The organism is Polaromonas sp. JS666, assembly GCF_000013865.1.
GTDB lineage: Bacteria > Pseudomonadota > Gammaproteobacteria > Burkholderiales > Burkholderiaceae_C > Polaromonas.
Window position 1 is genome coordinate 3,732,184 of sequence record NC_007948.1, and the last position, 113,240, is coordinate 3,845,423.

General features: G+C 62.3%; 108 protein-coding genes and 4 pseudogenes (2 of these 112 only partly in view). 48 read left to right on the top strand and 64 right to left on the bottom strand.

Features of this window, described 5'->3' with window-relative positions; translation table 11 throughout:
- The 3 genes from BPRO_RS17630 to BPRO_RS17640 form a co-directional block, all read right to left on the bottom strand.
- On the bottom strand, positions 1-652 hold the 5' portion of the coding sequence (locus BPRO_RS17630; RefSeq protein ID WP_011484431.1) for an ABC transporter substrate-binding protein. It extends 725 nt beyond the left edge of the window; 652 of the gene's 1,377 nt are visible here — the first part of the coding sequence; its start codon is at positions 650-652; the stop codon falls past the left edge of the window.
- Positions 653-695: 43 nt separating this feature from the next.
- Positions 696-1,439 (bottom strand): FadR/GntR family transcriptional regulator, encoded by a 744-nt coding sequence (locus BPRO_RS17635; RefSeq protein WP_011484432.1) that lies wholly within the window; start codon positions 1,437-1,439, stop codon positions 696-698.
- A gap of 72 nt (positions 1,440-1,511) precedes the next feature.
- Positions 1,512-2,459, bottom strand: a complete 948-nt coding sequence (locus BPRO_RS17640) for a 2-hydroxyacid dehydrogenase (RefSeq protein WP_011484433.1) — start codon at positions 2,457-2,459, stop codon at positions 1,512-1,514.
- A 140-nt stretch (positions 2,460-2,599) separates the two neighbouring features.
- On the opposite strand from BPRO_RS17640, the gene BPRO_RS17645 reads away from it, so the two are divergent.
- The 5 genes from BPRO_RS17645 (at position 2,600) to BPRO_RS17660 (ending at position 6,997) form a co-directional block, all read left to right on the top strand.
- On the top strand, positions 2,600-4,339 hold the full coding sequence (locus BPRO_RS17645; protein WP_011484434.1) for an IlvD/Edd family dehydratase: 1,740 nt from the start codon (positions 2,600-2,602) through the stop codon (positions 4,337-4,339).
- A gap of 150 nt (positions 4,340-4,489) precedes the next feature.
- On the top strand, positions 4,490-4,636 hold the full coding sequence (locus BPRO_RS29690; RefSeq protein ID WP_157045823.1) for a hypothetical protein: 147 nt from the start codon (positions 4,490-4,492) through the stop codon (positions 4,634-4,636).
- Entirely contained in the window at positions 4,633-5,520 is an 888-nt protein-coding gene (locus BPRO_RS17650; RefSeq protein WP_011484436.1) for a 2-dehydro-3-deoxygalactonokinase, read from the top strand. Before BPRO_RS29690 ends, BPRO_RS17650 begins: the two co-directional genes overlap by 4 nt.
- Positions 5,475-6,176, top strand: a complete 702-nt coding sequence (locus tag BPRO_RS17655; protein ID WP_369794712.1) for a 2-dehydro-3-deoxy-6-phosphogalactonate aldolase — start codon at positions 5,475-5,477, stop codon at positions 6,174-6,176. Before BPRO_RS17650 ends, BPRO_RS17655 begins: the two co-directional genes overlap by 46 nt.
- Positions 6,173-6,997 (top strand): SDR family NAD(P)-dependent oxidoreductase, encoded by an 825-nt coding sequence (locus BPRO_RS17660; RefSeq protein WP_011484438.1) that lies wholly within the window; start codon positions 6,173-6,175, stop codon positions 6,995-6,997. The genes BPRO_RS17655 and BPRO_RS17660 overlap by 4 nt, the downstream gene beginning before the upstream one ends.
- Positions 6,998-7,297: 300 nt before the next feature.
- On the opposite strand, the gene BPRO_RS29695 is transcribed toward BPRO_RS17660, so the two are convergent.
- The 3 genes from BPRO_RS29695 to BPRO_RS17670 form a co-directional block, all read right to left on the bottom strand.
- Complete coding sequence (locus tag BPRO_RS29695; RefSeq protein ID WP_157045824.1) at positions 7,298-7,516, bottom strand: hypothetical protein; 219 nt, start codon at positions 7,514-7,516, stop codon at positions 7,298-7,300.
- Positions 7,517-7,727: 211 nt separating this feature from the next.
- On the bottom strand, positions 7,728-7,940 hold the full coding sequence (locus tag BPRO_RS30505) for a GDCCVxC domain-containing (seleno)protein (protein ID WP_011484440.1): 213 nt from the start codon (positions 7,938-7,940) through the stop codon (positions 7,728-7,730).
- Positions 7,941-8,034: 94 nt separating this feature from the next.
- The gene (locus BPRO_RS17670) at positions 8,035-8,475 is read right to left on the bottom strand and encodes a CBS domain-containing protein (RefSeq protein ID WP_011484441.1); all 441 of its coding nucleotides are present in this window, start codon (positions 8,473-8,475) and stop codon (positions 8,035-8,037) included.
- Positions 8,476-8,790: 315 nt separating this feature from the next.
- Between BPRO_RS17670 and BPRO_RS17675 the strand changes: the two genes are divergently transcribed.
- Positions 8,791-9,465, top strand: a complete 675-nt coding sequence (locus tag BPRO_RS17675; protein ID WP_011484442.1) for a DNA-3-methyladenine glycosylase I — start codon at positions 8,791-8,793, stop codon at positions 9,463-9,465.
- 52 nt (positions 9,466-9,517) lie between these two features.
- On the opposite strand, the gene BPRO_RS17680 is transcribed toward BPRO_RS17675, so the two are convergent.
- The 5 genes from BPRO_RS17680 to BPRO_RS17700 all read right to left on the bottom strand — a co-directional run bounded on the left by BPRO_RS17680 (position 9,518) and on the right by BPRO_RS17700 (position 14,297).
- Positions 9,518-10,492: a magnesium and cobalt transport protein CorA gene (locus tag BPRO_RS17680; protein WP_011484443.1), complete on the bottom strand. Its 975-nt coding sequence runs from the start codon at positions 10,490-10,492 to the stop codon at positions 9,518-9,520.
- A gap of 118 nt (positions 10,493-10,610) precedes the next feature.
- Positions 10,611-12,014 carry an MATE family efflux transporter gene (locus BPRO_RS17685; protein ID WP_011484444.1) on the bottom strand — a complete coding sequence of 468 codons (1,404 nt, stop codon included), beginning with the start codon at positions 12,012-12,014 and terminating at the stop codon, positions 10,611-10,613.
- Positions 12,015-12,049: 35 nt separating this feature from the next.
- Entirely contained in the window at positions 12,050-12,514 is a 465-nt protein-coding gene (locus BPRO_RS17690; RefSeq protein WP_011484445.1) for a MaoC family dehydratase, read from the bottom strand.
- Between the two features lie 57 nt (positions 12,515-12,571).
- Positions 12,572-13,819, bottom strand: a complete 1,248-nt coding sequence (locus BPRO_RS17695) for an MFS transporter (RefSeq protein WP_011484446.1) — start codon at positions 13,817-13,819, stop codon at positions 12,572-12,574.
- Positions 13,812-14,297, bottom strand: coding sequence for a MarR family winged helix-turn-helix transcriptional regulator (locus BPRO_RS17700; RefSeq protein ID WP_011484447.1), 486 nt, complete (start codon positions 14,295-14,297; stop codon positions 13,812-13,814). The genes BPRO_RS17695 and BPRO_RS17700 overlap by 8 nt, the downstream gene beginning before the upstream one ends.
- Before the next feature lie 39 nt (positions 14,298-14,336).
- Here BPRO_RS17700 and BPRO_RS17705 point away from each other — a divergent pair, with 39 nt between their 5' ends.
- Positions 14,337-14,894 carry a PaaI family thioesterase gene (locus tag BPRO_RS17705; protein WP_011484448.1) on the top strand — a complete coding sequence of 186 codons (558 nt, stop codon included), beginning with the start codon at positions 14,337-14,339 and terminating at the stop codon, positions 14,892-14,894.
- A gap of 40 nt (positions 14,895-14,934) precedes the next feature.
- Here BPRO_RS17705 and BPRO_RS17710 read toward each other — a convergent pair whose 3' ends face one another.
- Both BPRO_RS17710 and BPRO_RS17715 read right to left on the bottom strand, forming a co-directional pair.
- On the bottom strand, positions 14,935-15,720 hold the full coding sequence (locus BPRO_RS17710; RefSeq protein WP_011484449.1) for a slipin family protein: 786 nt from the start codon (positions 15,718-15,720) through the stop codon (positions 14,935-14,937).
- On the bottom strand, positions 15,717-17,078 hold the full coding sequence (locus tag BPRO_RS17715; RefSeq protein ID WP_011484450.1) for an NfeD family protein: 1,362 nt from the start codon (positions 17,076-17,078) through the stop codon (positions 15,717-15,719). The genes BPRO_RS17710 and BPRO_RS17715 overlap by 4 nt, the downstream gene beginning before the upstream one ends.
- A gap of 207 nt (positions 17,079-17,285) precedes the next feature.
- Here BPRO_RS17715 and gloA point away from each other — a divergent pair, with 207 nt between their 5' ends.
- A complete protein-coding gene (gene gloA / locus BPRO_RS17720; RefSeq protein ID WP_011484451.1) occupies positions 17,286-17,696 on the top strand; it encodes a lactoylglutathione lyase in 411 nt (136 codons plus the stop codon).
- 100 nt (positions 17,697-17,796) lie between these two features.
- Here the strand turns inward: gloA and eda are convergent, their stop codons facing one another.
- The 3 genes from eda to BPRO_RS17735 form a co-directional block, all read right to left on the bottom strand.
- Positions 17,797-18,459, bottom strand: coding sequence for a bifunctional 4-hydroxy-2-oxoglutarate aldolase/2-dehydro-3-deoxy-phosphogluconate aldolase (gene eda, locus BPRO_RS17725; protein WP_011484452.1), 663 nt, complete (start codon positions 18,457-18,459; stop codon positions 17,797-17,799).
- The gene (gene edd, locus BPRO_RS17730) at positions 18,450-20,267 is read right to left on the bottom strand and encodes a phosphogluconate dehydratase (protein ID WP_011484453.1); all 1,818 of its coding nucleotides are present in this window, start codon (positions 20,265-20,267) and stop codon (positions 18,450-18,452) included. The genes eda and edd overlap by 10 nt, the downstream gene beginning before the upstream one ends.
- Before the next feature lie 201 nt (positions 20,268-20,468).
- Complete coding sequence (locus BPRO_RS17735) at positions 20,469-21,059, bottom strand: OmpA family protein (protein ID WP_011484454.1); 591 nt, start codon at positions 21,057-21,059, stop codon at positions 20,469-20,471.
- A gap of 110 nt (positions 21,060-21,169) precedes the next feature.
- Between BPRO_RS17735 and BPRO_RS17740 the strand changes: the two genes are divergently transcribed.
- Positions 21,170-21,718, top strand: a complete 549-nt coding sequence (locus tag BPRO_RS17740; RefSeq protein ID WP_011484455.1) for a gamma-glutamylcyclotransferase — start codon at positions 21,170-21,172, stop codon at positions 21,716-21,718.
- A gap of 328 nt (positions 21,719-22,046) precedes the next feature.
- Entirely contained in the window at positions 22,047-22,562 is a 516-nt protein-coding gene (locus BPRO_RS17745) for a superoxide dismutase family protein (RefSeq protein WP_011484456.1), read from the top strand.
- Between the two features lie 15 nt (positions 22,563-22,577).
- Here the strand turns inward: BPRO_RS17745 and BPRO_RS17750 are convergent, their stop codons facing one another.
- The 4 genes from BPRO_RS17750 to BPRO_RS17765 form a co-directional block, all read right to left on the bottom strand.
- Positions 22,578-23,126: a nucleotidyltransferase family protein gene (locus BPRO_RS17750; RefSeq protein ID WP_011484457.1), complete on the bottom strand. Its 549-nt coding sequence runs from the start codon at positions 23,124-23,126 to the stop codon at positions 22,578-22,580.
- Positions 23,126-25,411, bottom strand: coding sequence for a xanthine dehydrogenase family protein molybdopterin-binding subunit (locus BPRO_RS17755; RefSeq protein ID WP_011484458.1), 2,286 nt, complete (start codon positions 25,409-25,411; stop codon positions 23,126-23,128). The genes BPRO_RS17750 and BPRO_RS17755 overlap by 1 nt, the downstream gene beginning before the upstream one ends.
- An 11-nt stretch (positions 25,412-25,422) precedes the next feature.
- Positions 25,423-25,881 (bottom strand): (2Fe-2S)-binding protein, encoded by a 459-nt coding sequence (locus tag BPRO_RS17760; protein ID WP_011484459.1) that lies wholly within the window; start codon positions 25,879-25,881, stop codon positions 25,423-25,425.
- A 140-nt stretch (positions 25,882-26,021) separates the two neighbouring features.
- Positions 26,022-26,594 (bottom strand): TetR/AcrR family transcriptional regulator, encoded by a 573-nt coding sequence (locus tag BPRO_RS17765; RefSeq protein WP_011484460.1) that lies wholly within the window; start codon positions 26,592-26,594, stop codon positions 26,022-26,024.
- Positions 26,595-26,719: 125 nt separating this feature from the next.
- Here BPRO_RS17765 and pdxH point away from each other — a divergent pair, with 125 nt between their 5' ends.
- A complete protein-coding gene (gene pdxH, locus BPRO_RS17770; RefSeq protein ID WP_041388922.1) occupies positions 26,720-27,370 on the top strand; it encodes a pyridoxamine 5'-phosphate oxidase in 651 nt (216 codons plus the stop codon).
- Between the two features lie 9 nt (positions 27,371-27,379).
- Here pdxH and folK read toward each other — a convergent pair whose 3' ends face one another.
- Genes folK through BPRO_RS17800 form a run of 6 tightly spaced genes read right to left on the bottom strand, consistent with a single transcriptional unit; the run spans position 27,380 to position 33,277 of the window.
- Positions 27,380-27,886, bottom strand: a complete 507-nt coding sequence (gene folK, locus BPRO_RS17775; RefSeq protein WP_011484462.1) for a 2-amino-4-hydroxy-6-hydroxymethyldihydropteridine diphosphokinase — start codon at positions 27,884-27,886, stop codon at positions 27,380-27,382.
- Between the two features lie 20 nt (positions 27,887-27,906).
- Complete coding sequence (gene pcnB / locus BPRO_RS17780; RefSeq protein WP_011484463.1) at positions 27,907-29,559, bottom strand: polynucleotide adenylyltransferase PcnB; 1,653 nt, start codon at positions 29,557-29,559, stop codon at positions 27,907-27,909.
- A 60-nt stretch (positions 29,560-29,619) separates the two neighbouring features.
- Complete coding sequence (locus tag BPRO_RS17785; RefSeq protein WP_011484464.1) at positions 29,620-30,363, bottom strand: HAD family hydrolase; 744 nt, start codon at positions 30,361-30,363, stop codon at positions 29,620-29,622.
- Positions 30,360-31,421, bottom strand: a complete 1,062-nt coding sequence (locus tag BPRO_RS17790; protein ID WP_011484465.1) for a GSU2403 family nucleotidyltransferase fold protein — start codon at positions 31,419-31,421, stop codon at positions 30,360-30,362. Before BPRO_RS17790 ends, BPRO_RS17785 begins: the two co-directional genes overlap by 4 nt.
- 58 nt (positions 31,422-31,479) lie before the next feature.
- Positions 31,480-32,166, bottom strand: coding sequence for a DnaA regulatory inactivator Hda (hda, locus tag BPRO_RS17795; RefSeq protein ID WP_011484466.1), 687 nt, complete (start codon positions 32,164-32,166; stop codon positions 31,480-31,482).
- Between the two features lie 40 nt (positions 32,167-32,206).
- Complete coding sequence (locus BPRO_RS17800; RefSeq protein ID WP_011484467.1) at positions 32,207-33,277, bottom strand: AI-2E family transporter; 1,071 nt, start codon at positions 33,275-33,277, stop codon at positions 32,207-32,209.
- Between the two features lie 180 nt (positions 33,278-33,457).
- Between BPRO_RS17800 and purM the strand changes: the two genes are divergently transcribed.
- Complete coding sequence (gene purM, locus BPRO_RS17805) at positions 33,458-34,498, top strand: phosphoribosylformylglycinamidine cyclo-ligase (protein ID WP_011484468.1); 1,041 nt, start codon at positions 33,458-33,460, stop codon at positions 34,496-34,498.
- Positions 34,499-34,551: 53 nt separating this feature from the next.
- Positions 34,552-35,760: an MFS transporter gene (locus tag BPRO_RS17810; protein ID WP_011484469.1), complete on the top strand. Its 1,209-nt coding sequence runs from the start codon at positions 34,552-34,554 to the stop codon at positions 35,758-35,760.
- A 74-nt stretch (positions 35,761-35,834) separates the two neighbouring features.
- Here BPRO_RS17810 and BPRO_RS17815 read toward each other — a convergent pair whose 3' ends face one another.
- Positions 35,835-36,683 carry a SirB1 family protein gene (locus BPRO_RS17815; protein WP_011484470.1) on the bottom strand — a complete coding sequence of 283 codons (849 nt, stop codon included), beginning with the start codon at positions 36,681-36,683 and terminating at the stop codon, positions 35,835-35,837.
- Between the two features lie 101 nt (positions 36,684-36,784).
- Positions 36,785-38,350, bottom strand: a complete 1,566-nt coding sequence (gene murJ, locus BPRO_RS17820) for a murein biosynthesis integral membrane protein MurJ (RefSeq protein WP_011484471.1) — start codon at positions 38,348-38,350, stop codon at positions 36,785-36,787.
- Positions 38,351-38,692: 342 nt separating this feature from the next.
- Between murJ and rpsT the strand changes: the two genes are divergently transcribed.
- Positions 38,693-39,004, top strand: coding sequence for a 30S ribosomal protein S20 (rpsT, locus tag BPRO_RS17825; protein WP_011484472.1), 312 nt, complete (start codon positions 38,693-38,695; stop codon positions 39,002-39,004).
- A gap of 189 nt (positions 39,005-39,193) precedes the next feature.
- On the opposite strand, the gene BPRO_RS17830 is transcribed toward rpsT, so the two are convergent.
- Complete coding sequence (locus BPRO_RS17830; RefSeq protein WP_011484473.1) at positions 39,194-39,505, bottom strand: DUF3579 domain-containing protein; 312 nt, start codon at positions 39,503-39,505, stop codon at positions 39,194-39,196.
- 227 nt (positions 39,506-39,732) lie between these two features.
- On the opposite strand from BPRO_RS17830, the gene BPRO_RS17835 reads away from it, so the two are divergent.
- Together BPRO_RS17835 and argF are read left to right on the top strand one after the other, a co-directional pair.
- Positions 39,733-40,947: an aspartate aminotransferase family protein gene (locus BPRO_RS17835; protein WP_011484474.1), complete on the top strand. Its 1,215-nt coding sequence runs from the start codon at positions 39,733-39,735 to the stop codon at positions 40,945-40,947.
- Positions 40,944-41,933: an ornithine carbamoyltransferase gene (gene argF, locus BPRO_RS17840; RefSeq protein ID WP_011484475.1), complete on the top strand. Its 990-nt coding sequence runs from the start codon at positions 40,944-40,946 to the stop codon at positions 41,931-41,933. Before BPRO_RS17835 ends, argF begins: the two co-directional genes overlap by 4 nt.
- A gap of 217 nt (positions 41,934-42,150) precedes the next feature.
- Here the strand turns inward: argF and BPRO_RS17845 are convergent, their stop codons facing one another.
- Positions 42,151-43,221, bottom strand: coding sequence for a LysR substrate-binding domain-containing protein (locus BPRO_RS17845; protein WP_011484476.1), 1,071 nt, complete (start codon positions 43,219-43,221; stop codon positions 42,151-42,153).
- Between the two features lie 171 nt (positions 43,222-43,392).
- Between BPRO_RS17845 and BPRO_RS17850 the strand changes: the two genes are divergently transcribed.
- The 4 genes from BPRO_RS17850 to BPRO_RS17865 all read left to right on the top strand — a co-directional run bounded on the left by BPRO_RS17850 (position 43,393) and on the right by BPRO_RS17865 (position 48,778).
- Positions 43,393-44,403 (top strand): Bug family tripartite tricarboxylate transporter substrate binding protein, encoded by a 1,011-nt coding sequence (locus BPRO_RS17850; RefSeq protein WP_011484477.1) that lies wholly within the window; start codon positions 43,393-43,395, stop codon positions 44,401-44,403.
- A gap of 71 nt (positions 44,404-44,474) precedes the next feature.
- Positions 44,475-46,007 (top strand): UxaA family hydrolase, encoded by a 1,533-nt coding sequence (locus BPRO_RS17855; protein WP_011484478.1) that lies wholly within the window; start codon positions 44,475-44,477, stop codon positions 46,005-46,007.
- A gap of 189 nt (positions 46,008-46,196) precedes the next feature.
- Positions 46,197-47,000, top strand: coding sequence for a 4-hydroxy-2-oxoheptanedioate aldolase (gene hpaI / locus BPRO_RS17860; RefSeq protein WP_011484479.1), 804 nt, complete (start codon positions 46,197-46,199; stop codon positions 46,998-47,000).
- Between the two features lie 317 nt (positions 47,001-47,317).
- Positions 47,318-48,778, top strand: a complete 1,461-nt coding sequence (locus BPRO_RS17865; protein ID WP_011484480.1) for an NCS1 family nucleobase:cation symporter-1 — start codon at positions 47,318-47,320, stop codon at positions 48,776-48,778.
- A gap of 408 nt (positions 48,779-49,186) precedes the next feature.
- Here BPRO_RS17865 and BPRO_RS17870 read toward each other — a convergent pair.
- Positions 49,187-49,525, bottom strand: a pseudogene (locus BPRO_RS17870) (transposase); the annotation flags it as partial.
- 50 nt (positions 49,526-49,575) lie between these two features.
- Here BPRO_RS17870 and BPRO_RS17880 point away from each other — a divergent pair.
- Positions 49,576-50,783, top strand: a protein-coding gene (locus BPRO_RS17880; protein ID WP_232291426.1) for an IS3 family transposase whose coding sequence is annotated in 2 segments (ribosomal slippage) — positions 49,576-49,861 and positions 49,861-50,783 — 1,209 coding nt in all. Because the reading frame shifts where the segments join, the coding sequence is not laid out codon by codon here.
- Positions 50,784-50,792: 9 nt separating this feature from the next.
- Here BPRO_RS17880 and BPRO_RS17885 read toward each other — a convergent pair.
- The 3 genes and pseudogenes from BPRO_RS17885 to BPRO_RS29700 all read right to left on the bottom strand — a co-directional run.
- Positions 50,793-51,491, bottom strand: a pseudogene (locus BPRO_RS17885) (IS630 family transposase); the annotation flags it as partial.
- Positions 51,492-51,620: 129 nt separating this feature from the next.
- Complete coding sequence (locus BPRO_RS30785; RefSeq protein ID WP_041388925.1) at positions 51,621-51,821, bottom strand: hypothetical protein; 201 nt, start codon at positions 51,819-51,821, stop codon at positions 51,621-51,623.
- A gap of 106 nt (positions 51,822-51,927) precedes the next feature.
- A complete protein-coding gene (locus BPRO_RS29700) occupies positions 51,928-52,296 on the bottom strand; it encodes a hypothetical protein (RefSeq protein ID WP_011484484.1) in 369 nt (122 codons plus the stop codon).
- Positions 52,297-52,635: 339 nt separating this feature from the next.
- On the opposite strand from BPRO_RS29700, the pseudogene BPRO_RS17900 reads away from it, so the two are divergent.
- Positions 52,636-52,968: pseudogene (locus BPRO_RS17900) on the top strand (integrase core domain-containing protein); the annotation flags it as partial.
- On the opposite strand, the gene BPRO_RS17905 reads toward BPRO_RS17900, so the two are convergent.
- Positions 52,965-53,729 (bottom strand): SDR family oxidoreductase, encoded by a 765-nt coding sequence (locus BPRO_RS17905; RefSeq protein ID WP_011484486.1) that lies wholly within the window; start codon positions 53,727-53,729, stop codon positions 52,965-52,967. The pseudogene BPRO_RS17900 and the gene BPRO_RS17905 sit on opposite strands and share 4 nt — an antisense overlap.
- 244 nt (positions 53,730-53,973) lie before the next feature.
- Between BPRO_RS17905 and kynB the strand changes: the two genes are divergently transcribed.
- The 3 genes from kynB to kynA are packed head-to-tail and all read left to right on the top strand — an operon-like array spanning position 53,974 to position 56,902.
- Entirely contained in the window at positions 53,974-54,639 is a 666-nt protein-coding gene (gene kynB / locus BPRO_RS17910) for an arylformamidase (RefSeq protein WP_011484487.1), read from the top strand.
- A gap of 14 nt (positions 54,640-54,653) precedes the next feature.
- On the top strand, positions 54,654-56,015 hold the full coding sequence (kynU, locus tag BPRO_RS17915; protein WP_011484488.1) for a kynureninase: 1,362 nt from the start codon (positions 54,654-54,656) through the stop codon (positions 56,013-56,015).
- Positions 56,016-56,017: 2 nt separating this feature from the next.
- Entirely contained in the window at positions 56,018-56,902 is an 885-nt protein-coding gene (gene kynA, locus BPRO_RS17920) for a tryptophan 2,3-dioxygenase (protein WP_011484489.1), read from the top strand.
- Positions 56,903-57,610: 708 nt separating this feature from the next.
- Here kynA and BPRO_RS17925 read toward each other — a convergent pair.
- From BPRO_RS17925 to BPRO_RS17935, 3 genes are all read right to left on the bottom strand, one after another.
- On the bottom strand, positions 57,611-58,807 hold the full coding sequence (locus tag BPRO_RS17925) for an FAD-dependent monooxygenase (RefSeq protein WP_011484490.1): 1,197 nt from the start codon (positions 58,805-58,807) through the stop codon (positions 57,611-57,613).
- On the bottom strand, positions 58,804-61,704 hold the full coding sequence (locus BPRO_RS17930; protein WP_011484491.1) for an aconitate hydratase: 2,901 nt from the start codon (positions 61,702-61,704) through the stop codon (positions 58,804-58,806). Before BPRO_RS17930 ends, BPRO_RS17925 begins: the two co-directional genes overlap by 4 nt.
- A gap of 144 nt (positions 61,705-61,848) precedes the next feature.
- Positions 61,849-62,262, bottom strand: coding sequence for a hypothetical protein (locus tag BPRO_RS17935; protein ID WP_011484492.1), 414 nt, complete (start codon positions 62,260-62,262; stop codon positions 61,849-61,851).
- A 178-nt stretch (positions 62,263-62,440) separates the two neighbouring features.
- On the opposite strand from BPRO_RS17935, the gene BPRO_RS17940 reads away from it, so the two are divergent.
- Positions 62,441-63,244, top strand: coding sequence for a helix-turn-helix domain-containing protein (locus tag BPRO_RS17940; protein ID WP_011484493.1), 804 nt, complete (start codon positions 62,441-62,443; stop codon positions 63,242-63,244).
- Positions 63,245-63,421: 177 nt separating this feature from the next.
- On the opposite strand, the gene BPRO_RS17945 is transcribed toward BPRO_RS17940, so the two are convergent.
- The 4 genes from BPRO_RS17945 to BPRO_RS17960 form a co-directional block, all read right to left on the bottom strand.
- On the bottom strand, positions 63,422-66,037 hold the full coding sequence (locus BPRO_RS17945) for a bifunctional aconitate hydratase 2/2-methylisocitrate dehydratase (RefSeq protein ID WP_011484494.1): 2,616 nt from the start codon (positions 66,035-66,037) through the stop codon (positions 63,422-63,424).
- A 75-nt stretch (positions 66,038-66,112) separates the two neighbouring features.
- Positions 66,113-66,814, bottom strand: coding sequence for a hypothetical protein (locus tag BPRO_RS17950; protein WP_157045826.1), 702 nt, complete (start codon positions 66,812-66,814; stop codon positions 66,113-66,115).
- A gap of 31 nt (positions 66,815-66,845) precedes the next feature.
- Positions 66,846-67,916, bottom strand: a complete 1,071-nt coding sequence (locus tag BPRO_RS17955; RefSeq protein ID WP_011484496.1) for an HpcH/HpaI aldolase/citrate lyase family protein — start codon at positions 67,914-67,916, stop codon at positions 66,846-66,848.
- Positions 67,917-67,929: 13 nt separating this feature from the next.
- On the bottom strand, positions 67,930-68,916 hold the full coding sequence (locus BPRO_RS17960) for a malate dehydrogenase (protein WP_011484497.1): 987 nt from the start codon (positions 68,914-68,916) through the stop codon (positions 67,930-67,932).
- 262 nt (positions 68,917-69,178) lie between these two features.
- Here BPRO_RS17960 and BPRO_RS17965 point away from each other — a divergent pair, with 262 nt between their 5' ends.
- The 12 genes from BPRO_RS17965 to leuB all read left to right on the top strand — a co-directional run bounded on the left by BPRO_RS17965 (position 69,179) and on the right by leuB (position 80,296).
- Complete coding sequence (locus BPRO_RS17965) at positions 69,179-69,949, top strand: GntR family transcriptional regulator (protein WP_011484498.1); 771 nt, start codon at positions 69,179-69,181, stop codon at positions 69,947-69,949.
- A 329-nt stretch (positions 69,950-70,278) separates the two neighbouring features.
- Positions 70,279-70,725, top strand: coding sequence for a succinate dehydrogenase, cytochrome b556 subunit (gene sdhC / locus BPRO_RS17970; protein WP_011484499.1), 447 nt, complete (start codon positions 70,279-70,281; stop codon positions 70,723-70,725).
- A 16-nt stretch (positions 70,726-70,741) separates the two neighbouring features.
- Positions 70,742-71,107 carry a succinate dehydrogenase, hydrophobic membrane anchor protein gene (sdhD, locus tag BPRO_RS17975; protein WP_011484500.1) on the top strand — a complete coding sequence of 122 codons (366 nt, stop codon included), beginning with the start codon at positions 70,742-70,744 and terminating at the stop codon, positions 71,105-71,107.
- A gap of 54 nt (positions 71,108-71,161) precedes the next feature.
- Positions 71,162-72,958, top strand: coding sequence for a succinate dehydrogenase flavoprotein subunit (sdhA, locus tag BPRO_RS17980; RefSeq protein WP_011484501.1), 1,797 nt, complete (start codon positions 71,162-71,164; stop codon positions 72,956-72,958).
- A gap of 50 nt (positions 72,959-73,008) precedes the next feature.
- Positions 73,009-73,713 carry a succinate dehydrogenase iron-sulfur subunit gene (locus tag BPRO_RS17985; RefSeq protein WP_011484502.1) on the top strand — a complete coding sequence of 235 codons (705 nt, stop codon included), beginning with the start codon at positions 73,009-73,011 and terminating at the stop codon, positions 73,711-73,713.
- A 22-nt stretch (positions 73,714-73,735) separates the two neighbouring features.
- A complete protein-coding gene (locus tag BPRO_RS17990; RefSeq protein ID WP_049764268.1) occupies positions 73,736-74,059 on the top strand; it encodes a succinate dehydrogenase assembly factor 2 in 324 nt (107 codons plus the stop codon).
- 22 nt (positions 74,060-74,081) lie between these two features.
- Complete coding sequence (gene gltA / locus BPRO_RS17995) at positions 74,082-75,392, top strand: citrate synthase (protein WP_011484504.1); 1,311 nt, start codon at positions 74,082-74,084, stop codon at positions 75,390-75,392.
- Positions 75,393-75,503: 111 nt separating this feature from the next.
- Positions 75,504-75,884: a hypothetical protein gene (locus BPRO_RS18000; RefSeq protein ID WP_011484505.1), complete on the top strand. Its 381-nt coding sequence runs from the start codon at positions 75,504-75,506 to the stop codon at positions 75,882-75,884.
- A 160-nt stretch (positions 75,885-76,044) separates the two neighbouring features.
- Positions 76,045-77,022 carry a LysR family transcriptional regulator gene (locus BPRO_RS18005; RefSeq protein WP_049764144.1) on the top strand — a complete coding sequence of 326 codons (978 nt, stop codon included), beginning with the start codon at positions 76,045-76,047 and terminating at the stop codon, positions 77,020-77,022.
- 24 nt (positions 77,023-77,046) lie between these two features.
- Positions 77,047-78,468, top strand: a complete 1,422-nt coding sequence (leuC, locus tag BPRO_RS18010) for a 3-isopropylmalate dehydratase large subunit (RefSeq protein WP_011484507.1) — start codon at positions 77,047-77,049, stop codon at positions 78,466-78,468.
- 12 nt (positions 78,469-78,480) lie between these two features.
- Positions 78,481-79,131: a 3-isopropylmalate dehydratase small subunit gene (gene leuD, locus BPRO_RS18015; RefSeq protein ID WP_011484508.1), complete on the top strand. Its 651-nt coding sequence runs from the start codon at positions 78,481-78,483 to the stop codon at positions 79,129-79,131.
- Positions 79,132-79,210: 79 nt separating this feature from the next.
- Positions 79,211-80,296, top strand: a complete 1,086-nt coding sequence (gene leuB / locus BPRO_RS18020) for a 3-isopropylmalate dehydrogenase (protein ID WP_011484509.1) — start codon at positions 79,211-79,213, stop codon at positions 80,294-80,296.
- 455 nt (positions 80,297-80,751) lie between these two features.
- Here leuB and BPRO_RS29705 read toward each other — a convergent pair whose 3' ends face one another.
- Positions 80,752-80,976, bottom strand: coding sequence for a hypothetical protein (locus BPRO_RS29705; protein ID WP_157045827.1), 225 nt, complete (start codon positions 80,974-80,976; stop codon positions 80,752-80,754).
- A 36-nt stretch (positions 80,977-81,012) separates the two neighbouring features.
- Between BPRO_RS29705 and asd the strand changes: the two genes are divergently transcribed.
- From asd to lysS, 9 genes are all read left to right on the top strand, one after another.
- Complete coding sequence (gene asd, locus BPRO_RS18025) at positions 81,013-82,152, top strand: aspartate-semialdehyde dehydrogenase (protein ID WP_011484511.1); 1,140 nt, start codon at positions 81,013-81,015, stop codon at positions 82,150-82,152.
- A gap of 253 nt (positions 82,153-82,405) precedes the next feature.
- A complete protein-coding gene (locus BPRO_RS18030; RefSeq protein WP_011484512.1) occupies positions 82,406-85,075 on the top strand; it encodes a FimV/HubP family polar landmark protein in 2,670 nt (889 codons plus the stop codon).
- Positions 85,076-85,138: 63 nt separating this feature from the next.
- Positions 85,139-85,933 (top strand): tRNA pseudouridine(38-40) synthase TruA, encoded by a 795-nt coding sequence (truA, locus tag BPRO_RS18035; protein ID WP_011484513.1) that lies wholly within the window; start codon positions 85,139-85,141, stop codon positions 85,931-85,933.
- Positions 85,934-86,090: 157 nt separating this feature from the next.
- Positions 86,091-86,834: a phosphoribosylanthranilate isomerase gene (locus BPRO_RS18040; protein WP_011484514.1), complete on the top strand. Its 744-nt coding sequence runs from the start codon at positions 86,091-86,093 to the stop codon at positions 86,832-86,834.
- Positions 86,812-88,155, top strand: coding sequence for a tryptophan synthase subunit beta (trpB, locus tag BPRO_RS18045; RefSeq protein WP_011484515.1), 1,344 nt, complete (start codon positions 86,812-86,814; stop codon positions 88,153-88,155). Before BPRO_RS18040 ends, trpB begins: the two co-directional genes overlap by 23 nt.
- Positions 88,152-88,970 carry a tryptophan synthase subunit alpha gene (gene trpA, locus BPRO_RS18050; RefSeq protein WP_011484516.1) on the top strand — a complete coding sequence of 273 codons (819 nt, stop codon included), beginning with the start codon at positions 88,152-88,154 and terminating at the stop codon, positions 88,968-88,970. Before trpB ends, trpA begins: the two co-directional genes overlap by 4 nt.
- 106 nt (positions 88,971-89,076) lie before the next feature.
- Positions 89,077-89,949: an acetyl-CoA carboxylase, carboxyltransferase subunit beta gene (gene accD / locus BPRO_RS18055; RefSeq protein ID WP_011484517.1), complete on the top strand. Its 873-nt coding sequence runs from the start codon at positions 89,077-89,079 to the stop codon at positions 89,947-89,949.
- A gap of 172 nt (positions 89,950-90,121) precedes the next feature.
- Positions 90,122-90,781, top strand: a complete 660-nt coding sequence (locus BPRO_RS18060) for an LON peptidase substrate-binding domain-containing protein (RefSeq protein WP_041388927.1) — start codon at positions 90,122-90,124, stop codon at positions 90,779-90,781.
- A 195-nt stretch (positions 90,782-90,976) separates the two neighbouring features.
- The gene (gene lysS, locus BPRO_RS18065; RefSeq protein WP_011484519.1) at positions 90,977-92,527 is read left to right on the top strand and encodes a lysine--tRNA ligase; all 1,551 of its coding nucleotides are present in this window, start codon (positions 90,977-90,979) and stop codon (positions 92,525-92,527) included.
- A gap of 55 nt (positions 92,528-92,582) precedes the next feature.
- Here the strand turns inward: lysS and BPRO_RS18070 are convergent, their stop codons facing one another.
- Positions 92,583-93,917 carry a patatin-like phospholipase family protein gene (locus tag BPRO_RS18070; protein WP_011484520.1) on the bottom strand — a complete coding sequence of 445 codons (1,335 nt, stop codon included), beginning with the start codon at positions 93,915-93,917 and terminating at the stop codon, positions 92,583-92,585.
- Between the two features lie 169 nt (positions 93,918-94,086).
- Here BPRO_RS18070 and BPRO_RS18075 point away from each other — a divergent pair, with 169 nt between their 5' ends.
- The gene (locus BPRO_RS18075) at positions 94,087-94,614 is read left to right on the top strand and encodes a YgjP-like metallopeptidase domain-containing protein (RefSeq protein WP_011484521.1); all 528 of its coding nucleotides are present in this window, start codon (positions 94,087-94,089) and stop codon (positions 94,612-94,614) included.
- A gap of 14 nt (positions 94,615-94,628) precedes the next feature.
- On the opposite strand, the gene BPRO_RS18080 is transcribed toward BPRO_RS18075, so the two are convergent.
- From BPRO_RS18080 to BPRO_RS18180, 20 genes and pseudogenes are all read right to left on the bottom strand, one after another.
- On the bottom strand, positions 94,629-95,387 hold the full coding sequence (locus BPRO_RS18080; RefSeq protein WP_011484522.1) for an ABC transporter permease: 759 nt from the start codon (positions 95,385-95,387) through the stop codon (positions 94,629-94,631).
- Positions 95,380-96,324, bottom strand: coding sequence for an ABC transporter ATP-binding protein (locus BPRO_RS18085; protein ID WP_011484523.1), 945 nt, complete (start codon positions 96,322-96,324; stop codon positions 95,380-95,382). Before BPRO_RS18085 ends, BPRO_RS18080 begins: the two co-directional genes overlap by 8 nt.
- Entirely contained in the window at positions 96,321-97,472 is a 1,152-nt protein-coding gene (locus BPRO_RS18090; RefSeq protein ID WP_011484524.1) for an ABC transporter permease, read from the bottom strand. Before BPRO_RS18090 ends, BPRO_RS18085 begins: the two co-directional genes overlap by 4 nt.
- Before the next feature lie 84 nt (positions 97,473-97,556).
- Positions 97,557-97,931: pseudogene (locus BPRO_RS18095) on the bottom strand (glycine betaine ABC transporter substrate-binding protein); the annotation flags it as partial.
- A gap of 6 nt (positions 97,932-97,937) precedes the next feature.
- Positions 97,938-99,145 (bottom strand): IS3 family transposase gene (locus BPRO_RS18100; RefSeq protein ID WP_232291426.1). Its coding sequence is split into 2 segments (ribosomal slippage): positions 97,938-98,860 and positions 98,860-99,145, totalling 1,209 coding nucleotides; the frame shifts between segments, so codons are not numbered across the junction.
- A gap of 37 nt (positions 99,146-99,182) precedes the next feature.
- The gene (locus tag BPRO_RS18110; protein WP_011484525.1) at positions 99,183-99,749 is read right to left on the bottom strand and encodes a glycine betaine ABC transporter substrate-binding protein; all 567 of its coding nucleotides are present in this window, start codon (positions 99,747-99,749) and stop codon (positions 99,183-99,185) included.
- A gap of 371 nt (positions 99,750-100,120) precedes the next feature.
- A complete protein-coding gene (nagZ, locus tag BPRO_RS18115) occupies positions 100,121-101,179 on the bottom strand; it encodes a beta-N-acetylhexosaminidase (RefSeq protein ID WP_011484526.1) in 1,059 nt (352 codons plus the stop codon).
- A gap of 71 nt (positions 101,180-101,250) precedes the next feature.
- Positions 101,251-101,649 (bottom strand): holo-ACP synthase, encoded by a 399-nt coding sequence (gene acpS / locus BPRO_RS18120; RefSeq protein WP_011484527.1) that lies wholly within the window; start codon positions 101,647-101,649, stop codon positions 101,251-101,253.
- Positions 101,649-102,464: a pyridoxine 5'-phosphate synthase gene (locus BPRO_RS18125; protein ID WP_011484528.1), complete on the bottom strand. Its 816-nt coding sequence runs from the start codon at positions 102,462-102,464 to the stop codon at positions 101,649-101,651. The genes acpS and BPRO_RS18125 overlap by 1 nt, the downstream gene beginning before the upstream one ends.
- Positions 102,465-102,478: 14 nt before the next feature.
- A complete protein-coding gene (recO, locus tag BPRO_RS18130; protein WP_011484529.1) occupies positions 102,479-103,228 on the bottom strand; it encodes a DNA repair protein RecO in 750 nt (249 codons plus the stop codon).
- Between the two features lie 155 nt (positions 103,229-103,383).
- Entirely contained in the window at positions 103,384-104,328 is a 945-nt protein-coding gene (era, locus tag BPRO_RS18135) for a GTPase Era (RefSeq protein ID WP_011484530.1), read from the bottom strand.
- Between the two features lie 137 nt (positions 104,329-104,465).
- Positions 104,466-105,167: a ribonuclease III gene (gene rnc, locus BPRO_RS18140; RefSeq protein ID WP_011484531.1), complete on the bottom strand. Its 702-nt coding sequence runs from the start codon at positions 105,165-105,167 to the stop codon at positions 104,466-104,468.
- On the bottom strand, positions 105,168-105,509 hold the full coding sequence (locus tag BPRO_RS18145; RefSeq protein WP_011484532.1) for a DUF4845 domain-containing protein: 342 nt from the start codon (positions 105,507-105,509) through the stop codon (positions 105,168-105,170).
- A gap of 77 nt (positions 105,510-105,586) precedes the next feature.
- The gene (gene lepB, locus BPRO_RS18150) at positions 105,587-106,564 is read right to left on the bottom strand and encodes a signal peptidase I (RefSeq protein WP_011484533.1); all 978 of its coding nucleotides are present in this window, start codon (positions 106,562-106,564) and stop codon (positions 105,587-105,589) included.
- The gene (gene lepA, locus BPRO_RS18155; protein WP_011484534.1) at positions 106,564-108,375 is read right to left on the bottom strand and encodes a translation elongation factor 4; all 1,812 of its coding nucleotides are present in this window, start codon (positions 108,373-108,375) and stop codon (positions 106,564-106,566) included. The genes lepB and lepA overlap by 1 nt, the downstream gene beginning before the upstream one ends.
- Before the next feature lie 589 nt (positions 108,376-108,964).
- A complete protein-coding gene (locus BPRO_RS18160; RefSeq protein ID WP_011484536.1) occupies positions 108,965-110,428 on the bottom strand; it encodes a DegQ family serine endoprotease in 1,464 nt (487 codons plus the stop codon).
- Between the two features lie 149 nt (positions 110,429-110,577).
- A complete protein-coding gene (locus tag BPRO_RS18165) occupies positions 110,578-111,546 on the bottom strand; it encodes a MucB/RseB C-terminal domain-containing protein (protein WP_232291427.1) in 969 nt (322 codons plus the stop codon).
- A gap of 90 nt (positions 111,547-111,636) precedes the next feature.
- Positions 111,637-112,254 carry a sigma-E factor negative regulatory protein gene (locus tag BPRO_RS18170; protein WP_232291428.1) on the bottom strand — a complete coding sequence of 206 codons (618 nt, stop codon included), beginning with the start codon at positions 112,252-112,254 and terminating at the stop codon, positions 111,637-111,639.
- A gap of 157 nt (positions 112,255-112,411) precedes the next feature.
- Positions 112,412-113,047 (bottom strand): RNA polymerase sigma factor RpoE, encoded by a 636-nt coding sequence (gene rpoE, locus BPRO_RS18175; RefSeq protein WP_011484539.1) that lies wholly within the window; start codon positions 113,045-113,047, stop codon positions 112,412-112,414.
- On the bottom strand, positions 113,044-113,240 hold the final stretch of the coding sequence (locus tag BPRO_RS18180) for a hypothetical protein (RefSeq protein WP_049764269.1). Its footprint extends 343 nt past the window's final position; the window shows 197 of its 540 coding nt (coding positions 344-540); its start codon lies off the right edge, out of view; its stop codon occupies positions 113,044-113,046. Before BPRO_RS18180 ends, rpoE begins: the two co-directional genes overlap by 4 nt.

The following is a 113,240-nucleotide window of genomic DNA, read 5'->3' on the forward strand; positions in this document are numbered from 1 at the left end:
TGAACGTGAGGAAGGAGTAGAACGAGTCGCTGGAATCCACGCCCAGCGGCTGGCCGATGCCGAAAGTGCGGTTGCCGCTTTTCTGACGATAGGCCGGCTGCACCTTGTCGCACCAGAAGGACCAGTAGTCCTTCCAGGCCGTCGGAATGTCCGACTCCTTGAACCCGGCCTCCGCCAGCATGTCAGCCCAGTACTGGATGTGCATGGTCTGCTGCTTCATCGGGAAGGCGTAGTACGCCCGCGTCTTGGCCTGGTCGTTGTACAGGAAGGCGGTCTCGACCGTGTTGGGCGCGAACTTGGCGCGCATGGGATTGATCACGCTGCTGATGTCTTCGAGCTTGCCGTCGAAAGCCCACTTGCCCGTGACCTGGAAGTCATAGACGTCCGCATAAGCCACGTCGGGCGGGTTGCCCGAGTCGAGCGCCGCCACGGTCTTCGGAATCATGTCCTGAATCGGGTATTGCGAAAGCTCGATCTTGACACCCTTGTGCTTGTCTTCGTACTTCTTGATGGCCGCAAACAGGGCATCGTCTTCGGCCTTGTAGAAGCCCTTGACCCACCAGACGGTGAGTTTCTCCTGGGCTGCTGCATGGCCGCCGGCTAAAAGCGCCGTGGTCATGAACGCCGCTGTGGCAAGTAGTTTGAACTTCATCGACAGTCTCCTTCTTTGGTTGGTGAGGAAAAGCTTACGGGAATCAGGCCGCCTTCAACGGCAAAGCAGGTCGGTGGACGCGGGGCAGGCGGCGGCGGGAACCGAGCACCTGCTCGATGTCCTTGTGCGCCCCTTCGATCAACACCAGCACGGCGCGCTCGGCCTTGACCGGATCGCGCGCCACCACGGCATCGAGCACGGCACGGTGCAAGGGCAGCGAGCTGCGCGGACCGTCCTTCTTGCTCGTGGAGATTTCGAAACTGGTGCGCAGCAGCGCGCCCAGCGCCTTGCTCATCTGCACCAGCATGCGGTTGTGCGAGGCGCGCAACAGCCCCTGGTGAAAACGCAGGTCGCTGGTCACATAGTCGCCGCCGCCCATCACGGCGCGATGCATGCCGGCATAGGCCTCTTCGATTTCAGCAATGTCGGCATCGGTAGCGCGGGTCGCCGCCAGCTTCACGGCCGCCGGCTCAACCACCAGGCGCAGGTCCTGCAGGTCGCGGATGAACTCGGGTGACAGGCCAGCGCGCGACTGCCAGGCAATCACGTCAGGGTCGAACCAGTTCCACTGATCGGACGGCAACACATGCGTGCCGACTTTGGGGCCGGTATGGATCAGCCCCTTGGCCACCAGCGACTTGACGGACTCGCGCACCACCGTGCGGCTGACACCGAGCTGCTCGCACAACACCGGCTCGGGCGGGATCGACTGGCCGACCGCATAGCGGCCCGCGACGATGGCTTCGCCTAGCAGGTCTACCGTGTTGCCGTGGACGTTTTTGATCATGTTCGGGGAGTCAATTGCGTTGCTATCATATGATGATTAGAGCCCCGAAAACCTATGGAAAACCCCGAGCTTTTACTGGCATTCGGGTACTGGCGTCAGCAGGGGTTCACCCGCAAAATGGGCGCGCAGATTAGAGGCCGCCAAGTCGGCCATCGCGCCGCGCGTCTGCCGCGTGGCGCTGCCAATGTGCGGCGCCAGCACCACGTTGTCCAGGGTCCACAGCGCGGATGGCACGACAGGCTCGTTCTCGAACACGTCCAGCGCGGCACCGGCGATCACGCCCTGCTGCAGCGCCTCGACAAGCGCCGCTTCATCGACCACCGAACCACGCGCCACATTGATCAGATAACCCTGCGGGCCCAGCGCCTTGAGCACATCGGCATTGATCAGCTTGCGCGTGCCGGCGCCACCCGGCGTGATCAGCACCAGAAAATCGACTTCGGCGGCCAGCGCCTGGGCGCTCGGGTAGTAGGCATAGGGCAGTTCCGCCTTGCGGCTGCGGGCGGTGTACGCCACCGACATGCCAAAGGCCTCTGCCCGGGTGGCGATGGCCTGGCCAATGCGGCCCAGACCCACAATGCCCAGACGCTCCCCGGACACCTTGCGCGCCAGCGGCATCGGCCCCTCAGGCCAGCGGCCACTGCGCACATACTGGTCGGCTTGCGGTATGCGGCGCGCCACGCTCAGCATCAGCCCGATCGCCAGATCGGCCACGTCGTCATTCAGCACGCCGGGCGTGTGCGTCACCCGAATGTTGCGCTCCAGCGCCGCAGTGACATCCACGCCGTCGTAGCCCACGCCCATGATGGAAATCATTTCCAGCGCCGGCAATTGCGCCATCAGCGAACGCGGCACCTTGGACTCACCGCTGCCGACGATGGCGCGGATACGTCCGGCGGCAGCGGCAAACGCCGCCGGGTCGGTTTGATGGATTTGTTCATGCACGACAAAAATCTCGCGCAGCGGCTCGATCAGGTAAGGCGGCAGCTTGGCAACGGCCAGGATTTCGGGTTTGGACAAGGGAATCTCCTCAGTTCAACAGGCTTGACGAATTGCCATAATGGGCCACTATTGTCTTATCATCATATGATTGAGCCTCGATTGGCATCCATGCAAACCCTGAATCCTTGACGGAAACTTTTACGGAAACGCAGCACACCATGAGCAACCAGACACCCAAAAAGAAACCCGAAGAACTACGCAGCCAGCAATGGTTTGGGCGGCAGGACCGCGACGGCTTTGCCTACCGCAGCTGGGTCAAGGGCAAGGGCGTGCCGCATGACCAGTTCGACGGACGCCCCGTCATCGGCATCTGCAACACCTTCAGCGAACTCACCCCCTGCAACAGCCACTTCCGCACCATTGCGGAGCAGGTCAAGATCGGCGTGTACGAGGCCGGCGGTTTTCCGCTGGAGTTCCCCGTGATGTCGCTGGGCGAGACCCTGTTGCGCCCGACTGCCATGCTCTACCGCAACCTGGCCAGCATGGACGTGGAAGAAAGCATTCGCGGCAACCCGATTGACGGCGTGGTGCTGCTGATGGGCTGCGACAAGACCACGCCCTCGCTGGTGATGGGCGCGTCCAGCGTGGACCTGCCGACGGTGGGCGTCAGCGGCGGCCCCATGCTCAGCGGCAAGTGGCGCGGCCAGGAGCTCGGCTCCGGCACCGGCGTGTGGAGCATGAGCGAGCAGGTGCGCGCCGGCACACTCAAGCTGCAGGATTTCTTTGAGGCCGAAAGCTGCATGCACCGCAGCCATGGCCACTGCATGACCATGGGCACGGCCTCCACCATGGCCAGCATGGTGGAAGCGCTGGGCATTGGCCTGCCGGGCAATGCAGCCTATCCCGCGGTGGACGGCCGGCGCAATGTGCTGGCCCGCCTGGCCGGACGGCGGGCGGTCGAGATGGTGCATGAAGACCTCACGCTCTCCAAAATCCTGACACGCGAGGCATTTGAAAACGCCATCAAGACGCTGGCGGCCATTGGCGGCTCCACCAACGCCGTGATTCACCTGATTGCCATTGCCGGGCGCATTGGCGTGAAGCTGACGGTGGACGACTTTGACCGGCTGGCCAGCGAACTGCCCTGCCTCGTCAACCTGCAGCCTTCCGGCAAATACCTGATGGAAGACTTCTGCTATGCCGGCGGCCTGCCGGTGGTGATGAAGGAAATTGCGCAGCACCTGCACACGGACGCCATCACCGCCAACGGCAAGACCATAGGCGAGAACATTGCCGACGCCGAGAACTACAACACCGACGTGATCATGCCGCTAAGCACGCCATTCAAGGACAAGGCGGGCATTGCGGTGCTGCGCGGCAACCTCTCGCCGCGCGGCGCCGTCATCAAGCCCAGTGCCGCCACACCTGAGCTGATGGTGCACAAAGGCCGGGCCGTGGTGTTTGAAACCATCGAGGACTTTCACGCCCGCATCGATGACGAAGACCTCGACATCGACGAAACCTGCGTGATGGTGCTAAAAAATTGCGGACCCAAGGGCTACCCCGGCATGGCCGAGGTGGGCAACATGCCGCTGCCGCCCAAAGTGCTGCGCAAGGGCATTACCGACATGGTGCGCATCAGCGACGCCCGCATGAGCGGCACCGCTTACGGCACCGTGGTGCTGCACACGGCGCCCGAGGCGGCGGCGGGCGGCCCGCTGGCGCTGGTGCAAAACGGCGACATCATTGAACTCGACGTACCCAACCGCCGCCTGCACCTGCACGTGAGCGACGAAGAACTCGCCAAACGCATGGCCGACTGGAAGGCACCGGCGCCGCCGTTGACGTCCGGCTACTGGAAACTCTACATTGACCATGTGCTGCAGGCCGACGAGGGCGTGGACCTGGACTTTCTGGTGGGCAAGCGCGGCGCTTTTGTCCCGAGGGATAATCACTGACTTTTGCCCGCAAGGCAATCACCGCATTGCCTTGCGCCGCAAGCACCGGCTGGCGCCACGCTGGCAGTTACCATGGGTGCAGCTGGCGCGTCCCGGCCCCCATCACATGCCTGAAGGACGCCCAAGCCGCTGTCTTTTTCAGGAAATTCAATGCAAGCCAGGAAATTTGATGGCGTCGCACATGGCGACACCATCCCCCAATTCAACCCGATCCATACGGGAAGCGCCGAAAACCGGTGCAGCCTGATCGCCACCGCATCGCTGTCGCACCCCCTGCACGCGAGGGCCTTGCCATGAGCCGTCTGCTGGCGGTTGACTGGGGCACCTCCTCGCTGCGCGGCGCGCTGCTGGCGCCCGATGGCAAGGTAGTGGAACAACGGACCTTTGCACGCGGCATTTTGACGGTCGCGCCGGGTGAATTTCCCGCGGTGTTTGACAGCTGCTTTGGCGCATGGATGAACCCCGAAACCCTGTGCCTGATCTCCGGCATGGCCGGCAGCCAGCAGGGATGGCTGGAGGCGCCCTACTGCCCCTGCCCCGCAGGCTTCGACGACATCGCCGGTCAGCTTGCCTGGGTCGAGCCAGGCCTCATCGCCATCGTGCCCGGCTTGAGCATTGAAACCGGCGGTGTGCCGGATGTAATGCGGGGCGAGGAAACCCAGGTGTTCGGCGCGCTGCAGCTGCTGGGGCTGGACAACGCCCGGCTGGTCTTGCCCGGCACGCACAGCAAATGGGTCACCGTCAGCAATCGCCGCGTCACGGATTTTTCAACCTGGATGACCGGCGAGTTTTACGCCCTGCTGCGCCAGCACTCCATCCTGGCCCGTACGCTGCCGGCCACCGATCCCGCTCCCGACGCAGCAGCCTTTGAGCAGGGTGTGGCCCATGCCCTGCGCAGCCAAGGCCTGCTGCACACGGCGTTCAGCACGCGGACCCTGTCACTCTTCAAGCGCATGGCCACCGGCGCATTGCCCAGCTACCTGTCGGGACTGGTCATTGGCGAAGAACTGAAATCCCAAAGCCTGCAGCACGGTGATAGCGTGGTGGTCATGGGCGCGCCAGCGCTGACCTCCCGTTATGAGCAGGCGCTGGCGCTGCTGGGTGTCTCGGCCCAGCGCGTCAGCGACGGCGCCACCTGGCGCGGCCTGCGCGCCATTGCCGACACCCTGCCCCAACATTGAAAAACCAACCAGACGCCATGAACGCACACCAGAAATTCTCCAATGCCCTGCAGACTGTTCCGCTGGTCGCCATCCTGCGCGGGCTGCAGCCTGCAGAAGCCCTGCCGGTCGGCCAGGCCCTGGCGTCCACCGGCTGGACACTGATTGAAATCCCCCTGAATTCGCCGCAGCCGCTGGACAGCATTGCGGCCATGGCGGGCGCGTATCCGCAGGCGCTGATCGGCGCCGGGACCGTGCTCACACCCGACGACGTGCGCAACGTGCAGGCGGCCGGCGGCCAGCTGATCGTCTCGCCCAACTTCAACCCCGCGGTCGTGCGTGAAGCCGTTCGTCTGGGCATGGTCTGCCTGCCTGGCGTGATGACGGCCAGCGAAGCGTTTGCCGCCCTGGAAGCCGGCGCCACCGGCCTGAAGATTTTCCCTGCCGAAATGATCACGCCCGCCGTGGTGAAGGCGCTGCGCGCGGTGCTGCCGGCCAGCACCGTGGTGATGCCGGTAGGCGGCATCATGCCCGGCAACATGGCGCCTTACCTGGCTGCGGGAGCCAACGGTTTCGGCATCGGCTCGGCCCTGTACAAGCCGGGACTGGCAGCCGCCGACGTGGCGGAAAATGCCCTGAAATTCATGGCGGCGTGCGCTGGTACCATCCGGGCATGAACACTCCAATGCCCGGCTCGTCTTCCGCCATTTCATTCGGACTGGCCGACCGTGTCTGTATTGTCACCGGCGGCGCTCAGGGCATTGGCGAGGCCTGCATCCGGCGCTTTGCGCGCGAACAGGCCAAGGTGGTCATTGCCGATATCGACGACGCCCGGGGCGCTGCGCTGGCCCGCGAAGTGGGCGGCCTGTATGTGCATTGCGATGTGGGCGACAAGGCTCAGGTCGATGCACTGGTGGCACAAACCATCGCCGCGCACGGCCGCATTGATGTGCTGGTAAACAACGCCGGCATTTTCAGGGCCGCCGATTTTCTGGAAATCACGGAAGCCGACTTCGACGCGGTGCTGCGCATCAACCTCAAAGGCTCGTTTCTGGTGGGCCAGGCGGTGGCGCGCGAAATGGCCAGAGCCGAAGCAAGACCAGGCATCGGCGGGTCCGCCTCGCGGGGCAGCATCGTCAACATGAGCTCCGTCAACAGCGTGCTCACAATTCCCACGATTGCCAGCTACAACGTGAGCAAGGGCGGCATCAACCAGCTCACGCGCGTGATGGCGCTGGCGCTGGCGGACAAAGGCATACGCGTCAATGCGGTCGCCCCTGGCACCATCGCCACCGACCTGGCCGCCAAGGCCGTGCTGACCAGTGAAGAGGCCAAAGCCCGCATCATGAGCCGCACGCCGATGAAGCGCCTGGGTGAACCCTCGGAAATTGCCGACACAGTGGCCTATCTGGCCAGCGATGCGGCCAGCTACATCACCGGCGAGATCGTGATGGTCGACGGCGGGCGGATGACGCTGAATTACACCGTGTCGGTCTGAAGGGCAAGTCCCGCTCGCGGCAGGTTTGCCGCGGGTCAGAGTCTGGCGGGCACAACAAACATTGAGGTTGGGCGAGTCGCCACGCTGCAAGAACCCGCTGAAATCGCTGTGCGCGGCACGCTCGCTTGCCTCAGCGTTGCCATAAACCGCTCCGACCGCTTTGCGTTCCTGTGCCGCCCGGCCGGAAGCTGGGCATCGAACGACAGGCAAGCGCTCCATTTTGAGTGGGCCGATTCCAGCGCTGCGCGAGAACCGGAACCCGCATCTTGAAAGACACCAATCCTGCCCACTTTTTTTGAGTTATTTCGCTTGTCCTGTACACGCATGGTCCGATTCAGCCGTTATGAAGGTGTCGCGGAATGCGAGGGAGACATCACCATGCAAGTTCACGCAGAACAAGCCAAACGGGTTGATCAAGCGGTACACCACGCCGACGAGCAAGTTTTGCTGCTGGCGGAAGTCGATTTCAAGTGGCTGATGGCGGGACTCGGCTGGTGGATTGACACGGCCCGATTTCATAGCGACCCTGCATATGCCGCCGGCCTCCTGCGATTGGCCATGGCATCACCCTCTTTTGCGTTGCGGGACTGTGCCGCTTCGTTGGAGACTCGAATGAGCCACCCTGCTGCATGCAATGCCGGGCGAACCGGCCCCTGACGGGCTACGGTCCAGAAATACAGACGTACAGACGTCAATAACCCCAAAACCTTGATCTGGGATGACTCCGGCCTCAGTCACAGCACCCGGGCTGCTCCTGCTTTGATGGGCACTTGACGGAGCCGTAGGAACAGTGGACGCAGCAGTCCCCGCCTTTGGGCCTCAGCATCGCCTTGCAGTTTTCGCATTCGTACAAAAACTGGCATGCATCGGTTGGCATGGTCTCCCGTTTTGCATGGCCGCACAGCGGACACGCCAGGATCGACTCAAGGATTGGCGTGTTCATGCGGACGGCCCCATTGCGCGATCCCGATTGCCCGGGTCCTGAAAAGGCAGGCCCTGGGGCCCGGAGCACTACTCGCCCGTCGCCGGATGATCCGTCAGCCTTTTACGCCCGCAATGTAGTGTTCGAGCTGCTGGATGATGAAACCCTGCTCGGAAATGATGTCCTTGACCAGATCACCGATGGAAACCAGGCCGATGAGCTTGCCGTTGTCTATGACGGGTAAGTGGCGAAGGCGCTTGTCTGTCATCAGCGCCATGCATTCCTCGTTGGTATGGCGGGGGCCCACGTACTGCACCGGTGAACTCATGATGTCGCGCACCGGCGTTTCCCTGGGCAAGCGGTCCGCCAGGAGCATTTTCCGCGTGCAATCGCGTTCGCTGATGATGCCCACGAACTCTTCGCCGTCCAACACCAGGAGCGCACCGAGGTTCTTCTCCGCCATCAACTTGACGGCATCCAGCACCGGCGCCAACGGTGAAACGGTGTAGACCTTGTGATCTGCCTTCGACTTGAGGATTTGTGCAACGTCTTTCATGGTTATTCCTTCGTGGTCTGCAGTGCGGATGAGCTGCTTCCCGACCCGAACAAAGCGCTCACGCCGATCACCCGCAGCGCATCCGCCACGGTGACCCAGTCCGGCAACCAGGAGATGGCTACCTCTCAATTTCATTCTAGGTGTCGCCATGCCCCTCGTCAAACGGGCTCAGCGACCCCCGCACTGCAACCCGGCAATCCAGACATGAACGCATGCCTTCGCGTCCCTGGTGGCTTGCAAAGCCCTGTCGGCGTACCTGCATGCGGCGCCGAACATCCTTAAAAAACCACCCCATCAAGGGGCCTAAAATTTCGTATGACCTCTGACACCACCGCAGCTGAAAAAACAATGTCGCCCGAGGCGACCGCCGGCCTGTTCACGGACGACGTCCGCACCGCCCGCTGCGCCTGGTGCCAGGCCACGCCGCTGTACCGCCACTACCATGACAGCGAGTGGGGATTCCCGGTGGCGGACGAGCGCCGGCTGTTCGAAAAAATATGCCTTGAAGGCTTTCAGTCGGGCCTGAGCTGGCTGACCATCCTGAACAAGCGCGAAGCCTTCCGCAGCGCTTTTGCCAATTTCGAGGCCGAACAGGTGGCCGAGTTTGGCGAGAGCGACGTCAAGCGCCTGCTGGGCGACGCCGGCATCGTGCGGCACGCCGGCAAGATTGCCTCGACCATCAACAACGCCCGGCGCGTGATCGAACTGCGCCGCGAGTTCGGATCGCTGGGCGCCTTCGTCTGGCGGCTGGAGCCCGAGGCGACCAGCCGGCCCAAGCGCATCACACAGGAAGCCGTCAGGGCCATGCCGACATCGGCCGCCTCCATCGCGCTGTCCAAAGATCTGAAAAAACGTGGCTGGACCTTTGTGGGGCCAACCACCCTGTACGCCTTCATGCAGGCCATGGGGCTGGTCAATGACCATCTGGAAGGTTGCGCCAGCCGGCAAAAGGCCCTGGCCGCCCGTGCAGCGTTCAAGCCACCGCGTTAGAGCCAGAGAGATACCCTGCGCGGCATCCGCCCGCCTTTCCCCTATCCTGTCCCTACAGCCACCGTGCGCGCTTGAAGCGCCAGTAGAGCAGCGAGCAGGCCACGACGATCAGGCCCAGCGCCATTAGATAGCCGTAGCGCCACTTGAGTTCCGGCATGCTTTCAAAGTTCATGCCCCAGATGCCCGCAAACGCGGTGCACACGGCAAAAATACTGGCCCAGGCCGCCAGGCGTTTGGTGACTTCGCTCTCTCCAATCGTGACCATCGCCAGGTTGACCTGGATGGCCGTGCCAATGGTGTCGCGCATGTTGTCAATCTGCGCATTGATGCGCGTGAGGTGATCCACCACATCGCGAAAATACTCCTGCACGCCGGCGCACATGTGCGGCACCCGGCCGCCATACAGTTTGCTCGCGGCTTCAAGCAGCGGCGCCACCGCATGCTTGAGCACCATCACCCGGCCCTTGAGCTCATACAGCCGCTCGATGTTGGAGCGGGCCGAGCCTTTCGAAAAGATGTCCCGTTCGATGGTTTCCAGCTCGGTCTCGAGCTGGTCGATGATGGGAAAGTAGCGGTCCACCACCGCATCCATCAATGCATACAGCACAAAGCCGGAGCCGTGCCGCAACAGCTCGGGCTCCCCCTCGCAGCGAGCGCGTACACCCAGGAAGCCTTTCTGGCTGCGGTTACGCACCGAGAGCACATAGTTGCTCCCGGTGAACACATCGACCTCGCCGATGTTGAGTTCGCCGGGATGGTCCGGCACCGGCTCGACCAGTTGCAGCACGGAAAACAGCGAAGCGCCGTACTCCTCGATTTTGGGCCGCTGATGGCCATGCCGCGAATCTTCGACCGCCAGCTCATGCAGGTCAAACTCACGCTGCATTTCCTCGAGTTCTTCCGGCGTGGCGTCCCGCAGCGCCACCCATACGAAGGCATCGGGGTGCGAAAGATATTCGCTGATCTCGCTGACGGGAATGTCGGCCAGTTTGGTGCCGTTCTGGTAGACCACGCAATTGATGAGCATAGGAGGCGTCGCCGGAATATGCAGGTTAGGTTGAGACGATTCTGGCACACCGAAGCGGGCTGGCGTGACAGGGACAGCCCTATGCCCTGACCATCCCTACCCTCTCACGCCCGCAGGCTCACCCGGACTGGAGACGGCGCAGCAGCGTTGCCGTGCTGCACGGCCAGCCGACCCGGCCGAACCAGGCCCCGCCGGCAATGGCAGCGGCAATCACCACGCCATACACCACCAGCGCCGCGCCCTGTGCGGCATACACCTGAACCAGGCCCCCGCCCCAGCGAATGGCCAGCCAGCCGCCCAGTGCGGCGACCACAAGGCGCGCCAGGTTGCCCATCACGGGCCAGAGCAGGCGGGCCGCACCCTGCGAGGCGAAATACAGCACGAGGCCGAGGCCGAAAAATCCATAGAGCGGGCCGACCGCGCGCAGGTAAAGCGTTCCGGCTTCAAGCATTGCGGGGTCATTGCCGAACAGCGAGAGCCAGGCCCGCGGAAATGCGGCCGCCACCAGGCCAATCGATTCGGTCAGCGCAAAGGCGATGGCCGCGCCTGTCCAGGCCGCACGCAATGCGCGTTCATGCTGGCCCGCCCCCATGCAGGTGCCCACCATCGCCACGAGCGGCGCACCCAAACCAAAAACCAGGGGCACCAGCAAATACTCCAGGCGCGACGCCGTGCCGTAACCGGCAATAGCCGCAGGCCCAAATCCGCCCGCCAGCGATGTCGCCACCGCAATCGAGAGATTGGTCGCAACGGTGGAAATGGAGCCAAGAAGGCCAATGCGCAGAATGTCCCGAAAAAACAGCCAGCGCAACTGGACGTTTTTCAGCGAAGGTTTGAGCAGGCTGCGGCTCGACCCGAGATAGACAAGCAGTGCAATGCTGCCGGCCAGGTAATACAGCAGCAGCGCAATCGCGCCGCCCGCAATGCCCAGCGCCGGAACCGGGCCCCAGCCAAAAATCAGCAAAGGCGACAGCGGCACCAGCGCCAGGACGCCCGCTACCGTGACGTTGGCCGGTACCGCCATGTTGCCGGTACCGCGTATGACCGCCGCCAGCGAGTTGAACAGCCACACCAGCACTGCGCCGGCGAACACCCAGTTTGAATAGACCAGTGCCGCCTGCAGCGAGGCGCCGCTGCCGCCCATTTGCGCATACAGCCAGCGGCCGCCCAGCAGCAGGCACAGACTGAAGGCCAGGCCAAAACCCAGCGCGATCACCATGGCATGCAGGACCAGCGCATTGGCATCATCGCGCCGGTTTGCGCCCAGCGCCCGCGCCACCGCCGAGGCGATGCCCCCGCCCATCGCACCGGCCGAGGTCATCTGCATCAGCATCACGAGGGGAAACACCAGCGCCATGCCGGCCAATGCATCGGTGCCCAGCTTGCCGACGAACCAGGTTTCGATCAGGCCCACGGCGGCCTGCGCGACCATCACCAGCACATTGGGTGCGGCAAGGCGCAGCAGCGTGGGGCCGATCGGCGCTTCCAGCAACATGCGCGTACGCTGGTCAATACCTGTCATGCCGTTCCCGCTTCAAACCACGAGCAGACCACGAATCAGGTCGGCCGGCGGGGCACGACCACCTTGTTGACAGAGATTTGCAGCACCTCGCCGCGCTGGTTGCGCGTCTCGCAGCGCACCGTCACCATGCCGCGGTCGGGCCTGGAGCGCGAGGGCACAATGCCGGTGATCTCGCTCTGGACCTGCAGGAGGTCCGTGGCGCGTGTGGGGTGAGGCCAGCTGAGTTCGACGCCGGCACCCACGATGCCGCCGGCAATCGGCAAACCGCCGGTCACCAGCAGGCGCATGGTCACGGCAGCGGTATGCCAACCGCTGGCGGCCAGCCCGCCAAACAGCGTGGCCTTGGCCGCCTCATCGTCAAGATGAAAGGGTTGAGGGTCGAACTGCGTGGCAAAGGCCTTGATCTGTGCTTCGTCCATGGCGTGCTCGGCGCTGGTGAATTTCTCGCCCACCTTGAGATCCTCGAGGTAGAGCGCGGCTGAAGGAGAGGCGTTTGTCATGGGGTCCATTCCTGATGTTCTGGTGACCTGACGGACTGATGGGCAGGAGCGCCGTGGTCAGGCCGCCGCAGACATGGCGCGGCGCGGCAGACCGGCTTCGCGGATCGGCAGGTTCACCAGCGCAGCGCCAGCGGCCAGCACAATGTCGATGTACCAGACCCAGTCGTAGCTGCCGGTCACCTGAAACACATAACCGCCGAGATAGGCGCCGAGAAAGCCGCCGACCTGGTGCGCCAGCATCACCACGCCAAACAGCATGGCCATGTTGGAGGTGCCGAACATCTTGGCGACCAGCCCTGCGGTTGGCGGAACCGTCGAGAGAAAAGTCACGCCCATGACGGCCGCAAAGACCAGCATGACGGCCGGCGTTTTGGGCGCCAGCAGGAAGGCCAGCACGGCCAGACCACGCGTGGTGTACAGCAGGGCCAGCAGCGACTTCATGCGCCAGCGGCCGACAGCCCAACCCATCGCCAGGCTGCCGACGATGTTGAACAGGCCGATCATCGCGAGCGCCCAGCCGCCCACCTCGGGCGGCAGGCCGCAGGCCGCCACCACGCCCGGCAGGTGCGTGGCCAGGAAGGCGACGTGAAAACCGCACACCAGGAAGCCCAGGCTCAGGTAGCGGTAGCTGGGCGTGGCAAGCGCCTCGCCAATCGCCTGGCGGGCGCTGAGCGCCTTGGTGCCCGAAGCCGCCGCGGCCTGCGCGGCCAGGGCTTTCGCGTTGCCCCTGAGCGCCCACACCGCCGGCAGCGCCAGCAACACCAGCACGCCAAGCCATTGCATCGCGCTGGCCCAGCCCACGGCGGCCGTCAGGCCAATGGCGATGGGCGCCATGGCGAACTGGCCGAAGGAGCCGCCGGCGTTGACGATGCCGGTGGCCAGACCCCGTTTTTCAGGCGGCACCAGGCGCGTGCTCGCGGCCATCAGGACCGACGGACCGGCCATGCCGGCGCCGCCCGCGGCCAGTACGCCGATGGCAAAAATCAGGCCGGCCGTGCTGGTCATGAGCGGCGTGATGATGGTGCCCACGGCGACCAGCAGCACGCCGATGAAAATCACGCGACCGGTGCCGATGCGGTCGGCCACAGCGCCGGCAAAGGGCTGTGTCAGGCCCCACCAGAGCTGGCCGAAGGCAAAGGCCAAGCTGATGCTGCCGATGCCCAGCGCGGTCGAAGTGTTAAGCGCCGACAGGAACAGGCCCATGGTCTGGCGCACACCCATCGTCAGGGCAAAGGCGCCGCCGGCTGCCAGCAGCACCAGCCAGAGTGCGGCCTTGCGCGGGCCAGCGGTTTGGGGCTTATTCATCATCAGTTCCAGTTCCAGGTTCAGTGGGAGACAAGAGTTCAAGCGATTCATTGATCAGCCGGTGCAAGGCCAGCACACGTGCGACGCCCAACCGCTGGTTCAGGCTTTCCTGCGCGACCTTCCAGCGCAGGCGGGCCTCTTCACGTTTGGCGCGACCTGCCGGCGTGATGGTCACAATGCGGCTGCGCGCATCGGTGCCGGCCGCCAGCTCGACCCAGCCCGCGTCAATCAGCGGCTTGAGGTTGCGCGTGAGAGTGGAGGCACTGAACTTCATGCTCTGCGCCAGTTCACCGGGACGCAGGGGGCCTAGTTTCAAAACATGGCTCAGCAGCGAGTACTGCGTGGTCTTGAGCCCCGCCTTGGCCATTTCAAGGTCATAGTGCTGGGCCACGCGCCGCATCAGCTGGCGCAGCCTCAGGTTGGTGCAACCCTGGGCTTTCAATTCGGCTTCGATTGACAGGGATGATTTATCGCTCATAATTTGATTGTACCTACAATTATTGCATATACAAATTAAATGAACACAAAGACCCCACAAGACACGTTGACACAATGGCAGGAACAAAGCGCAGCCGTGCGCGCCCGCATGCTGGCGGGCGGTGGCAAGCCAGGCCTTGCCGGCCCCGAACAGGTGGCGGGCAAGACCGGCATGGAGGTGATGCAGGCCATGCTGGCCGGTGAGTTTCCCTACCCCCACATTGCGGAAACGCTGGACTTCGCGCTGATTGAGGTGGAGCCCGGAAAAGCCATCTTCCAGGGAACGCCGCAGCTCAAGCACTACAACCCGCTGGGTACGGTGCATGGCGGCTGGTACGCCACGCTGCTCGATTCAGCCGTAGGCTGCGCCGTGCACACCATGATGCCCGCAGGGCGGGCCTACACGACGGCCGAGTTGAGCCTCAACATTGTGCGGGCAGCGTCGCACCAATCCGGGCCGCTGCGTGCCATCGGCACCGTCATCCACTGCGGCAGGCAACTCGCCACGGCCGAGGGCCGCATCGTCGGGCCGGACGGCAAGCTGTATGCGCATGCCACGACAACCTGCCTGGTCTTTGAGCTGCCGAAGTTGGGGTAACCCGGGCGAACCGGGCGAAGCGCGGCTGGGCAAAAGAAAATCAGGAGGTCGACTTGTCTGCGCCCTGCTTCAGTCTTGCCAGGAAAGGCGTCAACAGATCAAGGGGAAGCGGGAAAACGATGGTCGTATTCTTGTCCGCACCAATGACCGTCAGTGTTTCCAGATAACGCAACTGGATCGCCTGCGGCTCCTGCGCGAGGATTTTGGCCGCCTGGAACAGCTTCTCGGAAGCCTGCAGTTCGCCCTCGGCGTGTATCACCTTGGCGCGGCGTTCACGCTCCGCTTCCGCCTGCCGCGCGATCGCCCGGATCATGGACTCTGTCAGGTCGACCTGCTTGATCTCAACATTGCTGACCTTGATGCCCCAGGAATCGGTCTGCGCATCGAGCGCCTGCTGGACATCCATGTTCAGCTTCTCCCGCTCAGCCAGCATGTCGTCGAGCTGGTGCTTTCCCAGCACCGACCGCAACATGGTCTGGGCAAGCTGGCTGGTGGCATTGAGGTAATCAACGACCTGGATGATGGCCTTTTGCGGGTCGATGACGCGCAGGTAGACGACCGCGCTGACTTTGACCGACACGTTGTCGCGCGAGATGACGTCCTGGGTCGGGACTTCCAGCACCACGGTGCGCAGGTCCACCCGCACCACCTGCTGGATGATCGGGATGATGATGACCAGACCCGGCCCCTTGACCTGCCAGAAGCGCCCGAGGGTAAAGACAACGCCGCGCTCGTACTCGCGGAAGATGCGCACCGCTTGAAACAAAAAAGCGATGGCCAGGAGCACAACAAGGCCACCGCCCAACAAGCCAAATTCGATGTTCATTTTTCGTCTCCTTCCAGGCGGGTGGGCTCGACGGTCAGCACCAGCCCGTTGATGCCGACCACCCTGACTGATTCACCGATACCGAGTGGAGTGTTCGCGCTTACTTTCCACATTTCGCCATGGACGCGCGCGAACACGCCGTCTTCGGTGTTCGCAAGAACTTCTCCGCTCGCGCCGAGCATCTGCTCGCGGCCGCTCACCACCGGCCGCTGGCGCGCGTGCATCGCGAAGTTCAGCACGACGAGCAGGAACCCGATGCTCGCCGCGGTCACACCCGCAATCAGTTGCCAGGGGATACGGTAGCCGGGCACATCGGTGTCGATCAGCATGATCGAGCCCATCACGAAGGCCACGATGCCCCCCATTCCCAGAATGCCGAAGCCCGGCGCCAAGTGCTCCGCGATGAGCAGGCCGACACCCAGCACGATCAGTGCAAGGCCGGTATAGCTGACCGGCAGCAGCTGCAATGCGAACAGCGCGACCAGCAGGCTGATGCCGCCGATGACGCCCGGCGCGACGAAACCCGGGTTATAGAACTCGAACAGCAAGCCATAGAAACCAAGCATGAGCAATAGATAGGCAATGCCCGGGTCGGTGATGACGACCAGCAGCCGGGTGCGCCAATCCGGCTGGTATTCGACGACCGCGGCAGCGCCGGTGGCGAGCTGCCTTTCCTTACCCAGCACCTGAATCTTTCGGCCGTCGAGCTGCCTGAGCAGCTGCGCAACATCGGTTGCGATCACATCAATGACGTTCAGCTTGAGCGCCTCCTCCGCGGACAGGCTGACCGCCTCGCGCACCGCCTTGTCGGCCCAATCGGCATTGCGGCCGCGCAGTTGTGCGAGCCCGCGGATGTACGCTGCGGCATCGCTTGTCTGCTTGCGCGTCATCGATTGCGTGGTGGATGGGGCGTCGGAGGCGCGGTCGCCCTCCTTCTCGGCCTTGCCCTTGGCCGCACCGGGCTCGCGCGGTTCGGACTGTGGCCCGATGCTCACCGGCGTCGCCGCGCCCAGGTTGGTCGCAGGCGCCATGGCGGCGATATGGCTCGCATACAAAATGTAAGTACCGGCGCTCGCTGCGCGCGCGCCTTCCGGTGCCACGAAGCTGGCGACCGGAACCGGCGAAGCGAGAATGTCCTTGATGATCGTGCGCATCGAGAGGTCCAGGCCGCCCGGCGTATCCATTTTGAGCACGACGAGCTGCGCCTTGAGCTCGACCGCTTTCGCCAGGCCGCGCTGCACGTAGTCGGCGTTGGCAGGTCCGATGGCCCCGCTCTGCGTCAGGACAACAACGGGGGCAGCCGGCTGTGCAACAGCCAGCGACGACCAGAGGATCAATAACAGCGCGATGATCCGCATCAATCCGCCTCCAGGCCAGCAGCCCATTCAACGAACCTGTATAGCTAACTGTGCCACAAATCGCGCCATCGAGACAGATAAAAGAAGAGGGGGCAAAAAGCGGTGAAAAAGCGGCTTTCCGAAGGTCTGCCGGGCGACCGCGGCCAACCACTCCAGGGTGCTGAACACGCCCCTGCAAACTTCCCCCGGTAGCGGGATAATCCGCGCATGCGACTACTCCACACCATGCTGCGCGTTGGCAATCTCCAGCGCTCCATCGACTTCTACACCCAGGTGCTCGGCATGAAGCTGTTGCGCACCTCCGAAAACCCCGAATACAAGTACAGCCTGGCTTTCGTCGGCTATGAAGGCAACCCGGCGCAGGCCGAGATTGAGCTGACCTACAACTGGGGCACCGAAAGCTATGAGCTGGGCACGGCCTATGGCCACATTGCGCTGGGCGTGCCGGACGCTTATGCGGCCTGCGAAAAGATCAAGGCCGCGGGCGGCAATGTGACGCGCGAAGCCGGCCCCGTCAAGGGCGGCAAGACGGTGATTGCCTTTGTGACCGACCCGGACGGCTACAAGATTGAGTTGATCCAGCGCGCTGAAGATGGCGGCGGCGCTGGTTTGCGTTGAGGCTTACAGGAGCTATATCTCATATAGCTCCTTGCGCCCATTTTTATTGGGCTAGAAGCTGATTTCGCTCATGAACGCCCGAGTTTGAGTGTTCCCCGGCTCAGGTAGCCTGCCGCTTCAACTGGCAGGCCTGCTGCGCCAGCGCAGTGATGTGTACCCAGTCGCCGCGCGCCAGCGCGTCCGCTGGCGTGAGCCAGGAGCCGCCAACACAAACCACATTGGGCAACGCCAGAAACTCGGCGGAATTGGCCGTTGAGACGCCGCCGGTCGGGCAAAACTTCACATCGCCAAACGGGCCGCTCCAGGCCTTGAGCATGGCCGGACCGCCGGCCTGCATGGCCGGGAAAAACTTGAGCTCGGTCAGCCCGTCTTCCTGCGCCATCATGATCTCGCTGCCAGTCGCCACGCCGGGCAGCAGGGGCAAGCCTGCATCACGGCAGGCCTGGCCCACTGAGTGGGTATAGCCCGGACTCACGGCAAAACGGGCGCCGGCCATCGCACAGGCCTGCGCATCGGCGGCGCTTCGCACCGTGCCCGCGCCGACCACGGCTTCAGGCACATCGCGCGCAATCGCCTCGATGCAGGCCAGCGCCTGCGGCGTGCGCAGGGTGACCTCCAGCATGCGGATGCCACCCGCCACGAGCGCGCGCGCCAGTAGAACCGCCTTATTGACGTCGGTCAGCACAATCACGGGAATCACGGGCGCATCCCGCATGACCTGCAAGGCCGTCAGCTTGCCACTGACATCCAGATTTACATCCACGATAAAGCTCCTTCTTCTGCCGTCAGGGCATGGCGGCGCATGCCGGTAAACAATTCGCGGCCCAGGCCAATGCCGTTGTCCCGTCGCAAGGCGGGCGGCATGGTGTCAACCTGCCGTGCCACCCATTCTGCTTCAGGCACGAGAACCTGCAACTCGCCCGTGACGGCATCGAGCCGGATCATGTCGCCGTCACGCACCTTGGCCAGCGGTCCGCCCGCAGCGGCCTCGGGCGACACGTGGATGGCCGCCGGCACCTTGCCCGACGCGCCACTCATGCGGCCATCGGTGACCAGTGCCACCCGGAACCCCTTGCCCTGCAGCACCGCCAGCGGCGGCGTGAGCTTGTGCAATTCCGGCATGCCATTGGCCTGCGGCCCTTGCCAGCGCACCACGCACACCATGTCGCGGTCCAGCTCCTTGGCATTGAAGGCGGCGTGCAAGGCTTCCTGCGAATCGAACACGCGGGCGGGCGCTTCTATCACATGCCGGTCATCGGGCACGGCGGAGACCTTGATCACACTGCGGCCCAGGTTGCCCTGCAGCAACTTGAGCCCGCCGCTGGGGCTGAAAGGCTTGCCGGCAGAACGCACAATCGACTCATCTTTCGAAGCGCCGATTTCATGCCAGGCCAGCGAAGCCCCGGCCAACGCCGGTTCACGCGTGTATTCGCGGATGCCGCCCTCGCGCACCGTCAGCACATCCTCATGCATCAGGCCGGCGTCCAGCAGTTCGCGAATGATCAGCCCGGGGCCGCCTGCCGCCTGGAACTGGTTCACGTCGGCACTGCCGTTGGGGTAGACATGCGCCAGCGTCGGCACCACATCGGACAAGTCGGAAAAATCATTCCAGTCAATCACGATTCCGGCCGAGTGGGCCACCGCGACCCAGTGAATCAGGTGGTTGGTGGAGCCGCCCGTGGCGAGCAGGGCCACCATGGCGTTGACGATGGCCCGTTCGTCGACGATCTGGCCGATGGGCGCAAAGCGTTTGGACTTGGTGATTCCCAGCACCGTGCGCGCCGCCTCGCGGGTGAGCTGCTCGCGCAACTCATTACCGGGGTTGACGAAGGCGGTACCGGGCACGTGCAGGCCCATGGCTTCGAGCAGCAGCTGGTTGCTGTTGGCCGTGCCGTAAAACGTGCAGGTGCCGGGGCTGTGGTAGGACTTGAGTTCGGCATCGAGCAAGCCCTCGCGCCCGACCAGCCCCTGCGCCGCCTGCTCGCGCACGCGGGCTTTTTCCTTGTTGGGCAAGCCCGTGGTCATCGGGCCCGCCGGTACAAACACGGTGGGCAAGTGACCAAAGTGGAGCGCACCGATCAGCAGGCCCGGCACGATCTTGTCGCACACGCCGAGCATCAGCGCCGCGTCGAACATGTCGTGTGAGAGCGCCACGGCGGTGGCCATGGCAATCACGTCGCGGCTGAACAGGCTGAGCTCCATGCCGGGCGTGCCCTGCGTGACGCCGTCGCACATGGCGGGTACGCCACCGGCTACCTGCGCCGTCGCGCCCAGCTTGCGCGCCTCGTCCTTGATCAGGGCCGGGTAGCCCTGCAGGGGCACATGCGCCGACAGCATGTCGTTGTAGGCATTGACGATGCCGATGTTGGGCGCCTTGTGGGTGATGACCTTGAAACGGTCGTCGAGCGGAATGCCAGCCACCGCGTGGGCCACGTTGGCGCAACCCATGCGGTCGACGCCTGGATCACGCCGGGCCGCCACCTGCAGCTGCTGCAGGTAGGCGCCGCGTGTGGGACGGCTGCGCTCGGCAATACGGGCCGTGATGTGTGAGATTGCGGGATGAAGAGCCATGCGTTGCACCTTAGATCATGTAACTTTATTACGGACTCTATGGTAACGGGTTACCGACGCTTTTGACACCCCCGGGTTACCGTATGGTTACCAAAACAGGACCGGGAAACACCCAAAAAGCTCGTGCACAGCGCCTGTCCGGCTGGTTTTTTAACAGGCGAGCCGATGCCGTCGAGCGCTTGCGAGACTCTCGCAAGACGCCTATTGAATGCTGATTTCGACACGCCGGGCGTCGGCATCGCTTCCGCTGCCGGCCATTTGCTCGGGCTTTTTCAGCTCGATCTGCCGCTCGGCAACACCCGCGGCCTTCAGGGCGTCCCGCACCGCGAGGGCGCGCTGCCGGGCCAGACTGGCATTTTTTGTCGCGTCGCCGGTGGCATCATGAAACCCGGCAATGACCAGCCTGCGGCCGGACTTTGCGGCTTTGACCAGATCAGCCATGGCGTCGCCAGCGCCTGCGGCAAGGTCTGCCTTGCCGGACGCGAAGTAAAACTTCACGACTCCGTATTCAACCTTGACGCTGGCTGCATCGGCGGCCGCCTGCGCGGCGCTGCGGCTGATATCTGCCGGCGCCGCGCTGGGGGCATCCGGTGGTGTGGCGTCGGGCACAGCGTCGGGCACAGCCATGGGGACGGAGATGGCGGAAGGCGCAGGCGCAGACGCCGGAACGCCGCGCGGGTCAACACGAAAGCTGATCACCACGGCCATCAGCAAGGCAATCACCAGCGCCACCAGGCCAAAGACGACCGTCAACACCAGGCCCAGCTGGCCGTCATCGTCCTGAGAAAACATCAACTCACTCCCGTCGCAAAAACTCGGACCATTGTAAAGTGTGGGTCGTGGCAGACTCCGCAAAATCAATCAGCTTTCCGCCCCCTTCCCCCTCACGCAATCCGGCTCACATGCTGGAAACCGTGATACGCGAATGGGGTGGCCACACCGACCTCTGGATCTTTGCCTACGCGTCGCTGATCTGGCGGCCCGAATTCGAATTTTCGGAAGAGCGTTTTGCCACCATCCATGGCTACCACCGGGCGCTAAAAATGTGGAGCAACCTGAACCGCGGCACACCCGAGTGCCCGGGCCTGGTATTTGGGCTGCTGCACGGTGGCAGCTGCAAGGGCGTGGCGTTTCGCATCCCGCGGGCGGGCGTGGCCGCAGCCCTGCCCGCCCTGTGGGAGAGGGAAATGCCCAATGGCGTCTACGACCCGAAATGGTTGCGTTGCCAGACCGCACTGGGCGACGTGCGGGCCCTGGCCTTCACGCTGTCCAAGCGCAGCCCCAGCCACACCGGCGTGCTCCACGAAGACACCTACCGGCAAATTTTTTCAGACTCCTGCGGGCGCTACGGCACAACCCGCGACTACGCCCAATTGACGTACGACAAACTGCGCACCCTGGGCATTCACGACCACGCCCTCGGAAAACTGTTGCAGCTGGCCTGCAGCTGAAAACCCGGTGGGCCGGCCCAGGGGGGGGAATGCGCCCTCTCGGGAGCAGCGCAGTACACGAAGCGACAACCAGGGGGCTAACGAGCGCAGCGAAGGGCCGCCCCGAGCAAGTTCAGCCCCCTCGGGGGCCAGCGAGTTACGCGAAGCGAACGAGCGTGGGGGCCGGCAATTTCCCGCCGGGCCGCCCCAAGGGAAATTAGCCCCCTCGGGGGGCAGCGAGCTACACGCAGTGAGCGAACGTGGGGGCCATATTGCCATCCCGGACATTGCCGCTTAAAGTAGGCCCCTGACCTTTCCCCTGACCAACAACGAACAACAGGAAAACACCATGAAATCCCGTTTGACACTGCTTGCCAGCGCCCTTGTTCTGACAGCCTGCGCCTCCATGACCAGCGGCCCGCGCGCCGTGGCCCAGCTCCAAAGTACCACGGGCAACACCGCCACCGGCACCGTCAGCTTTACCAAGAGCGGGGACAAGGTGGTCGTGAAGGGTGAAGTGCGCGGCCTCAAGCCCAACGCCGAGCACGGCTTTCACGTGCATGAAAAAGGCGACTGCTCCAGTGGCGACGGCTTGAGCGCGGGCGGCCATTTCAACCCCGATGGCAAGCCCCATGGAAATCATTCCGACATGGCTCACCATGCCGGCGATTTGCCCAGCCTGAAAGCCGATGCCAGCGGCGTCGCGAAATTCAGCTTTGAAACCACCTCCATCGCCGTCGGCAGCGGCCCCAGCGACGTGACGGGCCGCGGGCTGATTGTTCACCGTGACCCGGACGATTACAAGACCCAACCCACCGGCAACGCCGGCCCACGGCTGGCTTGCGCTGTGATCGCGCGGGGCTGAGCTCTTCGGACTGCTTCAGCGCTGGCCGAGCAGCATTTCGGCCCGGCGCAAGTCTTCCAGCGTATCGATGTCGGTGACCGTGCCGGGGTCAGTGACGTCGATAAACGCTACAGAATTGACAGCTTCCTGCGCCCGTACGACCGAAGCTGCACCCTGATCTCCCTTTAAACCCAGAAGACCGGCACGGCACGGGGCCGAGAAACCCACCGGGTGGCCGCGCACTCCGTTGAACACCGGAATCACCACCGCATGCTGCGCCAGCGCTTGGGCAACCGCCCGCAGCGTGCTGCCCTGCACCAGCGGCAAATCGCCCGGCAGAATCAGCCAGCCCGAAGCCTCGGGCGTGGCCCGCACGGCCGCGGCAATCGAATCGCCCATGCCCGGGTGGCCCGCATTCTCGAGATGCCAGGGCAGTCCGCTGGCAGCCACGGCGTCCAGCGTGTGCTGCAACACCGGCCTGCCCGCCAGCAGCGCCTGCAGCTTGTGCGTGCTGCCGCCGGACGCGATGAAGCGCTCGCCCCGGCCCGAAGCCAGCACCAGCACGGTGGGTCCGGTGCCGTCCATCACGCCAGCTTGAAGGGCAGCTCGCGCGGCGCCTTGCCCGTGAGGCGCGCGACCGCGTTGGCAAATGCCGGGGCCAGCGGCGGCAGGCCCGGCTCACCCAGGCCCGTGGGCGCATCGGCGCTGGGCACGATAAACACCGCCACCGCGGGCATATCGGTGATACGCGGCACCGGGAAGTCGCCAAAGTTGCTCTGCTCGACCACGCCGTCCTTCAAGGTGATGGCAGCGCCCGGCAGGCACATCGACAGACCCATCAGCGCCCCGCCCTGAATCTGAGCTTCGATGCTGGTCGGGTTGATGGCAAGATTGCAGTGCACCCCGGCGGTGACGCTGTGCAGCACCGGCGTGTTGTCCTTGACGGAGGCTTCGACCACGTAGGCCACCACGGTGTTGAAGGACTCGTGGACCGCCACGCCCCAGGCACGTCCGGCGGTCAGCGTACGTTTGCCGTAGCCGGACTTGCTCACTGCCAGCTGCAGCGCGGCGGTGTGGCGCGGGTGTTTCGTGCCGAACTGCCTGAGGCGGTAGGCCACCGGATCCTGGCCCGTGCCGCGGGCGATCTCGTCAATCAATGTTTCCATCACATAAGCGGTATGGGTGGAACCTACACTGCGCCACCACAGCACCGGCACGTTCAGCTTGGGGTGGTGCACCGACAGCCGCATCGGAATCTCGTAGGGCTCCTTCATGCCCTCCACCATGGTGCCGTCCACACCGTCCTTGACCATGAAGCCTTCAAAAGGCGTGCCCCCCACAATGGACTGGCCGACGATCACGTGGTCCCAGGCCAGGATCTCGCCCTTCGCGTCGAAACCAATCTCGGCGCGGTGCACATGCATGGGGCGGTAGTAACCGCCCTTGATGTCGTCCTCGCGGCTCCACAGGGTGCGCACCGCGGCCGTCAGCCCGGCGCCGCGCGCGGCCTTCGCGACGTTGCAGGCTTCGACCACGTAGTCACTGCTCGCAATGGCGCGGCGGCCGAAGCCGCCACCGGCCATCTGCACATTCATCTTGACGTTTTGCGGCGCCACACCCAGCACCTTGGACGCCGCCATGGCGTCCAACCCCGGCATCTGCGTGCCCAGCCAGAGTTCAGCGCGTGCGTCTGCGCCCTGCCCGCTGAGCTGCACCGTGCAGTTCAGCGGCTCCATGGGTGCATGGGCCAGGTAAGGGAACACGAATTCGGCGCTGATTTTCTTGGGTGCCGCGGCCAGCTTGCTGACGTCGGCGTCGTATTTGAGCGTGCCGGTTTTCTGCGCCAGCGCGCGATAGCTGGTGAGTTGCTGCGCGCTGTCCACTTTTTCGATGCCGCTGGTGTCCCAGTCGACCTTGAGCGCATCTCGGCCTCGCTTGGCGGCCCAGTAGCCTTCCGCCACCACCGCCACGCCCTCCCCCCCGCGATCGAGCGGCACACGCAGCACGGCCTTCACGCCGGGGATGGCTCGAGCCGCCGCGTCATCCAGCGATTTGACCTTGCCGGCAAATACCGGCGGATGCGCGACCACCGCCGTCAGCATGCCGGGCAGGCGCACGTCGATGCCGTAGCTTTGACCGCCACTGGATTTGGCGCGCGCGTCCAGGCGGCCCGTGGGCTTGCCAATGATGCGGAACTGTTTGGGGTCCTTGAGCGTGACCGCCTCCGGCACCGGCAGCTTCATGGCCGCTTCGGCCAGTTCACCGTATGTCAGGCGCTTGCCGCCAGGGCCTACCACCACGCCCTGCTGAGTACGCAGGCTGCCTGCATCGACGCCCCATTGCGCGGCGGCCGCCGAGACCAGCATGGCCCGGGTGCGGGCGCCGAGTTCGCGGTACTGCGTGTAGGAGTTCTTGATCGAGCCCGATCCGCCCGTGAGGTGCATGCCGAATGCCGGGTCCACATAGGCGGGGTCGGCATTGCCGTGCTGACTCTTCACCAGGCGCCAGTCCGCATCGAGTTCCTCGGCCAGGATCATGGGCAAACCGGTTTGCACGCCCTGCCCGAACTCCAGCCGGTTGATGGTGACGGTCACCGTGCCGTCCCGGTCGATGCGTACAAAGGCCGAAGGCTGCTGGGTCGGCTTGAGGCTGGATGCTGCGGTTGTGGACGCCGTTGCCTGTGCATGCGTCAGCAGCGGAAAAACCCCCAGCGCAAAACCGCTGGCCGTGGCGACCTTGAGGAAGCTGCGACGCGGCAGTGCCGCCATGGCTCCAATTTCAGTACCCTCTTGTGCTTTGTGCATCAGGGCCTGCAGGCCTTTTGGCAATTGCCCGGTGATGTCCAGGGTGTCTGTTGAGTTGGAATACATGGTGTTCTCCTTCAGGCCAGGGCCAGGGCGGCGTCTTTGATGGCGGCGCGAATGCGCACATAGGTGCCGCAGCGGCAGATGTTGCCGGCCATGGCGGCGTCGATGTCTGCGTTGGTTGGCTTGGCCTTGGCCTTGAGCAGGGCGGTGGCGCTCATCACCTGGCCGCTCTGGCAATAACCGCATTGCGCCACGTCGTGCTTGACCCAGGCGTCCTGGACGGCCTTGCCTACCCGATCGGAAGCCACGGCTTCGATGGTGGTAATTTTCTGGCCCACGGCAGCCGATATCGGCGTCACGCAGGAGCGGATGGCCGCGCCGTTGAGGTGCACGGTGCAGGCGCCGCACAGCGCCGCGCCGCAGCCGAACTTGGTGCCTGTCATGCCCAGCGTGTCACGCAGGGCCCAGAGGATGGGGGTGGATTCGTCGGCATTGACGGGCGTGTCCTTGCCATTGATGTTGAGGGTGGGCATCGTGGAGCTCCTTGCGGGGGGCAAAACTGGGGAATGGAATTGCTGGGGGGACTACTTGACGAATTTATATTCGCTTAAATTCGGGTTTTATCAAAAAAACTTGGCCTACGAAAAATAGGGGTATTAGGTTTTCGAGCGATTCACGCCTTGATGGCGTCCCAGCACAAGGTGAAGGCCGCCTGGTGCACGGCTTCGTCGTCGGGCAGCACCTGGGTGCGTATCAGGTTGGCGGTTTCCCGCACCGAGCCCACCACGCTGGCCGTCAGCAGGGGCAGGGGCACGGGCTTGAGAATCTCCTGCTGCTGGCCCTCTTCCATCAGCGCCAGAAAGCCCGCCATCAGCCGGGTAGACAATTCACGGTTACCCTGCGTGAACCACGGGGAGTTGTAATACTGCTCCTGAAACACCACTTCGGCATACCGGTCCAACCGGTGCCGCAGCAGGTTGCCCCAGATGCGACGCACCCGGCTGCGCAGCGAAGCGCCGGGTCCGACGCCTTCCATCAGGCGTTGCATGGTCGCGGTCTTGGCTTCTTCGTAGAGCTGGCTGATCAGTTCGTCCTTGGACGGGTAATAGACGTACAGGGTGCTCGTGGCAATACCCGCCGCCCTGGCAATATCGGCCATGGTCAAACCGCTCAAGCCGGTCTGGGCCACCAGGTTGAAGGTGGCTTCGGCGATGGCACGCTGCTTTTCCTCATCTTTGGGTTTCATGTCAGGCGAAATATAACCGAATATTAATTCGCTTTCAAGCACCCCTCAAACAGGCCATGAACAGCGCCATGCCAGCCTGGAACAACCACGCAGGGGCACCCCCTGAACCGTGCACAATCACAAGCATGAGCAACCCCATCATTGACATTGCAGCCCTGCGCAAAAGCTACGAACGCGCCGAGCTCAATGAGGACGCGTCGCATGCCGATCCCTTGAAGCAGTTCGACCAGTGGCTGAACGAGGCGATTGCCGCGCAGGTGCCGGAGCCCAATGCGATGACGCTGGCGACCGTGGACAGCAAGCTGCGACCCTCCACCCGTGTGGTGCTGGTCAAGGGTTATGACGCGCGCGGCATTGTCTGGTTTACCAATTACAACAGCCGCAAGGGCCTCGAGCTGGCCGGCAACCCCTATGCAGCCTTGCAGTTTCACTGGGTAGAACTGGAACGCGTGGTGCGCATCGAAGGCGTGGTCGAAAAAGTCTCCGCGGAAGAAAGTGATGCCTACTTCAACAGCCGCCCGCTGGATTCTCGTATTGGCGCCTGGGCCAGTCCGCAAAGCGAAGTCATTGCCAGCCGCAGTGTGCTGGTGACCAATGCGGCCAAATATGGCGCCAAATTCCTGCTGCAGCCGCCGCGCCCGCCGCACTGGGGTGGCTACCGCCTCCAGCCCGACAACTGGCAGTTCTGGCAGGGCCGCAAAAGCCGGCTGCATGACCGCCTGCGTTACACGCTGCAAGCCGACTCCAGCTGGCTGCGCGAGCGCCTGGCGCCCTGAGCTTTCTTCTCAGACCGTGAAGTCGCCCAGCCGCTCAATGGCCTGGTGCGCCACCGCCGCGAGCTGTTCGGGGCTCACCCGCTCCGGTGCAATTTCCGCCAGCGGCACCAGCACAAAAGCCCGCAGCAGCATGCGTGGATGCGGCACCGTCAGTTGCGCTGACTCAATGCGGGCGCTGCCATAGAGCAGCAGATCCAGGTCCAGCGTGCGCGGGGCGTTCCGGTAGGGTCTTTGGCGGCCGGCCTCCTGCTCGATCCGCTGCAGTTGCTCCAGCAACGCCGGCGCGGCCAGGCCTGTTTCCAGTTCGACCACCGCATTGAGGTAGTCGCCGCCCGGCGCGATGGCCTCGCCCGAATCGGTGTCCAGCGGTGCTGTTTTGTAGAGGCCGGACATCCGGCGGACTCGCGTGAGCGGCAGACGGTCCAGGGCGCTTGCCGCCCGTCTCAGCGCGGCCGCCGCATCACCGAGGTTGGCTCCCAAGGCGATATAGGCCTGGACGACGCGCTCAGCGGCCATGGCTTACGGCTCAACAAGGCTCAAGGGTTGGAGGCAACACCGGGCGAGGACTGGTCGCCGCCACCAGCGCCGCCTTCTGCACTGCCGGAATCGGTCGCATTGGCGCGATTCGCCGGTTTGCGACGCCGGCGACGTTTTCGGGCCGGCGCCATGTCACCTTGTTCTGACGAGGTTTCGGGTTGATCGGCGTCCGTGCGGACACTGGGCGGACTGGCGGATGACCCGTCCGCCTCCACGTCCTGGCGCTTCACGCGCGTGCGCGGATGCTGCGGCTTTTGCAGTTGCTCCTGGCGCGCCTCTTCAATCATGGCGTGGCGCTCATCGTCATACGCGGTGCTGAATTTTTCCCACCACTCGGCCAGCGCCATGTCGACTTCGCCGGTCTGCGCGCGCAGGCGCAAAAAGTCGAACCCGGCGCGAAAGCGCGGCTGCTCCAGCAATGAATAGGGTGAGCTGCCCACACGTTTTTCAAAACGCGGCTGCATGGTCCAAATTTCGCGCATGTCGGCACCCAGCTTGCCGCGGCCCGAGACATCGCCGATCTTGGCATTGAACGCATCATCAATCGCGTCCTGCAGCGCCGGCATCAGGTGCTCGCCCCGCTTGCGGCGCCGTGCCCAGCCGTCGCGCACATCGGACCACAGAATGCACGACAGCAAAAAGCTGGGCGCCACCGGTTTGCCTTCGCCCACGCGGCGATCGGTGTCCTTGAGCGCCAGGTTCAGGAAGGGCTCATGGGCGGCCTCGACCACCACATCCAGCAGCGGGTAGATGCCAGTACCCAGGCCCAGGGTCTTGAGTTGCTCAACGCTGGCCAGCGAATGGCCTGTTTGCAGCAGCTTGAGCATTTCGTCGAACAGTCGCGACTGCGGCACATCGGCGAGCAGGCTGCTCATCTCGCGCAAGGGCGCTGAGGTCTTGTCTTCAAACTTGAACCCCAGCGCGCTGAGCTTGGCACCGAAGCGCACGGCGCGAATGATGCGCACCGGGTCTTCACGGTAGCGCACGGCCGGGTTGCCAATCATGCGGATGATCTTTTTCTTGGCATCGCGAATGCCGTTGTGGTAGTCGACCACGATCTGGGTTTCCGGGTCGTAGTACATGGCGTTGATGGTGAAGTCGCGCCGCGCCGCGTCTTCTTCCAGCGGACCCCAGACGTTGTCGCGCAGCACGCGGCCCGAGCTGTCGACGGCATGCTTCATGCCGGCGAGTTCGCTCTTGCTGGTGCGCTCGTTGCCGCCCACCTGTTCGGCCAGACTGCTGTCCAGGTGCGCGCGGAAGATCGAGACCTCAATGACTTCATGCTCGCGGCCACGGCCGTAAATCACGTGAACGATGCGAAAGCGCCGGCCGATGATGAAGGCGCGGCGAAAGAGGCTCTTGACCTGCTCGGGTGTGGCATCGGTGGCCACATCAAAGTCCTTGGGGCGCAGGCCGACCAGCAGGTCGCGCACGGCACCACCCACCACATAGGCTTCAAACCCGGCCTGCTTCAAGGTACGCACGACATCCATGGCACGATCGTCGACCAGCTTGGGGTCGATGCCGTGTTCTTTGAGGCCGACGTCCTGGCGCTTGCCGAAGGGTAATTTTTTGATCCGTTTGCTTTCGGAAGCAGCGGACCCGGTGCTGCCGGATTTGCCAAACAGCTTGTCGATGAATTTTTTGATCATGAAAACAGAATTTTTCGGGGGAACCCGTCGTTGCGGGGCGGCTGGCGCCGCCCTTGCCAATTAGAACAGGTCAAGTATGCGCCATCCGCGCTCGGTGGCGATGGCCCGCAGGCGTTCATCCGGATTGGTGGCCACCGGGCAGCTCACCTTCTCCAGCAGCGCCAGATCGTTGAGGGAATCGGTGTAAAAGCAGGTGTGCACATCGTGCCAGCCCAGTTCGCGGGCAGCCAGCCATTGCTCCACGCGGGCAACCTTGCCTTCCCGGAAGGAGGGGGTGCCCTTGATTTCACCGGTCAGCTGGCCCTGGGCGTCACGCGCCAGTTCAACCGCGATCAGTTCCTTCACCCCAAAAGCCTCGGCAATCGGGCGGGTCACGAACTCATTGGTGGCCGTCACGATCACCAGCTCGTCACCGGCCTCGCGGTGCTGCTGAACCAGCGCCTGGGCTTGCGGCGTAATGATCTTCTGAACGACATCCCGCATGAAACTGGCGTGGGCAGCTACTGATTTAGTAACACCCTGTTCGCGGATGGCCCGTGTGGCAAAGCGCACATAGGCGTGGATGTCGAGCGTGCCGGCGCGGTATTGTGCAAAGAATTCAGCGTTGCGGCGCTTGAACTCGGTGGCTTCGCACCAGCCTTGCGCAATGGTGAACTCGCCCCATTCGTAATCCGAATCGATCGGGATCAGTGTGTGATCCAGGTCGAACAAAGTAATGCGCGCCCCGGCGCTTTTCGCCACGTACGATTCGCTGCTGTCCGGATGGGGTAATTTTTTTTCTGGTGGCACTGTGGAAATTTTCACGTCACGACTCCTGTCAACATCTCTCCCAACTTGAGCTCGGGATGCACCCGCTGCAGGGCAATCAGACCCTCCAGCGCCCGTTTGCGCCAGTCAGGGCCGCGATCCAGCGCGTCGCGCCAGGCATCATGCAGACTTTCCGGCTGCGTCGCCAGCAGGTAATCAAACAAGGCCGCTGCCTGCTGCAAGTCTTTGTTGGCCTTGGTCCGCATGGCCCCCGACCGCTCACCCACGATCAGCAGCTTGTGCACCGCGTAACGTTCCGGCGCGGGAATACTCACCGTCACGGCGCCGCCGTTGCGGTCAACCAGCACCGCCTGCGTCACTCTTTCGAGGGAAAACTCCATGAAACGCAACGGCTGCAGGCCGACATTGAGGTTCGGTATGACGATAGGCCCGTCGCCACCCCGGTGAGCCGAAGTCAGGAAATCGATCTGGAATTCCGGATCCCCGCTGAGCTTGTAGGAAGCACCCGCACCTCCACTGAGCTGGACCAGCGGTATGAAGCCCTGTTCAAAGCTCGTGAGCGCGGCATGCACGTCAATCTGCACATTCGCCGGCAGCGCGACCGAGATATTCTTGCCGGCGTGCGCGAAATCCACGTCGGTAGTCGCCCCGCCAGCAAACCATTTGACGCCCAGCATGTTGCCAAGAGCGATGAAAGCGTGCGTGCCGACCAACACCCCGCCGGCGCGAAAAAAACCATAGTCGGACAGGCGACGGACCGCGCGTACATGCTTGGGCAGGGCCGGGGCGCACCCGAGAGCCACTGCGGCCTTGGCTAGCGGCGACAGGGCCGCGTCCGGTTTGATGGTGGGGTTCCGGGCGCGCTCGACCGCCGTGCGGACGGCATCGGTGTCGGGCCCGACATAGAGCTGGCGCAATTGTCCGTTCAGGTCGCGATAGGAAAAATACCAGTACACCGCACCCTGCACCGTCTTGCGCGAAAAACTGCCATGCAGGTTTTCGATGCTGCGGTTTAGCTCCAGCGAAGTCGCCACGTCCGCCAGTTGGGCATAAGCCGTCTGGGCAGAAAGGGGAAGTTCAGCATGCAGGAGCATGGCCCGAACTATACAACAAATTAATATTTGTTGTATAGAGCAATACTTATCCGAGTACTTATCCGTTTTCCAGCATGGATTTGATCAGCGGGATCGTGATGGCCCGCTTGGTTTGCAGGGCGTAGCTGTCGAGCTGGTCCAGCAGTTGCATGAGGCTTGCGAGGTCGCGCGAAAACCGTGTCAGCATGAAGTCCATGGCGTCATCGCCCAGAAACACACCGCGCGCATCGGCTTCGCGCCTGAGCACGGCACGGCGCTCCGCTTCGGTCAGGGCCTGCAGGGCAAACACGTGACCCCAGCCCAGCCGCGTGCGCAAGTCCTCACGCAAGGCCAGATCGGCGGGCGGCACCAAGCCGGCCGCCAGCACCCAGCGCGGTCGGCCATCGGCCGAATTAAGAGCATTGACAAACCAGTTGAACGCGGCCTGCTGCTGCACCGCCGTGTAAAGATGACAGTCGTCCAGAATCACGGCGGCCCAGGATTCGCTGAATTCCGGCGGTTCGAGCACGAACGCATCCATCCAGCCCACCGGGGCGCCCTGCTCCCGCAGCGCCTCGCTGACGGCCCGGAGCAAATGGGTTTTGCCGCTGGCCGGCTCGCCCCACAGGTAGGTCGGCACCGGTGAACGCAGGGTGTTGCCAGCCCAAAGCTCCAGGTGCTTAAGCGCCGCCTCGTTCGGTCCGCCAAAGAAATTGGCAAACGACGGGGCGGAGGCCAGCCCGATATCAAGCGCTATCTGTTTCATGCCTGCACGCTGCCGGTTTCACGTCTGCCCATGGAAGCCCTCAGGCCGTGTAAAGCCTGCTGGCGATGTAGCTGGCCTTGAGGCGACGAATACCCACCAGCAACACGGCGCTTACCGGCAGTGCCACCAGCACGCCGACAAACCCGAACATCTGACCAAATGCCAGCAAGGCAAAGATAACCGCCAGCGGGTGCAGGCCAATGCGCTCCCCCACCAGCCGCGGCGTAAGGTACAGGCTTTCAATCACCTGCCCCAGCCCATACACCACCGCTACCATGACCAGCGCCTTGAGGGAGGCGAATTCCAGCACGCCGGCCAGCATCGCCAGCACCAGCCCCAAGCCAAAACCCAGGTAGGGAATGAACATGGCCAGCCCGGTAAAAACGCCGATGGGTACCGCCAGGTCCAGGCCAAACAGCGCCAGCCCAGTGGCATAGAAAACGGCCATGATCAGCATGACCAGCAACTGTCCGCGCAGGTATTGACCCAGCACCGAATCGGCCTCGCTGGTGAAGCTGTCGAAACCCTCGCGCAGGCGCGGCGGCACCAGTTCGAGCGCGCGGGCGACAAAGCTGTTCCAGTCCATCAGCAGGTAAAAAAGTGCCACCGGGATCAGCACGGCATTGCCCATGATGGCCAGCGCCACGCTGCCGCCGAGCTTGAGCGAGGACAGCAGCGAACCGAAGACGTCCTCAAAATTGGCGTTGAGGTACTTGAGCACAAAGGCCTTGATGCTGGCCACGTCGAGCGACACCCGAAAGCCGAACTTCGCCAGCCATGGCGCCAATTCGGTGTTGAGGCGGTCCGCCAGCAGCGGCACCTGTTCGCGCAGCAGCGGCAGTTCCTTGGCCATGATGGGCACGATGAGCAGAAACAGGCCGAGCAGCACCACGATAAACAAAAACTCCACCAGCAACACCGCCACCACGCGCGGCAGGCGGCCCTTGCCGAGGCTGTCCAGCCTGTTCACCAGCGGCGTCAGCGCATAGGCCAGCACCGCCGCCACCACAAAAGGCGTCAGCACCGGGCCCAGCAGCCACAGCGCGACAACGGCCAGCGCCGCAATCAGGCACCAGGCGGCGACGCTTTTTTGGGTGTGGGTGAATTGCATAAAGCCTTGCGTTGAGCTTGCCGGAGGAGGCTGGTCAGGGTCTGCCAGAGAGTTTGGCAGGGCCCAGACACGCAGCCTTTAGAATCTAAGGCTGAATTCTATCGGGCTTGCAGGGCTGCTCCAGACTGCAGCCCCCGCCCACCCGACCGACCGCACCCCATCGCATCAGAGCCCCACCCCATGACCACCTCCTCCTCTTCTCCCCTGAGCTACAAAGACGCCGGCGTTGACATTGACGCAGGCGACGCCCTGGTTGAACGCATCAAGCCGCTGGCCAAGAAAACCATGCGCGAAGGCGTGCTGGCCGGCATTGGCGGTTTTGGCGCGCTGTTTGAGGTGCCCAAGCGCTACAAGGAACCGGTGCTGGTGAGCGGCACGGACGGCGTGGGCACCAAGCTGCGCCTGGCCTTTGAATGGAACATGCACGATACCGTCGGCATCGACCTGGTGGCGATGAGCGTCAATGACGTACTGGTGCAAGGCGCCGAGCCGCTGTTTTTCCTGGATTACTTCGCCTGCGGCAAGCTCGATGTGGACACCGCCGCGGCGGTGGTCGGCGGCATTGCCAAAGGCTGCGAATTGAGCGGTTGCGCGCTGATTGGCGGCGAAACCGCCGAAATGCCCGGCATGTACCCCGAGGGCGAGTACGACCTGGCCGGTTTTGCCGTGGGTGCCGTGGAAAAGTCGAAGATCCTGACCGGCAAGGAAGTGCAGCCCGGCGATGTGGTGCTGGGCCTGGCCAGCAGCGGCGTGCACTCCAACGGCTTCAGCCTGGTGCGCAAATGCATCGAGCGTGCCGGCGCCGACCGCCCCGCCACGCTGGACGGCAAGCCCTTCAAGCAGGCCCTGATGGAGCCGACCCGGCTGTACGTCAAAAACGTGCTGGCCGCGCTGGCCGCGCATCCGATCAAGGCGCTGGCCCACATCACCGGTGGCGGCCTGCTGGAAAACATCCCACGCGTGCTGCCCGAGGGCACGGCGGCCCACCTCAAAAAAGGCAGCTGGCCGCAAACGGAGCTGTTTGCCTGGCTGCAAAAGACGGCCGGCATCGATGACTTTGAGATGAACCGCACCTTCAACAACGGCATCGGCATGGTGGTCGTGGTGGATGCCGCCAACGCCCAGGCCACGGCCAAAACCCTGCGCGACGCCGGTGAACAGGTTTATGAGATTGGCGTGATTGCCCCCCGCGGCGAGGGCGCCGCCGTCATCGTCGGCTGATCCGGCTGCGATGGCTGGCCGGCAACAAGCGCTTCCGGTAAAGCCCACGGCCCATGGCTGATAAACCCGGCCACTCGCAGCGTCTTCCGGCGGGCATCTGGGCGCTGGGCTTTGTCAGCCTGCTCATGGACATTTCTTCCGAGATGATCCACAGCCTGCTGCCGGTCTTCATGGTCACGGTGCTGGGCACCAGCATGTGGGCCGTCGGCCTGATCGAGGGCTTTGCCGAAGCCACGGCGCTCATCGTCAAAGTGTTCTCGGGCGTGCTCAGCGACTACTGGGGAAAGCGCAAACCGCTGGCGGTGCTCGGCTACGGCCTGGGTGCGCTGTCGAAACCCCTCTTTGCCCTGGCCACGACCACCGGCATGGTGCTGGCCGCCCGCCTGATCGACCGCGTCGGCAAAGGCCTGCGCGGCGCCCCGCGCGATGCACTGGTGGCCGATCTGGCGCCGCCCAGCCTGCGCGGCGCGGCGTTCGGGCTGCGCCAGTCGCTCGATACCGTGGGGGCCTTTCTCGGTCCGCTCGTCGCCATGGGCCTGATGCTGCTCTGGGCCAATGACTTTCGGGCCATTTTCTGGGTGGCCATCATTCCGGGCTTTCTGGCCGTGGCCCTGCTGCTGTTCGGCGTGCGCGAGCCCGCGACAGGCAGGCAGGCACCGCGGCTCAACCCGATCAGCAAAGACAACCTGAAGCGCCTGAGCGGACCGTACTGGCGGGTGGTTGCCATCGGCGCGGTGTTCACGCTGGCGCGCTTCAGTGAAGCGTTTTTACTGCTGCGGGCGCTGCAGGGCGGCCTGCCGGTCGCCTACACGCCGCTGGTGCTGATCGGGATGAACGTGGTCTATGCCCTGGGCGCCTACCCGTTTGGCAAGCTGTCGGACTCGGTGAGCCACACCACACTGCTGGCCTGGGGGCTGGTGGTGCTGATTGGCGCCGATGTGCTGCTGGCCTCCAGCAGCCACTGGACCTGGCCAATGGCGTGGATAGGGGCCGGCATCGCGCTGTGGGGCCTGCACATGGCCATGACCCAGGGTTTGCTGGCCACCATGGTGACCAACGCCGCACCGGCTGACCTGCGCGGCACGGCATTCGGTTTTTTCAACCTGATGAGCGGCCTGGCAATGCTGCTGGCCAGCACGCTGGCCGGGGTGCTCTGGGACCAGCTCGGCGCACCGGTGACCTTTGCCGCTGGCGCGGCCTTCTGCCTGGTGGCGCTGGCCATGCTCTGGCGCTGGCGCGGCACCCAACTCTGGAGCACCTGACAAAGGGAGAATGAGAGGACACGATCCTGAGGCGGTCACCGATCCCTTTGGCCGGCCGGGCGCCCCAGGTCAAGTCAGTGTTTTCCCCGCAACTGGGACACGCGCTCGCTCATCGCGTCAATGTCCAGTGCGTCCTCGGCATGCGCCAGGTAGGTTTCCAGGTCGGATATTGCACGGGTCGCTTCCCCCTGCGCTGCCCAGGCCAGCCCGCGGTCACGGTACTCGGGCCAGGCGTCGGGCTGCAGCACGATCAGGCGGTCCTGCACGGCAATCAGGCGCGGCCAGTCTTCCTGGGTTTTATGGATTTCCTTCAGGTTGCGCAGCATGCGGCTGATGATGTCGCGCGGCGGCGCAGACTGCAAGTACAGACCCATAGGCACCTCGAACTCTTCCGCCATGCTGCCGCGCTGGCGGAACGGCTCCAGCCGCTCGGCCAGCTCTTCGCGGCTCAGGGACTGCCCGCTGAACGGATCAATCACCACCTGGCCCTTGGGCAAATTGACCTTGACCATGAAATGCCCCGGAAAGGCCACCCCGCGCGCGTTCAGGCCCAGCCCCAAGGCCAGTTCCAGCCACAGCACGGCCAGCGTGATGGGAATGCCGCGGCGGGTGCGCAGCACGGCGTTCAGGTAGCTGTTGTCGGGGTCGTAGTAATCGTTGACATTGCCGCCAAAACTCAGATCATGGAAAAAAAACTGGTTCAGCGCGCGCAGGCGTTGCAGCGCGGGTGCGTCCGCCGGCAGGCGGCGCTTGAGGCGGGCCAGCAACTGGTCCACATCGCCCAGCACCTGCTGCACGTCAAGGTCAGGGTATTCATCCTGGGCCAGGCTGATGGCGGTTTCCAGCAGCGGGAAATGCTCATCGCTTTGCACCAGACTGGAGAAATACTGCAACGGGGACGGTACGGCCAGATTTAATTGCATGGCACTACTTTCTCACAAACTGACACCCCTGTGGGGATCAGGAATACCCCCGGTTCGTCCCAGCCGACCAAAGGCAGGCTGGACCAACCGCGCCGGCCGGATCAGCGCCTGACCAGCTGGCGCAACTTCAGCCCGGAGAGCCAGAGCGCTACAAAATAAATAGCTGCCGACACCAACAAAACAAGGGCTAGCAACCAAATTCGTTCCAAATAGGCGCTTTTGAGGCCGGTCCAGCTCACCCGGCCTGCGGCCCACAGCAAAAACACCGCCAGCAAGGCGCTGGCGGCGAGGACCTGGCAGGCGAAAGCACCCCAGCCAGGCGCAGGCGTGTAACTGCCGCGCCGCATCAGGCCCACCAGCAGCCACAGCGCATTGATCAGCGCCCCGATGCCAATGGCGAGCGCCAGCCCGGCGTGCTGCAAAAGAGGCACCAGCGCCACATTGAGCAATTGCGTGATGACCAGCACCACCACCGCAATGCGCACAGGCGTGCGGATGTCCTGGCTGGCATAAAAACCCGGCGCCAGCACCTTGATGGCCACCAGGCCCAGCAGGCCTGCGCCGTAGCCCATCAGCGCAATCGTGGTCTGCTGCACGTCCCGGTCGGTAAAAGCGCCGTAGTGGTAGAGCGTCGCGACCAGCGGCTGTGCAAAGGTCAGCAGGGCTACGGCGCAAGGCACGGCAAGCACGACCACGATGCGCAGGCCCCAGTCCAGCATGGCCGAGTATTTGGCAGCGTCGCCGGCTGCCTTGGCGGCCGCCAGCTGTGGCATCAGCACCACACCGATGGCCACGCCCAGCATGGCCGTCGGGAACTCCATCAGCCGGTCGGCATAGGTCAGCCAGCTCACGCTGCCAGGCGTCAGGTGCGAGGCAATCTGGGTGTTGATCAGCAGGGAAATCTGCGCCACGCTGACACCCAGCAAGGCGGGAACCATCAGTGTGGCGATGTTTTTTGTCGCCGTGTCCGCCCAGGCAGCCTGGATAAGCGCCCAATTGAAGCCAATTTTTGGCAGCAGGCCCAGGCGCAGCAAGGCCGGCACCTGCACTGCCAACTGCAAAACCCCACCAAGCATCACGCCGGCGCCCAGGGCGTAGACCGGCTCGATGCCCTGTGCCCGGAACCAGGGCGCGCCCAGCCAGGCGGCCGCAATCATGGCCAGGTTCAACAGCACCGGCGTCGCCGCCGGCACCGCAAAACGCCGCCAGGTATTGAGTACGCCGGACGACAGCGCCACCAGCGACATGAAGGCGATGTAGGGGAACATCCAGCGGGTCATGAAGACAGCAGCTTCAAAGCCGCGCGGTTCCTGCTTCAGGCCGCTGGCCATGGCCCAGACCAGCACCGGCGCCGCCGCCACGCCGATCACGCAGGTCAGCAGCAGCGCCCAAGTCAACAGCGTCGCAACCCGGTCGATCAACAGCCTGGTCTCGGCGTCGCCGTTTTTGGCCTTGCTGGCCGCCAGCACCGGCACAAAGGCCTGGCTGAAGGCGCCCTCGGCAAACAGGCGGCGAAACAGGTTGGGGATGCGAAACGCCACGTTGAAGGCGTCGGTCATGGCGCTGGCGCCAAAAGTTGAGGCAATCAGCAGTTCACGCACCAAACCGGTGATCCGGGAAACCAGGGTGAGCAGGGAAACGGTGGAGGCGGCTTTGAAAAGTGACACCCGTGGAGTTTATAGCCCCCACGGTCGCTCACTGCGTGTAGCTCCCTGCCCCCCGAGGGGGCCGCCCGCCTGCGGCCCGGCAGAGCCGGTTCCGCGGCTCGACCTTGAAGTTCTGCGTTGCGCGCCGTGACGTGATTTGCGCCACCGTCGCCTAAGGCCTACTTGGCGATCAGCGAGGACCTCTTCACCAGCAGGGGCCGCGGAACCGGCTTCGCCGGGCCGCAGGCGCAGCGGCCCCCTCGGGGGGAGGGAGTGACACGAAGTGCACGACCGTGGGGGTATATAATGCTAGGTTTGCTGCAACATCCACAGACTCCTCCCCAGGATTAAAGGAAACTATATATGGCCACCGCCAAACCCAAGAAAAAGAACCCGCGCCTTGCGTCGGGCCGCAAACGCGTCCGCCAGGACACCAAACTCAACGCTGCGAACACCTCGCTGCGCTCCAAATACCGTACCGCTGTGAAAAACGTCGAAAAAGCCGTTGCAGCCGGTGACAAGGACAAGGCCAAAGACCTGTTCGCCAAGGCCCAGAGCATTGTGGACATCGTGGCCGACAAAGGCATCTTCCACAAGAACAAGGCAGCGCGCGATAAAAGCCGCCTGTCCGCCAAGGTGAAAGCCCTGGCACTGGCCCCCGCAAAGGCCGCCTGATCAGCCTGATCAATCAGGCAAACCGCCCGGACTGATTTTTCGGTCCGCCGTTTTGTAGGGTGCGCTGCAGCAAAGCAAAAAGCCGTCGAAAGACGGCTTTTTTGTTTTCTGCTCCGGTTGCGGCTGGGTGAGCCTGAAAGCGTAGCGAGCGGGTATGCGGCAACCGCGCATCGTGCCCGCGCCGCCGCTTTACGGCTTATCGGGAATCAGGCAGGCTTCAGCCACCTGCAGTTCGTTGTCCTTGGCAAAGTTGATCACAAAGTCCCAGGCCATGGGTTCGACATCGCGCAACTCGGCGTTGACGACCACGCACTTGAGGCCATTGATGACCGTGGGGACGCACCAGGGCGAATAGGTGAGATGGCTGCCCGGCTGCGGCCCGCCGGGACGGAACTGGCTCATCACACCGCACAACCTGTCGGCCCAGTCGCTGGGCCGGAAGGTTTTGCCGTCTCGGGTAATGCCCTGAATAAAGACTTCTTTGGCGGAGTTGGAGACCATCTGATGGAGGGTTTGTCGCGTGCCAGGAGCTGGGGGTATTGCGCCATGCTGCACCGCACCATGATTGTATCTTATATAAGACTCAAGTCCTGACTGTCACTCCAATTCTGCACATTGCTGTGATGCACTATCGTCACAAAAGCCCGCAAAGTCTGCGCCTAAAATTGCCGCATGCCCGTCGGCTTCCCGGCGGCCGCCTGTTCCCTGCCTTGCCCGGAGTTTTTGCCATGAACGCAGCCCTGCCCCAGCCCATCGAAGCCGCCTCACCCCACGTCATGAACACCTATGGCCGCCTGCCCATCGCGTTGTCGCATGGCCAAGGTTGCCGCGTCTGGGACGTCAACGGCAAGTCCTACCTGGACGCGCTGGGCGGTATTGCCGTGAACACCGTCGGCCACAACCACCCGAAACTGGTGCCCGCGCTGCAGGAGCAGATCGGCCGGCTGATCCATACCTCCAACTACTACCATGTGCCGCTGCAGGAAACGCTGGCGGCCAAACTGGTGGAGCTGTCGGGCCTGGAGAACGTATTTTTCTGCTCCACCGGCCTTGAAGCCAACGAGGCCGCGTTGAAACTGGCGCGCAAGTTCGGCCATGACAAGGGCATCGAGAGGCCGGAGATCGTGGTCTATGAAAAAGCCTTCCATGGCCGCAGCATCGCCACCCTGAGCGCCACCGGCAACCCCAAGGTGCAAGCCGGCTTTGGCCCGCTGGTCGAAGGTTTCATCCGTGTGCCGCTCAACGACCTGGAGGCCCTGAAGGCCGCCACGGTCGGCAACCCCAACGTGGTCGCCGTGTTCTTTGAAGCCATCCAGGGGGAAGGCGGCATCAACAGTATGAAGGACGAGTACCTGCGGGAGGTGCGCGCCCTCTGCGACGAGCGCGACTGGCTGCTCATGATCGACGAAGTGCAGTGCGGCATGGGCCGTACCGGCAAATGGTTTGCCCACCAGTGGTCCGGTATCAAGCCCGATGTCATGCCGCTGGCCAAGGGGCTGGGATCGGGCGTGCCGATCGGCGCGGTGGTGGCCGGCCCCAAGGCTGCCCATATTTTTAGCCCCGGCAACCACGGCTCGACCTTTGGCGGCAATCCGCTGGCCATGCGCGCCGGCGTGGAAACCCTGCGCATCATGGAAGAAGAAGGCCTGCTGGCCAATGCGGTCAAGGTGGGCGACCACCTGCGGGCGGCGCTGACGCGCGAGCTGGCCGACGAGCCGGGCTTGAAGGAAATCCGCGGCCGCGGCCTGATGCTGGGCATTGAGCTGACCAAGCCTTGCGGGGAACTGCTTGCCCGCGCTGCCGAGAAAGGCCTGCTGCTGAGCGTGACGGCCGACACCGTGATCCGCCTGGTGCCGTCGCTGATCATGACCACCGCCGAAGCCGATGAAGTCGTGGCGATTGTGGTCCCGCTGATCAAGCAGTTATTGAAAGAGAAAGCATGACCAAGAGCGCGACCAAGGCAACGAAATCCGGGGCCGGCGAATCAGCCGAAGCGAAAAGCACCGCGGCCAGGCCCATCAGACACTACCTGCAGTTCAGCGACCTGAATGCCAGCGAATACGCCTACCTGTTCGAACGGGCGGCGGTCATCAAGAAAAAATTCAAGGCCTACGAAAAGCACCAGCCGCTGGCGGACCGCACGCTGGCAATGATTTTCGAAAAAGCCTCGACCCGCACCCGCGTCAGCTTTGAGGCCGGCATGTACCAGCTCGGTGGCAGCGTGGTGCACCTCACCACCGGCGACAGCCAGTTGGGCCGCGCCGAGCCGATTGAAGACAGCGCCAAGGTCATCAGCCGCATGGTCGACCTGGTGATGATCCGCACCTTCGAGCAGACCAAGATCGACCGCTTTGCCGAGCATTCGCGCGTGCCGGTCATCAACGGCCTGACCAACGAATTCCACCCCTGCCAGATCCTGGCGGACATCTTCACCTACATCGAGCACCGCGGCTCCATCCTGGGCAAGACTGTGGCCTGGGTGGGCGACGGCAACAACATGGCCAACACCTGGCTGCAGGCCAGCGAAATCCTGGGCTTCAAGGTGCATGTGAGCACACCTGGCGGCTATGAGGTCGACCAGTCCATTGCCGGTATCCGCTCGGCCGAAAGCTACCAGGTGTTCAAGGACCCGATGCAGGCCTGCGCCGGCGCCGACCTGGTCACCACCGATGTGTGGACCAGCATGGGCTATGAAGCCGAAAACGAAGCGCGCAAGAAAGCCTTTGCCGACTGGTGCGTCGATGCCGACATGATGCGGGCCGCCAAGCCCGATGCCCTGTTCATGCACTGCCTGCCCGCGCACCGCGGCGAAGAGGTCGAAGCCGACGTGATTGACGGGCCGCAGTCCGTGGTGTGGGACGAGGCGGAAAACAGGATGCACGTGCAGAAGGCACTCATGGAGTTCCTGCTGCTCGGACGGGTCGAATGAAATTCGGCCCGGTGGCGCATTAGTGCATTAGCGCCGGCATTCTGTTTCGGCACAGGCTCATGTGCGCGCAGCGCACGTTAGCTCTAGGTGACGACGGCCAGGCAGCCGGTATCGCTCGATGCATTGGCCATCGCGCCGTGGTCGGGCGGGCTGTTTGCGGTAGAGGTGAATTGACTCGATAGCGCAGCGGAACCGCGCGAAGCCCGGTACGCCGCTATCACGCGCCAGTTGCCTTGGCACTCCTGGCACTCCTGGCGCTACTGGCTTGCTTGCTCCCTTTCTTTGCCAGCTTCTGTGCCGGCTTAAGCACCGCGGCCCGTGTCGATTTCTGGCCCGGCGTCTGACTCTCTTCGTTGTGAACGTCTTCGGCGACCAGGCGCAAACAGTCCATCAATTGCTCACTGCTCGGCGTCAGCCGCCGCCCCCGCACGGTGATGAGGCCGATGGGGGGCAGCTCAATCGGTACCTCGATGGGCAAAATGTCAAACAGGCCCTCCCTCTCGAAGTGCAGGGCCACCGAGCGCGCCAGGAAACCGGCCGCCTCGCGCTGCTGCACAAAAGTGCTGAGCACCAGGAAGGACGAGGTCTCGACAATATCGACCGGCGGGTTCAGCCCGTGGCGAAAGAAAGTCTGCTCGATCTTCACACGCAGTGAAGCCCAGGGCGGCGGCAATACGCAGGGCATGGCGGCCAGATCGGCCCAGCCCGGGGTTTTGCGCCGCGCCAGGGCATGGCCGCGCCTGACCACCACCTTCATCGGTTCGTTGAACAGCGCCTCGGTCACCAGGTCCGGCGCGGCGTAGCCAGGCTCCAGCCGGCCGACAAACAGGTCCAGTTCGCCCAGGCGCAGTTTGGGCAGCAGGTGCGTGAGGTCGCCCTCCTCCACCAGCACCGTGGCCTGCGCCGAACGCTGCTTGAGCAACTTGACCGCACCGGCCAGCAGGACCGGCATGGCCACCACCATGGCACCAACGCGGGTGCGGCCCGCCGCCCCGCTGGCCACCGCTGCAATTTCATCGCGCGTGCGTTCGTATTCCGCCAGCACCGAGCGCGCAAAACGCACGATGGCCTGGCCGCTGGATGTGGGAACCGTGCCGCGCGTGGAGCGCTCAAACAGCGTCAGGTCGAGCATGCTCTCGACCTCGGTGAGCATTTTCGAGACGGCCGGCTGGCTGACCGACAGGAACTCGGCCGTTCGGCCCAGATGGCGAAACTGGTCCAGCGCCACCATCAGTTGCAGGTGGCGCAGTTTGATGTTGGAGCGAAGGACACGGTCAATCTGGGCCATGGTTCATATTAACCCAGAGGCTATGAAGCTATTCCACTATTCGATTAGATTGTTATGAAGAATCGGGCAAGAATCGCTGCATAAGACGCGGCATAAGACGCGGCATAAGACGCGGCCATAAGACGCTGCATAAGAATTTCATCCGTATCCATCCACCCGAGGCAGACAAACATGAAAATTTCCACCCTTCCCGCCGGGGTCAGGCGCCGCGAACTGCTCATCGGCGCCGCCGCTACGGGCGTCGGGGCACTGGCACTCATGAACCCCTTGCGCGCACAGGCGCAGGCCTATCCCGACCGGCCGATCACCTTCATCTGCCCCTGGCCGGCCGGCGGCACGGCGGACCAGTCCATGCGCGCACTGTGCCAGATCGCCGCGCGCGTGCTGGGCCAGTCCATCGCGGTTGAAAACAAGGCCGGCGCCTCCGGCATGATTGGCACCAAGGCCATGGCCTCTGCCAGGCCCGACGGCTACACCATCGGCCAGATACCGATTTCCGTCACGCGTTTCTCGCAGCTCGGCACACTGCAACTGGACCCGCTCAAGGATTTCACCTACCTGGCGCGCACCTCGGGCCAGACCTTCGGCATTGCCGCCCCGGCCGACTCGCGCTTCAAGTCGCTGCAGGAAGTCGTGGCTTTTGCCAAAGCCAACCCCGGCAAGCTGACCTATGCCCATGCGGGCATCGGCGGCGCCACGCACGTCGGCATGGAGGAGTTCGCCCTGGCGGCGGGCGTCCAGTTCAACCATGTGCCCTACAAGGGGGGTGCCGAAGCGCTGCAGGTGGTGCTCGGCGGCCATGTCGACCTGCTGGCCGACTCCAGTTCCTGGGCACCGCATGTCGAGGCCGGCAAGCTCAAGCTGCTGGCCACCTGGGGCGAACGGCGCACCGCACGCTTCAAGGATGCGCCCACGCTCAGGGAACTGGGCTACAACGTGGTGGTGGATGCGCCCAACGGCATCGGCGCCCCGAAAGGCATGGACCCGGCCATCACCCAGAAACTGCGCGAAGCGTTTCGCGTGGCCGTGGCCAGCCCCGAGTTCAAACAGGTCGCCGACAAGATCGATGCACCGGTGCTTTACCTGGACGGCCCGGACTACGAGAAGTATGTGGCCAGCGTCTACCAGAAAGAAACCGTGCTCATTGAAAAGCTCAAGCTCAGGGAATTGATGAAGAGCTGAGCGCCACCCGCGTTGCCTTTCCCAACTCAGCCCACCCCTTCCAGACCTTTCCAGACCTTCCCAGTCCAGCCATGCCTTCCCCCACCGCCAGTCCGCTGATCCGCCTGCACGCCAACGACAACGTGCTGGTGGCGAAGACCCCGCTCGCACTGGGCCAGGCGCTGCCGGAGATTGATGCGCGTGCGCGCGCCCAGGTGCCGGCCGGTCACAAGATCGCCGCCTGCCGCATCGCCGGGGGCGAGCGCATCATCAAGTACGACACCGTGATCGGCATCGCCGCGCGCGACATCGAGGCGGGCGACCATGTGCACGCGCACAACCTGACGCTGGTGAACTTCGAGCGTGACCCGGCTTTCGGCCAGGACGTGCGGCCAGTCGAGTATGTGACGGATGCCGAGCGCGCCACCTTCATGGGTTTTGTGCGCCCCGACGGCCGCGTCGGCACCCGCAACTTCATCGGCATTCTGTCGTCGGTCAACTGCTCCGCCACCGTCATCAAGAACATTGCGGCCCACTTCACGCCAGAGCGGCTGGCGGACTTTCCACACGTGGACGGCGTGGCCGCCTTTGCGCAAACCAGCGGCTGCGGCATGTCGTCGCCCAGCGAACATTTTGATGTGCTGCGCCGCACGTTGGCCGGCTATGCCCGCCATCCCAACCTGGCAGGGGTGCTGATTGTGGGGCTGGGCTGCGAGCGCAACCAGGTGGCGTCGCTGGTGGAATCGCAAGGCCTGCCTGAAAGCAAACTCATGCGCACGCTGGTAATGCAGGAGGTGGGCGGCACCCGCGTAACCATTGAAGCCGGCATAGCCGCCATCCGGGAGATGCTGCCTGAAGCGAATGCCGCCCGGCGTCAGCCCGTGCCGGCCAGCCATTTGAAGATTGGCCTGGAGTGCGGCGGCTCCGACGGCTTCTCCGGCATCACGGCCAATCCGGCGCTGGGCGCGGCCATGGACATTCTGGTGCGCCACGGCGGCACCGCCATCCTGTCGGAAACGCCCGAGATCCATGGTGTGGAATACATGCTGACCCGCCGCGCCGTGACCCCGGAAGTCGGCCAGAAACTGCTGGACCGGCTGGCCTGGTGGGAGCACTACACGGCGGGCCACAACGCCCAGTTCAATGGCGTGGTCGGGCACGGCAACCAGGCGGGCGGGCTGGCCAATATCTTTGAAAAATCGCTGGGCTCGGCCATGAAGGGCGGCACCACGCCGCTGCAGGCCGTGTATGAATACGCCGAGCCCATCGACCGCCACGGTTTCGTGTTCATGGATTCGCCGGGCTACGACCCGGTGGCCTCGACCGGGCAAATTGCCAGCGGCGCCAACCTGATTTGTTTTACCACTGGCCGCGGCTCGATGTTCGGCTCCAAGCCGGCGCCCACGATCAAGCTGGCCAGCAACACGCCCATGTTCACCCGCCTGGAGGAAGACATGGACCTCAATTGCGGCGCCATCCTGGACGGCAAGCTGGACGTGCCGCAAATGGGCCAGCGGATTTTCGAGGCCATCCTGCGCCATGCCTCGGGCGAGCCGACCAAAAGCGAGGCACTGGGCCTGGGCGATCACGAATTCGTGCCCTGGCACCTGGGCATTGTGAGCTGACCGCCGCGCCCCTAAGGCTGCCCCAAGACTGCCCTGAGACTGGTATCGTCGGCATTCGCGACAGCACGCTTTGGACAAGGGACACGAGGGATCGCGTCGCGGCCTCAGGATGTCCGATAGACGATGATCCCAGCCGCGCGGCCCGCACTCCGTCAATGACCGTCAACGACCATTTCAAAGGATGAACTCATGAGCACCGGCAACCCCTTCAAGGCCGCACTGGCCAGTGGCCAACAGCAAATCGGCCTGTGGCTGTCCATGGCCGACCCCTATCTTGCAGAAGTCAGCGCCACCGCCGGATTCGACTGGCTGCTGATCGACGGCGAGCATGCACCCAATGACCTGCGCAGCACACTGGCCGCCCTGCAGGCCGTGGCGCCCTACCGTTCCCAGCCGGTCGTGCGGGCGGTAGCCGGCGACGTGCCGCTGATCAAGCAGCTGCTGGACATTGGCGCGCAAAACCTGCTGGTACCCATGGTCGACACAGCCGCTCAGGCCCAGGCCATCGTGGACGCGACGCGCTACCCGCCTCGGGGCATCCGGGGCGTAGGCAGTGCGGTGGGACGCGCTTCACGCTGGAGCGCGCGCACCGACTACCTCGACCACGCCGACAGCGAGGTCTGCCTGCTGGTGCAGGCGGAAACCGTCACGGCGCTGAAAAACCTGGAAGCAATTTGCGCGACAGATGGTGTGGATGGGGTGTTCATTGGCCCCGCCGATCTGGCGGCGTCCATGGGGCACCGCGGCAAACCGGGCCACCCCGAAGTGCAGGCGGCCATCGAGCAGGCCATGAAAACCATCATCGCCTCCGGCAAGGCAGCGGGCTCGCTGACCTCGGACCCGGCGCTGGCACGGCACTACCTGGCCCTGGGCTGCACCTTTGTGGCCACCGGCGTCGATGTGCTGGTCTATGCCAATGCGGTTCGGCGCATGGCGGCTGATTTCATCTCGCCCGGCGCCGGACAAGCGGTCATCCCGAGCGCAGCCTACTGACCGGCAAGGCTGCTCCTCGGCATTAACGGCCGGGAAGGCCAACAAGACCGATAACGCCGGTAAGACTGGGCACGCCGGCATTGCCCTGAAGGCTCACCAAAAAACGCTGCCGACCGACCCACGGCGCAGCGAGGGAGCGCGCTCGGCCCAATGGCATGAAACATGCTGCACCGCAGCATCAGGCCACGGGTAAACCCGTGGATCGAAGTTTTCATTTCTGAGTACAGTCGTGTATACAAAATTGACCGGCCCGCCGATCAGCCGTTTGTAACCCGTCCCCCTGGCCCTGCATTCACCCTCTGCATTGGAGATCACCCATGGACATTCGCAACCCATCGCCCGACCTTTACAACGAAGACCTGGCCCCGGCAAAAACGCGGAACTGGGGCACCTTCAGCATCTTCAATGTGTGGACCTCGGACGTGCACAGCCTCTGGGGTTATTACCTGGCAGCCAGCCTGTTCCTGCTGTGCGGCAGTTTCACCAACTTTCTGCTGGCCATCGGCCTGAGCTCGATGGTGATCTTTTTCCTGATGAACCTGGTCGGCTATGCCGGCGTTAAAACCGGCGTTCCCTACCCGGTGCTGGCCCGCGCCTCCTTCGGCGTGTGGGGTGCCAACCTGCCCGCGCTGGTGCGTGCGGTGGTGGCCTGCTTCTGGTACGGCGCACAAACTGCCGCGGCCTCGGGCGCCATCGTGGCCCTGCTCACCCGCTCCGATGCCATCATGGCGTTTCACAAATCAACGCATATGCTGGGCCATTCGGGCCTGGAGGTGATTTGCTTCGTCGTCGTCTGGGCCTTGCAGCTGCTGATCATCCAGAACGGCATGGAAACCGTGCGCAAGTTCCAGGACTGGGCCGGCCCGGCGGTGTGGGTGGCCATGCTGGTGCTTGCCGTGGGCCTATGCGTCAAGGCCGGCGGCTTCTCGTTTGACCACGGCATTCCGCAGGATGTGCTGCTGGCCAAGACCAAGGATGCCGGCGTCCCCGGCGAGCCCGGCTCGTTCTGGGCACTGATGGCCGTGGGCGCCACCTGGATCACCTACTTCGCCGCGCTGTACCTGAACTTCTGCGATTTCTCGCGTTATGCCAAAGACAAGGCCACCGTCAAGAAAGGCAACCTCTGGGGCCTGCCGATCAACCTGATCCTGTTCTCGCTGGTGGCTGGCGTAACGACGATTGCCGCCTTCAAGGTGTATGGCGAGGTGCTGCTGCACCCCGAGCAGATTTCCGCCAAGTTCGACAGCTGGTTCCTGGCGCTGCTGGCCGCGCTGACCTTTGCCGTGGCGACGCTGGGCATCAACGTGGTGGCCAACTTCGTCTCGCCCGCCTTTGACTTTGCCAATGTGTTCCCGCGCAAGATCAGCTTCAAGACCGGCGGCTACATCGCGGCAGGCATCGCGCTGGTGCTCTACCCGTTTGCGCCCTGGGAAGGCAACGCGGCAACGTTTGTCGGCGCCATCGGCGCCACCATGGGGCCGCTGCTGGGCATCATCCTGGTGGACTACTACCTGATCGCCAAAGGTGAGGTCAACGTGGAAGCGCTCTACCACGAGGACGGCGAATACCGCTACCAGGGCGGCTGGAACCCCAATGCCCTCATCGCCACCTTCATTGGCGCAATGTTCTCCAGCATATTGCCCAACTTCACCAGCCTGCTGCCGTCCTGGTGGGGCATTTATGGCTGGTTCTTTGGCGTGGCCATTGGCGGCATTGCCTATTACGCGCTGGCCATGGCCATGCCCCGGGCGGCGGCTGCGGCACACGCCAAGGCCTGACACCTCAGCACGGCGGCCTCGGGCGACATCAGCCCACGCATGGCATCTGTATTGCAGGTGGAGACTGGCCGGAATCCCCATCAGGAGATGCGTGCCGTAAAGACCATCTAGACCATCGCAGACCGTTTATCCCACGCATAGGTGGTTGATTTATTTCACCTCAGAATTGAATTGCGATACTCAACAGAGCTAGCGTAATTCCAGCCCACTTTGTCCAATTAAATAAATCGCGTTTGAACCGGTGCTCTGACGGACATTCAGCTCTTGACACCGTTAAATACTCTGCATGCTTTCTCCATATAAAAAGCATGCAACACATAGCTAAGATCAAAAAAATTAGAATCGCCGAAGTTATCGGCCGACTCGTTGCCCACAATTGCAATCGATTCATAAATAGCCCTTTCTTACTCAGCAGTCCGAAATATAGGCGACAGAAGAAGCCTCGAAAAATGAACGAACGAGGCGACGATTCTTCTTCACATCTAGCAGTTGCTGCTCGACGCGAATCTCCAGCTTTTCGCCCGCACGCAACGGATTGCGAGCAACACCGGTGCGCTTGACATGACTCCAGACCAACTCGTCGGGGTTCAAATCTGGCGCGTAGCCCGGAAGAACATGCATCGTCAGCTTTCCATTGGTACTGGCGATGTACTCCTTGACGTTGGCTTTCTTGTGGGCTGGCAACCCGTCCACGATCAGGTGAACCGCACTGGTGCGCCCACGCATCATTTTCTTGAGCATCTCTACTGTGGTGGTCTAATTTAAACAGACACAACGATAGGTTTTTTCAAACCTAAATGGCGCAAGACGTGAAAAATCAGAAATCCCGAAGAACCTTTGATGCGAGCTTCAAGCTCCAGGTGGTTCAGATGATCAAAGCTCAAGGACTGAGCATCGGCCAGGTCTGCAAGGACATGAATCTGGGGGAAAGCGCCGTCAGACGCTGGCTCACTCAGTTTGAAGCCGAGCAGTCGGGCCAGAGTGGCATTGGCAAACCCATCACGGCAGAGCAACAGCGCATTCGTCAGTTGGAGTGCGAGAACAGGCAACTGCGAGGCGATGTCGAAATCTTAAAAAAAGCGTCGGCCTTCTTTGCCCGCGAACTCAAATGAGCTACCAGCTCGTTGAGGACTTGCAAAAGAAGGCTACCCCCCAAGTGCCCGTTAGCCAGACGTGCCGAATCCTCGAAATTAGCCGCTCCGGATACTACGCGGCGCGTAAGCGCAGCCAGCAGGCACCCGTGGTGTGCGCAGCCAGCGTTCATTTGCAAGCCGCTTTCGCGGCCAGTGGCCGCGCTTACGGTAGCCGCAGATTGCGTGCTGCGCTGCACGCACGAGGCGTGACCGTGGGACGTCACCGGGTACGTAGCCTCATGCGTGCCCATGGGCTGCGCTCGGTCTGGAGGCGCAAGTTTGTGCACACCACGAACAGCAAGCACGGTCTGGCCGTCTCGCCGAACGTGCTGGACCGGCAGTTCGAGCAAACGGCACCTGATCGGGCTTGGGTTTGCGACATTACCTATATTCGCACGCGTAGTGGCTGGCTGTATCTGGCTGCAGTGCTGGACTTGCATTCGCGCAGGATCGTGGGCTGGGCTACTGCTGGAGATATGCAGGCTACGCTGGTGACGACGGCCTTGCAGATAGCCATTGCGCAGCGCAATCCCAGTCCTGGGCTAATCGTGCACTCAGACAGGGGCACGCAGTACGCGAGTAGCGCGCATCAGGCGCTGCTGAAAAAGCATGGGCTGGTAGGTAGCATGAGCCGAAAAGGCAACTGCTGGGATAACGCTGTGATGGAGCGTTTCTTCCTGAATTTGAAAATGGAACGGGTCTGGCAAAAAGACTACGCAAATCACAGTGAGGCCACAAACGACGTTGCTGACTACATCGTCGGCTTCTACAACTGTGAACGACTGCATTCAAAACTGGGAAATTTGTCACCCATTGCCTTCGAGCAAAAATCGGCAACTCAACAACCTATCGATGTGTCCGAAATAACTTGACCACCACACTACAAACAGCTCTGCCGTCAGACCCCCTTGGTAGGTGGCAAACCAGAAGCCCCCCTTGGCATTGACCGCCGAGGCCGCCGAGATCGACTGGCGCTGGCCGGGACGCTCGATGACGGGCGTCTTGCCCTTGACGCCCCAAGTCTTGCCATGCACTGTGTCGGCACGAAAGCCCGACTCGTCCCAGAAATAGATGTCTGCGCCGCTTTGCCGCGCAGCCGCCGCAATGCCCGGATAGGTTTCGCGCTGCCAGCGCTCGATGGCTTGCGGGTCGCGCTGGTAGGCACGCTGCAGTGGCTTTTGCGGGCTCAAGCCCAGACGGGCCAGCATTCTGCCGACGGCCGTGACGCCCAGCTTCAGACCAAACTTTTTCTCGATCAGGGTGGCTGCGATCTGGCGTGTCCACAATCCGAAGTCCAGCCCGTACTGCCTGGGGTCCTTGCCGTTGATCCAGCGAAAGACCTGAGCTTGCTGGGTCGCTGTCAATTTGCAGGGGCGTCCCGTGGCAGGACGCGAGGCCAGCGCCCGCTCTCCTTTGCCGCGTCCCGATGCCGCTTTGAGCCAGCGGTAGATCGAGGTGCGGTTCATGCCCAGGGACCTCACCACCGCCGAGGGCTTCTCGCCTTCGCGCACCCGGCGCAGCGCCAGCAGGCGAAATTCTTCCAGCGTGGCGTGGTCCAGGGTGCGGCCGTCTCTTTTCATGCACCATCAGACTATCACCTCTCGCTCAAGTTCCCAACTTGTCGCTCTAATTTCGGACTGGTGAGTAAGTTCAATTTTCACGGCGGGTAAAGTCGAGCCAGTGACGGTCTTACAGCTCAAACAGCAGCATCATCTTTCCCTCAAACCTTCATTGCCTGCCCGCTGAATCGGGCTCAGCAAATACTCAATCACTCGCCGCTGCCCAGTCTTGATTTCCGCCGTCAGGTTCATCCTCGGCATCAGCTGAATCAGCTTGCCGTTCACATCGATCTGCTTGGTTTTTAAAGCCAGCGTCACCGGGAAGATCGCGCCGCGCTTTTCGCCGTTCACCGCGTCGACTGCGACAAGAAGGCCTAGGCATCATTCGCTGCAGCCCCTAAAGAGAAAGCTATCTCAGCGATGGTGATAGGGACCTTCAGTCATACAACGCCTTTATTTAAAAAGAAAAAATAGTAGCTACAGTAATTAACCAACCCAGTATTGATGAGATGACAATCACACTTGCCGTACCTAATAAAAGCCCAGCCGCCCCATATCCGCTACATCGGGAAAATTCATGTTCATTCATGTCAGACCATGCTTTTCCTCGTAAATCTGTTGGCAGATTTTTCTTAACATAGGCGTTAGGTATCAGCATTATCAAAACAACAACCAGACCAAATGCGGCCAGCCATATAGCGCTCTGCCAAAGTTGACCTGTATTTCTTTTGACCACTGAAAACGAGTAGTAAACAGTTGCAAGCAGTGTTAGGAAGAAAGGCCAAATAAAAAAAGCGCCAGAATGATTTCTTATCCATCTCAACATCTATTTTTCTCCTATGGTTAACGGGTTACCACTCCGGCACGATCATTATTAATTCCTCATCATGTTGAATAAATAAATTGAAAGGAGACAAACGAAGCAAATTAAAAATATTTTTGTTACCCAGTAACAAATGATTTCATCAGTAGGTGCTGCATCAGGCCCGAAAATTTTTGGACTATTTTTTAAGAAAGCATGAGAAAAGTACAGCTCGGATTTGAATATCGCCAAGATAAGGATGCACAACAATGAAGCGGCACCAAAAACGATAAAAACTATCAGCAATAAGTTCATCTCTCTTTCCTTGAAGATTCATAGCGAGACTCAATGCCGCAGGGAATCATGGGGGTGCGCGTTGCGCAGGTGATGACCGATAACGGCTCGGCTTACAAATCAAAGCGCTTTGCCAAGCTGCTGCGCCGCCTGGGGATCAGGCACATCCGCACGCGCCCTTACACCCCACGCACCAACGGCAAAGCCGAACGATTCATCCAGACCTTGCTGCGCGAATGGGCCTACGCCTTCATCTACCCCGATTCAGATGCTCGGGCCCATGAACTGGAGCCCTGGATGCATCACTACAACTTTCGCAGGCCCCACTCAGCGACCTCCCACCGCCCTCCAGCTTCTCGCCTCGGATTTGATGGGAACAACGTCGTGAGAAACTACATCTAACCCCGACCCACAAACGGCATTTTGGTGGCCATGATGGTCATGAACTGCACATTGGTGGACAGCGGCAGCGCCGCCATGTGAACCACCGCATCGGCCACTTCCTTCGCGTCCATCATGGGCTCCACCGCGATCTCGCCGTTGGCCTGGGGAACGCCCTTGGTCATGCGGGCGGAGAGCTCAGTCAGGGCATTGCCGATGTCGATTTGCCCGCAGGCGATGTTGTACTTGCGGCCATCGAGCGAGATCGATTTGGTCAGGCCCGTGATGGCGTGCTTGGTCGAGGTGTAGGGCGCCGAGTTGGGGCGCGGCGCATGGGCGGAAATCGAGCCGTTGTTGATGATGCGGCCGCCCTGCGGCTGCTGGTCTTTCATCAGCCGGATGGCGCCCTGCGCACAGAGGAAAGAACCCGTGAGGTTGATGTTCACCACGTTTTGCCATTGCTCGAACGTGATGTCCTCGATGTTCACACCCGGGGCGTTCACGCCGGCGTTGTTGAACAGCAGGTCGAGCCGCCCGAACACCTCCTTGACTTTGGCAAACAGGGCCACAACCGATTCGGGGTTGCTCACATCGGTGGGCACCGGCAGCGCGCGATCAGTGCCCGACGCTTTGGCAACCTCGTTGAGCGGCTCGATGCGCCGCCCGACCAGCGCCACGCGGTAGCCCGCCTCCAGTAACGCCAGCGCGACGGCCCGGCCAATGCCAGTACCCGCCCCGGTCACCACGGCAACCTTGCCGTTTGCCTTGTCGTTCGAACCCATGTTGTACCTCTGTCTCTTTAATTGATGTTGATGAAGAAGAATCCGGGTGTCAGACCCGCGGCCGACGGCCAGTGCCGATGCTCTGGATTGTGCCCCAGCCACGGCAGGGCGGCAGGAGCGCGCACAACCCGTCTCCCCTGGTTTCGACTTCTTTGCCGGCAATTACTTTAGGTTTAAACTATTTTTATCACTTGTTGGAAATAACCGACACCACGGCTTTTTCGGCGGTGCTACCTTTACACGTATGACAGCCAGAGTCCTACCATCCACCACCGCAAAGCCCTTGAGGCTTTGGGACATCTCGCCCCCCGTGGCGCCAGGCTCGCCGGTTTTTCCGGGCGACACGCCCTACCAGCAGCAATGGGCCGCGAGCATCGCGCCGGGCTGCCCGGTGAACGTCAGCACCCTCACCTTGTCGCCGCACATCGGCGCACATGCCGACGCACCGTTGCACTACGACCCGCAGGGCGCCACCATCGGTGCGGTCGATCTCACGCCCTATATCGGGCCATGCCGCGTCATTCATGCCATCGCCAAAGGGCCGCTGATCGAGTGGGAGCACCTGGCGCATGCCGTACACGACCTGCCGCCGCGCGTGCTGGTTCGCACCTACGCGCGCATGCCAGTCGAGCGCTGGGACCCCACGCTCGCGGCCTACGCGCCCGAGACCGTTGAGCGCCTCGCCGCACTCGGCGTCAAGCTGATCGGCATCGACACCGCCAGCATCGACCCGGCCGGAAGCAAAACCCTGGACAGCCACCAGGTGATCCGCCAGCGCGGCCTGCGCGTGCTGGAAAACCTGGTGCTCGACGAGGTGCCCGAAGGCGACTACGAACTGATTGCCCTGCCGCTCAAGCTGATGACGGCCGATGCCTCCCCCGTTCGCGCAGTCTTGCGCGAACTCCCCTGAAAGATGAACCTGACATGAGCACAACTCTGCAAGATTGCCGCGCACTCGATGCGCAAGACCCACTGCGTACCCTGCGCGACCAGTTCACCCTGCCCGAAGGCGTGATTTACCTGGACGGCAACTCGCTCGGCGTGCTTCCCAAAACCGCAGCGGCCCGCGTGGCCGAGGCAGTGACGCAGGAGTGGGGCCAGGGCCTGATCCGCAGCTGGAACAGCGCGGGCTGGTTCAGCCTGCCGCAGCGCCTGGGCGACAAGATTGCGCAACTGATAGGTGCAAAACCGGGCGAAGTGGTGGCCACCGACAGCACCTCGATCAATCTCTACAAGGTGCTCAGCGCAGCACTCCATATCGCCGCGCAGGACGCGCCGCAGCGCAAGCTGGTGGTGAGTGAGCGCAGCAACTTCCCGACCGACCTCTACATTGCCGAGGCGCTGTGCAAGGAACGCGGCTTGCGGCTGCAACTGGTAGAGCCCGAAGAAATTAACGGCGCGCTGACCGCCGACGTGGCGGTGCTGATGCTGACCCATGTGAACTACCGCACCGGCGCCATGCACGACATGGCCGCCGTCACGGCGGCCGCCCATGCCGCAGGTAGCTTGACGGTCTGGGACCTAGCGCACAGCGCGGGCGCCGTCCCCGTGGACCTGAACGGCGCAAAGGCCGATTTCTCGATTGGCTGCGGCTACAAGTATTTGAATGGCGGCCCCGGCGCCCCGGCCTTTGTCTGGGTCAACCCCAAGCACGCCGACCGCTTCTGGCAGCCGCTGGCCGGTTGGTGGGGCCATGCCGCGCCCTTCGAGTTCACGCCCGACTACCGACCCGCCGCCGGCATTTCTCGGTACCTGTGCGGCACGCAGCCGATTCTGAGCATGACGGCGCTGGAATGCGGGCTCGACGGCTTTCTGGCGGCCGAGCCACTGGGCGGCATGCAGGCGCTGCGCCGCAAATCGCTGGCCCTCACCGACCTGTTCATTCAACTGGTTGAAGAGCGCTGCGCAGATCAGGGCCTCGGGCTTGCAACCCCCCGCGAGCACACGCAGCGCGGCTCGCAGGTTTGCCTCACGCTCGGACACAGCCCCCACGCTCCACCGCTGCGCGGGTCGCTGCCCCCCGAGGGGGCCGTCACCGCCTTGGGGCGGCCCGGCGGCGGTGAGTCCGGCGCTTACGCCATCGTGCAGGCGCTGATTGCGCGCGGCGTGATTGGTGACTACCGCGCAGGCGACGGCGGGAAACATCTCGACATCCTGCGCTTCGGCTTCACGCCGCTCTACATCGGCTTTGAAGATGTCTGGAACGCCGTGGAGCAGCTCAAGCAGGTACTTGACACCGGTGAATGGCAAAGCGCCGAATTCAACCAGAAACATGCGGTGACCTGATCATGTGCCCCCACGCCCACCCCCCCGCCAAACCCGACCACGGCGCCACCACGACGCCCGAGCGCATTGTTCACGACGAGAAGGCGCAGCTCGACTTCAGCCGCGACATGAGCTATGGCGACTACCTGCAGCTGGATGCGATTCTGAACGCGCAAAAACCACTCTCGCCCGCACACGACGAGATGCTGTTCATCATCCAGCACCAGACCAGCGAACTCTGGATGAAGCTGATGCTGCACGAGTTGCGCGCCGCGATTGCGAATGTAGCGGCCGACGAACTGGGCAGCGCCTTCAAGATGCTGGCACGCGTGAGCCGCATCATGGAGCAGCTGGTGCACGCCTGGGACGTGCTGGCCACCATGACGCCGCCCGAGTACAGCGCGATGCGCCCCTACCTCGGGGCGTCGAGCGGCTTTCAGAGCTACCAGTACCGCTGCATCGAATTCGCCTTGGGCAACAAGAACGCCGCCATGCTCCAGCCGCACGCACACCGGTCGGACCTGCTGGCGCAGGTGCAGGCCGCCTATGAAGCCCCCTCGCTCTATGACGAAGCCCTGCGCCTGCTGGCGCGGCGCGGCCTGGCCGTTCCCGCCAGCCACACCGAACGCGACTGGACACAGCCCTACCTTGAAAGCGCCGCGGTCGAACAGGCCTGGCTGACCGTCTACCGCGACCCGAAGCAGTACTGGGACCTGTACCAGCTCGGCGAAGAACTCACCGACCTCGAAGACGCGTTTCGCCTCTGGCGTTTCCGCCATGTCACCACGGTCGAGCGCATCATCGGCTTCAAGCCCGGCACCGGCGGCACCAGCGGCGTGAGTTATTTGCGCAAGATGCTGGATGTGGTGTTGTTTCCGGAGATCTGGAAATTGCGGACGGATTTGTAGGGGAAGTGGATTTACCGGAATAGGTGTCTGCGTGAGGTGCTATTTATTTAATAGCGGGTTGACTCTGCTGAGGGTTGCTGGCCGGGGGTAGCCCGGCGGCTACTCACTTTTCTTTTGCTTCGCCAAAATAAAAGTAAGCAAAAGAAAAGGCGACCCTACTGTCTGCGACCCCTGCGCTTCGCTCCGGGGCAACCTGCGGTGCTCGGTCCAGGCGGGGTCTCGCTCGAACTCGCTACGCTCAGACAATCGCGATCCCTGATCCGCCTGGACCTCCGCTCCTCGGCGCAGACAGAAGGGGTGGGTGCAAGAAATACCAACAGCCAACAGCCAACAGCCAAATACACAACTCGAATACTTGAAACCACAAGGACACGCCATGGCGTGTCCTTGTTTGTCTTGGTTTTCTTGTCTTCCGGTATTCGGTTCCCGCTCCCGCTTGCCCCGTCCTGGCTGGGCCGAGCAGCGCAGATGCAGGCGGGATCAGGGCCGCAGTTGTTTGAGCGAAGTGCAACGTAGCGAGTTCTGCGGACCCCCGCCGGAGTCGAGCAGCGCAGGTTGCCCGGAGCGAAGCGCAGGGACCCAGACTGCGGGTCGCCTTTCTTTTCCTTAGGTTTCTTTGGCGAAGCAAAGAAAAGTAAGTCGCCCGCCGGGGCGAGTCCCGGCCAGCAGTCCACAGCAAAACCACCCAGCTATCTTTTCAATAGCAACTCACAACACCCTGGAAACCCCGCCATAAAGCCAAGGCATATCCAGCAACTTCTCCCCCAGCACCTTCAACGCGGTATCCCGCCCCCAGCGCAACAGGCCACCCGCATGAAATATCTGCCCGTTGCGCAAAGCCCTCGCCTGCACTTGCGCATTGCGCTGCCAGCGGTTCAGCGCATAACGCTGCAGCATGGTCGGCACATCAAAGGCAGGATCCAGCGCCTGCGCCAGGGTGTGGCCCAGCTCGGCTGCGTCTTCAATCGCCATGCCGGCTCCTTGTGCCAGGTAGGGCAGCATCGGGTGGGCGGCATCGCCCAGCAGGGCCACGCGGCCTATGGCGTGCTGGTGTGCGCCCTGCATGGGCGCGCGGTCGCTCAGCGCCCACAAGCGCCAGCCGGCCAGAGCGTCCACCAGCTCACGCAGCGCGGCACAGCTGCCGGCCAGCGCCGCGGCCAGGTCGGCCGCATTGGCGCTGTGGTCCCAGGGGTCGGCATCTGCGGCCACTTCGCCATGCACGATGGCGACCACGTTGAGCCAATCGCCGCTGCGCACCGGATACTGCACCACGTGCATGCGCGGGCCCAGCCAGACCGTGACATGCTGGGTCCTGAGCTTTTCGGGCAGGCTGGCCTGCGACACCAGCGCCCGGTAGGCCAAGTGGCCGGTGCGCCGCGGCAGGCCGTCGCCCAGCAGCTGCTGGCGCACCGTGCTCCACACGCCATCGGCGCCAATCAAGGCGTCGCCTTCAATTTCAGGCCCACCTTCGGTTTTCACCGTGACGGCTTGCGCCGTCTGGCTGAAAGACTGCAGCGGACGGTCCAGGTGAAGTTTCGCGTCGGTCTGCAGCTGCACGGCCTGGAGCAGCAAACCGTGCAGGTCGGCACGGTGCAGCGTGACATAGGGCGCGCCATAACGCCGGACCATGCTGGCCCCCAGCGGCAACTCGCCCAGCGCCTGGCCCGACACGGCGCTGCGCACCTGCAGGCGCCCGGGGAACGCGGCCACCGCCTCAAGCGGCTGAGCCAGCCCCCAGCCGTGCAGCACCTTGACGACGTTGGGGCCCAGTTGAACGCCTGCGCCCACTTCGCTGAAAGCCGGCGCACGTTCAAACAGGCGAATGTCCCACCCCGCGCGCGAGGCAGACAGTGCCGCCGCAAGCCCACCGATGCCGCCACCGGCAATCACGGCTTGTTTGATCATGCAGCCAGGAGCTGCCGGAGCACGAAAGGAAGAATGCCGCCGTTGCGGTAGTAGTCCACTTCGATCGGGGTGTCGATGCGCAGGATCACGCTGACCTCTTCACGCGAGCCGTCGGCGCGGGTGATGACCAGCATGGCGTCGCTCTGGGGTTTCAGTTCGGGGTGAGGGAACACATCGATGACCTCGGAGCCGGTGAGGTTGAGGGTCTGCCACGATTCGCCGGGCTTGAACTGCAAGGGCAGCACGCCCATGCCCACCAGATTGCTGCGGTGTATGCGCTCGAAGCTGCGGGCCACCACGGCCTTGATGCCCAGCAGCTGGGTGCCCTTGGCCGCCCAGTCGCGCGACGAACCGGTGCCGTATTCCTCGCCGGCAAAAATCACCGTCGGCGTGCCTTCGGCCATGTACTTCATGGCGGCGTCGTAGATGAACATCTTGTCGCCGCCGGGCTGAAACAGCGTCACCCCGCCTTCTTCCCGCGAGCCCGTTGCATCCGGCGGAATCATCAGGTTCTTGATGCGCACATTGGCGAAGGTGCCGCGCATCATCACGTCGTGGTTGCCGCGGCGTGCGCCGTAGCTGTTGAAGTCGGCCTTCTGCACGCCATGCGCCTGCAGCCACAGGCCTGCCGGCGAGCTGGCCTTGATGGAGCCGGCAGGCGAAATATGGTCGGTGGTGATGGAGTCGCCAAACAGCGCCATGATGCGCGCGCCCTTGACCGACACGCTGCCGGCCTCGCCCGCGGCCATGGTGAAGTCCTTGAAGAAGGGCGGCTCGGCGATGTAGGTGCTGGTGGGCCAGGTGTAGGAGGTGCCTGTCACCCCCTTGATGTTTTCCCAGAGCTTGCCGGGTTCGGTCTTGACCTTGGCGTAATTGGCGCGGAAGGCCTTGCCATTCATGGCGTACTTCATGAGCTTGTCGATCTCATCGCTGGTCGGCCAGATATCGCCCAGGTAGACATCCCTTAACTTCCCATCTTTGCCCTTGCCCTTGCCGACCGGCTCGGTCATCAGGTCGCGCATCACCGTGCCGGCAATGGCGTACGCCACCACCAGCGGGGGGCTGGCCAGGAAGTTGGCTTTCAGGTTGGGATGGATGCGGGCTTCGAAGTTGCGGTTGCCCGACAGCACGGCGGCGCACACCAGGTCGCTCTTGGTGATGGCTTCGTTGATCTCGGGCGTCAAATCGCCGGCATTGCCGATACAGGTGGTGCAGCCGTAACCGGCCAGCGCAAAGCCCAGCTTTTCAAGGTAGGGCAACAAGCCGGTCTCGGTCAGGTATTCGGTCACGATGCGTGAACCGGGCGCCAGCGAGGTCTTGATGTGCGGCTGCACTTTCAGGCCCGCCTCCACCGCTTTTTTGGCCAGCAGGCCGGCCGCCAGCAATACGCTGGGGTTCGACGTATTGGTGCAGCTGGTAATCGCCGCGATCAGCACATCGCCGTTGCCGATGCTGATGCCGGCTTTTTTGGACTCGGGTGTGGGGACTTCCGAGTGTGCGGCAGTGCCAGAGGCCAGCGTGGGGCGGTTGCTTTCCATCTCGACCACCGAGCGCGGGGCGCCCATTGGCGTGGGAAGCGCCCCCGGCAGGGTATCGGCGCGGCCATCGTCCGTGTGCCGCAACAAATGGCGTGTGGCCAGCATGGCGGCAGGCTGGTTAAAGCCATTTTCCGCAATCGGTTTGCTAAAAAGCGAGGCGAACTGGCTGGCCACATTGCCCAGCTCGATGCGGTCCTGCGGTCGTTTGGGGCCGGCGAGGCTGGGTGTGACGTCGCCCAGGTCGAGCTTGACCACCTGCGAGTAGTCAATTTCGCCGGCCTTGGCCACGCCGAACAGGCCCTGTGCCCTGAAGTAAGCCTCGAAAGCCTCGATTTCGTCCTTGGTACGCCCGGTGCCCTTGAAGTACTCGATGGTTTTTTCATCAACCGGGAAAAAGCCCATGGTGGCGCCGTATTCGGGTGCCATATTGCCAATCGTGGCACGGTCGGGCAGGGCCAGCGTGCGGGTGCCTTCGCCGAAAAATTCGACAAACTTGCCGACGACCTTTTCCTTGCGCAGGGTTTCCGTCACGCGCAGCACCAGGTCGGTCGCGGTGACGCCTTCGCGCAGCCGGCCCGTCAGCTCAAAGCCCACCACATCCGGCGTGAGGAAGTACACCGGCTGGCCCAGCATGGCGGCCTCAGCCTCGATGCCGCCCACACCCCAGGCCACCACGCCAATGCCGTTGATCATGGTGGTGTGGCTATCCGTGCCGACCAGCGAATCGGGGTAATACACCCCCTCTTTTGTCTTGTGCACGCCGCGCGCCAGGTATTCGAGATTCACCTGGTGCACGATGCCGAAACCGGGAGGCACCACGCCAAAGGTGTCAAAGGCCTGCATGCCCCATTTCATGAATTCGTAGCGCTCGCGGTTGCGCTGGAATTCGAGCTTCATGTTCAGGTCCAGCGAATTCTTCTTGCCGTAGTAGTCAACCATGATGGAATGGTCCACCACCAGGTCCACCGGCACCAGCGGCTCAATCGATTTCGGGTTCTTGCCCAGCTTCAGGGCGACGCTGCGCATCGCGGCCAGGTCGGCCAGCAGCGGCACGCCGGTGAAGTCCTGCAGCACCACGCGCGAAACCACAAAGGGGATTTCCTGCGTACGGTCGGCACGGGGCGCCCAGTTGGCCACCTCCCCCACATGCTCGGCCGTCACTTTTTTGCCATCGCAGTTGCGCAGCACCGACTCGAGCACGATGCGCAGGGACACCGGCAGGCGCGCCACCTTGGGGAACTGTTTGGCCAGCGCGGGCAGGGAATAAAACTGGCCCGTTTTGCCTGATGCGGTTTTGAAGGTTTTGCGCGTTGCAGCGAAAGCATGGGAAGGTCGGACGGGCGTAGGCGATTTGGCCATGGCAGACTCCTTTTTGTTAAACCAACAGCCTCCATTCTGGCAGGCGCCGGGCTGATGTGGGAGCCTTTGGCAACATACCCGGCAAGGTGGCGCGAGCTTTCACGGCCTGACGCACAAGGCCCACAACCACCCTTGCCAGCCCCGTCACCAGGCTGGCTGGGGCGCCGAGCGGCGCAATCCGAAAAACTGGAGTTCGGCCAGCACGGCCACGGTCAGCGCCTGCGCCACCACATAGGCCGTACCCAGCATGGAGGGTGCCACGCGGCCACTGACCAGCAGCAGCGCACAAGCGATCGCCCAGCCCAGGTTACCCGCCAATAGCACCCAGACCAGGGGCCTCGGCAAGGGGTCACGCGTGGAAACAAAGGCCACCACCGCCGCATACACGAGCAAAAACTCGCCGGTGTAGGCCAGCAAGGCCTCAGGCAAGCCCAGCAATTGGGCCATCTGGCCCGTGAAAACGACCTGAAGCACGCCGCAAGCCACGCACGAGAGGGCATCGGCACGCAACACATTGAGCAGGAAGTTGGGGGAGGACATGAACGAGGTGGAAGACATTGCAAACTCCTTGGATTAACCTGAATTGAACCTGGGTTGAGATAGCCGGTTAAGTCAGCCAGTGCACCTGGCTATCAATCAGTGCGGCCTGGACTTGAATCATTCCAGCGGCGGCGGCGCAAGTCGATGACGTGGGAGGTAATGGAATACCGGCCGGCGGGCGCTTTAGGATGGCTCCATGAACACAAGCACCCCCCAACCGTTTGGCGATCACCTGCGCCACTGGCGCCGGCACCGCCGCCTGAGCCAGCTGGACCTGGCCCATGAGGCGGAGATTTCGACCCGGCACCTGAGTTTTGTGGAAACCGGCCGATCCGTGCCCAGCCGTGAAATGGTGTTGCGCCTTTCAGAGCGCCTGGACATTCCGCTGCGCGAGCGCAATGCCCTGCTGGTGGCGGCGGGCTATGCACCGATGTACCGTGAACGGCCACTCCATGATCCGGCGCTGGACTCGGCCCGGCAGGCGGTGGAACTGCTGCTGAAAAGCCACGAGCCCTACCCCGCGCTGGCAATCGACCGGCACTGGAACCTGGTCGCCGCCAACCGCATGGTGCCGCACCTGATGGCCGGGGCCGATGCGTCGCTGCTACAAGCGCCCGTGAATGTGCTGCGCCTGAGCCTGCACCCGCTGGGGCTGGCCCCCAAAATTGCCAACCTGGCGCAGTGGCGCGCCCACCTGTTCGAACGCCTGCGCCAGCAAATCACGGCAACGGCCGACCCGGTGCTGGTGGCTTTGCGGGAAGAGCTGAAGGCCTACCCCGAGCCTGAAGATGCCGCCAGCCTGCACCTGGACGGCGAGCACGCGGGTGTCGTCATGTCTTTCAAGTTCATCACACCGGCAGGCGTGCTCAGCTTCATCAGCACCACCACCATCTTCGGCTCACCGGTTGATGTCACGTTGCAGGAACTGGCGATGGAAACATTCTTTCCGGCGGATGACTTCACCAGGAAAACCCTGCAGACATTGATGCCGCAGACTTGACGCTGCTCATTTGCTCGCCATTGAACAGCGCCCTACGCAGATAGAGTGGTAGAGCAGATAGAGCGTTGACTGCAAACACTTGAAGCAAAAAGAAAAAGCCCCGCAACTTTCGCTGCGGGGCTTTTTGCCGAACCTTCCAGGCCTTTTAACGGGTCCGGGTGAACGCGAATGAAAGTCTTACGCTGCCACGCCGTCTTTCACGGTGTCTGCCATGTCCGTGTAATCCTTGACCTTGTCAAAGTTCAGGTACTGGTACACGGTGCTGCTGGCCGCCGTCAACACGCCCATGTCGGCCATGTACTCGGCCTTGGTCGGGATGCGGCCGAGCTTGGAACAGATCGCGGCCAGCTCGGCGGAGCCCAGGTACACATTGGAGTTCTTGCCCAGACGGTTGGGGAAGTTGCGGGTGGACGTGGAGAACACCGTCGCGCCCTCTTTCACCTGCGCCTGGTTGCCCATGCACAGGCTGCAACCCGGCATTTCCATGCGCGCGCCGGCAGAACCCAGCACGCCGTAATGGCCTTCTTCGGTCAGCTGCTTGGCATCCATCTTGGTCGGTGGAGCCATCCAGAGTTTCACGGGAATGTCGCGCTTGTTTTCGAGCAGCTTGGACGCGGCGCGGAAATGGCCGATGTTGGTCATGCAGGAACCGATGAACACTTCGTCGATCTTGGAGCCCGCCACGTCGGCCAGCGTCTTCACGTCGTCCGGATCGTTCGGGCAGGCCACGATGGGTTCGTGGATGTCGGCCAGGTCGATTTCGATCACGGCGGCGTATTCGGCGTCCGCATCGCCTTTGAGCAATTGCGGGTCGGCCAGCCAGGCTTCCATGGCGGCGATGCGGCGGTTGATGGTGCGCACATCCGAGTAACCCGTCGCAATCATCCATTTCAGCATCGTGATGTTGCTGGTGATGTATTCGATGATGGGCTCCTTGTTCAGGTGCACCGTGCAACCGCCGGCGGAGCGCTCGGCCGATGCATCGCTCAGTTCAAACGCCTGCTCCACCTTCAGGTCAGGCAAGCCTTCAATCTCCAGGATTCGGCCCGAGAAGATGTTCTTCTTGCCTTGCTTGGCGACCGTCAGCAAGCCGGCCTTGATGGCGTACAGCGGGATCGCATTGACCAGGTCGCGCAGCGTGATGCCGGGCTGCATTTCGCCCTTGAAGCGGACCAGCACCGATTCCGGCATGTCCAGCGGCATCACGCCGGTGGCGGCGCCGAAAGCCACGAGGCCGGAACCCGCGGGGAAGCTGATGCCGATGGGGAAACGGGTATGGCTGTCGCCGCCGGTGCCCACGGTGTCGGGCAACAGCATGCGGTTGAGCCAGCTGTGGATGATGCCGTCGCCGGGACGCAGCGAAATGCCGCCTCGCGTGCTGATGAAGTCAGGCAACTCGTGGTGCATCTTCACGTCCACCGGTTTCGGATAGGCCGCGGTGTGGCAGAAGGACTGCATCACCAGGTCGGAACTGAAGCCCAGGCAAGCCAGGTCTTTCAGTTCGTCGCGCGTCATCGGGCCGGTGGTGTCCTGCGAACCGACAGATGTCATCTTGGGTTCACAGTAGGTACCAGGACGCACACCCTGGCCTTCAGGCAGACCAACCGCCCGGCCGACCATTTTTTGCGCCAGCGTGAAGCCGCGGCCGCTGTCAACAGGGTTTTGCGGCAGGCGGAACTGGGTAGACACGGGCAGGCCCAGCGCCGCACGCGCCTTGGCGGTCAGGCCGCGGCCGACGATCAGCGGAATGCGGCCACCGGCGCGCACTTCGTCAAACAGCACATCGCTTTTGAGCTTGAACTCGGCAATCACCTTGCCGTCTTTCAATGCCTTGCCTTCGTAGGGGCGCAACTCGATCACGTCGCCCATGGCCATCTGGCTCACGTCGAGCTCGATCGGCAGCGCGCCGGAGTCTTCCATGGTGTTGTAGAAGATCGGGGCGATCTTGCCGCCCAGGCAGACGCCGCCAAATCGCTTGTTGGGCACATAGGGGATGTCCTGGCCGGTCCACCACAGCACCGAGTTGGTCGCTGACTTGCGCGATGAACCCGTGCCCACCACGTCGCCCACATAGGCCACCAGGTTGCCCTTGGCCTTGAGCTCTTCGATGAACTTGACCGGGCCGCGCTTGCCGTCTTCTTCGGGCGTGACGCCAGGACGGGCATTCTTGTGCATGGCCAGCGCATGCAGTGGAATATCGGGGCGGCTCCAGGCGTCGGGCGCGGGTGACAGGTCGTCAGTATTGATTTCCCCGGCCACCTTGAACACGGTCAGCTTGATGGATTCAGGCACCTCGGGGCGGCTGGTGAACCATTCGGCGTCGGCCCAGCTTTGCAGCACGGCCTTGGCGTATTTGTTGCCCTTGTCGGATTTTTCCTGGACGTCATGGAACTGGTCGAACATCAGCAGGGTGTTCTTCAGGCCGCTGGCCGCCTGCGTGGCCACACTGTCTTCGGCGTCGTCAAGCAGCGCAATCATCGGGCTGATGTTGTAGCCGCCCAGCATGGTGCCCAGCAATTGCGTGGCTTTTTCGCGCGAGATCAGCGCGCATTTTTCCGTGCCATGCGCCACGGCCGCCAGGTAGCTGGCCTTGACCTTGGCGGCGTCATCCACACCGGCGGGAACGCGGTGAGTGATGAGATCAACCAGAAATGCTTCCTCGCCCTTGGGCGGGTTTTTCAGCAGTTCAATGACCTCGCCGGTTTGCTGGGCGGACAGCGGCAGCGGTGGAATGCCCGCAACGGCGCGCTCGGCGACATGGTTGCGGTAGCTTTGCAAGAACTCGGACGACATGCTGGTTTCTCCTGTATTCAAAAATCGTGGGATCGTAGGGATCGCGGGTGGGGTCTTGGGGACTGGCAATGATGTTTATCGGGCGGCCGAAGCCGCCTGTGCGGGTGCAGGTGCGGCGGCCGCTGACTCCGGAGTGGCCGGGGCCATCCCTGCAGCGGTGGCCACGGGCTTGGGCGCATCCAGCACGCTGGCTGGCGGGTTCAGCTTCATGGCCTCGGCCACCGCCACTTGCGACGGACTCACGCACTCGTCGGCCAGGCGGATGCCCAGTTTCTGGTTCATCAGCATCGATTTGTTGGCCAGTTGCAGCCATACCGCGCCGGCCTTTCTGTCTTCCAGGCGAATGGCGCCGGTGGTGGTGGCTACCGGGAACATCCGGTATTTGAAGTTCTTGCCCTGCAAGTCAAAGTAGCCGGGGGCTTTGGTGTCTGGCGTCAGCGTAACCGAAGCGCCAAGTTCGCAGGGCAGGCTGCCCACATGCACGCGCTCGGCAATGACCAGCTCTGCTGGCGTCAGTGCCTCCTCGGCGGCCTCGATGCCCGCAGCCACGTTCTTGGCGGTGGTTTTGAGGTTGGTGCGGTCGGCACTGACGGCAGGTTTTTTGGCAGCAGCTGGTTTGGCTGCAGGTTTGGTGGCAGGGGCAGCAGGTTTGGTGGCAGGGGCAGCAGGCTTGCTGGCCGTGGTTTGCGCCGTCGCCACGCCAGGGCTGGCCAGCAAAACAGCAGCGACCATGGTGGCTGCAGCGGCAGCAAGGGTTGTGGAGTGAATGGTTTTCATGCGGTTGGTGACAATCTTGGTGAGGGGATGCTCAGGAATGAGCGGTCTGGAAATAAGTCTGGGCTTCGGCGGGCAGTGCCCGACCCGTCTGGTGCGCGCGCTCCAGCACCTGCCAGTAATAACGGTAACTCGCGCGGTCGTGCAATTTACCTTCAAAACTGATGGGAGCCCAATCAGCCCTTTGAGCGGCAGCTATCATTTTCGTAGCATCTTCAATCTCGCCCTCGCTGGGCGCAAAGGCCTCCAGGATGGGGCGGATCTGGTTGGGGTGAATGCTCCACATGCGGGTGTAGCCCAACTGACGGGCGGCATGGCGGGCGGCGGTGGTCATCGCTGCTGCGTCATTGAATTCCGTGACAACACAGTGCGAGGGCACCTTGCCATGGGCGTGGCAGGCGGAGGCAATCTCCAGCTTGGCACGCACCACGAGGGGGTGGGTAAACTGGCCCTGGCTGCTCATGCCTTCTGCTGGAATCGCACCGCCATGGGCAGAGACAAAATCCATCAGCCCGAAGCTGAGCGACTGCACCCGCGGATGGGCTGCAATGTCAAAGGCGTTGTGCACTGCGAGCGGCGATTCGATCAGCACATGCAGCGGCAGGGCGTCGGCCGATGCGGCGATGAGCGCCTGTTCTGCCCTGATCACGTCATCGACCGACTCGACCTTGGGCACCATGATGTGCGAAAGCCGTTGCGCCAGCTTGCTGGCAATGGTGGCCATGTCGGACTCAAAAGCGGGGTGGTCCACGGCATGCACGCGAACGGCCACCCGGGCTTTGTCGCTGGCAAGCGTGGCCAGTGCTACCACCATGGCCGCGTGGTCGGCCTCGCCGCCTACGGGTGCGCCGTCTTCGCAGTCCAGCGTCACGTCAAAAACGCAGGCGCCAAACTCCTCGCACATTTCAGCCTGCAGTTGCAGGCTTTTGCGCATCCGCGCCTCCACGCCACTGTAATGGTCGCAGACCGGCAAGAAACCCGTAGCGGCCTGAGCGCCGAGGAGAACGTCGCGCGGATGAACACTGGCCCCCACGCTTGTCGCTTCGCGTACTTCGCTGCCCCCCGAGGGGGCTGTGCTTGCTTGGGGCGGCCCGGCGCGGCGCACTATGCTCACTGCTTTAAAGCAAATGGGCAACGCCGGCCTGCTCGCCTTGCAATTCTTCCAGCGTCTTGTTGATACGCTCCTGGCTGAACGCGTCAATCTCCAGGCCTTCGACCAGTTTGTACTCGCCGTTTTCGCAGGTCACGGGGAAACCGAACATCGTGTCTTTCGGGATGCCATACTGGCCGTCCGACGGGATGCCCATGGTGACCCATTTGCCATTGGTGCCGAGAGCCCAGTCGCGCATGTGGTCGATGGCGGCGTTGGCAGCCGAGGCCGCCGACGACAAACCACGGGCTTCAATGATGGCGGCGCCACGCTTGCCCACGGTGGGCAGGAACACATTGGCGTTCCATTCCTGGTCGTTGATCATCTTGGCCACGCTTTCGCCGTTGATGGTGGCAAAACGGTAGTCGGCGTACATCGTGGGCGAGTGGTTGCCCCAGACGGTGAGTTTTTCAATGTCAGCCACGGCCTTGCCGGTCTTGGCAGCGATCTGGCTGGCGGCACGGTTGTGATCCAGGCGCAGCATGGCGGTGAAGTTCTTGCGCGGCAGGTCGGGCGCGCTCTTCATGGCGATGTAGGCGTTGGTATTGGCCGGATTGCCGACCACCAGCACCTTGACGTTGCGGCTGGCCACGGCGTTGAGGGCTTTGCCTTGCGCGGTGAAGATGGCGCCGTTGACGGCCAGCAGTTCAGCGCGCTCCATGCCGGGGCCGCGCGGGCGCGAACCGACCAGCAGCGCGTAGTCGGCATCCTTGAACGCGGTCATCGGGTCACTGTGCGCCTCCATGCCGGCCAGCAGCGGGAATGCGCAGTCGTCAAGCTCCATCATCACGCCCTTGAGCGCTTTCTGGGGGCCTTCAACCGGCACTTCGAGCAATTGCAGAATGACGGGCTGGTCCTTGCCGAGCATCTCGCCAGAGGCGATACGGAACAACAAGGCATAACCGATTTGACCAGCTGCACCAGTGACGGCAACACGGACGGGTTTTTTGCTCATGATTGAGGACTCCAGGAAGTTTGAAAATCGGTTGAAAAGCGGTGTGAACGGCGTGAGATGTTTGGCGCCAGCCTGGAGATTTCAGGTCAATCCAGGCGGGGTCGGACGGGTTATTACCCCCCCAATTTACCCCCAAAATTCCCCGGAACAGGCAGGCTGCGCGTTGGACTCAGCCGAAGATTTTACGCCTGAAAATGTCCATCCGTCAATTTGTCTTATGTCTTATATAAGATATGATAAGCAGGATTAATACTGTTCTGCCATGACCGCCATTCCCGCCTCGTCTGTCGATGATTTTGCAGGTGCCACGCCGGCGTTCAGTCCGTTGTACCAGCAAATCAAGGGCCTGATCCTGCAAAGCCTGCAGTCGGGCGAATGGAAACCCGGCGAAGCCATTCCATCCGAAATGGAACTGGCCGCCCGCTACCGCGTCAGCCAGGGCACGGTGCGCAAGGCCATTGACGAGCTGGCCACCGACAACCTGGTGGTGCGCCGCCAGGGCAAAGGCACTTTTGTAGCCACGCATGCAGAGCAGCATGTGCAGTTCCGCTTCCTGAAGCTCGTGCCCGACTCCGGCGTTCCGGGCAGCGAAGGCCCCGCCCAGCGTGACATCATCGACTGCCGGCGCATCCGCGCCAGCGCCGACATTGCACGCGCCCTGGCGCTGCGTACCGGCGACGCGGTGCTGCAGGCGCGCCGGGTGCTGAGTTTTGCAGGCACGCCCACCATCCTGGAAGACCTGTGGCTACCGGCGGCCCCCTTCAAGGGCCTGACTGCCGAACGCCTGGCCGACTACCACGGCCCGATGTACGCCCTGTTTGAGACCGAGTTCAACGTGCGCATGGTTCGCGCCGAAGAAAAAATACGGGCCGAGCCCGCTATTGATGGGCGTGAGCTGCTATTACAAGTAGCGCCTGGCACCCCGCTGCTGAGCGTGGAGCGCATTGCCTATACCTACAACGACGTTCCCATGGAGCTGCGGCGCGGCTATTACCGCACCGACACCCACCACTATCACAACACTCTGAGTTGATATTGAAACCGAATGAAACCGAAGCCCGCAGGTAACCGACCCATGAAAACGATGCTTTCGTACCCAAGGCAATGTGCAAGCGGCAGCGCGGGCGGCGGAAATACTGACCAATCTGGACAGTTTGTAAGATGCGTGCCCCAATGTATACCCCATCAGAATTTCCACGCACTGGAACGGGGCGCATTTGCCGTTAAAACTCACTTTTTCCGATAAAAACTTTCAGCCATGGGGCACCCGGCCCAAGATTCATGCTGCATTGCAATAGAATTTCGGGTTGAGCAGCTTTTGATGGTTACAAAGCAGTTACTCAAAAATATAGAAAGCCAAGTATGTCCGAATCAGCGACAACCGTAGCGAAGAAGCGGCCCGAGTTCCGCAACATCAACGCCTTTACCGACCTCCCCAGCTACCGCCTGCCCCTCGCCGGCCTTGTCTCCATCCTCCACCGCATCAGCGGGGCCATCATGTTTTTGCTGATGCCCTTCATCATCTGGATGTTCGACACCTCGATATCGTCGGAAATCTCCTTCTCCAGATTCAAGTCCGCATTCAACGCGGGCATGCTCGGCCTGCCGGGCTTCCTCTGGAAGCTCGTCGCGCTGGCACTGATTTGGGCCTACCTGCACCATTTCATCGCAGGGCTTCGCCACTTGTGGATGGACACCAGCCATGCGGCCGTCAGCAAGGAATTCGGCAAGTCATCAGCCGCCGTCACGCTGGCCGTGAGCATTGGCCTCACGCTCGTGCTCGGCGCCAAGCTGTTTGGCCTTTACTAACTAGAGGGATCTCACCATGTCTGTCAATTACGGCTCCAAGCGCATTGTTGTCGGCGCTCACTATGGCCTGCGCGACTGGCTGGCCCAGCGCGTGACCGCGGCCCTGATGGCCCTGTTCACCCTGCTGGTACTGGCCCAGATCCTTTTCAGCAAAGGCCCCATCGGCTACGACAAATGGGCCGGCATTTTCTCATCGCAGTGGATGAAGGTGCTGACCTTCACCATCATCATCGCCCTGCTCTGGCACGTGTGGGTCGGCATGCGCGATATCTGGATGGACTACATCAAGCCGGTCGGGCTGCGCCTGGGCCTGCAGGTGTTCACCATGGTCTGGCTGGTGGCGTGCGCCGGCTGGGGCATCCAGGTCCTGTGGCGCCTGTGAGGCCCGTTTAAAGCACCGCTGACCGCCCCCGACTAAAAAGATTCCCAAATAAACATGACCGCTACCTCCAAACTCCCCAAGCGTAAATTTGACGTTGTGATCGTCGGTGCCGGCGGCTCCGGCATGCGCGCTTCGCTGCAGCTCGCACGCGCCGGCCTGAACGTGGCCGTGCTGTCCAAGGTGTTCCCCACGCGCTCCCATACGGTGGCCGCACAAGGCGGCATTGGCGCCTCGCTCGGCAACATGTCGGAAGACAACTGGCACTATCACTTCTTCGACACCGTCAAGGGTTCCGACTGGCTCGGCGACCAGGACGCGATTGAATACATGTGCCGTGAAGCACCCAAGGTGGTGTACGACCTCGAACACATGGGCATGCCGTTCGACCGCAACCCGGATGGCACGATTTACCAGCGCCCCTTCGGCGGCCATACCGCCAACTACGGCGAAAAGCCGGTGCAGCGCGCCTGCGCCGCTGCCGATCGCACCGGCCACGCCATGCTGCACACGCTGTACCAGCAAAACGTCAAGGAAAAAACCAGCTTCTTCGTGGAATGGCTGGCCATGGACCTGATCCGCGACGCCGATGGCGATGTCGTGGGCGTGACCGCACTGGAAATGGAAACCGGTGACGTGCATATCTTCGAAGCCAAGACCACCCTGCTAGCCACCGGTGGCGCCGGCCGCATTTTTGCCGCATCCACCAACGCGTTCATCAACACCGGCGACGGCCTGGGCATGGCCGCGCGTGCCGGCATCCCGCTGGAAGACATGGAGTTCTGGCAGTTCCACCCCACCGGCGTGCATGGCGCCGGCGTGCTGCTGACCGAGGGCTGCCGCGGCGAAGGCGCCATTTTGCGCAACAGCAACGGCGAACGCTTCATGGAGCGCTATGCGCCCGCCTACAAGGATCTGGCGCCGCGTGACTACGTATCGCGCTGCATGGATCAGGAAATCAAGGAAGGTCGCGGCTGCGGTCCCAACAAGGACTACATCAATCTTGACATGACCCACCTGGGCGCCGAGACCATCATGAAGCGCCTGCCGTCGGTGTTCGAGATTGGCCACAACTTTGCCAACGTCGACATCACCAAGGAGCCAATCCCCGTGGTGCCCACCATCCACTACCAGATGGGCGGCATTCCGACCAACATCCATGGCCAGGTGGTCACGCAGAACGCCGACAACAAGAGCGAAGTCGTCAACGGCCTCTATGCCGTGGGCGAATGCTCCTGCGTCAGCGTGCACGGCGCCAACCGCCTGGGCACCAATTCGCTGCTGGACCTGCTGGTGTTCGGCCGCGCTGCCGGCAACCACATTGTTGAATTCAACAACGCCAACAAAATGCACAAACCGCTGCCAGCCGACGCGGCCGACCTGACGCTGGCGCGTATCGCACGGCTGGACAACGCGAGTGGCGGCGAGTATGCCCAGGATGTGGCCAACGACATCCGCACGGCCATGCAGACGCATGCCGGCGTGTTCCGCACCCAGGCCCTGATGGACGAGGGCGTCACCAAAATCGCGGCCTTGCGCGAACGTGTGAAGAACATCGGCCTGAAGGACAAGTCAAAAATCTTCAACACCGCACGCATCGAAGCACTGGAAGTGGAAAACCTGATCGAGGCGGCAGAGGCCACCATCGTGTCGGCCGCTGCCCGCCATGAAAGCCGGGGCGCGCACTCGGTTGATGACTACGGCGATACGCCAGAGCATCCCAATGGCCGCAACGACACCGACTGGCACAAGCACACGCTGTGGCACAGCGAGGGCAGCCGCCTGAGCTACAAGCCCGTGCAGATGAAGCCGCTGACGGTTGAGTCCGTGCCGCTCAAAGTGCGCAGCTTCTAAGCGCAAGCCAAGCGAACCAGTCAAGCCAACAAGACCGCGAGAAACGCCCCATGTCAAAACGTACCTTCCAGATCTACCGCTACGACCCGGACACCGACGCCAAGCCCTACATGCAGACCATCGAGGTGGAACTCGACGGCAGCGAACGCATGCTGCTGGACGCCCTGATGAAGCTCAAGGCCCAGGATCCGAGCATCAGCTTTCGCCGCTCCTGCCGCGAAGGCGTTTGCGGCTCCGACGCGATGAACATCAACGGCAAGAACGGCCTGGCCTGCCTGACCAACATGCGCACGCTGCCCGGCACCATTGTCCTGAAGCCGCTGCCCGGCCTGCCCGTGGTGCGCGACCTGATTGTCGACATGACGCAGTTCTTCAAGCAGTACAACTCGATCAAGCCCTACCTGATCAACGATAACGTACCGCCCGAAAAAGAGCGCCTGCAAAGCCCCGAGGAGCGCGACGAGCTCAACGGCCTTTACGAGTGCATCCTGTGCGCCAGCTGCTCCACCTCCTGCCCCAGCTTCTGGTGGAATCCCGACAAGTTTGTCGGTCCTGCCGGCCTGCTGCAGGCTTACCGTTTCATTGCCGACAGCCGCGATGAAGCCACGGCCGAGCGGCTCGACAACCTGGAAGACCCGTACCGGCTGTTCCGCTGCCACACCATCATGAACTGCGTCGATGTCTGCCCCAAGGGCCTGAACCCGACCCGGGCCATTGGCAAGATCAAGGAAATGATGGTCCTGCGCGCAGTCTGATCAATTATTTGGCATGATTGGCATGGAAGCCCCTGACGTTTTGCTCGATGAGCGCTCCCTGAGCAAGCTCAAGTGGCGCTGCCGCCGGGGCCTGCTGGAAAACGATCTGCTGATCGAAAAGTTCTTTGCCCGCCACGAAGCGACGCTCAGCGTCAGGCAGGCTAAAGGCTTGAATGATTTAATGGACTTGTCCGACAACGATTTGCTGGACCTGCTGTTAAAACGTCGGGAACCTGATCAGCTTCCCGATGCCGATGCGTTGGCAAGCGCCTCTACTTCCGAAGCGCTTGAGGTTTTAAACTTGCTGCGTACCGCAGCGGCCGGCCGCGTGGCTGTTTCCATGTGATTTGATACGAAAGAAGCGAGAAATGAAGCTAGCTGACAACAAAGCCACCCTGTCCTTCAGCAACGGCAGCCCGAGCGTCGATTTGCCCGTTTACCACGGCAGTGTGGGCCCGGACGTTGTGGACATTCGCAAGCTGTACGCCCAGACAGGCATGTTCACCTACGACCCCGGTTTCCTGTCAACGGCTTCCTGCCAGTCCGCCATCACCTACATCGACGGCGACAAGGGTGAACTGCTGTACCGCGGCTACCCCATCGAGCAGCTCGCCACCACCTGCGACTACATGGAAACCTGCCATCTGCTGCTGTACGGCGAGTTGCCCAACGGTGACCAGAAGAAGGACTTTGTCAGCCGCGTGACCAACCACACCATGGTCAACGAGCAGATGCAGTTCTTCCTGCGCGGTTTCCGCCGTGATGCGCACCCGATGGCCATCATGACCGGCCTGGTCGGCGCGCTGTCTGCGTTCTATCACGACAGTACCGACATCACCAACCCCGAGCACCGCGAGATCGCCGCGATCCGGCTGATCGCCAAGATGCCGACGCTGGTCGCCATGGCCTACAAGTACACCGTGGGCCAGCCCTACATGTACCCGAAGAACAACCTGAGCTACGCCGGCAACTTCCTGCACATGATGTTTGCCACGCCCTGCGAAGAGTACAAGGTCAGCCCGGTGCTGGAACGCGCACTCGACCGCATCTTCATCCTGCACGCAGACCACGAGCAGAACGCCTCGACTTCCACGGTTCGCCTGTGCGGTTCGTCGGGTACCAATCCGTTTGCCGCCATTGCGGCCGGTGTGGCCTGCCTGTGGGGCCCGGCGCACGGCGGCGCCAACGAAGCTGCGCTGAACATGCTCGGCGACATCCAGAAAAATGGCGGCGTCGAGAAAATCGGCGACTTCATCAAGCAGGTCAAGGACAAGAACTCCGGCGTCAAGCTGATGGGCTTCGGTCACCGCGTTTACAAAAACTACGACCCGCGCGCCAAGCTGATGCAGGAAACCTGCAAGGAAGTGCTGCACGAGATGGGCCTGGAAAACGACCCGCTGTTCAAGCTGGCGATGGCCCTGGAAAAAATCGCGCTGGAAGACGACTACTTCGTGTCCCGCAAGCTCTACCCGAACGTGGACTTCTATTCCGGCATCGTGCAGCGCGCCATCGGCATTCCCGTGCCGCTGTTCACCGCAATCTTCGCGCTGGCCCGCACCGTCGGATGGATCGCCCAGCTCAACGAGATGATTGGCGACCCCGAGTACAAGATCGGCCGCCCGCGCCAGCTGTTCACCGGCTCGATTCCGCGTGACGTCAAGCCCATGGCCCAGCGTTAACGACCGGGGTACCCGCCCCAGACGTTTCTACAGAGCCCGCCCGATGGCAACATTGGCGGGCTTTTTGTATTTTTGTATTTTTACTGCCCTTCCCCCCGAAAAAACACCCCCATGGCCCCCATCCAGACCGCCGCCGAACTGCGCCAGGCCCTTGCCGGGGCCTCCACCCCACGCGCCTGTACCTGCGCACTGGGCGCCTGCGCCGGCTGGGAAAGCCTGGCCGAATACCGCTGGGAAACCCGGCAGATGACCCAGGTCGCCACGCTGCGCGACCCCGCGATCGAGGAACCCACCCTGGAAGAGCGGCACCCCAACGGCACCCGCTACGAGTCACCAGATGCCCCGATTGCCGTGCAGTTCTTCCCGTACAACCGCTGCGATGTCTGGCATTGCGCCCTATGCAACCGCCACCTGCTGCGGTACACGGAGTTCGGCGGCTACAACGTCGACCACCGGGTCCGGGTCCTGGCCCCCGACAACATCATCGACTGATCGGACCGAAACCGGTCGCAATTTTCTATAGCGACCCAACCTCGCATTGCCGTGGTCCCAGTTCACCGGCAAGCCACCCATCGCATATCGCGATGACAAAACGATGGATATCAGTTCAAAATACAGGGGTACATCGTGAACCGCGATGACTTTAACCCCCATGAAAAGCTCGGAACGTAACTTTGCCCGCCGCATTGACCTGACTTCGCTGCAATTGTTTGTCGCGGTGTGCGAGCTCGGCAGCATTGGCAAGGCGGCCGAACGCGAATTCATCGCGGCATCGGCCGTCAGCAAGCGCCTCAGCGACCTGGAGGCTGCGCTGGACACGCCGCTGCTGTACCGCCACACCCGCGGCGTCGACTTGACACCCGCCGGGCAAAGCCTGTTGCACCATGCGCGGTCCGTGCTTTTCAGCCTGGAAAAAATGCAGGGCGAACTCAGCGAGTACGCCGCCGGCGTGCGCGGCCATGTGCGGGTACACGCCAGCATTTCGGCGATCGTGCAGTTTTTACCCGAAGACCTGGGCGCCTTCATCCGCCGCCATTCCGAAATCAAGATTGACCTGGAAGAACACCTGAGTACGGAAGTCGTGCGCGCCGTGCAGGAGGGCGCTGCGGACCTGGGTATCTGCAACACGGCCGATGGGGTGGGCGACCTGCAGACACTGCCTTACCGACAAGACCAGCTGGTGCTGATCGTGCCGCGCGGCCATGTGCTGGGCGCGCAGGATGCCATCGCGTTTGAAGACAGCCTGGAGTTCGACCATGTGGGCCTGCACTCGAACAGCTCGATATACCTGGCCATGCGCGAGGCCGCCGCGGCGCTGGGCCGCACCATCAAGCTGCGCATCCATGTCACGGGCCTGGACGCCATGTGCCGCATGATCCACAACGGCCTGGGCGTGGGCGTGATGCCGCAGCGCGCCTTCGAACTCATGCATGACGTGGGCGAGCTGGAATCCATCGCCCTGACGGATGACTGGGCAGCGCGCCAGATCCAGCTGGTGGCGCGGGATTTTTCCACCCTGCCCCTGACTGCCCGCCTGCTGGTCGAGCACCTGACCCTGCCCGCGCCCGCCGCGAAGCCCGCAAAAACGCTTGCAAAAACCACAGTGGCAGGTGCCCGCTCACCCGCCTAAAATTGAAAACCACGAAGGAAAACCATGGGACGCACCCTCTACGACAAAATCTGGGACGAGCACGTTGTTCACACCGAAGAAGACGGCACGTCCATTCTTTACATTGATCGCCACCTGGTGCATGAAGTCACCAGCCCGCAGGCCTTTGAAGGGCTGCGCGAAGCCGGCCGCAAGGTCTGGCGCATCAGCTCCATTGTGGCGACGGCCGACCACAACACCCCCACCACCGGCTGGGAGCTGGGCTACGACGGCATCACCGATCTGGTCAGCAAGGAACAGATCACCACGCTGGACGCCAATATCAAGGAATTTGGCGCGGCGGCCTTCTTTCCCTTCCTGTCCAAACGCCAGGGCATCGTGCACGTCATCGGCCCCGAAAGCGGCGCCACCCTGCCCGGCATGACGGTGGTCTGTGGCGACTCGCACACCTCCACCCACGGCGCATTCGGCGCGCTGGCGCACGGCATCGGCACCAGCGAGGTCGAGCACGTGATGGCCACGCAAACCCTGCTGGCCAAAAAGGCCAAAAACTTGCTGATCAAGGTCGAAGGCACGCTGCCCAAAGGCTGCACCGCCAAGGACATCGTGCTGGCCATCATCGGCAAGATCGGCACCGCGGGCGGTACCGGCTACACCATTGAATTTGCCGGCTCGGCGATTCGCGCGCTCAGCATGGAAGGCCGCATGACGGTCTGCAACATGGCGATTGAAGGCGGCGCCCGCGCCGGCCTGGTGGCGGTCGACCAGAAAACCATTGACTACGTGAAGGGCCGCCTGCTGGCGCCCACCGGTGTCGAGTGGGACCAGGCCGTGCAGTACTGGGCCACGCTGCACTCGGATGCCGACGCGAAATTTGACGCCGTGGTCGAACTCGACGCGAGCCAGATCCTGCCGCAAGTGACTTGGGGCACGTCCCCTGAAATGGTGCTGTCGATTGAAGACCGTGTGCCGGACCCCGACAAGGAAAAAGACGCCAACAAACGTGGCGCCATCGAGCGTGCGCTGACTTACATGGGCCTGCAACCGGGCAAGGCGCTGAACGACCTCTACGTCGACAAGGTGTTCATCGGCTCCTGCACCAACAGCCGCATCGAAGACATGCGCGAAGCCGCCGCCATCGTGAAAAAGCTCGGCCAGAAAGTGGCCAAGAACGTCAAGCTGGCCATGGTGGTGCCGGGCTCCGGGCTCGTGAAGGAACAGGCTGAGCGTGAAGGCCTGGACAAGATTTTTGTGGCCGCCGGCTTTGAGTGGCGCGAACCCGGCTGCTCCATGTGCCTGGCCATGAATGCCGACCGGCTGGAGCCGGGGGAGCGCTGCGCCTCCACCAGCAACCGCAACTTTGAAGGGCGTCAGGGCGCCGGCGGCCGCACCCATCTGGTCAGCCCCGCCATGGCGGCGGCGGCGGCCGTGCATGGCCATTTTGTCGACGTGCGTAAATTTGTCTGAACCGAGTCACACATGCAAAAATTCACCGTACACAAGGGCCTCGTTGCCCCAATGGACCGCGAGAACGTCGACACCGACGCCATCATCCCCAAGCAATTCCTCAAATCCATCCGCAAGACCGGTTTTGGCCCCAACCTGTTTGACGCGTGGCGCTACCTGGATGCCGGCTTTCCCGGGCAGGACCCGGCCAGCCGCAAGCCCAACCCGGACTTCGTGCTGAACCAGCCGCGCTACGCCGGTGCCTCCATCCTGCTGGCGCGCAAGAACTTCGGCTGCGGTTCCTCGCGCGAGCATGCGCCGTGGGCGCTCGACCAGTACGGCTTTCGCGCCATCATCGCGCCGAGCTATGCCGACATCTTCTTCAACAACAGCTTCAAGAACGGCCTGCTGCCCATCGTGCTGCCCGAAGCCCAGATTGCCCAGCTGTTTGACGAGGTGAACGCCTTCCCGGGCTACACGCTCACCATCGACCTGGAGCGCCAGGTCATCGTCAAGCCCCAAGGCAAAGAGCTGCCCTTCGAAGTACAGGCTTTCCGCAAATACTGCCTGCTCAACGGTTTTGACGACATTGGCCTGACCTTGCGCCAAAGCGACAAGATCAAGGCATTTGAAGCCGAGCGCCTCGCGAAGAAGCCCTGGCTCAACCACACCATCCCGGGTTGATAAGCCGGTATTTTTCAGTCAAATCATGCTTTTGCCCCATCAATATGGGCATGAGCAGCCATACAAAAAGATAGCAACCATGAAAATCGCAATTCTCCCGGGTGACGGCATCGGCACCGAAATCGTCGCGGAAGCGGTCAAGGTCCTGAACGTTCTGGACCTGAAGTTTGAAACCGAAACCGCGCTGGTCGGCGGCGCCGCCTACGAGGCCCACGGCCACCCCCTGCCCGAGGCGACGCTGAAGCTCGCCAAGGACGCCGACGCCGTGCTGTTTGGCGCGGTCGGTGACTGGAAATACGACAAGCTGGACCGTCCGCTGCGTCCCGAGCAAGCCATTTTGGGCCTGCGCAAAAACCTGGGCCTGTTTGCCAACTTCCGCCCGGCCATTTGCTACCCCCAACTGGTGGAGGCTTCCAGCCTCAAGCGCGAGCTGGTGGCGGGCCTGGACATCCTCATCATCCGCGAACTGACCGGCGACATCTACTTCGGCCAGCCGCGCGGCCGCCGCGTGGCCACCGACGGGCACTTTCCCGGTGCAGAGGAAGCCTTTGACACCATGCGCTACTCGCGCCCCGAGATCGAGCGCATCGCCCATGTGGCTTTCCAGGCGGCGCGCAAGCGCAAGGCTTCGGGGGGCGAGGGACGCGTCACCAGCGTCGACAAGGCCAATGTGCTGGAGACCTTCCAGTTCTGGAAAGACGTTGTGACGGAAATCGGGCTGCAGTATCCCGACGTGGCACTGGACCACATGTACGTGGACAACGCCGCCATGCAACTGGTCAGGGCACCCAAGAAATTTGACGTGGTGGTCACGGGCAACATGTTCGGCGACATCCTGTCGGATGCCGCTGCCATGCTGACCGGCAGCATCGGCATGCTGCCTTCGGCCAGCCTGAACGACAAAAACCAGGGCCTGTACGAACCCAGCCACGGCAGTGCGCCCGACATCGCGGGCAAAGGCGTGGCCAACCCCCTGGCCACCATTTTGAGCGCCGCCATGATGCTGCGCTTCAGCCTGAACCAGCCAGAAACCGCCGCGCGCATTGAAAAAGCCGTGGATGCGGTGCTCAGCCAGGGGCTGCGCACCCCTGACATCTACAGCGAAGGCACGACCAAGGTAGGCACCGTGCAGATGGGCGATGCTGTCGTGAAGGCGCTGAGATAGTTGGCCCCCACGGTCGCTCACTGCGTGTAGCTCCCTGCCCCCCGAGGGGGCCGCTGCGCCTGCGGTCTGGCAAAGCCAGTCCCGCGGCCCCGGCTGATGAAGATAGGGGCCCCGCGGTCGCTCACTGCATGTAGCTCTCTGTCTCACCGAGGGGGCCGCTGCGCCTGCGGTCTGGCAAAGCCAGTCCCGCGGCCCCGGCTGGTGAAGATAGGGGCCCCGCGGTCGCTCACTGCATGTAGCTCTCTGCCTCACCGAGGGGGCCGCTGCGCCTGCGGTCTGGCAAAGCCAGTCCCGCGGCCCCGGCTGATGAAGATAGGGGCCCCACGTTCGCCCACTGCGTGTGGCCCTCTGCCCCACCGAGGGGGCGTTGCGCCTGCGCCCCTGGTTTGCATTTTTTGCTCACTGCAACGGCCCGGCGGAAAAACATCACTGACGTTTTTTCGCCGCAAAGGGCTTCAAACCACCGCTTTGCCAGGGGGTTTGAGCCCGCTGCCAGCCGCGCCAGGCCCAAGCTTGGCTACAATCGGCACCATGTGTAAAAACCCCGCACCCATCCGCTGCACCGCCGCTTCGCGCGCGGGAAGCAGAGCGCCGGTTTTTGCCCAGATCACCAAAACGACCACCATTAAAGGCTGACAAGCCCGGTTCGTCGTGCCCGCCGGCTCGATGAGCCGGGTCAAAAAGCCGTTTTTTCGTACTTTTTGAAGGGCAATTCCATGAAACTCAAAGGCAATCTCACAGGACTCGTCGGCTGGCGCGGCATGGTCGGCTCGGTGCTGATCGACCGGATGCAGGCCGAAGGCGACTTCGACCTGATCGAGCCGGTTTTCTTTTCCACCTCCAATGCCGGCGGCAAGGCCCCCGCCCAGGCAAAGAACGAAACCACGCTCAAGAATGCCTTTGACATCGAGGCGCTCAAGAAATGCGACGTCATCATCACCGCGCAAGGCGGCGACTACACCTCCGAGGTGTTCCCCAAGCTCCGCGCTGCGGGCTGGACGGGCCACTGGATTGACGCGGCCTCCACGCTGCGCATGAACGATGACGCCGTGATCATCCTGGATCCGGTCAACCTGCCCGTCATCCAGAACGCGCTAGCCAAGGGCGGCAACAACTGGATCGGCGGCAACTGCACGGTCAGCTGCATGCTGATGGGCGTGGGTGCACTGTACAAGGCCGGGCTCGTCGAATGGATGACCAGCATGACCTACCAGGCCGCTTCCGGCGGCGGCGCGCAGCACATGCGCGAGCTGCTGACCCAGTTCGGCACGCTCAACAGCGACGTCAAGGCTCTGCTGGACGACCCGAAATCCGCCATCCTGGAAATCGACCGCCGCGTGCTGGCCAAGCAGCAGTCGCTGAGTGCCGGCGAAACCGCCAACTTCGGCGTCCCGCTGGGCGGCTCGCTCATCCCCTGGATCGACAAGGACCTGGGCGACGGCATGAGCAAGGAAGAATGGAAGGGCGGCGCCGAGACCAACAAAATCCTGGGCCAGGGCGCCGCCTTTGGCACGGCCGAAACGCCGGTCGACGGCTTCTGCGTGCGCATTGGCGCCATGCGCTGCCACAGCCAGGCCCTGACCTTCAAGCTGAAAAAGGACGTCCCGCTGGCCGACATCGAAGCCATGATCGCCGTCGACAATGACTGGGTCAAAGTCGTGCCCAACACGCGCGAGGCGTCGATCAAGGACCTGACGCCGGTAGCCGTGACCGGCACCATGCAGATCCCCGTCGGGCGTCTGCGCAAGCTGGCCATGGGCCCGGACTACCTGGGCGCCTTCACCGTCGGCGACCAGCTGCTCTGGGGGGCTGCCGAGCCGTTGCGCCGCATGCTGCGCATCCTGCTGCAGGCTTGAACGCAGGCACGGACGGGCGGCCTGGAGGCACCCCGTCCGTCCGTAACCACTTGTCACAGGTCGTTGTCGTCAGACAACATCTGAAACTTGTAAGTTGATGCTAACTCGCCGTGTCAAAACTTAAGTGGTGTCTTAGCTTGTCAGCCTAATGCCTTGATGTTATGGTTGTTTTTCGAAAATTCGCATTGAGGTTTTTGTGCGCCTAAGCAGAATAAAGTTACATGCAAACCCAGCAATCGAGGATCAAAAACCCATGAATCATCGTGGTCGTTGGCGTATTGGTGCTCTGGCGAGCGCTATTGCATTGCTGGGTAGCCTGGCAAGTCTGGAAGCACATGCCCTGGCGTTGGGCCGAATAACGGTTCAATCGGCGCTGGGGGAACCCCTTCGCGCAGAAATCGACATTGCAGACATCACTGCAGACGAGGCCTCCAGCCTAAAGGCCGGCGTCGCATCTGCCGACACCTTCAAGGCAGCGGGGCTTGAGTACACCGCCGCGCTGTCGGGCCTGCAGATTAACCTGCAACGCCGCACCGATGGCCGGGCTTATTTGCGCCTGACCAGCAGCCGACCCGTGAACGAGCCCTTTGTCGACCTGATTCTGGAAGCCAGCTGGGCATCCGGGCGGATCACCCGCGACTACACCATGCTGTTTGACCCGCCCAACCTGCGGTCCGCAGGCCCGGCTGTAGCGCCAACCGCGCCCCAATTGTCACGGCCAGTCCCGCCCACCGCCGCAGCGCCAGCCAGGACGGCGACGCCTGCACCTTCCACACCGCCAGCCCCACCCGTGGCCAAAGCCGCGCCGGCTGACAAGGCCCCCGCGAGCGACAAACAGCTCACGGTCAAGACCGGAGACACCGCAGGGCGAATCGCAGCGGAGAACAAGCCGGCCAGCGTGTCGCTGGACCAGATGCTGGTGGCCTTGCTCAGGAGCAATCCAAACGCATTTATTGGCGGCAACGTCAACCGGCTCAAATCCGGCGCCGTGCTGGAAATGCCCAGCGACGAAGCTGCCAGCGCCATCCCTCCCCGCGAAGCCACGCAAACCATCGTGGCCCAAAGCAGGGATTTCAATAACTTCCGGCGCAAGCTCGCCGAAAGCGTGCCAGCCGCTCAGGTGGCCAGCGCGGACCGGCAGGCTGGCGGAAAAGTGCAGGCCAAGGTCGAGGATCGCACCCCGGCAAACACCACCCCCGACAAGTTGACGCTGTCCAAAGGTGCGGTTCAGGGCAAAGCAGCAACCGAAGACAAGATTGCCAAAGACAGGCAAGCCCAGGATGCCTCTGCCCGCGTGGCGGAGCTGTCAAAAAACATCAGCGATCTCAACAAGCTGGGTGTTGCCCCCGCTCCGGTGGCAACCGCCAGCGCCGCCAAGGCGCCCGGCGTCGCCTTACCCGCACCGTCGGGCCTTGCGGCACCGGCACCTGCACCTGTGCCCCCTGCGGCTGCAGCGGCCAATTCAGCCCAGCCTGGCACCGCCGGCAGCCCCGTATCAACACCAGCGGCTCCAGCCTCTGCAGCCATCGCGGTCCCGGCCATCCCCGCTGCCAGTGCAGCCGCGGCGGCGCCTATCGCCCCGGCCTCTGCAGCCGATGCATCGCCCCCGGTCGCCGCAGCTGTCCCCCCCAAGAAACCCGTGGTGGTCGCTCCTCCACCCCCGGAACCCAGTCTGATGGACGGTTTGCTGGAGAACCCGCTGACCCTGCCGCTGGCCGGTGGCTTGCTGGCCCTGCTGGCCGGTTTCGGTTTTTACCGCTACCGCCAGCGCAGCAACCCGGCGCAGGTGGACAGTTCCTTCCTCGAGAGCCGCCTGCAGCCCGACTCCTTTTTCGGCGCCAGCGGTGGCCAGCGCATCGATACCAACGAGGGAAACGCCACAGGCTCGTCCCTCGTTTACTCGCCCAGCCAGCTCGATGCCGCCGGCGATGTGGACCCGGTGGCCGAGGCCGATGTCTACCTGGCCTATGGGCGCGACTTGCAGGCTGAGGAAATCCTCAAGGAAGCCATGCGCACCAGCCCGACCCGCGTGGCCATCCATGCCAAACTGATGGAAATTTATGCCAAGCGTCGCGACACCAAGGCCTTCGAGGCGGTGGCGGTCGAGGCCTTTAACCTGACGCAGGGCAGTGGCCCGGACTGGGCGTATATCAGCGAAATGGGCCGTGAACTCGACCCGGCCAACCCGATGTACCAGCCCGGTGGACAACCCGTGGCCGCGGGCAAGGGCGGCGGCGCAGCCGCTTTCAGTGCGGCCTCCGCCACAGTCGCCAGAAATGCCCCGCCAGCGCATGCCGCCCCCGTGGCGCCAGTGGTGGATGTCGACCTCGATCTGGATTTCTCGCTGGGCGATGCGGAAGACGCGGCGACCATCCCCGTCGCCCCGCCCACCCCGCCCGTGCGATCAGCGCCCCCTCGGCCGCCTGAGCCGCCTGTCGCCGCGAAACCCGCACCGGCACCGGCCCTGGCTGACCTGGACATGGATTTCGGCAGCGCGACCGTCTCGCTGCCCGAGATAGCGACCCCTGCACCGGCATCAAAGCCTGCTGCAGCACCGGCCATCGAAATGGATTTCCCCTCCGCAGGGCTGAACTTCACACCCGAGCCCACTGCCTCATCGAAGCCGGTCCTGGCCACCAGGGCCGCCACCGCACCTGCGCCGGCGTCCTCCGACAGTGGCATGCTGGAGTTTGACCTCGGCTCACTGTCGCTGGACCTGGACGACGGCCCTGCAACTGAAAGCCCGGTGCATGCCCAAGCAGCCACGTCCAGCGACCCGCTGGAAACCAAATTCCAGCTGGCTGAAGAATTCCGTTCCCTGGGCGACCCGGACGGCGCAAGGTCTCTGGCCGAAGAAGTGCTGGCAGAAGCCAAAGGGCCGCTGAAGGTCAAAGCGCAGGCGTTCCTCAACGCCCTCGCGTGATTCCGGGGTGGTATTGCAAGCCGGCCTGAACGCCGCGCGTTCACTGGCCGTGAAGGTTTCCCCGTGAGGATTGCGCTCGGTATCAGCTACAGCGGCAGCGCTTATGAAGGCTGGCAAAGCCAGCTTTCAGGCAATACGGTACAGGACAAACTGGAATCGGCATTGGCCAGGTTTGCCGCTCAGCCCGTGCGCACCCTGTGCGCCGGCCGCACCGATGCCGGCGTTCACGGGCTGATGCAGGTCGTGCACTTTGACACCGTCCTGCACCGTGACATGGGGTCATGGGTACGCGGCACCAACGCCTTTTTGCCTTCCGACATCGCGGTGCAGTGGGCGCGCGAAGTTCCCGATACGTTTCATTGCCGGGGCAGTGCCATTGCACGCCGCTACGCCTACGTGGTGCTGGAATCACCCGTGCGACCCAGCGTGGAGGCCGGACGTGTCGGCTGGGTCTACCGGCCGCTGGACGGTGCAGCGATGCGGCAGGCCATCACGCACCTGGTTGGCGAACATGACTTCAGCTCCTTTCGGGCGGCGCAATGCCAGGCCAAATCGCCCGTCAAAACCATCAACCGGATCGAAATTTCGGAGCGTGCCGGTACCGGTTCAAAGTACTGGCACTTCGAGTTCGAAGCCAACGCCTTTTTGCACCACATGATCCGCAACATCATGGGCTGCCTGGTCGCCATAGGTCAAGGCAGCCATGAGCCTGGCTGGCTGCTGGACGTGATGGCCGCACGCAGCCGGGATGCCGCCGCCCCCACCTTTTCACCCAACGGCCTCTATTTCCTGGGGCCAGTCTATGAAGACCACTATGGCCTGCCAAATCGCACGGCGGCTTATGATTGGTTGCCATGACGCTCCCCCCCGTTGCTCCCCCACTCCGTGTGGGTCGCCTCCCCCCTCAAGGGGGTAACACCAGCGGCCCGGCAAAGCCGGTTCCGCGGTGTTCCTGGACTGTGCAGCGCCACTGTCATAAGCAGCGGGTGTCGCTTCGCGCCATGGAGGCCTCGGCATGAAAACGCAAAATACCCCGCCTCCCACCCGTACCCGCATCAAGATCTGCGGCCTGACGCGGGAAGAAGATGTGGATGCGGCTGTGGCCGCCGGCGCGGATGCGGTCGGTTTTGTCATGTACGAGCCCAGCCCGCGTTATGTGACGGCAGAGCGGGCCGCAGAACTGGCCAGGCGCTTGCCGCCCTTTGTCACGCCGGTGCTGCTCTTCGTCAACGCTCCCCTTGCAAAAATCAGGGCTGCCTGCGCCCATATTCCCTCGGCTTTGCTGCAATTTCATGGTGATGAAACGCCTGAAATCTGCCTGCAGGCGGGCCGGCCTTTCATGCGCGCGGCCCGTATCCCCCTGGGTGGACATACCGCCGCAGACCCCGGCGGAAGCGAGGGGCGCTTCGATCTCGTAAAATACGCGGAAGACTTTAAAGCAGCCCAGGCCATCTTGCTCGACGCTCATGTCGAAGGCTATGGCGGCGGCGGGAAAACATTCAATTGGTCACTTCTTCCTCCAAGCGTCAGCGCTCACCTCGTTTTGTCTGGTGGATTGACGCCTGCAAATGTGACCGATGGCATTTTGCAAGTCAGGCCGCGCTGTAAAACGCTGGCCGTTGATGTGAGCTCAGGCGTCGAGGTTTCGAAAGGAATCAAGAGCGCCGACAAAATCAACCAATTTGTCGCAGCCGTACGCGCTGCCGACGAGCAACTTGCGAAGACCCAAACCCATCATGTTCGACTACCACCAACCTGACCCGACCGGCCATTTCGGCATTTACGGCGGCAGTTTCGTTTCCGAGACACTGACCCACGCGATCAATGAGCTGAAAGACGCCTACGCGAAGTACCAGAACGACCCGGAATTCCTGGCCGAATTCCATTCAGAGCTGGCCCACTTCGTGGGCCGTCCCTCTCCCATTTACCATGCGGCCCGCATGAGCCGCGAACAGGGCGGTGCGCAGATCTACCTGAAGCGCGAAGACCTGAACCATACCGGCGCGCACAAGATCAACAACACCATCGGCCAGGCCATGCTGGCCCGCCGCATGGGCAAGACGCGCATCATTGCTGAAACCGGCGCCGGCCAGCACGGCGTGGCAACCGCCACCATCTGCGCGCGTTATGGCCTGGAATGCGTGGTCTACATGGGCAGCGAAGACGTCAAGCGCCAGAGCCCCAATGTCTACCGCATGAAGCTGCTGGGCGCCACGGTGGTTCCGGTTGAAAGCGGCAGCAAGACGCTGAAAGATGCACTCAACGAGGCCATGCGCGACTGGGTCGCCAATGTGGACAACACCTTCTACATCATCGGCACCGTGGCGGGGCCGCACCCCTACCCCATGATGGTCCGCGACTTCCAGAGCGTGATCGGTACCGAATGCCTGGCGCAAATGCCGGAATTCATCGGTAACCGCCAGCCCGATGCGGTGATTGCCTGCGTCGGTGGGGGCAGCAATGCCATGGGCATTTTCTACCCCTATATTGCGCATGAAGAAACCCGCCTGATCGGCGTGGAAGCGGCCGGCGAGGGCCTGGAGAGCGGCAAGCACTCCGCATCGCTGCAGCGCGGCCTGCCCGGCGTGCTGCACGGCAACCGTACCTATGTCCTGCAAAACGACGATGGCCAGGTGACCGAGACGCACAGCATCAGCGCCGGACTCGACTACCCCGGCGTGGGGCCCGAGCATGCCTTCCTGAAGGACATTGGCCGCGCCGAATATGTGGGCATCACGGACACCGAAGCGCTGGAAGCCTTCCATTACCTGTGCCGTACCGAGGGCATCATTGCCGCGCTGGAGTCCAGCCACGCCGTGGCCTACGCGATGAAACTTGCCAAAACCATGCGCAGCGACCAGAGCATCCTGGTCAACCTGTCGGGCCGGGGCGACAAGGACATCGGCACGGTGGCCGACCTCTCGGGCGCAGACTTTTATGACCGGCCGTCGATGCGCGGCCTGGCCGTCAAGGGCGGCGAACAACCAAAGGAATTTTCCGACGGGCCGCCCCTAGGAAAATTAGCCCCCTCGGGGGGCAGCGCAGTACGCGAAGCGACAAGCGTGGGGGCCAGGAAATGAGCCGCATTGCTTCTACCTTTTCCGCGCTGAAAAGCCAGGGCCGCAAGGCCCTGATTCCCTACGTCACCGCAGGCTTCCCCTTCGCCGATATCACGCCTGAGCTGATGCACAGCATGGTGGCCGGCGGCGCCGATGTGATTGAGCTGGGCGTGCCTTTCTCGGACCCGAGCGCCGACGGCCCGGTGATCCAGAAAGCCGGAGAAAAAGCCCTGGCCCTCGGCATCGGCCTGGCCCAGGTGCTGGAGATGGTGCGTGTCTTCCGTCAAAAGGACGGCACCACGCCGGTGGTCCTGATGGGCTATGCCAACCCGGTGGAGCGCTACGACATCAAGCACGGCGGCAGCGCAACGGAAAGCGCCTTTATCCGCGACGCCGCACAAGCGGGTGTGGATGGTGTGCTGATCGTCGACTACCCGCCCGAGGAGTGCGTGGAATTTGCCGCTCGCCTGCGCGCCCACAACATGGACCTGATATTTTTGCTGGCGCCCACTTCTACCTCCGCGCGCATGGCGCAGGTTGCCGAAGTCGCCAGCGGTTATGTGTACTATGTTTCGCTCAAGGGCGTGACCGGGGCCGGTACGCTGGATGTCGATGCCGTGGAGGCCATGCTGCCGCGCATCCGCCAGCACGTGAAGGTGCCTGTCGGCGTGGGTTTTGGCATTCGCGACGCAGCGACCGCCAAAGCCATCGGCAAGGTGGCGGATGCGGTCGTGATCGGCAGCAAGATCATCCAGTTGATCGAAAACCAGCCGCGAGACAAGGTTGCGACCGTGGCCCGCGACTTTCTGAAAGAAATCCGTGCGGCTCTGGACTGATTTTCAGCCATCCAAAGCCGGCGCATAATTGCGCTTTTCGCGCGGCGACAGCCGCTGCGACGGCGAACGCGCTTGACGCAGAAGCATCTCAACAAGGACTGACGACATGTCTTGGTTAGAAAAACTACTCCCTCCGAAGATCAGCCCAACCGACCCGACCGAGCGCCGCAGCGTGCCCGAAGGCCTGTGGATCAAATGTCCCAGCTGCGAGGCCGTGCTGTACAAGACCGATCTGGAAAAGAACCAGAACGTCTGCCCGCAATGCAGCCACCACCACCGCATTGGCGCGCGCGCCCGGCTGGATGCCTTTCTCGACGCCGAAGGCCGCTATGAGCTGGGCCAGGAAGTGCTGCCAGTCGATGCGCTCAAGTTCAAGGACAGCCGAAAATACCCCGAGCGCCTGAAAGAGGCGCTGGAAAACACCGGCGAAACCGATGCGCTCATCGTGATGGGCGGCGCCGTGCACAGCATTGGTGTCGTGGTGGCCTGCTTTGAATTCGACTTCATGGGCGGCAGCATGGGCAGCGTGGTCGGTGAGCGCTTTGTGCGCGGCGTGCACGCAGCCATCGAGCAGAAAGTGCCCTTCATCTGCTTCACCGCCACTGGTGGCGCGCGCATGCAGGAGGGCCTGTTGAGCCTGATGCAGATGGCCAAGACCAATGCGGCACTGACCCGCCTGGCCAAAAAAGGCCTGCCTTACGTGAGCGTGCTGACCGACCCGACAATGGGCGGCGTGAGCGCCGGCTTTGCCTTTGTCGGCGACATCGTGATTGCCGAGCCGAAGGCGCTGATCGGTTTTGCCGGCCCGCGTGTCATCGAGTCCACCGTGCGTGTGACCCTGCCAGAGGGCTTTCAACGCGCCGAGTTCCTGCAGACCAAAGGGGCCGTCGACTTTATTTGCGACCGGCGCGAATTGCGCAAGACGGTGGCGAGCTCGCTGGCCATGCTGCTCCGGCAGCCGGCCGACGCTGTCAGCTGAACCCGGGGATTCGCCCCGCAGCCCGCTCCACGCCTCCTGTGGCAAGCCTGCACACGCACGCACAAGCACCACGCAATAGCCCGCATCCGGTCAGGCACATCCAGCAGCAGCAAAGTGCGGGGCACGAAGGGCGTGGGATGATGTGCCTAGCTGTAACTTGACGCATGACGCCATGTCCGAAGCCCTGACCCTGACCTCCCTGCCGCTATTTCCACTGGGCACGGTCCTCTATCCCGGCGGCCTGCTGCCCCTGCGGATTTTTGAAGTCCGCTACCTCGACATGATCGGCAAGTGCCACAAGGCGGGCGCGCCTTTTGGCGTAGTCTCGCTGACCGAGGGCTCGGAGGTACGCCGGCCTGGCCATGCGGAACCCAGCGGGGACGGCTTTGCCCATGAGGCGTTCAGCACCGTGGGCACCCTGGCCACGATCACCGAATTTGCAGCCCCGCAAGCCGGCTTGATGGTCATCCGGTGCATCGGGACCCAGCGTTTTACAATTTCCAGCAGCGAAAAAATGAAACATGGCTTGTGGATCGCCAATGTCACGCGCCAGGACGACGATATTGCCGTGAAGATTCCGGAGGACCTGCAGGACACGGCCGACGCGCTTGGCAAGCTGATCCAGACCCTGCAGTCGCGCGGCGTGCCCGCCGGACAAATGCCCGTGCTGGCGCCCTACAGGCTCCAGGACTGCGGCTGGGTGGCCAATCGCTGGTGCGAATTGCTGCCAATCCCGCTGGAACTCAAGCAGCGCCTGATGGAGCTGGACAACCCGCTGCTCAGGCTGGAACTGGTGGGTGACATCCTGGGTCGAACCGGCATCGCCCTCTGACGCCTCCTCCGGCGCTCCGCCTTCTGCGCCGTATTGGGGTATTGGCGTCCAAACCGGGAAATTCCGCCGGTTCCAGACTCCCAACCCGGAAAACAGCCGCTTAAAAACCTAAAATCATGGGTTCGGCGCCTTTCGGCCATTTTGAAATGGCGCAGCGCCCTGCACTTTCGACCTTTTTCCGGAACACCCACCCCTATGTCCATCCACCCCGCTTTGCCCGCAGCCGACAATGCGATTCCCACCCCGCCAGACGACAACCAGCTGATGGTCGAGCGGCGCGAAAAGCTCAAGGCCCTGCGCAGCGCCGGCGTCGCTTTTCCGAATGACGTCCGACCCGAGCACCGGGCCGAGGCACTGTTTGCGCAGTACGACAGCAAGACCAAGGAAGAGCTGGGACCTTTGGCCGTGAAGGTGAGCGTCGCCGGCCGCATGATGCTCAAGCGGGTGATGGGAAAAGCCAGCTTTGCCACCCTGCAGGACGCTTCGTTTGGTCCGTCGGGTGGGCGCATCCAGGTGTACATCAACAACGAGGGCGTGGGCGAAGAAGTTCACAACGCCTTCAAGCATTGGGACCTGGGCGACATCGTCGCGGCCACCGGTACGCTGTTCAAGACCAAGACCGGCGAGCTGTCGATTCATGCCACCAGTATCCGGCTGGTCACCAAAAGCCTGCGCCCCCTGCCCGACAAATTCCACGGCATGGCCGACCAGGAAGTCAAATACCGCCAGCGCTATGTGGACCTGATCATGGACGAGTCCGCCCGCAAGCGCTTCATGGCGCGCAGCAAGGCGGTGAGTGGCCTTCGCGAATTCATGGTGGCCCATGATTTCCTCGAGGTGGAAACTCCCATGCTGCATCCGATTCCGGGTGGCGCCAATGCCAGGCCGTTCAAGACGCATCACAACGCGCTGGACCAGGAAATGTTCCTGCGTATCGCGCCCGAGCTTTACCTGAAACGCCTGATCGTTGGCGGCTTTGAACGTGTGTTCGAGATCAACCGCAGCTACCGCAACGAAGGCATCAGCGTGCGGCACAACCCCGAGTTCACCATGATGGAGTTCTACGCGGCCTGGTGGAATTATTCGGACCTGATGACCTTCACCGAAGCCCTGATTCGGGACGCGGCCCAGAAGGTGACGGGCTCCCTGCAATTGAGCTATGGCGGCAAGGCGGTTGACCTGAGCCAGCCCTTTGAGCGTCTCACCATTCGCGAAGCCATTCTGAAGCACACCGAAGCCGGCGAGCACGTTGACGACATGGTGTGGCTGACCAACGCCCTGAAGAAACTCGGTGCAACCGAAGCCAAGGACCGCTTGTCCACACGCTCGCTGGCCAGCCTGCAGGTCCTGTATTTTGAGGAAACGGTCGAGGAAAAACTCTGGCAGCCAACCTTCATCATGGAGCACCCGACCGAAATCTCGCCGCTGGCGCGCGCCAACGATGCGCGCCCCGAGGTCACGGAACGCTTTGAGCTCTACATCACCGGCCGCGAATTCGGCAATGGTTTTTCCGAGCTGAACGATGCCGAGGAGCAGGCGGCCCGCTTCAACGCGCAGGTGGCTGCCAAGGACGACGGCGACGACGAAGCCATGTTCTACGACCATGACTTCATCCGCGCCCTCGAATACGGCATGCCGCCGACCGGCGGCTGCGGCGTGGGCATAGACCGGCTGATGATGCTACTGACCGACAGCCCCAGCATTCGCGATGTGATCTTGTTCCCCGCGCTACGCCGCGAAGCGTAAGCGCGCCGCAGGGGCGCGCCTGCGCAGGCAACACGCCGGACAGGCCGGACCCGGTTCAGCCCTTGCGCTTTTTGAGCTTGTGCAGGTAGTTGTCCAGAACAGAGCGGATTTTGTGGCGCACGGTCTTGCGTGCTGCGGGTGCAGGCGCGGGGGCCTGTACTGGTGCCGATACCTTGACGGCACCCGTTGATACTGGAGGCAAGGTTGCCGGCTTGCCGCGCTCGCTGGCCTCTACGGCTTGCGGGCGTTCCGGGTGCGCCGGCTGCCCATTCGCATTCGTCACCGGCATGCGCAAATCATCAAGATAATCCCGCGCAATGTTCACACTGTCCTTCACGCCCAGCGCCGGGTAGTGCTTGTCCAGCCACTCCTTGCCGCACCGGACGCCCAGGTCACGCAGACCGTGAATCAGGCTGGCCTCGGTCGATGACTTGGTCGAGGCCGTGAACCGCTCAAGCGCCTCGCCACCGTCCACCCGGTGCATCAGCACATTCTTGTAATGCCCCGGATCGAGCTTGCCTTCGGCCAGCAGGCGCTTGACGAAATCAATGGCACGCATCTCGGCAATCAACCCGGCATTGAAGGTGATTTCATTGATGCGGTCCATGATCTCGTTCGCGTTGGTCGGCAGCGACTCGCGCTTGATGGGATTGATCTGCACCAGCACGATATCGCGGCTGTTGCAGTGGTAAATCAGTGGATGGATCGCAGGATTACCCGAATAACCACCGTCCCAGAAATGACTGCCTTCAATCTCCACCGCCTGGAACACCATCGGCAGGCAGGCCGATGCCATCACGGCACTGGCCGTCAGGCGTTTGCCTGAAAACACCTCGGCCTTGCCGCTGCTGACGCGCGTGGCCACCACAAATACCTTGGGCGTACCGGGGTCACGGGCAGCCGCCAGCCGTTCGAAATCGACCTGGCCTTCCAGGAATTTCCTGAGGGGGTTGATGTCAAAGGGGTTGCTCTGGTAAGGCGACAGCGTATTGGCCCAGTAGCGGGTCATGGCATCGGTCCATAACCTGGACGGTCCCGCAGACGTCCCCATCGTCATGTGGCCGAACAGGATGTCAAACGGAGCGCGCTGCATTTTGGACATCGATGACGACAGCGCGCCCATGTTGACGATGCCGTTCCAGAAGCTGGCCAGCGCTTCGCGTGCTGCGTCATGCTGCTGCACTCTGGATTTTCCCTCGGCACCGGCAAAACCATGCGCCAGCGCCACCGCATTCATGGCCCCTGCGCTGGTGCCGCTCATTCCCTCGATATCGATGCGCCCGTCTTCGAGCAGCGCGTCGAGCACGCCCCATGTGAAGGCGCCGTGCGAGCCACCGCCCTGCAAAGCCAGGTTGACGCGACAGGGTGCAATGGTTGTGACGTTGTTCATGGGCCAAGGTTAGCAAAAAATGGTGTCAGCGCCCGCCACACGCGTCTTGGCAGCCACACGACTAAAATCAGGAGGCTTCCCCCGCATCCGGGAAACACCTGCGCTTTCCGGGCTGTCAGGCATCCGGCTTCCTGTCGGCAAACGTCGTTGGCCATCAAATCAATAGCAAATGAATCCTGTCGGCCATCCGATGAAATACCTCTCGGGCTACCCTGACAGCCTCAAAGCCCAGGTACAGCAACTCTTGGCACAAGACCGTCTGGGCGACATGCTGCTCACGAAGTACCCACGGGCGCACGACGTACGCACCGACAAGGCCTTGTACGACTACGTGATGGACCTCAAAAACACGTTTTTACGCAATGCCGAGCCGCTCAGCAAAGTGGCTTTTGACAGCAAGCTGCACGTGATTGCCCACGCGCTGGGGACGCACACGGCCATCTCAAGGGTTCAGGGCAGCAAGCTCAAGGCCAAACGTGAAATACGCGTGGCCACGCTATTCAAGGAAGTGCCTGCGGAGTTCCTGAAGATGATTGCGGTGCACGAGCTGGCCCACATCAAGGAAAAGGCGCACGACAAAGCCTTCTATCAGCTCTGCACCTATATGGAGCCGCAGTACCACCAGTACGAATTTGATTTGCGGGTTTATCTCACGCACGTTGACGTGGCGGGCAAGCTGGACTGGCCAGCGGCCTAGCTGATAGCAAATGTTCAGCGTTTCCACGAGGCAAGCCGAGACAAGCGTTCAAAAGCCAGGTCGGTCACCACGGCCAGCATCCCCACCAGCACCGCTCCCTGTAGAACATAAGCGGTATTGAAGCCGCTGAGTCCGACAATAATCGGTGAGCCCAGGGTTTTTGCGCCCACGGTGGAGGCGATGGCCGCAGTGCCTATGTTGATGATGACCGATGTGCGCACGCCAGAAATCCAGACCGGCAGCGCCAAGGGGGTTTCGACCTGCCGCAAACACTGCCAGGGCGACATGCCCATGCCGTTGGCCGATTGGCGGACCGATTCCGGAACCGATTGAAGGCCCGACACGGTGCCATGCACCACAGGAAGCAGGCCGTACAAGGTCAGGGCAATGAGTGCGGGCAGTTCGCCAAAGCCCACCACAGGCACCGCCACCGCAAGCACAGCCACGGGTGGAAAGGTCTGCCCCATGGACACCACAGTCTCCACAACGGGCCGGAACTGCCGCCCGATCGGGCGTGTGATCCAGACAGCGATAGCGCTTCCAAGCAGAACAGACATCGCGCTGGACACGCCCACCAGCTTGCAGTGTTGCCACAGCAGCTGCGCAAACGGCTCCTGGCGGTAAACCGGGCGGTCCAGCTCTGGGAAAAGGCTGGCAAACAGGGGCTGCGAATGCGGCAGCCAGAGCACCAGCGCCGCCAGCGCCAGCAAGGCCCATAGCAGCTTATCCCCGGCCAGCCCGGCCAGACGCCGTAACCCACCCGCGCTAAACATCGGAAGGCCCGGCCTTGTGAAAAATATCAGCGGCATGCAGCACGCCGGCGTGGGCGCCAGCGGCATCCGTCAGATTCACCACCGCGAGCTGGCGCATGGCCAGATAAGACACTGCCTCACGCAGCGTGGTGGCAGCGGGCAGGCTGGGGCCCCGATGTTGGGGTTCGTGCCGCGCCAGGCTCTGGGCAGACTGAAGCGACAACAGCTTGATGCCGATGTCACTGCGGCCCACAAAGTCGACCACCAAGGCGTTGGCGGGCCTGGCCAAAAGCGCCAGCGGCGTCGCCACCTGCACAATCCGGCCCTGGTCGAGCAGCACGATTTTGGTGGCCAGGCGCAAGGCCTCGTCAATGTCGTGGGTGACCATCACGATGGTTTTGCCGGAGGCCTGGTGAACGCGCTTCATCTCCAGCTGCAATGACGCCCGAATCACCGGGTCCAGGGCCCCAAACGGCTCGTCCATCAATAAAACATCCGGGTCTGCCGCCAAGGCACGGGCAACGCCCACGCGCTGCTGCTGGCCGCCCGACAGCTGGTGGGGGTAACGGGTTCTATAGGTCTCTGGGTCAAGCTCGAAAAGCTGCAGCAGCGTGGTGACGCGATCCCGGATTTTTTGGGCCGTCGAGCCGAGCATCTGGGGCACGGTGGCAATGTTGCGCTCCACCGTCCAGTGCGGAAACAAACCCACAGACTGAATGGCGTAGCCCATGCGCAGGCGCAGGTCGCGCACCTTGAAGCTGTAGATTTCTTCGCCATCGAAAAGGATTCTTCCCGCATCGTGGCTTTCCATGCGGTTAATCATCTTCAGCATGGTGGATTTGCCCGAGCCCGAAGCACCGATCAGGACCACAAACTCCCCGCGGTCAATCTTGAGGTTCACCCCGTCTATCGCGGTGACAAGGCCATACGATTTGCTGATATTCTGAAACTCGATCATGACTGCATGCCACTTCCTGATCCGGTGACGCTGGTAAGGCTGATCAACACCTTGAACGCCACATCGGCCAACACCCCCAGAGCGATGATCGGCACGACGCCCAGCAACACCAAGTCCTGTGCGCTGCTAAAGAGCCCTTCAAACATGATGGCACCCAGCCCACCGGCCCCAATGAGCGCGGTGACGGCAGCCAGCCCCACGGCCTGAATGATGGCGGTGCGCACACCCCCCAAAACAACCGGCAGGGCCAGGGGGAACTCGATACGCCCGAAAATCTGAAAGCGCGTCATGCCCATGCCGGTGGCTGCGTCAATCACACCGGATGGAACCGCCTCCAGGCCGGCCACGGTGGCCCTGACCACCGGCAGCAAACCATACAGGGTCAGCGCAATCACGGCCGGAGCCAGGCCTACGCCACTGATGCCTGCCCTGGCGAGCGCGGGCCAGGCCGCGGCCAGCAGGGCCAGGGGTGCCATCAACAGGCCAAACAAGGCAATCGAAGGGATGGTTTGAATGATGTTCAGCAGCGGAAACAGCGCGCCGGCGATCCTGTTTTTTTGACCGGCCAGCCAGCCCAATGGCAGGCCAATGCACAGGGTGAAGGCCACCGCCATCATCACGATCTGAATGTGCCGGACGACCACGCCGACAAAGATATCCGAGCGGTTGGCATACTCTTTCATGATGGACAGGTCGTCGCACCAACCTGCCGACAGCATGAAGCCCACCGGACTCAGCACCGCTGCGGCGACGACAAAGCGTTGTGCGCTGCCCGCCCGCAGGCGCTGCACGCCATCCGCCGCGATCAAGCCCAAAAGCAGCAACACGGCCCAGAATGCGCCACCCAGTGAGGTCCGGGCAAGGGGCGACTCGGCCTCTGCGACGAAGGACGCATACCTGCCTGCGAGCCAGATCAGGCCACTCACCAGCACGCAGGAAACCAAGACCACGGACCACAGCAGTGCGCGACCGGGTTTAAAAAATGCGGCCAGCAGCAAGGAGGCCATTAAAACCGCCAGCAACCAGCCAGGACCTTGCAACACCTGCAGCACCGCAATCAAGGAAATGGGTTCGCCCGATACCAGACGGTTGGGCGCCACGCGCAAAAACGGCAGGCCGTAAAGAACGCCCGCCCCAAGGAACGACATGGCCGCCAGGACGGGGCTCCATCGCGGTGGAGGCGATCCCGAAGGATCTCCAGAAGGACGGCGCCCCTGAGTCACGCGACAGGCTTACTTCAGCAGCCCCTTGGACTTCAGGAAATCTGAAGCCACCTTTTTGGCATCCTGTCCGTCAAGCTGAATCTTCGCGTTCAATGCCTGCAGGGTCGGACCGTCCAGCACCTTGAACACAGGGGCCAGCACGTCCCTGATTTTTGGATTTTTCTTGAGCGTTTCTTCCCGAATGATGGGCGTGGGCGCGTAAATGGGCTGAACGCCTTTTGGGTCTTCCATGATCACCAGACCCAGCGCGGCCACCGCACCATCGGTGCCATAGGCCATGGCGGCGTTCACGCCAGAGGTTTTTTCGGCTGCCGCGCGTATCGTGACCGCCGTATCACCGCCAGCCAGCGTCAGGATTTGGTCGGGTTTGAGTTTGAAGTTGTGTGGTGGTCAAGTTATTTCGGACACATCGATAGGTTGTTGAGTTGCCGATTTTTGCTCGAAGGCAATGGGTGACAAATTTCCCAGTTTTGAATGCAGTCGTTCACAGTTGTAGAAGCCGACGATGTAGTCAGCAACGTCGTTTGTGGCCTCACTGTGATTTGCGTAGTCTTTTTGCCAGACCCGTTCCATTTTCAAATTCAGGAAGAAACGCTCCATCACAGCGTTATCCCAGCAGTTGCCTTTTCGGCTCATGCTACCTACCAGCCCATGCTTTTTCAGCAGCGCCTGATGCGCGCTACTCGCGTACTGCGTGCCCCTGTCTGAGTGCACGATTAGCCCAGGACTGGGATTGCGCTGCGCAATGGCTATCTGCAAGGCCGTCGTCACCAGCGTAGCCTGCATATCTCCAGCAGTAGCCCAGCCCACGATCCTGCGCGAATGCAAGTCCAGCACTGCAGCCAGATACAGCCAGCCACTACGCGTGCGAATATAGGTAATGTCGCAAACCCAAGCCCGATCAGGTGCCGTTTGCTCGAACTGCCGGTCCAGCACGTTCGGCGAGACGGCCAGACCGTGCTTGCTGTTCGTGGTGTGCACAAACTTGCGCCTCCAGACCGAGCGCAGCCCATGGGCACGCATGAGGCTACGTACCCGGTGACGTCCCACGGTCACGCCTCGTGCGTGCAGCGCAGCACGCAATCTGCGGCTACCGTAAGCGCGGCCACTGGCCGCGAAAGCGGCTTGCAAATGAACGCTGGCTGCGCACACCACGGGTGCCTGCTGGCTGCGCTTACGCGCCGCGTAGTATCCGGAGCGGCTAATTTCGAGGATTCGGCACGTCTGGCTAACGGGCACTTGGGGGGTAGCCTTCTTTTGCAAGTCCTCAACGAGCTGGTAGCTCATTTGAGTTCGCGGGCAAAGAAGGCCGACGCTTTTTTTAAGATTTCGACATCGCCTCGCAGTTGCCTGTTCTCGCACTCCAACTGACGAATGCGCTGTTGCTCTGCCGTGATGGGTTTGCCAATGCCACTCTGGCCCGACTGCTCGGCTTCAAACTGAGTGAGCCAGCGTCTGACGGCGCTTTCCCCCAGATTCATGTCCTTGCAGACCTGGCCGATGCTCAGTCCTTGAGCTTTGATCATCTGAACCACCTGGAGCTTGAAGCTCGCATCAAAGGTTCTTCGGGATTTCTGATTTTTCACGTCTTGCGCCATTTAGGTTTGAAAAAACCTATCGTTGTGTCTGTTTAAATTAGACCACCACATTGTAGGCCGCCTGAAAAGCCGGCAACGCATCAGACCGCTCGACAAACTCAGCCGATGCCGCGAGCTTGAACTGCCCGCCGCCCGTGATCCACTTGCCCAAATCGTCCAGGGTCTTGAGCTTGTTGGCGTTCGCCACCTCTTTGCGAACGGCAATCGCCCAAGTGTTGTTGGCCGGCGAGGGCTCGAGCCAGACGATTTTGTTTTTGTCGTAGTCCAGCGTCTTGACGCGCTCGTAGCCCGCCTTGGCGTTCTTCCAGACCGGGCTGGATTCTTCCGAGAAGATAAAAGCGCCGTTGCCGGTGTACTCCGGGTAAAGATCAATTTCGCCGGCCGTGATGGCGCCACGCACGACCTTGGTGTTTCCCAGCGAGGCTTTGTTTTCGGTCTTGATGCCGTTGGCCTCCAGCGCCAGGACAATCATGTTGCCCAGCAGCTTTCCCTCGGTGTCGATTTTGGAGCCGACCCGAACTGGCGCTACCCCCTGCGCCAGCACCCCGCCTGCCGCCAGAGCACCGACCAGCAGCATGGCGGCCCTGCGTTGGATTGATTTCATGGTGAGTACTCCCAAACAAAGGAAAAGTGGACGAAGAGGATTTGACGATACCTTAGACTGACCGGCCTCGGCTAGTGGGCTGTAACGATTGAATCGAAAGCGCTCTACGCAGGGAGCGGTGCCTCCTACCCTGAACGTTGAAAACTGACGATCTGGTTTTAATTTGAATTAACCATCAACGGTGGCCAGCGCCCCCCGAACCTTGGCAATGAAAGACCGGCAGACGGTCAGACAAACCGCTGAGAAGCCGTGATCGATGCTGGCTCAGGAATCTTGACTATTTAGCAAAAAATATCGCTGTAGCCCATATAAATCTGGCACATTAAGCTATTTAATTGATAGCGAATCCGGAATTTTTGACCTGACTTGCCTCAGGGAATCAAGCCCATCGCATGCATATAGGCGGGGTGCAACATGAGCTCGTCCCATTCGTGGGCTGGCGTCACTGGCAGCAGATCAAGCCTGCGCATTTCGCTGGACTCCAGCGCCTCCCATTGGCCTTTGAGCAGCGCCTCGGCCATGCCGTCGAGCAATTCATCGACGGGCTTGCCGTCTCCCACGGACTGGTTGCACAGCAGCACCATGTCGCAGCCGGCGTTGAGCGCGGCCACCGCGGCCTGGGGGTAGCTAACCTCTTTGCCGTCCAGCAGGCGTGCCCCGGCCATGCTCAGGTCGTCGCTGAAAATCGCGCCGCCAAAACCGAGCTGGCCGCGCAAAATGAAGGTCAGCCATTTTTCCGAAAACCCCGCCGGCCTGGCATCGACCTTGGGGTAAATCACATGCGCCGGCATCACGCTGGTCAGCGTGGTGTTGAGCCATTCATAAGGCGCGGCATCGTCGGCGAGGATGGCCTTGAGGCTGCGCTTGTCGACCGGAATGTCAGTGTGCGAATCGGCCTTGACGAAACCATGGCCGGGAAAATGTTTGCCGCAGTTGGTCATGCCGCTTTGCAGCAGGCCATGCATCAAGCTTTTGGCCAGCAGGCTGACCACGCGCGGGTCGCGGCCGAAGGCGCGGTCGCCGATGACACCGCTTTCGCCCCAATCGAGATCCAGCACCGGCGTGAAACTGAAGTCCACGCCGCAGGCACGCAACTCGGCACCCAGTACATAACCGCAGGCGGTGGCCGCATTGGTGGCGGCCAGCTGGTCCTTCATCCACAACGCACCCAGCGCACGCATGGGCGGCAGATGGGTGAAACCGTCGGTCCGGAAGCGCTGGACACGGCCGCCTTCGTGATCGACGCAAATCAACAAATCGGGGCGGACGCGTTTGATGTCGGCGCACAGGTCCGTGAGCTGCTGGCGGTCTTTCCAGTTACGGCCGAACAGGATGATGCCCCCGGTCAGCGGGTGCTTCAGGCGCCGGCGGTCGGCCTTGGTGAGGGACAGGCCCGCAATGTCGATGATCAGGGGAGCGTGCTGGGTCATGGGAAATATTTCAAGGTTACCACTTCAGGGTTGCTATTTAATTGATAGCTGCCTACTCAAATATCGCATAGCTAGAAGTCGTTTTTCTCTACGACGCAAAAGCTGGCCGCATACTCGTTCTCATCGGTCACGCTGACATGCACACTCAGTTGGCGGGTCTCAAACCAGTCCTTGAGCGGACCGTGCAGCACAATCTCGGGCTTGCCGCTGGCCGCTTTGGAAATTTCGCAATGGCGCCAGGTCATGGGCATGCGCATGCCCAGCCCAATCGCCTTGCTGAAAGCCTCTTTGGCTGAAAACCGCGTGGCCAGGTAGCGCACGCCGCGATCCGGCCAGCGCTCGCTGCGCTCCTTCCACGTGGCCAGCTCGGCTTCGCTGAGGATTTTTTGGGCCAAGCGCTCGCCATGACGCTCCAGGCTGGCGCGGATGCGGCGCACGTCGCAGATGTCGGTACCCACGCCGTAAATCATCAGGTCGTCACGGCAAAGGCTTCGTCAATACGGCGCAGGTAATCTTTCACGGTCGCGGTATAGCCCAGCTCCAGCGCGTCGGCTATCAGGGCGTGGCCGATCGAGACCTCCTGAACACCGGGGACTGAGCGCAGGAACGCGGTCAGGTTGTCACGGTTCAGGTCATGCCCGGCATTGATGCCCAGACCGAGGGCAGCAGCGGCGCGGGCGGCGCTGGCGAACCGGCCGAGCGCTTCGCTTCTTTCCGTGCCTGACGAGGCCCGGGCATAGCTTTCGGTGTAGAACTCCACCCGGTCAGCCCCCACGGCCTTGACAGCAGCCATGGCTTCAGCAACGGGGTCCATGAACAGGCTCACGCGCACGCTGCGGGCATGGGCCTGCTCGATCAGTGGCTGCAAGCGGTCGGCATCTGCGGGAAAGCTCCAGCCATGGTCGCTGGTGAACTGGTCTTCGCTGTCGGGCACAAACGTGCATTGATGCAGCGGCAAACCCCGTGCCGTGAGGTCGCGCACAAAACCCATCAGGTTCTGGAAGGGATTGCCTTCAATATTGAACTCGCGGTCAGGCCAGTCTTTCATCAGGGCCGCGAGTTCGTACACATCATCGGGGCGGATGTGCCGCTCGTCCGGCCGTGGGTGGACCGTGATGCCCTGGGCACCCGCCTCCAGGCACAGCTCTGCGGCACGCAGCACGCTCGGAATGTCGATATGCCGCGTGTTGCGCAGCAGCGCGACTTTGTTGATATTGACCGAAAGGGCGGTCTTGTGAACGCCCGTGGGGGCGGGTGGGTGGTCAGACTGACGAAAAAGGGGCATGGCGGTATTGACGGTTAAAGGGCCTGCAGGTCCATCATCATTTGCCGGGTTTTCAGGACCTTCACACCGCAATGGTAGTGCAGCAGCGCCCGCAACTGGGTTTTAAGTTCATTCAGGCCGGGGATGCAGGCCCGCACCGTGTCGGAAAACAGGGCGTTGTCGCCCAGCGCCTGCTGCAGCGCCTGCCATTGCACGCCGGGCAGGCTGTTGCGGTCGTCGTCATGGGCCTGCCTGAGGCCGGCCTCCGCCACCAGCACATAACGGGCCTGAGGCTCCAGGGGCGCCAGCGTTGCCGTCTCGGCATCCAGCAGGGGCAACAGGCCAATATCGCGCAGCAAACGCAGCTCAAAAGCCCGCAGGGCGAGCTGCAGCGTGTCCACGCTCTGGCTGGCCAGCAGTTGCACCGTGGCCGAATAGGCGTCAAAGAGCACCGGGTGCGGGTCATCGCGGGCCAGCAGGCGCATCAGCAGCTCATTCAGGTAGTAACCCGACAGCAGGGCATCGCCGGTGGGCATGACGTGGCCGCCTTGCCACTCCGCGCTTTTCAGGGTCCGGATTTCGGCATCGCCGCCGAAGGCAATGTGCAAGGGCTGCAAGGGCAGCAAAATCGGCCGGAAGCTGGAACTGGGCTTTTTTGCCCCACGCGCCACCAGCGCCACCCGTCCATACTGGCGGGTAAATATCTCCAGAATCAGGCTGGATTCACTCCAGTCGTAGCGGTGCAACACGTAGGCCGGCTCGTCACCGATGCGTTTGGTGGCCATGATCAAGGCGTCAGGCAGCAGACCAACAGCTCACCGCCACACCGGCGCAAGCTCTCCCCTCCCAGCAGGGGCCGCGGAACCGGCTTCGCCGGGCCGCAGGCGCAGCGGCCCCCTCGGGGGGCAGCGCAGTACGCGAAGCGACAAGCGTGGGGGCCTCATTCATACCCGAATGTCTTGACCCGAGCTTCGTCGTCCGCCCAACCCGAGCGCACCTTGACCCATATCTCCAGGAATACCTTGTTGCCGGTGAGCGTTTCAAGCTCATGGCGGGACTCGGTGCCAATTCGCTTGAGCTTTTCGCCCTTCTCGCCAATCACCATGCCCTTGTGGCCATCGCGCTCTACCACGATGGTGGCGGCAATCCTGCGCAGGTTGCCCTCTTCTTCATACTTGTCAATGATCACCGTGGAGGTGTAAGGCAACTCGTCGCCGGTCAGGCGAAACAGTTTTTCGCGAATGATCTCGGCGGCCATGAAGCGGTCGCTGCGGTCGGTCAGTTCGTCGGCGCGGTACATCCAGGGCTGCACCGGCAAATACTTCTCGCAGATGCCGAACAGCCGTTCAATATCCTTGGCGTTGTTGGCGGACATGGGCACAAACTCGGCAAAGTTGTGACGCTCCTGCATGGAGCGCAACCAGGGCGCAAGCTCGGCGCGGCGGTAGATCAGGTCAAACTTGTTGGCCAACAGAATGGCCGGTGTTTTTGCGGGCAACAGGGCCAGCACCTTGGCATCGGCCAGGTTGAACTGGCCGGCTTCCACCACAAAAACAATCAGGTCCACGTCGTTGACGGCGCCCACCACCGTGCGGTTCAGCGAACGGTTCAGGGCATTGCCGTGCCGGGTCTGGAAACCCGGGGTATCCACAAACACAAATTGAGTGGCGCCCACCGTGCGCACACCGGTGATACGGTGGCGCGTGGTCTGTGCCTTGCGCGAGGTGATGCTGATCTTCTGGCCCACCAGGGCGTTGAGCAAGGTGGATTTGCCCACGTTGGGCTTGCCGACGATGGCAATCAGGCCGCAGCGCTGCGTTTCGACGGGCGGAGTATCTGGAACAGCCCCCGCTGCAGCACGCGATGACAAGGCCTGGGCCAGCATGGCATCCAGCGCGTCAGGACCCTGCGCCTCGTCAGCGGGCAATTCAAGCGATATATTCGCCGGCTTCTTCGGCTCTTTTTTACCTGTACTCATGGTCTCTCAAATGGTGTTGGGCGGGGCGCGGTTGCGACGCCGAGTCAGGAATCCAGGGTTTTGAGGTAGATCAGCATGGCGGCCGCCGCCGCCTGTTCACCCGCCCGGCGTGAACCACCGATCCCTCGCTCGGCCCGTCCGTATTCGGTGATTTCGCACTCCACATCGAATGTCTGCTTGTGGGCCGCACCCATCGTGCCGACCACCCGATAAATTGGCAGGTTCATTTTGCGCCCTTGCAACCACTCCTGCAATTCGGTTTTCGGGTCCTTGCCAATGGCCTGCATCTGCGGGTTGATTTCAACGTTCCTGAACAGGCGTCGCACCAGTTGGTCGGCCTTGTCGAAGCCCGCATCCAGATAGACCGCGCCTATCACGGCCTCCAGCGCATCCGCCAGGATGGAGGGCCGTTTCTGCCCGCCAGACCGGGCCTCGCCCTCGCCGAGCCGCAACATCTCGGGCAGGCCCAGCGTCACCGCCAGCTTGTGCAGGGTGTCCTGCTTGACAAGGTTGGCACGCACGCGGGACAGATCGCCCTCAGGCAACTCGCTCAGTTGCTCATACAGCAGGCCGGCCACCGCGAGGTTCAATACGGAGTCGCCCAGAAACTCGATCCGCTCATTGTGGTCGGCGGAAAAACTGCGATGCGTGAGCGCCTGCGCCAGCAGTTTCGGATTGGAAAACTCGTGCTGCAGGCGTTTTTGCAGTGCCAGCAGGTCTGGGCTTGAGGTGGCGCTGGCTCTCACTTATTTGGATCGGCCGTTGTACTTCAGCAGCAGGTAAGCGGGACCTGCCATGTGGATTTCACGGGTATAGGCGAAAGCCACCACGGTCTTGTCGCCCTCTTTCGTGATCTCAAGGTCCTTGCCGGTAATCGATTTGATGTCGTCAATCGCCGCGGCTTTGTCAAAAATGGACTTCACTTCAGCCACCGTATTGCCTTCCCTGGCCTTGCTGGCAGCTTTGTTGATGGCCTGAAATTCAATCAAAGTTGGCAAAACTTGGGCCGCCAGGATACCAGCGCAACCGATGACGCCGCCGACAAACAAAATACCAATGAAGGACATGCCACGTTGCTGATGTTTCATTTTTTCTCCTGCTCTGGCAGGGTGGCCCCCGCGGGTGACCGCTTGATCACCCCCGGAGCGCCTACGCCGTGCCGCAATTACTGAAAAGAACCGATGCGTTTGAGGTTGCCGAAGTTCATCCAGACAAAAAAGGCCTTGCCCACGATGTTTTTCTCGGGGACAAAGCCCCAATAGCGGGAATCCAGCGAATTATCGCGGTTGTCACCCATCATGAAGTAGTGCCCTTCCGGCACCTTGCAGACCACGCCCTCGCTACTGTAACGGCAATTTTGCTTGAACGGAAAGTCCTCCGCGCCGGCCACAAAGGCCGGCCGGTCGTCGTCATTGAGCAGGCGGTACGTCCGTGCGCTATTCGTTTCCTGAAACTGCTTGGCGTAGCGCAGCGCATCTTCATCGAAGAAATCGGCCAAAGACGTTTTGGGCAGCGGCTTGCCATTGATGGTCAGCTTCTTGTTGAGGTAAGCCACCTCGTCTCCGGGCACACCGACCACGCGCTTGATGTAGTCCAGACTGGGCTTGGGGGGGTAGCGGAACACCATCACATCCCCGCGCTGCGGGCTGTGGTTGTCAAACAGCTTGGTGTTGATGACGGGCAGGCGCACACCGTAGTGGAATTTGTTGACCAGAATCAGGTCATTGATGAGCAGGGTCGGGATCATGGAGCCCGACGGGATCTTGAAAGGCTCAAACAGAAAGGAACGCAGCAGGAAGACCACCACAATCACCGGGAACAGGCCGGCGGTCCAGTCCAGCCACCAGGGCTGCATGATGAGCCGGGTTCTGGCTTCGCTGACATTGCTGTCAACCTGGCTGATACCCATTTTGGCCAGCTCGGCCTGGCGCTTGGCCGCGGTCTGTTCAAGTACGGCAACAGCCTTGCGCCGCTGCGGGAGGAAATAAAACCGCTCCGCCAGCCAGTAAATGCCGGTGACCACAGTTGCCAGGAAAAGCAGCAGCGAGAAGTTGCCCTCCACTGCGCCCAGATACCAGGCACCCCCGTAGCCGACAAACGCCGCCAGCACCAACGCGGTGATGGAACTCATGGTGTTGCCCATTATTCTTCTACCTGCAATATGGCGAGGAAAGCCTCTTGGGGCACCTCCACCGAACCGATTTGTTTCATGCGCTTCTTGCCCGCTTTTTGTTTTTCGAGAAGCTTGCGTTTGCGTGAAATATCCCCGCCGTAGCACTTGGCGATCACGTTTTTGCGCAGCGCCTTGATTGTCTCACGCGCAATAATATTGGCGCCGATGGCCGCCTGGATGGCGACGTCGAACTGCTGCCGCGAGATGATCTCGCGCATCTTGGCCACCACCGCCCGGCCCCGGTAGGCGGACTGGCTGCGGTGAACAATGATGGACAGCGCATCAACCTTCTCGCCGTTGAGCAGAATGTCCACCTTCACCACGTCGGAGGCCCGGAACTCCTTGAATTCGTAGTCCATCGACGCGTAGCCGCGCGAAACCGATTTGAGTTTGTCAAAGAAATCGAGCACGATCTCGCCCAGCGGCATCTCATAGGTCAGCATGACCTGCTTGCCGTGGTAGGCCATGTTCAGCTGCACGCCGCGCTTGAGGTTGGCCAGCGTCATGACGGCGCCGACGTAGTCTTGCGGCATGTACAGGTGCACAGTCACGATGGGCTCGCGAATCTCCGTGACCCTGCCGGCATCGGGGATTTTGGAGGGATTTTCAACCTTGATGATCTCACCGTCGGCCTTGAGCACCTCGTACACCACGCTGGGCGCAGTCGTGATCAGGTCCTGGTCGAACTCCCGCTCCAGCCGCTCCTGGACGATCTCCATGTGAAGCAGGCCCAGGAAGCCACAACGAAATCCAAAGCCCAGGGCCTGGCTGACTTCCGGCTCGTAATGCAGCGAGGCATCGTTGAGCTTGAGCTTTTCCAGCGCATCGCGCAGGGAGTCGTACTCGCTGGCCTCGGTCGGATAGAGCCCGGCAAACACCTGGGGCTGGATTTCCTTGAAGCCGGGCAGCGCTTGCGTGGCCGTGAAGGCCGCGCCACCCGTGCCGGGTTTGATCAGGGTCACGGTATCGCCCACGCGCGCCGCCTGCAGCTCCTTGATACCCGCAATCACAAAGCCCACCTCACCGGCCTCCAGCGACTGGCGCGGCTCTGTGTGCGGCGTGAAGACGCCAAGTTGCTCTGCGTTGTACATGGCTTCGCTGGCCATGAGCTTGATGCGGTCGCCTTTGGCAAGGCGCCCGTCCACCACGCGCACCAGCATGACGACGCCCACGTACGCGTCGTACCAGCTGTCGATGATCATGGCGCGCAATGCGCCGTCCGGATTGCCCTTGGGCGGCGGCACCCTGGCGATCACAGCTTCCAGAATTTCGTCGATGCCCATGCCGGTCTTGGCGCTGCAGGGGATGGCATCGGTTGCATCAATACCGATCACGTCCTCGATTTCCTGCTTGGCATTCTCGGGGTCGGCCTGCGGCAAATCCATCTTGTTCAACACGGGCACCACCTCCACGCCGAGATCCAGCGCGGTATAGCAATTGGCGACGGTCTGCGCCTCCACACCCTGGCTGGCATCCACCACCAGCAGCGCGCCCTCGCAAGCAGACAGCGAGCGGCTCACTTCATACGAGAAGTCAACGTGGCCTGGTGTGTCGATCAGATTGAGGTTGTAGATCTGGCCATCGCGTGCCTTGTATTTGAGCGCAGCGGTCTGCGCCTTGATGGTTATCCCACGCTCCTTCTCAAGATCCATTGAATCGAGAACCTGCGCACTCATCTCGCGATCCTGCAAACCACCACAGCGCTGGATGATGCGATCAGCCAGCGTGGATTTGCCGTGATCAATGTGCGCAATGATCGAAAAATTTCTGATGTGATTCATCAACGAGAACACCTAAGTGCTTGAAAGTATTGCGAAGAGATTGCACGTCATTCGCAATGGACCATAAAAAAGGGCGCGTCGAGTAGTGACGCGCCCTGAACCAACAATCTATGGCAACTGCGATAGTTGGAACTTCATTGTAGGCAAAAAGCCAGCGGCGAACAGTCCCGAAATCCCCATATTTTTGTCGTTGCAGGCTAGCAACAGGAAACTTATGCACAACTTATTCACAATTTTATATTGCTTGGCTCTGGACAACTTGTGGGCGATCTGTGGATCAGCACTGAATGGATGGAATTGAGGATGAAAGCCACAAGAATCTTGGCCATCAAGAACCTCGATATATCAAAAAGGTACCAAAGCTCTACAGCATTCTACTCAAATTCATCATTGGGCCACCCCGATTTGTGAGTAAGCACTAACAAATTTAAAGATCATCACCCTCGAAATATATTTTTTGAAGACGCCAAAACTGCGCCTGGTGTGACGAAAAACCCCCAACCCGGACGGGGTATGGGGGTCTTTCATGCACCTAGCGAGAGGAACCACAGCGTGGAGAAGGCCCTCATCGCCAGACGAACTCAAACCATCAACGTGCCGGCCGGATCAACACAAACTGCGCCAGTTCTCCCCGGCGAAACAGCACATTGACGGGCTTGCTCTTGTCAATTTTTGCGAGCGCAGCCTCGAACTCCTTGACGGTTGTGATTTCGGAGTTGGCAATCGCAACGATCACATCACCCTCGCGAAGTCCTGCACGGGCGGCTCCACCCTCGGCGCTGTCTACCCGGACCCCGCCCTTGATCTTGAGTTCCTTTTTCTGTGCATCCGGCAGGTCGCTCACCACCAGGCCCAAAGCCTGTGCAGGGCCGGCGACCGGCGGTTTGGCTTCCGGTGACGAGGCCTTGCGAAGGGGCTTCTCTGCTTCCACCTCCGCGATGACCACCGGCAAATCCCTGGTAGCACCCCGCCTGAAGACGGTCACCACCGCCTTGGTGCCGGGCTTCACATTGCCGACCATGCGCGGAAGATCACTGGATTTTTCGATCTGCTTGCCGTCGAACTTGATGATGATGTCGCCGGCTTCTACGCCTGCCTTTTCTGCAGGTGCACCAGCCTCCACGCCTCTGACCAGCGCCCCGCGGGGACTGCCCAGACCGATGGATTCGGCCACTTCCTTGCTGACCTGGTCGATCTGCACCCCGATGCGTCCACGTGTGACCCGACCACTGCTGCGCAGCTGGTCTGAAACACGCGTTGCCTCGTCAATCGGGATGGAAAACGAAATGCCCTGAAAGCCGCCAGAACGTGAATAGATCTGGCTGTTGATACCCACGACCTCCCCGCGCATGTTGATCAGGGGCCCACCCGAGTTGCCGGGGTTGATGGCCACATCGGTCTGGATGAAGGACAGGTAGTCGCCGGTATCGCGCTGCTTGGCGCTCACAATACCCGCCGTCACGGTGTTTTCAAGGCCAAACGGTGAGCCGATGGCCATCACCCATTCGCCCACTTTCAGGCGGTTGATGTCACCGATTTTCACGGCCGGCAACCCGCTTGCCTCTATCTTCACGACCGCCACATCGCTGCGCTTGTCCGCTCCGATGATTTTGGCCTTGAATTCACGCTTGTCAGTCAGCGTGACAATCACTTCATCGGCGCCCTCCACCACATGGGCATTGGTCATGACAAAACCGTCTCCCGTGAGGATGAAGCCGGAACCCACACCACGCGGCTGCTCTTCGTCGGGCTGGGGCTGGCCGCGGTCTGGACGCGGCGCGCGCGGCATGTTGGGTGGTACGGGAATCCCGAAACGCCTGAAAAACTCCAGCATTTGCTCATCCACGCTTCCCGCACCCGAGGCTTTCACTTTTTCTATCGTGCGGATGTTCACCACCGAGGGGCCGACCTGATCAACCAGATCGGTGAAGTCAGGCAGCGTGCGGACCTGCGCCCACGCGGGAGCGACAGGCAGCACCACGGTGGCTGTCACCACGCCCAACAGACCTGCGAGCAAATAGGAGCGCAGGGGTTTCCGGTTCAATTCAAGCATCATCGGCCTCGTCGTAAATGTTGGTAATCAGGCAAGCAAAACTTGTGGGAAGGAAATAGGGACGCCAGAGAAAAAACAATACGGGCAATATGCGGCACCTGCGCCCCACGCGGAAAATTTTCCGGCAACAACTCCCGCGCAGGCACCGACTACTTTTTCCGCTCCAGCCCATTGGCAAAATGGCGCAAAGTTGCCATGGGAACTTCACCCATGATGGTTACCCAGTAAGCGTCCACTTGCCTGGTCAGCGTCTGGGTGGCCCCCAGTGACAGGCTGGATTCCTTCTCATGGCGTTGCCGGTCATAGGGTTCCACAAAGATGGAGACGGAGGCCAGCCCGTCGGAGAAAATCCATTGCAGAGGCTCGGCACCTGGCGCGGCGTTCGCCGCGGGGCGCTTGTAGCAGCTCATGGGTTTAAACCCGGCAACAGGCGCTTTGAGCACCCAGCCTTCGGCGCTGGCCGTGGTCTTCACCATCACAGGCTTCTCAACGCGATAGCCGTCCACCTTGCCCATCATCTGGATAAGCTGGTCCATTTTGACCGGCGCATCGAGCTGCAGCTCCGAAAACGCGGCCTGCTCGAGCACCTTGCCATCAGCGTCCAGGGTCTGCAACTTCACCACCAGGCCCTTTTTTTGCTCGGTCCAAATACGGTAGCCAAAACGCATGCTGTCCTTGGGAACCAGCATCACGACGTCCGCTTCGACGCCAGCCACCCGCTCTACGCCGTCATGCCGCATCTTGTAGAAATCGGCAATGCGGCTGTCGGTTGACTGGAGCAACTCGGGAAACATACCCAGGGATTCCCGTTTTTCGCTGCGCACCACCTTGTGGTCGGGCATGAATGTAACGACCTGATCGTTGTGCCGGAAGATAGAGCGCGGCGCCCCGGTCAGGGTTTCAACCCTTTCCACCTGCTGGTTGCCTTCGCAGACATGCCAGACTTTTGCGCTCGACATGGCGCCACCCGACGAAACAACAAAAGTCCCAATATAGGAGCGTTTTTTGGAGGCCTCGTGCATGCGCATCAACCAGTCATTGACGCTTCTGGACTCCGCCGCCGTGGCAGGCGTGGACGCCGTGGCCGGCGAAGGCACCTGGGCCGCTACATAATTCATAGCGGCGAGTGGCCAAACAAAAAAGGCCACAAGGCGATAAGTCTTGAAATTCATGGTTGTTTTGAAGGCTCTGCCGCAGCAAAAGCTCATTCAACGCCCTGCATTCTGAGGCGTTTCAAAGGTGGCGTTTCGCAAAAACCCCGACGGCACCTGCAAGGCGGATGCACCACCCAACTGCTTGTGTGCGGCCAGCAGCTCCTCCAGCCGGGCATCGCGCACTATCGGACCCTGCGGTGAAGCCACCAGCACCTGCTGAGCCGGGCCTTGGGCAAGCTGCGGTGCATCAGGCATCAGCAGGCCCGAGGCGTTCCACGCGATGGCGGAAATGGCTGCCAGGGAAGCAACGCCGGCCACCCACTTCCAGGGCAGCATGCTGTCATTGGATGCCGCGCCGCGGTGGTGGACCACGTTCGCACCAGTTTTTCCCCTGGCTTGCGCCGCTGAATCAGGGGGAACAGGCTGGTGGCGCGCCCGAAGCAACGGCTCTTGTGGCTCTTGCGAAAGGCGCTGGTTCAGCCGCCCCAGAAAGGCCAGGTCCGCCCCGTGCACCACGGGCTCAGGGGACCGCAACACCTCGCCGATCACATGGTAGGCGGCCCAGCTGGCAAACGCAGATTCGTCGTGCTGGCAGGCCTGAAGTGCGGCGGCAAAGTCCTCACCACCCAGCTGGCCATCGGCCAGGGCAGACATGAGTTCACTGGTTTGCATAGACGGTTTCATGATGTTCATGGGCAGTGGGCCTGCCGGTTTATTAAAGGCTTTAAAGGCTGAAAGACAGGGCGTTATTCATTCAGTTATTCATTCATTGATTCAATAGTGATTCAACAAGGCTCTTGACATGGATACCAGCCAATAACTACCAGCATCACCAGCGCTTGCCTGACTGGTTTTCCAGCAAGGGCTTGACTTTCCCAGAGATCGCTTCACGCGCCCTGAAAATACGGGACCGCACTGTGCCAATGGGACAATTCATGGCCTCAGAGATTTCTTCATAGCTCAACCCTTCGATTTCGCGCAAAGTGATGGCCTGACGAAGCTCTTCCGGCAATGCTTCCATAGCTGCGTTGACCATTTCCGCAATTTCCTTGCTGGCCAATACGGCATCCGGCGTTTCCGAGCTAGTTAGTTCGTTTTCCAGCGGGGAAGTTTCATCGTCCTCTCCGGATTTAAAGGAATTTTCGGAAACGGTGGGATCCCGCTTGAGATCCATCAGGGCTTTTTTGGCGGTATTGACCGCAATCCGGTAGAGCCAGGTGTAGAACTGGGCCTCGCCCCGGAACTGGGCCAGGGCGCGGTAGGCCCGGATAAACGTTTCCTGGGCGATGTCTTCCACCAGATCCACATCGCGCACCATGCGCCCTATCAGGCGCTGAATGCGGCGCTGGTACTTGATCACCAGCAGCTCAAAGGCCTTTTGGTCCCCGGCCACGGCGCGCTCGACCAGCATGGCGTCGCTATCAGCCGCTTTTTCGGATGGCAGGGGTGTCCCGTCCGCAGTCATGGCTTCATCCGTGTGGCATCAACAGGAAACTCATGGCCCGATACTGCCACAGCCGGCAACGGCTCTGCAGGCATCCCGTCCAATGAGCGGGAAGCGCCTGCCGGCTTGTGCGGGGAATACACCGCCCGGCGCAAGTCCAGCCAGCGCTCTGGCAATGCCCTTTGCTCCGCCCAAAGCCAGAGTCCGGCGCGCG

Coding starts and splice junctions, on each gene's coding strand:
- BPRO_RS17635 (WP_011484432.1), bottom strand. CDS start 1,439: ATGATCAAAAACGTCCACGGCAACACGGTAGACCTGCTAGGCGAAGCC.
- BPRO_RS17645 (WP_011484434.1), top strand. CDS start 2,600: ATGAGCAACCAGACACCCAAAAAGAAACCCGAAGAACTACGCAGCCAG.
- BPRO_RS29690 (WP_157045823.1), top strand. CDS start 4,490: ATGCAAGCCAGGAAATTTGATGGCGTCGCACATGGCGACACCATCCCC.
- BPRO_RS17650 (WP_011484436.1), top strand. CDS start 4,633: ATGAGCCGTCTGCTGGCGGTTGACTGGGGCACCTCCTCGCTGCGCGGC.
- BPRO_RS17660 (WP_011484438.1), top strand. CDS start 6,173: ATGAACACTCCAATGCCCGGCTCGTCTTCCGCCATTTCATTCGGACTG.
- BPRO_RS29695 (WP_157045824.1), bottom strand. CDS start 7,516: ATGAAATCGGGCCGTGTCAATCCACCAGCCGAGTCCCGCCATCAGCCA.
- BPRO_RS30505 (WP_011484440.1), bottom strand. CDS start 7,940: ATGAACACGCCAATCCTTGAGTCGATCCTGGCGTGTCCGCTGTGCGGC.
- BPRO_RS17670 (WP_011484441.1), bottom strand. CDS start 8,475: ATGAAAGACGTTGCACAAATCCTCAAGTCGAAGGCAGATCACAAGGTC.
- BPRO_RS17675 (WP_011484442.1), top strand. CDS start 8,791: ATGACCTCTGACACCACCGCAGCTGAAAAAACAATGTCGCCCGAGGCG.
- BPRO_RS17680 (WP_011484443.1), bottom strand. CDS start 10,492: ATGCTCATCAATTGCGTGGTCTACCAGAACGGCACCAAACTGGCCGAC.
- BPRO_RS17685 (WP_011484444.1), bottom strand. CDS start 12,014: ATGACAGGTATTGACCAGCGTACGCGCATGTTGCTGGAAGCGCCGATC.
- BPRO_RS17690 (WP_011484445.1), bottom strand. CDS start 12,514: ATGACAAACGCCTCTCCTTCAGCCGCGCTCTACCTCGAGGATCTCAAG.
- BPRO_RS17695 (WP_011484446.1), bottom strand. CDS start 13,819: ATGAATAAGCCCCAAACCGCTGGCCCGCGCAAGGCCGCACTCTGGCTG.
- BPRO_RS17700 (WP_011484447.1), bottom strand. CDS start 14,297: ATGAGCGATAAATCATCCCTGTCAATCGAAGCCGAATTGAAAGCCCAG.
- BPRO_RS17705 (WP_011484448.1), top strand. CDS start 14,337: ATGAACACAAAGACCCCACAAGACACGTTGACACAATGGCAGGAACAA.
- BPRO_RS17710 (WP_011484449.1), bottom strand. CDS start 15,720: ATGAACATCGAATTTGGCTTGTTGGGCGGTGGCCTTGTTGTGCTCCTG.
- BPRO_RS17715 (WP_011484450.1), bottom strand. CDS start 17,078: ATGCGGATCATCGCGCTGTTATTGATCCTCTGGTCGTCGCTGGCTGTT.
- gloA (WP_011484451.1), top strand. CDS start 17,286: ATGCGACTACTCCACACCATGCTGCGCGTTGGCAATCTCCAGCGCTCC.
- edd (WP_011484453.1), bottom strand. CDS start 20,267: ATGGCTCTTCATCCCGCAATCTCACACATCACGGCCCGTATTGCCGAG.
- BPRO_RS17735 (WP_011484454.1), bottom strand. CDS start 21,059: ATGTTTTCTCAGGACGATGACGGCCAGCTGGGCCTGGTGTTGACGGTC.
- BPRO_RS17740 (WP_011484455.1), top strand. CDS start 21,170: ATGCTGGAAACCGTGATACGCGAATGGGGTGGCCACACCGACCTCTGG.
- BPRO_RS17745 (WP_011484456.1), top strand. CDS start 22,047: ATGAAATCCCGTTTGACACTGCTTGCCAGCGCCCTTGTTCTGACAGCC.
- BPRO_RS17750 (WP_011484457.1), bottom strand. CDS start 23,126: ATGGACGGCACCGGACCCACCGTGCTGGTGCTGGCTTCGGGCCGGGGC.
- BPRO_RS17755 (WP_011484458.1), bottom strand. CDS start 25,411: ATGTATTCCAACTCAACAGACACCCTGGACATCACCGGGCAATTGCCA.
- BPRO_RS17760 (WP_011484459.1), bottom strand. CDS start 25,881: ATGCCCACCCTCAACATCAATGGCAAGGACACGCCCGTCAATGCCGAC.
- BPRO_RS17765 (WP_011484460.1), bottom strand. CDS start 26,594: ATGAAACCCAAAGATGAGGAAAAGCAGCGTGCCATCGCCGAAGCCACC.
- pdxH (WP_041388922.1), top strand. CDS start 26,720: ATGAGCAACCCCATCATTGACATTGCAGCCCTGCGCAAAAGCTACGAA.
- folK (WP_011484462.1), bottom strand. CDS start 27,886: ATGGCCGCTGAGCGCGTCGTCCAGGCCTATATCGCCTTGGGAGCCAAC.
- pcnB (WP_011484463.1), bottom strand. CDS start 29,559: ATGATCAAAAAATTCATCGACAAGCTGTTTGGCAAATCCGGCAGCACC.
- BPRO_RS17790 (WP_011484465.1), bottom strand. CDS start 31,421: ATGCTCCTGCATGCTGAACTTCCCCTTTCTGCCCAGACGGCTTATGCC.
- hda (WP_011484466.1), bottom strand. CDS start 32,166: ATGAAACAGATAGCGCTTGATATCGGGCTGGCCTCCGCCCCGTCGTTT.
- BPRO_RS17800 (WP_011484467.1), bottom strand. CDS start 33,277: ATGCAATTCACCCACACCCAAAAAAGCGTCGCCGCCTGGTGCCTGATT.
- purM (WP_011484468.1), top strand. CDS start 33,458: ATGACCACCTCCTCCTCTTCTCCCCTGAGCTACAAAGACGCCGGCGTT.
- BPRO_RS17810 (WP_011484469.1), top strand. CDS start 34,552: ATGGCTGATAAACCCGGCCACTCGCAGCGTCTTCCGGCGGGCATCTGG.
- BPRO_RS17815 (WP_011484470.1), bottom strand. CDS start 36,683: ATGCAATTAAATCTGGCCGTACCGTCCCCGTTGCAGTATTTCTCCAGT.
- rpsT (WP_011484472.1), top strand. CDS start 38,693: ATGGCCACCGCCAAACCCAAGAAAAAGAACCCGCGCCTTGCGTCGGGC.
- BPRO_RS17830 (WP_011484473.1), bottom strand. CDS start 39,505: ATGGTCTCCAACTCCGCCAAAGAAGTCTTTATTCAGGGCATTACCCGA.
- BPRO_RS17835 (WP_011484474.1), top strand. CDS start 39,733: ATGAACGCAGCCCTGCCCCAGCCCATCGAAGCCGCCTCACCCCACGTC.
- argF (WP_011484475.1), top strand. CDS start 40,944: ATGACCAAGAGCGCGACCAAGGCAACGAAATCCGGGGCCGGCGAATCA.
- BPRO_RS17845 (WP_011484476.1), bottom strand. CDS start 43,221: ATGGCCCAGATTGACCGTGTCCTTCGCTCCAACATCAAACTGCGCCAC.
- BPRO_RS17850 (WP_011484477.1), top strand. CDS start 43,393: ATGAAAATTTCCACCCTTCCCGCCGGGGTCAGGCGCCGCGAACTGCTC.
- BPRO_RS17855 (WP_011484478.1), top strand. CDS start 44,475: ATGCCTTCCCCCACCGCCAGTCCGCTGATCCGCCTGCACGCCAACGAC.
- hpaI (WP_011484479.1), top strand. CDS start 46,197: ATGAGCACCGGCAACCCCTTCAAGGCCGCACTGGCCAGTGGCCAACAG.
- BPRO_RS17865 (WP_011484480.1), top strand. CDS start 47,318: ATGGACATTCGCAACCCATCGCCCGACCTTTACAACGAAGACCTGGCC.
- BPRO_RS29700 (WP_011484484.1), bottom strand. CDS start 52,296: ATGTTGAGATGGATAAGAAATCATTCTGGCGCTTTTTTTATTTGGCCT.
- BPRO_RS17905 (WP_011484486.1), bottom strand. CDS start 53,729: ATGGGTTCGAACGACAAGGCAAACGGCAAGGTTGCCGTGGTGACCGGG.
- kynB (WP_011484487.1), top strand. CDS start 53,974: ATGACAGCCAGAGTCCTACCATCCACCACCGCAAAGCCCTTGAGGCTT.
- kynU (WP_011484488.1), top strand. CDS start 54,654: ATGAGCACAACTCTGCAAGATTGCCGCGCACTCGATGCGCAAGACCCA.
- kynA (WP_011484489.1), top strand. CDS start 56,018: ATGTGCCCCCACGCCCACCCCCCCGCCAAACCCGACCACGGCGCCACC.
- BPRO_RS17925 (WP_011484490.1), bottom strand. CDS start 58,807: ATGATCAAACAAGCCGTGATTGCCGGTGGCGGCATCGGTGGGCTTGCG.
- BPRO_RS17930 (WP_011484491.1), bottom strand. CDS start 61,704: ATGGCCAAATCGCCTACGCCCGTCCGACCTTCCCATGCTTTCGCTGCA.
- BPRO_RS17935 (WP_011484492.1), bottom strand. CDS start 62,262: ATGTCTTCCACCTCGTTCATGTCCTCCCCCAACTTCCTGCTCAATGTG.
- BPRO_RS17940 (WP_011484493.1), top strand. CDS start 62,441: ATGAACACAAGCACCCCCCAACCGTTTGGCGATCACCTGCGCCACTGG.
- BPRO_RS17945 (WP_011484494.1), bottom strand. CDS start 66,037: ATGTCGTCCGAGTTCTTGCAAAGCTACCGCAACCATGTCGCCGAGCGC.
- BPRO_RS17950 (WP_157045826.1), bottom strand. CDS start 66,814: ATGAAAACCATTCACTCCACAACCCTTGCTGCCGCTGCAGCCACCATG.
- BPRO_RS17960 (WP_011484497.1), bottom strand. CDS start 68,916: ATGAGCAAAAAACCCGTCCGTGTTGCCGTCACTGGTGCAGCTGGTCAA.
- BPRO_RS17965 (WP_011484498.1), top strand. CDS start 69,179: ATGACCGCCATTCCCGCCTCGTCTGTCGATGATTTTGCAGGTGCCACG.
- sdhC (WP_011484499.1), top strand. CDS start 70,279: ATGTCCGAATCAGCGACAACCGTAGCGAAGAAGCGGCCCGAGTTCCGC.
- sdhD (WP_011484500.1), top strand. CDS start 70,742: ATGTCTGTCAATTACGGCTCCAAGCGCATTGTTGTCGGCGCTCACTAT.
- sdhA (WP_011484501.1), top strand. CDS start 71,162: ATGACCGCTACCTCCAAACTCCCCAAGCGTAAATTTGACGTTGTGATC.
- BPRO_RS17985 (WP_011484502.1), top strand. CDS start 73,009: ATGTCAAAACGTACCTTCCAGATCTACCGCTACGACCCGGACACCGAC.
- BPRO_RS17990 (WP_049764268.1), top strand. CDS start 73,736: ATGGAAGCCCCTGACGTTTTGCTCGATGAGCGCTCCCTGAGCAAGCTC.
- gltA (WP_011484504.1), top strand. CDS start 74,082: ATGAAGCTAGCTGACAACAAAGCCACCCTGTCCTTCAGCAACGGCAGC.
- BPRO_RS18000 (WP_011484505.1), top strand. CDS start 75,504: ATGGCCCCCATCCAGACCGCCGCCGAACTGCGCCAGGCCCTTGCCGGG.
- BPRO_RS18005 (WP_049764144.1), top strand. CDS start 76,045: ATGAAAAGCTCGGAACGTAACTTTGCCCGCCGCATTGACCTGACTTCG.
- leuC (WP_011484507.1), top strand. CDS start 77,047: ATGGGACGCACCCTCTACGACAAAATCTGGGACGAGCACGTTGTTCAC.
- leuD (WP_011484508.1), top strand. CDS start 78,481: ATGCAAAAATTCACCGTACACAAGGGCCTCGTTGCCCCAATGGACCGC.
- leuB (WP_011484509.1), top strand. CDS start 79,211: ATGAAAATCGCAATTCTCCCGGGTGACGGCATCGGCACCGAAATCGTC.
- asd (WP_011484511.1), top strand. CDS start 81,013: ATGAAACTCAAAGGCAATCTCACAGGACTCGTCGGCTGGCGCGGCATG.
- BPRO_RS18030 (WP_011484512.1), top strand. CDS start 82,406: ATGAATCATCGTGGTCGTTGGCGTATTGGTGCTCTGGCGAGCGCTATT.
- BPRO_RS18040 (WP_011484514.1), top strand. CDS start 86,091: ATGAAAACGCAAAATACCCCGCCTCCCACCCGTACCCGCATCAAGATC.
- trpB (WP_011484515.1), top strand. CDS start 86,812: ATGTTCGACTACCACCAACCTGACCCGACCGGCCATTTCGGCATTTAC.
- trpA (WP_011484516.1), top strand. CDS start 88,152: ATGAGCCGCATTGCTTCTACCTTTTCCGCGCTGAAAAGCCAGGGCCGC.
- accD (WP_011484517.1), top strand. CDS start 89,077: ATGTCTTGGTTAGAAAAACTACTCCCTCCGAAGATCAGCCCAACCGAC.
- BPRO_RS18060 (WP_041388927.1), top strand. CDS start 90,122: ATGTCCGAAGCCCTGACCCTGACCTCCCTGCCGCTATTTCCACTGGGC.
- lysS (WP_011484519.1), top strand. CDS start 90,977: ATGTCCATCCACCCCGCTTTGCCCGCAGCCGACAATGCGATTCCCACC.
- BPRO_RS18070 (WP_011484520.1), bottom strand. CDS start 93,917: ATGAACAACGTCACAACCATTGCACCCTGTCGCGTCAACCTGGCTTTG.
- BPRO_RS18075 (WP_011484521.1), top strand. CDS start 94,087: ATGAATCCTGTCGGCCATCCGATGAAATACCTCTCGGGCTACCCTGAC.
- BPRO_RS18080 (WP_011484522.1), bottom strand. CDS start 95,387: ATGTTTAGCGCGGGTGGGTTACGGCGTCTGGCCGGGCTGGCCGGGGAT.
- BPRO_RS18085 (WP_011484523.1), bottom strand. CDS start 96,324: ATGATCGAGTTTCAGAATATCAGCAAATCGTATGGCCTTGTCACCGCG.
- BPRO_RS18090 (WP_011484524.1), bottom strand. CDS start 97,472: ATGTCGTTCCTTGGGGCGGGCGTTCTTTACGGCCTGCCGTTTTTGCGC.
- BPRO_RS18110 (WP_011484525.1), bottom strand. CDS start 99,749: ATGAAATCAATCCAACGCAGGGCCGCCATGCTGCTGGTCGGTGCTCTG.
- nagZ (WP_011484526.1), bottom strand. CDS start 101,179: ATGACCCAGCACGCTCCCCTGATCATCGACATTGCGGGCCTGTCCCTC.
- acpS (WP_011484527.1), bottom strand. CDS start 101,649: ATGATTTACGGCGTGGGTACCGACATCTGCGACGTGCGCCGCATCCGC.
- BPRO_RS18125 (WP_011484528.1), bottom strand. CDS start 102,464: ATGCCCCTTTTTCGTCAGTCTGACCACCCACCCGCCCCCACGGGCGTT.
- recO (WP_011484529.1), bottom strand. CDS start 103,228: ATGGCCACCAAACGCATCGGTGACGAGCCGGCCTACGTGTTGCACCGC.
- era (WP_011484530.1), bottom strand. CDS start 104,328: ATGCTGGCCCAGGCCTTGTCATCGCGTGCTGCAGCGGGGGCTGTTCCA.
- BPRO_RS18145 (WP_011484532.1), bottom strand. CDS start 105,509: ATGAAACATCAGCAACGTGGCATGTCCTTCATTGGTATTTTGTTTGTC.
- lepB (WP_011484533.1), bottom strand. CDS start 106,564: ATGGGCAACACCATGAGTTCCATCACCGCGTTGGTGCTGGCGGCGTTT.
- lepA (WP_011484534.1), bottom strand. CDS start 108,375: ATGAATCACATCAGAAATTTTTCGATCATTGCGCACATTGATCACGGC.
- BPRO_RS18160 (WP_011484536.1), bottom strand. CDS start 110,428: ATGCTTGAATTGAACCGGAAACCCCTGCGCTCCTATTTGCTCGCAGGT.
- BPRO_RS18165 (WP_232291427.1), bottom strand. CDS start 111,546: ATGAATTATGTAGCGGCCCAGGTGCCTTCGCCGGCCACGGCGTCCACG.
- BPRO_RS18170 (WP_232291428.1), bottom strand. CDS start 112,254: ATGCAAACCAGTGAACTCATGTCTGCCCTGGCCGATGGCCAGCTGGGT.
- rpoE (WP_011484539.1), bottom strand. CDS start 113,047: ATGACTGCGGACGGGACACCCCTGCCATCCGAAAAAGCGGCTGATAGC.